85 protein-coding genes and 1 other RNA gene (1 of these 86 running past the window's edge) are annotated in these 115343 nt (G+C 33.5%); 61 read left to right on the forward strand and 25 right to left on the reverse strand.

The features are described from left to right. The first annotated feature begins 438 nt into the window (after nt 1-438). The 14 genes from ACHRVX_RS20725 (at nt 439) to ACHRVX_RS20790 (ending at nt 23553) form a co-directional block, all read left to right on the forward strand. Nucleotides 439-1923, forward strand: a complete 1485-nt coding sequence (locus ACHRVX_RS20725) for an alpha-L-fucosidase (protein WP_395335789.1) — start codon at nt 439-441, stop codon at nt 1921-1923. Nucleotides 1924-1933: 10 nt separating this feature from the next. After that, nucleotides 1934-4174, forward strand: coding sequence for a GH92 family glycosyl hydrolase (locus ACHRVX_RS20730; protein WP_395335791.1), 2241 nt, complete (start codon nt 1934-1936; stop codon nt 4172-4174). Nucleotides 4175-4186: 12 nt separating this feature from the next. Beyond that, a complete protein-coding gene (locus tag ACHRVX_RS20735; protein WP_395335794.1) occupies nt 4187-6847 on the forward strand; it encodes a glycoside hydrolase family 3 N-terminal domain-containing protein in 2661 nt (886 codons plus the stop codon). 265 nt (nt 6848-7112) lie between these two features. After that, nucleotides 7113-10208: a SusC/RagA family TonB-linked outer membrane protein gene (locus ACHRVX_RS20740; protein WP_395335797.1), complete on the forward strand. Its 3096-nt coding sequence runs from the start codon at nt 7113-7115 to the stop codon at nt 10206-10208. 17 nt (nt 10209-10225) lie between these two features. Beyond that, entirely contained in the window at nt 10226-11812 is a 1587-nt protein-coding gene (locus ACHRVX_RS20745) for a SusD/RagB family nutrient-binding outer membrane lipoprotein (RefSeq protein ID WP_395335799.1), read from the forward strand. A 535-nt stretch (nt 11813-12347) separates the two neighbouring features. Then, the gene (locus ACHRVX_RS20750; protein WP_395335802.1) at nt 12348-13691 is read left to right on the forward strand and encodes a sugar MFS transporter; all 1344 of its coding nucleotides are present in this window, start codon (nt 12348-12350) and stop codon (nt 13689-13691) included. A gap of 147 nt (nt 13692-13838) precedes the next feature. Next, nucleotides 13839-14891, forward strand: a complete 1053-nt coding sequence (locus tag ACHRVX_RS20755) for an exo-alpha-sialidase (RefSeq protein ID WP_395335805.1) — start codon at nt 13839-13841, stop codon at nt 14889-14891. Nucleotides 14892-14948: 57 nt separating this feature from the next. Beyond that, entirely contained in the window at nt 14949-15281 is a 333-nt protein-coding gene (locus ACHRVX_RS20760; protein ID WP_395335807.1) for an L-rhamnose mutarotase, read from the forward strand. A gap of 22 nt (nt 15282-15303) precedes the next feature. Then, the gene (locus ACHRVX_RS20765; RefSeq protein ID WP_395335810.1) at nt 15304-16284 is read left to right on the forward strand and encodes a M20/M25/M40 family metallo-hydrolase; all 981 of its coding nucleotides are present in this window, start codon (nt 15304-15306) and stop codon (nt 16282-16284) included. 395 nt (nt 16285-16679) lie between these two features. Continuing rightward, on the forward strand, nt 16680-17504 hold the full coding sequence (locus tag ACHRVX_RS20770) for a BRCT domain-containing protein (protein WP_395335813.1): 825 nt from the start codon (nt 16680-16682) through the stop codon (nt 17502-17504). A gap of 98 nt (nt 17505-17602) precedes the next feature. Continuing rightward, on the forward strand, nt 17603-19351 hold the full coding sequence (locus ACHRVX_RS20775) for a tellurite resistance TerB C-terminal domain-containing protein (protein ID WP_395335815.1): 1749 nt from the start codon (nt 17603-17605) through the stop codon (nt 19349-19351). Beyond that, nucleotides 19348-20661: an ATP-binding protein gene (locus ACHRVX_RS20780; RefSeq protein WP_395335818.1), complete on the forward strand. Its 1314-nt coding sequence runs from the start codon at nt 19348-19350 to the stop codon at nt 20659-20661. The genes ACHRVX_RS20775 and ACHRVX_RS20780 overlap by 4 nt, the downstream gene beginning before the upstream one ends. Next, on the forward strand, nt 20661-22790 hold the full coding sequence (locus tag ACHRVX_RS20785; protein ID WP_395335820.1) for a DEAD/DEAH box helicase: 2130 nt from the start codon (nt 20661-20663) through the stop codon (nt 22788-22790). Before ACHRVX_RS20780 ends, ACHRVX_RS20785 begins: the two co-directional genes overlap by 1 nt. A gap of 97 nt (nt 22791-22887) precedes the next feature. Further along, entirely contained in the window at nt 22888-23553 is a 666-nt protein-coding gene (locus tag ACHRVX_RS20790; RefSeq protein WP_395335822.1) for a M15 family metallopeptidase, read from the forward strand. Here the strand turns inward: ACHRVX_RS20790 and ACHRVX_RS20795 are convergent, their stop codons facing one another. The 8 genes from ACHRVX_RS20795 to tsaD all read right to left on the reverse strand — a co-directional run bounded on the left by ACHRVX_RS20795 (nt 23554) and on the right by tsaD (nt 30820). Continuing rightward, nucleotides 23554-24120, reverse strand: coding sequence for a hypothetical protein (locus tag ACHRVX_RS20795; protein ID WP_395335824.1), 567 nt, complete (start codon nt 24118-24120; stop codon nt 23554-23556). 1 nt (nt 24121) lies between these two features. Beyond that, nucleotides 24122-25303: a class I SAM-dependent methyltransferase gene (locus ACHRVX_RS20800; protein WP_395335826.1), complete on the reverse strand. Its 1182-nt coding sequence runs from the start codon at nt 25301-25303 to the stop codon at nt 24122-24124. Between the two features lie 2 nt (nt 25304-25305). Then, nucleotides 25306-26397 carry an AI-2E family transporter gene (locus tag ACHRVX_RS20805; protein WP_395335829.1) on the reverse strand — a complete coding sequence of 364 codons (1092 nt, stop codon included), beginning with the start codon at nt 26395-26397 and terminating at the stop codon, nt 25306-25308. Nucleotides 26398-26511: 114 nt separating this feature from the next. Next, nucleotides 26512-27462 carry a zinc metalloprotease gene (locus tag ACHRVX_RS20810; protein ID WP_395335832.1) on the reverse strand — a complete coding sequence of 317 codons (951 nt, stop codon included), beginning with the start codon at nt 27460-27462 and terminating at the stop codon, nt 26512-26514. 160 nt (nt 27463-27622) lie between these two features. Beyond that, nucleotides 27623-28117: a TrmH family RNA methyltransferase gene (locus tag ACHRVX_RS20815; RefSeq protein ID WP_395335834.1), complete on the reverse strand. Its 495-nt coding sequence runs from the start codon at nt 28115-28117 to the stop codon at nt 27623-27625. Between the two features lie 10 nt (nt 28118-28127). Continuing rightward, entirely contained in the window at nt 28128-28766 is a 639-nt protein-coding gene (locus ACHRVX_RS20820; protein WP_395335836.1) for a DUF4159 domain-containing protein, read from the reverse strand. Nucleotides 28767-29081: 315 nt separating this feature from the next. Then, nucleotides 29082-29795 (reverse strand): 16S rRNA (uracil(1498)-N(3))-methyltransferase, encoded by a 714-nt coding sequence (locus ACHRVX_RS20825; protein ID WP_395335838.1) that lies wholly within the window; start codon nt 29793-29795, stop codon nt 29082-29084. A 2-nt stretch (nt 29796-29797) separates the two neighbouring features. Further along, the gene (tsaD, locus tag ACHRVX_RS20830) at nt 29798-30820 is read right to left on the reverse strand and encodes a tRNA (adenosine(37)-N6)-threonylcarbamoyltransferase complex transferase subunit TsaD (protein ID WP_395335841.1); all 1023 of its coding nucleotides are present in this window, start codon (nt 30818-30820) and stop codon (nt 29798-29800) included. A gap of 195 nt (nt 30821-31015) precedes the next feature. On the opposite strand from tsaD, the gene ACHRVX_RS20835 reads away from it, so the two are divergent. From ACHRVX_RS20835 to ACHRVX_RS20860, 6 genes are all read left to right on the forward strand, one after another. After that, complete coding sequence (locus ACHRVX_RS20835; protein WP_395335844.1) at nt 31016-35512, forward strand: translocation/assembly module TamB domain-containing protein; 4497 nt, start codon at nt 31016-31018, stop codon at nt 35510-35512. A gap of 308 nt (nt 35513-35820) precedes the next feature. Further along, nucleotides 35821-36807 carry a 6-phosphofructokinase gene (gene pfkA, locus ACHRVX_RS20840; RefSeq protein ID WP_395335846.1) on the forward strand — a complete coding sequence of 329 codons (987 nt, stop codon included), beginning with the start codon at nt 35821-35823 and terminating at the stop codon, nt 36805-36807. A gap of 94 nt (nt 36808-36901) precedes the next feature. Continuing rightward, nucleotides 36902-37906 (forward strand): type I glyceraldehyde-3-phosphate dehydrogenase, encoded by a 1005-nt coding sequence (gene gap / locus ACHRVX_RS20845; protein ID WP_213298502.1) that lies wholly within the window; start codon nt 36902-36904, stop codon nt 37904-37906. Nucleotides 37907-38034: 128 nt separating this feature from the next. Beyond that, nucleotides 38035-38886, forward strand: coding sequence for an N-acetylglucosamine kinase (locus tag ACHRVX_RS20850; protein WP_395335850.1), 852 nt, complete (start codon nt 38035-38037; stop codon nt 38884-38886). A 9-nt stretch (nt 38887-38895) separates the two neighbouring features. Next, nucleotides 38896-39270, forward strand: coding sequence for a methylglyoxal synthase (locus ACHRVX_RS20855; RefSeq protein WP_213298496.1), 375 nt, complete (start codon nt 38896-38898; stop codon nt 39268-39270). Nucleotides 39271-39463: 193 nt separating this feature from the next. Further along, nucleotides 39464-39850, forward strand: a complete 387-nt coding sequence (locus tag ACHRVX_RS20860; RefSeq protein WP_395335852.1) for a methylglyoxal synthase — start codon at nt 39464-39466, stop codon at nt 39848-39850. Here ACHRVX_RS20860 and ACHRVX_RS20865 read toward each other — a convergent pair. Further along, nucleotides 39831-40211, reverse strand: a complete 381-nt coding sequence (locus ACHRVX_RS20865) for a RidA family protein (protein ID WP_395335854.1) — start codon at nt 40209-40211, stop codon at nt 39831-39833. The two genes, ACHRVX_RS20860 and ACHRVX_RS20865, sit on opposite strands and share 20 nt — an antisense overlap. 122 nt (nt 40212-40333) lie before the next feature. Then, a complete protein-coding gene (locus tag ACHRVX_RS20870) occupies nt 40334-43057 on the reverse strand; it encodes a putative LPS assembly protein LptD (protein ID WP_395335856.1) in 2724 nt (907 codons plus the stop codon). 82 nt (nt 43058-43139) lie between these two features. Between ACHRVX_RS20870 and ACHRVX_RS20875 the strand changes: the two genes are divergently transcribed. The 9 genes from ACHRVX_RS20875 (at nt 43140) to ACHRVX_RS20915 (ending at nt 52732) form a co-directional block, all read left to right on the forward strand. Further along, nucleotides 43140-44267: an N-acetylmuramoyl-L-alanine amidase gene (locus ACHRVX_RS20875; RefSeq protein ID WP_395335858.1), complete on the forward strand. Its 1128-nt coding sequence runs from the start codon at nt 43140-43142 to the stop codon at nt 44265-44267. 50 nt (nt 44268-44317) lie between these two features. Then, the gene (locus ACHRVX_RS20880) at nt 44318-45289 is read left to right on the forward strand and encodes an MlaD family protein (protein WP_395335860.1); all 972 of its coding nucleotides are present in this window, start codon (nt 44318-44320) and stop codon (nt 45287-45289) included. A 16-nt stretch (nt 45290-45305) separates the two neighbouring features. Then, on the forward strand, nt 45306-46637 hold the full coding sequence (locus tag ACHRVX_RS20885; protein ID WP_395335862.1) for a 4Fe-4S dicluster domain-containing protein: 1332 nt from the start codon (nt 45306-45308) through the stop codon (nt 46635-46637). A gap of 138 nt (nt 46638-46775) precedes the next feature. Next, nucleotides 46776-47567, forward strand: coding sequence for a (Fe-S)-binding protein (locus ACHRVX_RS20890; RefSeq protein ID WP_213298474.1), 792 nt, complete (start codon nt 46776-46778; stop codon nt 47565-47567). Between the two features lie 112 nt (nt 47568-47679). Next, complete coding sequence (locus ACHRVX_RS20895) at nt 47680-48162, forward strand: ABC transporter ATPase (protein ID WP_395335864.1); 483 nt, start codon at nt 47680-47682, stop codon at nt 48160-48162. 191 nt (nt 48163-48353) lie between these two features. Beyond that, nucleotides 48354-48500 (forward strand): hypothetical protein, encoded by a 147-nt coding sequence (locus ACHRVX_RS20900; RefSeq protein WP_395335866.1) that lies wholly within the window; start codon nt 48354-48356, stop codon nt 48498-48500. Nucleotides 48501-48623: 123 nt separating this feature from the next. Continuing rightward, nucleotides 48624-49085: a tetratricopeptide repeat protein gene (locus ACHRVX_RS20905; RefSeq protein WP_395335868.1), complete on the forward strand. Its 462-nt coding sequence runs from the start codon at nt 48624-48626 to the stop codon at nt 49083-49085. Between the two features lie 2058 nt (nt 49086-51143). After that, a complete protein-coding gene (gene bshA / locus ACHRVX_RS20910) occupies nt 51144-52280 on the forward strand; it encodes an N-acetyl-alpha-D-glucosaminyl L-malate synthase BshA (protein ID WP_395335870.1) in 1137 nt (378 codons plus the stop codon). 23 nt (nt 52281-52303) lie between these two features. Then, complete coding sequence (locus ACHRVX_RS20915) at nt 52304-52732, forward strand: protease complex subunit PrcB family protein (protein WP_395335872.1); 429 nt, start codon at nt 52304-52306, stop codon at nt 52730-52732. Nucleotides 52733-53043: 311 nt separating this feature from the next. Here the strand turns inward: ACHRVX_RS20915 and ACHRVX_RS20920 are convergent, their stop codons facing one another. Together ACHRVX_RS20920 and ACHRVX_RS20925 are read right to left on the reverse strand one after the other, a co-directional pair. Further along, nucleotides 53044-53541: a hypothetical protein gene (locus ACHRVX_RS20920; RefSeq protein ID WP_395335874.1), complete on the reverse strand. Its 498-nt coding sequence runs from the start codon at nt 53539-53541 to the stop codon at nt 53044-53046. Nucleotides 53542-53687: 146 nt separating this feature from the next. After that, nucleotides 53688-54512, reverse strand: coding sequence for a UDP-2,3-diacylglucosamine diphosphatase (locus tag ACHRVX_RS20925; protein WP_395335877.1), 825 nt, complete (start codon nt 54510-54512; stop codon nt 53688-53690). Between the two features lie 188 nt (nt 54513-54700). Here ACHRVX_RS20925 and aroC point away from each other — a divergent pair, with 188 nt between their 5' ends. From aroC to ACHRVX_RS20940, 3 genes are all read left to right on the forward strand, one after another. Next, a complete protein-coding gene (gene aroC, locus ACHRVX_RS20930) occupies nt 54701-55759 on the forward strand; it encodes a chorismate synthase (RefSeq protein WP_395335879.1) in 1059 nt (352 codons plus the stop codon). 55 nt (nt 55760-55814) lie between these two features. Next, the gene (locus tag ACHRVX_RS20935) at nt 55815-57113 is read left to right on the forward strand and encodes a dicarboxylate/amino acid:cation symporter (protein ID WP_395335881.1); all 1299 of its coding nucleotides are present in this window, start codon (nt 55815-55817) and stop codon (nt 57111-57113) included. Between the two features lie 138 nt (nt 57114-57251). Continuing rightward, on the forward strand, nt 57252-59450 hold the full coding sequence (locus ACHRVX_RS20940) for a response regulator (protein ID WP_395335883.1): 2199 nt from the start codon (nt 57252-57254) through the stop codon (nt 59448-59450). 135 nt (nt 59451-59585) lie between these two features. Here ACHRVX_RS20940 and ACHRVX_RS20945 read toward each other — a convergent pair whose 3' ends face one another. Both ACHRVX_RS20945 and ACHRVX_RS20950 read right to left on the reverse strand, forming a co-directional pair. Then, complete coding sequence (locus ACHRVX_RS20945; protein ID WP_395335885.1) at nt 59586-60836, reverse strand: DEAD/DEAH box helicase; 1251 nt, start codon at nt 60834-60836, stop codon at nt 59586-59588. A 297-nt stretch (nt 60837-61133) separates the two neighbouring features. After that, nucleotides 61134-62171, reverse strand: coding sequence for a formimidoylglutamase (locus ACHRVX_RS20950; RefSeq protein ID WP_395335887.1), 1038 nt, complete (start codon nt 62169-62171; stop codon nt 61134-61136). A gap of 97 nt (nt 62172-62268) precedes the next feature. On the opposite strand from ACHRVX_RS20950, the gene ACHRVX_RS20955 reads away from it, so the two are divergent. Then, nucleotides 62269-63147, forward strand: coding sequence for a hypothetical protein (locus ACHRVX_RS20955; protein WP_213298448.1), 879 nt, complete (start codon nt 62269-62271; stop codon nt 63145-63147). 308 nt (nt 63148-63455) lie between these two features. Here the strand turns inward: ACHRVX_RS20955 and hutI are convergent, their stop codons facing one another. Further along, the gene (gene hutI, locus ACHRVX_RS20960; RefSeq protein WP_395335889.1) at nt 63456-64694 is read right to left on the reverse strand and encodes an imidazolonepropionase; all 1239 of its coding nucleotides are present in this window, start codon (nt 64692-64694) and stop codon (nt 63456-63458) included. A gap of 151 nt (nt 64695-64845) precedes the next feature. Further along, on the reverse strand, nt 64846-65898 hold the full coding sequence (locus tag ACHRVX_RS20965) for a glutaminyl-peptide cyclotransferase (RefSeq protein ID WP_395335891.1): 1053 nt from the start codon (nt 65896-65898) through the stop codon (nt 64846-64848). 87 nt (nt 65899-65985) lie between these two features. On the opposite strand from ACHRVX_RS20965, the gene ffs reads away from it, so the two are divergent. From ffs to ACHRVX_RS20985, 4 genes are all read left to right on the forward strand, one after another. Beyond that, nucleotides 65986-66083, forward strand: an RNA gene (gene ffs, locus ACHRVX_RS20970) — signal recognition particle sRNA small type. 180 nt (nt 66084-66263) lie between these two features. Further along, nucleotides 66264-67730 (forward strand): MBOAT family O-acyltransferase, encoded by a 1467-nt coding sequence (locus ACHRVX_RS20975; RefSeq protein ID WP_395335893.1) that lies wholly within the window; start codon nt 66264-66266, stop codon nt 67728-67730. A 2-nt stretch (nt 67731-67732) separates the two neighbouring features. Then, nucleotides 67733-68692 carry a hypothetical protein gene (locus ACHRVX_RS20980; RefSeq protein ID WP_395335895.1) on the forward strand — a complete coding sequence of 320 codons (960 nt, stop codon included), beginning with the start codon at nt 67733-67735 and terminating at the stop codon, nt 68690-68692. A 48-nt stretch (nt 68693-68740) separates the two neighbouring features. Continuing rightward, nucleotides 68741-69544 (forward strand): SDR family oxidoreductase, encoded by an 804-nt coding sequence (locus ACHRVX_RS20985; RefSeq protein WP_395335897.1) that lies wholly within the window; start codon nt 68741-68743, stop codon nt 69542-69544. A gap of 91 nt (nt 69545-69635) precedes the next feature. On the opposite strand, the gene ACHRVX_RS20990 is transcribed toward ACHRVX_RS20985, so the two are convergent. After that, nucleotides 69636-70922, reverse strand: coding sequence for an ATP-binding protein (locus tag ACHRVX_RS20990; RefSeq protein WP_395335899.1), 1287 nt, complete (start codon nt 70920-70922; stop codon nt 69636-69638). Nucleotides 70923-71190: 268 nt separating this feature from the next. On the opposite strand from ACHRVX_RS20990, the gene fsa reads away from it, so the two are divergent. Beyond that, the gene (gene fsa / locus ACHRVX_RS20995) at nt 71191-71847 is read left to right on the forward strand and encodes a fructose-6-phosphate aldolase (RefSeq protein ID WP_395335901.1); all 657 of its coding nucleotides are present in this window, start codon (nt 71191-71193) and stop codon (nt 71845-71847) included. 90 nt (nt 71848-71937) lie between these two features. After that, nucleotides 71938-72435 carry a hypothetical protein gene (locus ACHRVX_RS21000; RefSeq protein WP_395335904.1) on the forward strand — a complete coding sequence of 166 codons (498 nt, stop codon included), beginning with the start codon at nt 71938-71940 and terminating at the stop codon, nt 72433-72435. Between the two features lie 202 nt (nt 72436-72637). On the opposite strand, the gene ACHRVX_RS21005 is transcribed toward ACHRVX_RS21000, so the two are convergent. From ACHRVX_RS21005 to ACHRVX_RS21015, 3 genes are all read right to left on the reverse strand, one after another. Continuing rightward, nucleotides 72638-74107, reverse strand: a complete 1470-nt coding sequence (locus ACHRVX_RS21005; protein WP_395335907.1) for an MFS transporter — start codon at nt 74105-74107, stop codon at nt 72638-72640. A gap of 176 nt (nt 74108-74283) precedes the next feature. Next, entirely contained in the window at nt 74284-74985 is a 702-nt protein-coding gene (locus ACHRVX_RS21010) for a LytR/AlgR family response regulator transcription factor (RefSeq protein ID WP_394773142.1), read from the reverse strand. Then, nucleotides 74975-76027 (reverse strand): sensor histidine kinase, encoded by a 1053-nt coding sequence (locus ACHRVX_RS21015; RefSeq protein ID WP_395335910.1) that lies wholly within the window; start codon nt 76025-76027, stop codon nt 74975-74977. Before ACHRVX_RS21015 ends, ACHRVX_RS21010 begins: the two co-directional genes overlap by 11 nt. Before the next feature lie 269 nt (nt 76028-76296). Here ACHRVX_RS21015 and ACHRVX_RS21020 point away from each other — a divergent pair, with 269 nt between their 5' ends. From ACHRVX_RS21020 to ACHRVX_RS21065, 10 genes are all read left to right on the forward strand, one after another. Next, nucleotides 76297-79485 carry a SusC/RagA family TonB-linked outer membrane protein gene (locus ACHRVX_RS21020; RefSeq protein WP_395335913.1) on the forward strand — a complete coding sequence of 1063 codons (3189 nt, stop codon included), beginning with the start codon at nt 76297-76299 and terminating at the stop codon, nt 79483-79485. An 11-nt stretch (nt 79486-79496) separates the two neighbouring features. After that, on the forward strand, nt 79497-81020 hold the full coding sequence (locus ACHRVX_RS21025) for a SusD/RagB family nutrient-binding outer membrane lipoprotein (protein WP_395335916.1): 1524 nt from the start codon (nt 79497-79499) through the stop codon (nt 81018-81020). Between the two features lie 87 nt (nt 81021-81107). Further along, nucleotides 81108-82130, forward strand: a complete 1023-nt coding sequence (locus tag ACHRVX_RS21030; RefSeq protein ID WP_395335919.1) for a glycosyl hydrolase family 18 protein — start codon at nt 81108-81110, stop codon at nt 82128-82130. Nucleotides 82131-82479: 349 nt separating this feature from the next. Then, a complete protein-coding gene (locus tag ACHRVX_RS21035; protein ID WP_395335921.1) occupies nt 82480-85515 on the forward strand; it encodes a SusC/RagA family TonB-linked outer membrane protein in 3036 nt (1011 codons plus the stop codon). 11 nt (nt 85516-85526) lie between these two features. Beyond that, nucleotides 85527-87107, forward strand: coding sequence for a RagB/SusD family nutrient uptake outer membrane protein (locus ACHRVX_RS21040; RefSeq protein WP_395335923.1), 1581 nt, complete (start codon nt 85527-85529; stop codon nt 87105-87107). Between the two features lie 116 nt (nt 87108-87223). After that, a complete protein-coding gene (gene nagB / locus ACHRVX_RS21045; RefSeq protein ID WP_395335926.1) occupies nt 87224-89161 on the forward strand; it encodes a glucosamine-6-phosphate deaminase in 1938 nt (645 codons plus the stop codon). Nucleotides 89162-89312: 151 nt separating this feature from the next. Further along, on the forward strand, nt 89313-91379 hold the full coding sequence (locus ACHRVX_RS21050; RefSeq protein WP_395335929.1) for a beta-N-acetylhexosaminidase: 2067 nt from the start codon (nt 89313-89315) through the stop codon (nt 91377-91379). 489 nt (nt 91380-91868) lie between these two features. Beyond that, complete coding sequence (chiA, locus tag ACHRVX_RS21055) at nt 91869-96614, forward strand: T9SS-translocated chitinase ChiA (protein ID WP_395335932.1); 4746 nt, start codon at nt 91869-91871, stop codon at nt 96612-96614. Between the two features lie 1271 nt (nt 96615-97885). Continuing rightward, nucleotides 97886-98656, forward strand: a complete 771-nt coding sequence (locus tag ACHRVX_RS21060) for a TlpA family protein disulfide reductase (protein WP_395335935.1) — start codon at nt 97886-97888, stop codon at nt 98654-98656. Between the two features lie 220 nt (nt 98657-98876). Continuing rightward, nucleotides 98877-100496: an ABC-F family ATP-binding cassette domain-containing protein gene (locus ACHRVX_RS21065; RefSeq protein WP_395335938.1), complete on the forward strand. Its 1620-nt coding sequence runs from the start codon at nt 98877-98879 to the stop codon at nt 100494-100496. A 63-nt stretch (nt 100497-100559) separates the two neighbouring features. Here ACHRVX_RS21065 and ACHRVX_RS21070 read toward each other — a convergent pair whose 3' ends face one another. From ACHRVX_RS21070 to ACHRVX_RS21090, 5 genes are all read right to left on the reverse strand, one after another. Beyond that, nucleotides 100560-100733: a hypothetical protein gene (locus tag ACHRVX_RS21070; protein ID WP_164502527.1), complete on the reverse strand. Its 174-nt coding sequence runs from the start codon at nt 100731-100733 to the stop codon at nt 100560-100562. A 555-nt stretch (nt 100734-101288) separates the two neighbouring features. Continuing rightward, a complete protein-coding gene (locus ACHRVX_RS21075) occupies nt 101289-101687 on the reverse strand; it encodes a VOC family protein (protein WP_395335941.1) in 399 nt (132 codons plus the stop codon). A gap of 37 nt (nt 101688-101724) precedes the next feature. Beyond that, entirely contained in the window at nt 101725-102906 is a 1182-nt protein-coding gene (locus tag ACHRVX_RS21080; RefSeq protein WP_395335943.1) for a YCF48-related protein, read from the reverse strand. Between the two features lie 109 nt (nt 102907-103015). Then, a complete protein-coding gene (locus tag ACHRVX_RS21085; protein WP_395335946.1) occupies nt 103016-103432 on the reverse strand; it encodes a hypothetical protein in 417 nt (138 codons plus the stop codon). A gap of 192 nt (nt 103433-103624) precedes the next feature. After that, entirely contained in the window at nt 103625-104395 is a 771-nt protein-coding gene (locus ACHRVX_RS21090; protein ID WP_395335948.1) for a phospholipase D family protein, read from the reverse strand. Between the two features lie 188 nt (nt 104396-104583). Here ACHRVX_RS21090 and pyrR point away from each other — a divergent pair, with 188 nt between their 5' ends. From pyrR to ACHRVX_RS21150, 12 genes are all read left to right on the forward strand, one after another. Then, the gene (pyrR, locus tag ACHRVX_RS21095) at nt 104584-105123 is read left to right on the forward strand and encodes a bifunctional pyr operon transcriptional regulator/uracil phosphoribosyltransferase PyrR (RefSeq protein ID WP_395335950.1); all 540 of its coding nucleotides are present in this window, start codon (nt 104584-104586) and stop codon (nt 105121-105123) included. A gap of 121 nt (nt 105124-105244) precedes the next feature. Beyond that, entirely contained in the window at nt 105245-105886 is a 642-nt protein-coding gene (locus ACHRVX_RS21100; protein WP_395335953.1) for a DUF6891 domain-containing protein, read from the forward strand. 79 nt (nt 105887-105965) lie between these two features. After that, nucleotides 105966-106892: an aspartate carbamoyltransferase catalytic subunit gene (locus ACHRVX_RS21105; RefSeq protein ID WP_395335955.1), complete on the forward strand. Its 927-nt coding sequence runs from the start codon at nt 105966-105968 to the stop codon at nt 106890-106892. A gap of 251 nt (nt 106893-107143) precedes the next feature. Further along, entirely contained in the window at nt 107144-107476 is a 333-nt protein-coding gene (locus ACHRVX_RS21110) for a ribonuclease Z (protein ID WP_395335957.1), read from the forward strand. A 121-nt stretch (nt 107477-107597) separates the two neighbouring features. Further along, nucleotides 107598-108503, forward strand: a complete 906-nt coding sequence (locus tag ACHRVX_RS21115; RefSeq protein ID WP_395335959.1) for a ribonuclease Z — start codon at nt 107598-107600, stop codon at nt 108501-108503. Nucleotides 108504-108614: 111 nt separating this feature from the next. Then, nucleotides 108615-109259 (forward strand): pyridoxamine 5'-phosphate oxidase, encoded by a 645-nt coding sequence (gene pdxH / locus ACHRVX_RS21120; RefSeq protein WP_395335961.1) that lies wholly within the window; start codon nt 108615-108617, stop codon nt 109257-109259. Between the two features lie 168 nt (nt 109260-109427). After that, the gene (locus ACHRVX_RS21125) at nt 109428-109931 is read left to right on the forward strand and encodes a CAP domain-containing protein (protein WP_395335963.1); all 504 of its coding nucleotides are present in this window, start codon (nt 109428-109430) and stop codon (nt 109929-109931) included. Nucleotides 109932-110401: 470 nt separating this feature from the next. Beyond that, entirely contained in the window at nt 110402-110887 is a 486-nt protein-coding gene (locus ACHRVX_RS21130; RefSeq protein ID WP_395335965.1) for a SixA phosphatase family protein, read from the forward strand. A 5-nt stretch (nt 110888-110892) separates the two neighbouring features. Then, nucleotides 110893-112974, forward strand: a complete 2082-nt coding sequence (ppk1, locus tag ACHRVX_RS21135) for a polyphosphate kinase 1 (RefSeq protein ID WP_395335967.1) — start codon at nt 110893-110895, stop codon at nt 112972-112974. 27 nt (nt 112975-113001) lie between these two features. After that, complete coding sequence (locus ACHRVX_RS21140; protein WP_394775160.1) at nt 113002-113892, forward strand: Ppx/GppA phosphatase family protein; 891 nt, start codon at nt 113002-113004, stop codon at nt 113890-113892. A gap of 230 nt (nt 113893-114122) precedes the next feature. Beyond that, entirely contained in the window at nt 114123-114704 is a 582-nt protein-coding gene (locus ACHRVX_RS21145; protein WP_395335969.1) for a TMEM175 family protein, read from the forward strand. A 270-nt stretch (nt 114705-114974) separates the two neighbouring features. Then, nucleotides 114975-115343 carry the 5' portion of a Crp/Fnr family transcriptional regulator gene (locus ACHRVX_RS21150; protein WP_395335971.1) on the forward strand. Its footprint extends 192 nt past the window's final position, so 369 of the gene's 561 nt are visible here — the first part of the coding sequence; the start codon lies at nt 114975-114977; the stop codon falls past the right edge of the window.

The following is a 115343-nucleotide window of genomic DNA, read 5'->3' on the forward strand; positions in this document are numbered from 1 at the left end:
GGTCGAAATGACAAAAATGCGTAGAAACTTTGACAAAGATTGGATTAGGCATAATGTTTTAAACACATAGAAACATAGATTAATTTGATCAAGTTGAAAAAAGAATATTAAAAAGAAACTAGTTTCTCAAACATAGCTATGTGTTAAACACATCTCGTGTGATTTCTCCCTTTGGTCGAAATGACAAAAATGCGTAGAAACTTTGACAAAGATTGGATTAGGCATAATGTTTTAAACACATAGAAACATAGATTAATTTGATCAAGTTGAAAAAAGAATATTAAAAAGAAACTAGTTTCTTAAACATAGTTATGTGTTTTATTTCAAGTGAAACGCCTTTTTTAAGCTATGAAAAACTATGTCTCTATGTGTTTAAAAAAAATACACAAACCAAAAACTAAAAAACTAAAACAAAATAAACCATAAAATAGAGTAAAGATGAAAAGAGGAATATTCATAATAGCAATATTATTTTCAGTTCAAATGTTTTCGCAGGCAATTTATGAAGATGAGCGTTACGTGCCGGAAACAGATCCGTTAGTACTGAAAAACCTGGACGAATGGCAAGGCAAAAAATTTGGATTATTAATGCACTGGGGAACTTACAGCGAATGGGGAATCGTAGAATCATGGTCAATTTGTCCGGAAGATTATGGATGGTGTGAACGTAAAAAAGGAAGTAATCCGGGCAATTATAATGAATACGTAAAAGAATATGAAGGATTGAAAAAGAAATTCAATCCCGTAAAATTTGATCCTGCAAGATGGGCAAAAGCAGCCAAAAATGCCGGAATGAAATACATGGTTTTTACCACAAAACACCATGATGGTTTTAATATGTACGATACTAAATATTCTGATTATAAGGTAACTGACAAAGAATGTGCTTTTAGCACCAACCCAAAAGCAAATATTGCAAAAGAAATTTTCAATGCTTTTAGAGCCGAAAATATTTCAACTGGAGCGTATTTCTCAAAACCGGACTGGCATAATGAGAATTACTGGGATCCTTATTTTCCTCCATTCGACAGAAACGTAAATTATGATCCGGCTTTATATCCTGAAAAATGGCAGAAATATGTTGATTTCACCCACAACCAAATTTTAGAATTATTAACTGATTACGGTAAAATTGATATTTTATGGTTAGATGGAGGATGGGTTAGAAAAAGAGATCAGCAAAACCTAAAAGAAAACTATGATGAAAAGTTTGCCGAAAACGAAGCAAAAAATGGTTTCATCAAACACAGAGTAGTTGATCAGGATCCTAAAATGGATGAATTAGTTATAAAAGCAAGACAAAAACAACCGGGATTAATTGTTGTTGACAGAGCCGTTCACGGTAAAAACCAAAACTATTTAACTCCTGAAAACAGGGTTCCTGAAAAAACATTGCCTTACCCTTGGGAATCTTGTATTACCTCCGGTGGCGGATGGTCATACACTCCGGATGCTACCTATTTAACCGGGCGACAAGGTATTCATATGTTGATTGATGTGGTAGCAAAAGGTGGCAATTTATTATTGAATATTGCACCAAGCCCTGAAGGTGAATGGCAACAAGGTGCTTATGATTTACTCGCAGCTTATGGCGACTGGATGAAAGTAAACAGCACCGCTATTTATGACACAAAACCTATTGAACCTTTTAAGGAAAATAACATTTGTATGACACAAAATAAAACAGGAAACGTATTTTTGTTTTATTTAGCCAAAGAAGGAGAAACTAAAATTCCTGCTGAAATTGTTGTAAAATCGATTAATCCTAAAAAAGGAACAAAAATCACGATGTTAGGTTCTAAAACTTCATTGAAGTGGACGAAAGAAACAGAAGGGTTTAAAGTTACAATTCCTGAAAATTTAAGAAATAATCTACCGGCAAAAGAAGCGTGGACTTTAAAAATTGAAGCGATTAACAGATAGAGCATTAATTATGATTTTTAATAAAAGGATTACCACACAAACAGCATGTTTTTTTTACATGCTGTTTTTTAGCATCAGTATTTTTTCACAGGAACCGGCAGATTTTGTCAATCCGTTTATTGGGACATCCAATTATGGAGCAACATTTCCCGGACCAATTGCGCCAAGAGGTATGGCAAGTATTAGTCCGTTTAATGTTGCCGGAAAGCAAAATAAGTTGGAAAAAGACAGTCAGTGGCTGTCGAATCCTTATGTGAACGAGAATACATTTTTAACCGGATTCAGTCAGGTTAATATCAGTGGTGTTGGTTGTCCGGATTTAGGCGTTTTGTTATTAATGCCCACAACAGGAAAAGTAGAAACGAATCATTTAAAATACGGTTCCACTTATTCTAACGAAGTGGCTAAAGCAGCATATTATAGCGTTAATCTTGATAAATATAAGATCAAAGCAGAGTTTACAGCCTCTACAAGAGTGGGTGTAAGCAAATTTACGTTCCCAAAAGGGCAATCTAATATTTTACTGAATCTGGGTTTAGGTTTAACAAATGAAGAAGGCGCGATGGTAAAAGTAGTGTCGCCTACAGAAATTGAAGGAATGCGTTCCGTAGGCTCGTTTTGTTATAATAGTCCTGAGGATGCCTATCCGGTTTATTTTGTGGCTAAGTTTTCTAAACCCGCGGATAAATTTGGCGTTTGGAAAAAACCAACAAAATATGAAGGTGTCGAAGCACAATGGATGACCTATAACGACAAAACCAGAATGATGGATAATACCATTAAAACGGTTATTGGCGACAGCATTGGAACTTATTTTACATACAAGTTCAATAAAGAAGAAGTTGTTGAGGTTAAAATTGGCGTTTCGTATGTGAGTATTGCGAACGCGCGTGAAAACTTAGAAAAAGAAACCGGAAACAAATCGTTTGAAACAGTTTACAAGGAAACGTATAACGAATGGAACGAAGAACTTTCTAAAATTTTAGTTGAAGGCGGTTCAAAAGATGACAATACGATTTTTTACACAGCATTATACCACACTTTAATTCATCCGAACATTTTAAATGATGTCAACGGAGAATATCCGGTAATAAAAAGAACCAAGATTGCTAAAACCGATGGAACACGTTATACGACGTTTTCATTGTGGGATACGTATCGAAACATGCATCCGTTAACGTCTTTGGTTTATCCCAAACAACAATCTGATATGATAAAAAGCATGTTGGAAATGTATGATGAAAATGGCTGGCTGCCCAAATGGGAATTAAATTCAACAGAAACATTTACCATGGTGGGAGATCCTGCAAGTATCGTTATTGTCGATGCGTGCTTAAAGGGAATTCAGGATTTTGATATTTACAAAGCCTACTTTGCCATGTTAAAAGGAGCCGATGATACAGAGAATAATCCGTTACGTCCCGGACTTAAAGAATATATTGAAAAAGGATATTTGTCCACTAATTATCGTGGACCGGTTTCTACCACGCAGGAATACAATACGTCAGATTATGCCATTTCACTTTTGGCGAAAGCCTTAGGTAAAAAAGATGATTACAAGCGTTTTGCAAAACGTTCACTTTCGTACCAAAAATTATATGACAAAGATTTAAAATTATTTCGACCAAAACTGCCTAACGGAAAATGGTACGAACCTTTTGATCCTGCCTCCGGAGCAAATTTTGAAGAGAATGTTGGTTTTATCGAAGGCAATGCGTGGCAATATAATTTTATGGTACCACATGATATGAAAGGATTAATCAAATTAATGGGCGGTGAAAAAGCTTTTTCTGATCAATTGCAAAAAGTGTTTGATACCAAGCAATTTGATATGGCAAACGAACCTGATATTGCAAATCCGTACCTATTTAATTATGTAAAAGGCGAAGAATGGAAAAGTCAGGAAATGGTCAAAAAACTGGTTGGAGAATATTTCCGGAACAAACCAAACGGATTACCCGGAAACGATGATACCGGAACAATGTCGGCGTGGTTGGTGTATTCTATGATGGGAATTTACCCAATATCGCCCGGAGATCCTGTTTATACCATTACAGCACCAATGTTTCATAGAATCACGATCAAATTAGATCCAAGGTATTATAAAAAAGAAAGCATTGTAATTGAAAGACAAATCAATAATGATGGAAAAATCAATTCGATTGAAATAAACGGAAAACCACTTAATAGCTTTTTTATTTCGCACGATGATTTCGTGAATGGAAAATTACTAAAAGTGATCCAAAATTAAAACAACACTACTATGTTACAATTACGAATGAAAAAAACAGCCATTATTTTCATAATGGCTGTTGGTTTTTACAACCACGGTTACGCACAAAAAAAATATCCGTACCAGGATCCAAAATTACCCGTTGAAGAAAGGCTAACCGATTTATTAAGCCGAATGAGCCTGGAGGAAAAAGTACGCCAGATGGACATGTACAAAGGGGAGTTTTTTAAGGAAAAGGAAGATTTCTCTAAATCAAAATCAGATCTTAAAATAGGAAATCTGGGAATTGGAGCCATTCACGATATTTACCCTCGATCAGCAAAAATGATCAATGAGCTACAAAGCGAGGTAATTAAAAAGAACAAATGGGGAATTCCTGCGCTTATTATGTGCGAGATGCTTCACGGTTATTTAGATGACGGCAGTACGGCTTTCCCAATGAATATAGGTTTAGGAGCTACGTGGGATACAAATCTTCTGGATAAAGTGGGAAAAGTTATTGGTACAGAAGCCAGAGCGCACGGAGTTCATTTTGGTTTAGGACCCAATCTTGACGTTGGACGCGAACCTCGTTGGGGAAGAGTTGCGGAAACTTTTGGTGAAGATGTGTATTTAGTTGGTGAACTGGGAACTTCGATGATTAAAGGAATGCAGGGTGATGATTTCAAATCAGATCGTTCGATAATTGCAGAACCTAAACATTTTGCCGTGCACGGGATTCCGCAGGCCGGAGGAAATTCTTCTCCTGTTTTAGTTGGAGAACGCAGCGCGCGCGAAGATTTTTTGCCATCATTTCGAAAAGCATTTACAAAAGGAAACGCATTAGGAACCATGTGTGCCTACTCTGAACTGGACGGAATTCCTTGTGCTGCCAATCACTGGTTATTGACAGATGTTTTAAGAAAAGAATGGGGTTTTAAAGGAATTGTAGTGTCAGATTTAGGGGCTATAAAATACCTTCAAACCACGCATCATGTTACAGATTCACCTAAAGAAAGTATTAGAGAAGCAGTTGCAGCAGGAGTTGATATGCAGTTTTATGATTTTACAAATGAATTCTGGCAACAAAGTCTTATTGAATTGGTAAACGAGAAAAAACTAACAATGGCACAAATTGACCGTGCTGCCGGAGGAGTTTTAAGATTGAAGTTTTTATTGGGATTATTTGAAAATCCGTACACGGATAAAAATTTAATTAAAGAACGTTTTCATTCAAAAGAAAATCAGGATATCGCTCTAGAAGCCGGACATAAATCTATTGTTTTGTTGAAAAACGACAATAATATTTTGCCTTTAAAAAAGGATATTCAAACGATTGCTGTTATTGGTCCAAACGCTGATGCTTCAAGATTAGGAGGATATTCGGTAAAAAATAAAGTAGGGACAACCGTTCTCGAAGGCGTAAAACAAGTTGTGGGCGCGAAAACAAATATATTATATGAAGAAGGTGTTTCGTTAATTGTAAAAGGACAAATAATTCCGTCAAAATATTTATTCACGCCAGATGGCTCACAAAACGGATTAAAAGGCGAATATTTCAATAACAGAAGCGTTGAAGGAACTCCGGCATTAACCCGTATTGACAGTCAGTTAGAGTTTGACTGGCCGTGGTCTCCGGGAGACGGCGTTACAGATGATGATTTCTCGATTCGATGGACAGGATATATTCAGTCAGAAAAATCATTTGACGGTTGGTTGGGTTTAAGTTCAGATGACGGAATCAGAATGTGGATCGACGATCAGTTGGTAATTGACAACTGGACAAAAGGTGCTACAAGTATGGTAACGACTCCAAAAAATATTGAAGCAGGTAAAAAATACAAAGTTCGCATAGAAATGTGGGAAGGCGGTTGGGGAGCCAGAGCGCACTTGCGTTGGAATCTTGAAAAAGTAAACTTTCAGCCGGCAATTGATATTGCTAAAAAAGCAGATGTTGCCATTGTAGTTTTAGGAGAATCAAACGAATTGGTGGAGGAAAACAGAGATGTAGCTTCTTTAGACTTACACGGAATGCAACAGGAATTGATTGAAGCGATTCAGAAAACAGGAACTCCGGTTGTTTGTGTGTTGTTAAACGGTCGTCCGCTTTCAACAAACTGGATCTCAGAAAATATTCCTGCACTTGTCGAAGCCTGGTTTCCGGGTGAAGCAGGAGGAAAGGCTGTAGCCGATGTATTATTCGGGAATTACAATCCGGGAGGAAGATTGCCAATCACGATTCCTAAATCTGTGGGACAGTTACCTATATATTACAACCAGAAACCATCTGCGATTCACAGATATGTTGCTGAAAGTGAAAATCCGTTATATACATTTGGTTACGGATTGAGTTATACAACGTTTGTTTATTCAAACCTTGCCATCAGTTCAAAGGAAATCAAAACCAATGGAGAATTAAAAGTAAGCGTAGACGTTAAAAACACTGGAAATTTTGATGGAGATGAGGTGGTTCAATTGTACATTAATGACGTTTACAGCAGCGTAACAACGCCACGAAAAACATTAAAAGGTTTCAAACGATTGTTTATTAAAAAAGGAGAAACTCAAAAAGTTGAATTTACATTAACTGCAGATGAATTATCATTGTGGAATCGTGATATGAAAAATGTAGTGGAACCGGGCGATTTTGAAGTTATGGTAGGTGGAAACTCAATTGACCTGCAAAAAACGGGATTTAAGGTTTTGCAATAAATAGGGATAAATGAATAATTATATTTAATGTTTTAAGTATATAATAAAGAATGTATTTATAAAAGATCGAAATCAATTAGATTAATTGATAAAAAACCCGCCTAAATAAGGCGGGTTTTGTTTGTAAATTATAAGTTTTTTACGGGTTTAAGTGTTAAAGTTTACCCAACACCTTTTCAAAGTTGTCATTTGTCGAAATAATATTCTGTTAACAAAATGTATTCTTAAGTTTAACATGTTATTAACTCTAAAAAAACAACTAAATATGACTAAGAACGTACTAAAATTACTGTTTGTTCTTTGCTTGTTTGCATTCCAAAGCTCACAGGCACAGACTACAGTAAAAGGAACGATAACAGATGCTACAACGGGAATTCCAATTCCGGGTGCAAATGTTGTTGTTAAAGGAACCAAGACGAGTGCATCATCAGATTTTGATGGTAAGTACAGTATTAGTGTTCCCAATCAATCATCAGTTTTGGTTTTCACTTATGTAGGTTCTGCTCCAAAAGAAATTTCGGTAGGAACACAAACTACAATTAATGCAGCGTTAGGCGCAGCGACTCAGCAATTAGGGGAAGTTGTTGTAACCGCTCTTGGTATTAAAAGAGAAAAGAAAGCCATCACATATTCCGCTCAGAATATTTCAGTCGATGAGCTTTCAGAAGCAAGATCATTAAACGTTGCCAACTCACTTTCAGGTAAAGTTGCGGGTCTTAACTTCTCAACAACTTCAAATGGTGTAGGAAGTTCATCCAGAATTACATTAAGAGGAAACAGATCCCTTACCGGTAACAATCAGCCAATGTATGTGGTAGATGGTGTACCTATCAGTAATGGTACAACAACCGGTAATCCGGATATCGATACGGGAGGAACCACTCAGCCTGACGGTATTTCGAACATTAATCCTGAAGATATTGCTTCGATGACAGTTCTTAAAGGACCATCTGCAGCAGCACTTTACGGAACAAGAGCAAGTAATGGTGTTATCGTTATAACTACAAAATCAGGTAAATCAGGAAAAACTTCAGTTTCGGTATCGTCTAACTTCATGGCTTCATCTGCTTACAATTTGATGAATTTACAAAATGAGTACGGACAAGGAACTTTAGGTGCTTACAACCAGACTTCAAGCTCAAGCTGGGGAGGAAAACTGGACGGAAGTCAGGTTCCCGCTTGGCAATTAGTTCGTAATCCTAATTATGCAGGACCTGCAACAACAAGTTACAGCCCGCAACCGGATAACGTAATTGATTTTTACAAAACAGGTTATAATTTGGCAAATTCATTGACTGTTACTACAGGAAATGAAAAAGCTCAGGGTTATTTCTCCTATACAAATACAACTGCTCAAGGTATCGTAGGCGGAAATGAATTGAACAGACACAATCTTAACTTAAGACTGACAAGTAAAATATCTGATAAATTGTCATTAGATGTAAAAACAAACTACATCGTTCAGGATATCGATAATTTATTGAGAACAGGAGAAGAATCTATTGGTACATCTGCTTATTTATTGCCTCGTAGTATTAAATTCAGCGAATACAAAGATTTTGAATACAGAGATGCAGCAGGACAATTGCAACAGAACTATTTCTTAGACGAAGCCGGAGCTCCAGGTGGAAACCCATATTGGTCTGCTTTGCGCGATGATTCACGTAAAGATAAAAGAAACAGATTTATAGGTCTTGCGTCTCTTAAATATGATTTTACAAATACAATAAGTTTACAGGTTAGAACTGGTTTAGACCAAATGACAAACAAGAATGTTAGAAACAGATATGCTACTATCGCTTTTAACAACAATCTGGGTTCCTACAGCGAATCTTATGAAACAGTAAGCGAATTCAATACGGATGCGTTACTTTCATACAACGAAAAATTTGGTGATTTCTCTATCGGAATTAATGCCGGAGCGAATACTTTACAACAAAATAGTTCTTCGTTATATTCAGGAGGAGTGTTAAGTAAAAGAAACTTTTTTGCCTTATCAAATGTTTCAACGGTTCAGTCGACTTCTACATCTTCAGAAAAACAAATTAACTCCGTTTATGGTTTCTCACAAATTGGATTCAGAAATTATTTGTTCCTTGATTTAACAGCAAGAAATGACTGGTCATCTACTTTACCGGCAGAAAACAGATCTTTCTTTTATCCATCTGTAGGTCTTTCGGGCGTTATTTCAGATATGGTAACTTTACCGGAAGTAGTAAGTTTTGCAAAATTAAGAGGTTCGTATGCAAAAGTAGGTAACGATACAGATCCTTATCAAACAAGTTCAAGATTATCTTATATTGGTGGTAACGGTGGTATGCTGTATTCTCAAACAACAGCTGCAAACCCTAATTTAAGACCGGAAATGTCAAGTTCAGTTGAATTTGGTGCTGATATTAAATTTTTCAAAAACCGTTTAGGATTAGATTTTACTTATTTTAAAACCAATACAAAAGATCAGATTTTCTACATCAATACTCCGGAATCTTCTTCGACTTCAAGAGCGGTTGTTAATGGTGGGGAAATTCAAAATAATGGTATCGAGCTTGTACTTACTGCAACTCCTGTTCAAACAGAAAACTTCTCCTGGGACATTACGGCAAATTATGCTGAATACAAATCTGAAGTAAAATCTATTTACGGAGGAAGAGAAGAATTAGTACTTGGCGAAGGACGTTTAGTAAGAAGTAAAGTTATTCAGGGTGGTGAATATGGAGATTTATATATTAAAGGTTTCCAAAGATCTCCTGACGGAAAAATTATTGTAAACAGTGCAGGTATTCCGCTTGCGACAAATAGTTTTGATGTTCGTGCCGGAAACTTTAACCCGGACTGGACAGCAGGTTTAAAAAACAACTTTAAATACAAAGATTTCTCTTTAAGTTTCCTTGTTGATTTTAGAATTGGTGGTGAAGTTATATCATACACTCAGGCAAGACAGGCAGGTTTAGGAGTAAGTGATGTTACTCTTGCAGGAAGAGAAGGCGGAATTGTTGTTGACGGTGTTGTTGCAACTGGCGGAGGAACTTATGTTCAAAATACCACAAGTATAAATGCAGAACAATACTGGACAGCAATTGGGCAAAGAACTCCTATTGCAGAACCTTTTATTTATGATGCAACAAACATCAGATTAAGAGAACTTGTTTTTGGATACTCTTTACCAAAACGTATTTTGGCAAATTCAGGTTTTACAAATATTGATTTTTCATTAGTGGGCAGAAATTTATTCTTCTTTGTGAACAAAGCTAAATATTTTGATCCTGAAGCGGGTGCAGGTACAGGAAACTTGCAAGGTATCGAATCTTTCAACATTCCTTCAACGAGAGATTATGGAGTAAATGTTAAATTCGGATTTTAATTAAAAAAAGAGACATCATGAAATATAGTTTTAAAATAAAAACATTGGGAGTTGCTTTAGCACTGGTTTCTGTTTTTTCAAGTTGTACAAACGACTTTGATCAAATAAATACCGATCCTAATTCGCTTACCGAAGATCAGTTAGATGCTACAATGGCAGGACCATCGTTTGCCTCTGCGCTTTATGCCGGAATTCACAACGGATCTTACTCATCACCGGGTGTTGATGATCAGGGAACCTGGGGTATTGCAACAGGAATTTTATCTTCGACTTTTATTCAATATCTAAATTGCGGATATGGAACAGAGAGAAATGCATTCGTAAATGGTTACGAAGGACGTGGATGGACAAGATTTTACACCGTTGCTGTACCTGCTTTAAACAATGCTATAAAAGCATCTGAAGGAAATGCCGAAGCTTTGGCAATTCTTAAAATCTGGAAAGTTTTCATGTACAACCAAATGGTTGATGCTTACGGGCCAATTCCTTACACAGAAGCAGGTAACAAAAAAGAAAAAGTGCCTTATGACAGCGTAGAATTTATTTACGAAGATTTCTTTAAATTACTTGACGAAGCAAATGCTACATTAAGCGGTTCTTCGATGGTAACAGTGGCTTCATTTCAGCCTAACGATCGTTTGTATGCTGGTAATGTGGCAAATTGGAGAGTATTTGGAAACAGTTTAAGATTGCGTTTAGCATTAAGAATTTCTGATATTCAGCCTGCAAAAGCAAAAACACAAGCCGAAGCTGCTGTAGCTGCGGGAGTTATGCAAACAAATGAGCAAGGTGCCTTCTTTAAAGCAAGTAACATTACGCCAAACAATTTGAACATGATCGTTAACAGCTGGGGTTATACTATGACAGCTTCTATGGAAAGTATTCTTGTAGGATATAACGATCCTAGGTTAGCTAAATGGTTCTCTAAAATTGATACCGGTGTTTATCGTGGTCAGCCTATTGGTGGTCTGGAAGATCAGTTTGGAACCACTAAATTCTCTGCTTTTAACAATGACATTATGGGTAATGGTGCAGCAGGAAATCTTAGTGAAACTAAAAACATTGAAGTATTCATGGCTTCAGAAAACTATTTCAGCAGAGCTGAAGGTGCTTTGAACGGATGGAATATGGGCGGTACTGCACAAGGTTTATATGAAGCAGGTATCAGAGCTTCGTTAGCACAATGGGGAATTACTGATGCTGCGGCAATAAACGCTTACATTGCAGGAAATACATTGCCAACTTTGCCAAATGTATTAACAGTTTATCCAACTTTAGATTTACAGGATATACCAGTAAAATTACCGGTTGCCTGGTCAGCGGCAGCTGCAAGCCAACGTACTCAAATTGCGGTTCAGAAATACCTGGCTATTTTTCCTGAATCCTGGGAATCCTGGGCAGATTTACGCCGAAGTGATGCTAAAATAATTTATGCGCCACTTAACACGGATAATAATGATGCCGGAGTGGGTAAAAGTTTGATGAAAAGAATTATTTATACAACAAACGAATATTCTTCTAACAAAGATGCCGTTACAGATGGAATCGTTAAACTAAACGGACCTGATACAGGAGGAACGAAACTTTGGTGGGATACAAAATAAAAGTAAGTAAAGATAAAGAGATTCGTTACTTAAAATTGACAAAAGGAGAGGTAACTCTCCTTTTGTTTTATACGATAATTTCGATTTAATTCGTGTCGATTATTTTTTATAGTCACAGATTATATTGATTAAAATGTTTGCCACGAATTACACTAATTTTCGCTAATTAATTCGTGCTGATTCTTGAAATTTGTGGCGATTATTTTTTATAGTCACATATTATAATGATTTAAAATGTTTGCTATGAATCACACTAATTTTCGCTAATTAATTCGTGCTGCTTCGTGAAATTTGTGGCGATTATTTTTTATAGTCACAGATTATAATGATTTAAAATGTTTGCCACGAATTACACTAATTTTCGCTAATTAATTCGTGCTGCTTCGTGAAATTCGTGGCGATTATTTTGTATGCGTTAAAAATTAAAGACGATAAAATGAATTAAAACTTAAACCAAAACTACTTTTAACCAGATACGGCAATACAGATTTTATTTTAAGATGTAATAATGTCAGATCATCAAATACAACAAATTATGGTTAACACTACAATTTCCCCAACTTCTGAAAAGAATAAAAATACATTAGTTCCAATTTTAATTATAGCCAGTCTATTTTTTGTTTTTGGATTTGTAACCTGGATCAACGGAGCTTTGATTCCATTTATGAAAACCATTAATGAGTTAACATCGGCTCAATCACTTTTAGTGGCATCAGCATCCTATATTTCTTTTGTAGTAATGGCGTTGCCGGCTTCGTATATTTTAGGGAAAATAGGATATAAAAAAGGAATGTCCTTAGGATTATTCATCATGGGATTTGGTGCCTTAATATTCATTCCAGCCGCAGAAGCCAGAACCTATTGGATGTTTTTAACCGGAATATTTATTCAGGGTGCAGGAATGACTTTATTGCAAACAGCATCAAACCCTTACATTACTATTTTAGGACCCATTGACAGCGCTGCAAAAAGAATCTCCATTATGGGAATTTGTAATAAAATAGCAGGTGCTTTGGGATCGCTTATTTTTGGATCAATCCTATTATCCGGAATAGATGAAATAAAAGAAAAACTAAGTGTGGTTACTACAGCCGAAAAAGCGCAATTACTGGATACAATGGCAGACAGCGTTGTTGCGCCTTACATCACAATGGCGGTTGTTTTATTTATTTTAGGAATATTAATTAGAAAAGCCCCTTTGCCGGACGTTGAAGCTGAACCTATTGAAGAAGCTAAACAAGGTGAAACTACAAAAACAAGTATTTTTCAGTTTCCGCATTTATGGCTGGGAGTTCTAACGCTTTTTATGTACGTGGGCGTTGAGGTTATTGCTGGAGATACCATTATCGCTTATGGTATTGCATTGGGATTTCCGGCGAGCGATGCTAAATTTTTTACCACATTTACGTTATTGGCAATGGTCATAACATATGGTGTTGGAGCCTTTTTGATTCCAAAATATATTACGCAGGCTTTGGCATTAAGAGCAAGTGCTGTTTTAGGAATTTTGCTTTCGCTTTGCATTGTAGCGTCAAGCGGATTTACCTCTATTCTATTTGTTGCCGCTTTAGGAATTGCAAATGCTTTGGTTTGGCCCGCCATATGGCCTTTGACTTTAAAAGGCTTGGGTAAATTTACCAAAACAGCTTCGGCATTATTGATTATGGCGATTTCAGGAGGTGCAATTATTCCTCCGTTATACGGAAAACTGGTTGATATGAACAAAGCAGATATGCTGTCTCAGGGAATGAGCGAAGTTGCCGCAACCGCAAATGCCGCTACCGAAGGATATTGGATTTTGCTGCCTTGCTATGCTTTTATTTTATATTACGCCATTATAGGACATAAAGCAGGTTTAAAAAAAGAATATAATGAGTAATATAGTTCGTCACGAATTTATAAACAATAATTCGTGAATTCGTGGCGGATAAACGATTTGCAATTTTAATACATACATACATGATTTTTTTCTTTTTCGAAAGAGGCAAAAACAATACGCTCACCACTTTAACTTTTACAATACAAAATGATTTCAAAATTTAATTATTCGTTGCTTTTATTAGTTGGACTGATTGTTTCTTGTTCGTCAGTAAAGCAAGTACCAAAAGCAGTTCATATCACACAAAACTTTGTTACAGATCAGCCTGTTACAGCAAATAGTCACGCCGCAACATTAGTCGAGCTTGAACCTGATAAATTAATGGCTGCGTGGTTTGGAGGGAAACATGAAGGCGCAAAAGATGTTGGTATTTATATTTCTTTATATCAAAAGAATAAATGGTCTGCGCCAAAAAATCTTGTTACGCCTTTAATCAGGCAAAATGATACCTTGCCTTGCTGGAATCCGGTTTTATTTAAAAGCAAAAGCCGGAATTTATATCTGTTTTATAAAGTGGGTAAAAATCCAAGAGAATGGTTTGGCGCCATGATCCTTTCAAAAGATAACGGAAATACCTGGACTAAACCTAAATATCTTCCTGACGGAATCCTGGGACCCATTAGAAACAAACCCATTGAAACAATTCCAGGCACTATTTTATGCGGAAGCAGTACTGAAAGCATCGATGATAATAAATGGAGAGTTCATTTAGAAAAATATACTGAAGCTACAGATTCGTGGGAAAAAATTGCGCTTAATGATAAAAAGGAATTTGATATTATTCAGCCCACATTTTTAGTCCACTCTGATAAAGAAATTCAGATTTTATCCCGAAGCAGACATAATAAACTGATTTCAAGCTGGTCAGAAGATAATGGAAATAGCTGGCAGAAAACGGATAGTATCAATGTAGTAAATTCAAATTCAGGAGTTGATGCCGTAACGTTATCCAATAAATCTTTTTTATTGGTAAATAATCCGCTTAAGATTGGAAAAGACTGGTTCAACGGACGAAATGTTCTGGATGTGGAATATTCAAAGGATGGTATAAACTGGAACAAGCTATTTGATCTTGAAAACCAGAAAGAGGGGGAATTCAGTTATCCGGCAATTATTGAAACCTCAGATCATAAAATTCATGTTTTATATACTTATAACAGAAAATATATCAAACATGTCACATTTGATTTAATGAACTAAGTAAGTTTTAAAATAATTCCTAACTTGTCTAATCATTTTAATTTACAAAAGGGAATTATGCAAAAACACTGTCTTACTTTAGATTTAAAAAACGACCCTGATTTAATTGATCAATATATAAAGTTTCACGAGAACGTTTGGCCTGAAATCAAAAACAGCATTAAAGCTTCGGGAATTACCAATCTTGAAATCTATAATTTAGGAGATCGTTTGTTTATGATTATAGAAGCAAATGTTGATTTTTCGTTTGAAAAAAAGGCAAAATCAGACGCTGAAAATCCTAAAGTGCAGGAATGGGAAACACTTATGTGGCAATTTCAAAAAGCTTTACCGGAATCAAAACCCGGAGAAAAATGGATCGTAATGAATAAAATTTTTGAACTTAAATAATATAAAAACTCGTCACAATAAAATGCAATCTTTTCACCACTTAAAATTAAAAGCTTTTTTCATCAGTATACTATTTTCAGGTATTGCAATAAATGCACAAAAGGGTATTGATGCCAAAACATTTTACAAGCACGACAAATATCTTTCATCTGATAAAATGGAGGGACGTTTTCCCGGTACAAAAGGAAATAACGATGCGGCAGCTTACATTAAAAAATATTTTAAAAAATACGGTTTAAAAGAATTTAATGAAAATTACTATCAGCCTTTTAAACTTTTTGTAAAACAAGACATCAACAAAGTCAAATCAGATACTGTTACAACTCAAAATGTTGTGGGATATATTGAAGGATCAGATCCAGATCTTAAAAATGAATTTATTGTTATAGGTGCACATTACGATCATTGGGGCTGGGGCGGAAAAGGATCAGGCAGTAAAAAAAAGGAAGTAATCGCAATTCATAACGGCGCAGATGATAATGCTTCGGGAGTTTCGGCATTGCTTTGTATGGCAGAAGAATTGTCAAAATCTTCTATTAAGCCAAAAAGAAGTATCATTTTTGTTTCCTTCACCGGAGAAGAAGAAGGATTGTTAGGTTCTAAATATTTTGTGAATAATTTGCCCGTCAAAAAAGAAGCTGTAAAAGTAATGCTGAATATGGACATGGTAGGAAGGCTAAATACTGAGAAACAAATTTATATGGGCGGTGCAGGAACTTTTCCGGACGGCGTTGAACTCATGAAAAAATTAGGAGATACCAGCGGACTCCATCCTGTAATCCATGCTGGAGAAGTGGGAGGATCAGACCATATTTCATTTTACAAAGCGGGTATATCTGTTATAGGATTCCATACAGGCGGACATCCACAATATCACACACCCGAAGATGATATTGACTTAATCAATAGTGATGGAGGTGCTTTAGTCATAAAGTATATTTATAATGCTTTGATTGCAATTGCTAATTATAATCAGGATTTAAAATTTATTAATCAGGATTAACTAATTAAATAAGGAAATTTATACAAACTGAACCCGCTTTACAGAGCGGGTTTTTTATTATCCTGTCTTAAAAACAGCATATATTATTTTCTGTTATATAGCTATAATAAACGATACATATATTATAGCATAAAGAGCCATTTATCATAGACAAATGGCTCTTTTTATTAAAACAGGTATATATACGTAGTTGATTATAATTTGGTAATGATATTTTTGAATATTATTGACTAGTTGCCAAATTATGGTTTTCCGTAAAAAAAATAGAATTAAAAGAATAATATTTGTTCCTATTAATACATAAAAAATTCATCACACAAGAATTATAATTAAAAAGCGGCAATAAATTTTGGCGATTAAAATTATATGTTTTTTCTAAAAAAAAATATTCAAACATGGAAAGTACCAATCTGGAATTATTAAAGGTTTATACAGCAAAATCGCAGGCAGATAAAGCAATAAGTTCACTGAAGGGCTTTCTGATAGGAATTAAATTAGACGATGAAATAAATGCAAATGAAATTAGCGAACTAAAAAACTGGGTCACAACCCACAAGGAATTAATAAACCGTAATCCTTTTAATGAATTCATGACAATTATTGAAAATACAATTTCAAATAAAATCCCTTTAAAAGAGACCATAGAAGATTTGTATTGGCTATGCCAAAAATATGAAAACGATAATTATTTTTATAACCCAATAACTTCTGATCTACAGATTTTACAGGGTATTTGTCACGGAATTTTAGCAGATGGAATTATCACTGATAAAGAGATTTATGATCTTCAGAATTGGCTAAATGAAAACGAACATTTGAATACTTATTATCCGTACGATGAAATTAGAAGTCTCATTATTTCTGTTTTATCAGATAATATAATTGATGAAGAAGAAAGAACTATTTTAATGGCTTATTTTAATCAGTTTGTCACTATTCAGGATAGCCAAGTAAGACAAACAATAAAGGATAAAACAGTAGATGTCAATATATCCGGTCTTTGTACAAGCGAACCCGATGTTACTTTTGAAGGAAAAACTTTTTGTATCACCGGAGTTTTACAAAGGGGAAACAGAGAAAACCTTCAAAGAGACATTATTAAACTTGGAGGAATTCCTACGGATACCATTTCTAAAAAAACAGATTATTTAATTGTAGGTGACAATGGAAACCCGGCGTGGGCATTTTCATGTTATGAAGAAAGGTTGAAAAAGCCATAAATCTTAGAAAAGACGGACATACAATTATGCTCATTCACGAATTCGATTTTTCGGATATAATAGATGACTTATTATAATTATTTAAAATTTCAGCACCTATGGATGATTCAATTATTGATGTTACCGGCGAATCTTACAGCCTTTCTAATAATTTATCAAGAAACTCCAGCGTACCATATTGGGGGCATCAAAACGTATATTCCTATTCTGAGATTAATTCGGCTTCAAGTCAGCAGCGTGTTTTTTATAAAACCTATAAATTTAATTTTCTAAACAGCATTTATACAAATCTGGACGGCAATAATAACTATGCATTTATTTTGCTATTTGATCTTTTAAATGAATATGATACTCACAAGAATACAATTCGGCTTGAAAAACAATTAAAAGAATTACGGGTTTATCATCCTAAAACAAAATCATATTGTGTTTCCAATCTGGTTAAAAAATTACTCGAACATGGTCTGCATAAAGATGTTGAAAGAATCAGGAAAGAAGAAAATTATTATGATGATTATGCCGGATACGATTATTTAAAATTAGGCGCACAATTTAGAGCAAAGCTCGATTTAAGCGATCAGGATGTAGGATTGCTGAATAAATTATGGAATCCTGAAAACAACTTTTTTAGTATTGAATTTTGTGGTTTAGAGGTTGTCAAGTTCTATTTATACGTAATTAAAAAGATCGAAGAAAAGTATGAAAAACAATCATCTTCCTTAAATAAAGAGCTCGATGAACTCGCTGATAGTATTGCCTGTAAACATTATAATTACAGAAAAGGAAGCAGCAATTACAAATACTCGCTAGAAACTATTGTGAATGAACTTCACTCTAATATTTTTAAATACTGCGAGAATGTGGTACGAGAGAATTTCGGACATAAAAGAAAACTGAATGTTGATTTACAATACACTTCAGCTGAAATTATTGAAGAATACAATAGCAGGGTTATTTTAAAATTAAAAAAGATAATGCAAATTTATCTTCCAACGATAAATGAGCCGGATGAAAAAACTGATTTTGAACTGAATATTCAAAATACTACGCGATGGAAAATCAAGTTTGATCAATTGACAATTCAATATAAAAAAGATTCAAAAACATTTATTCAGGAGATTATAAATTTAGGAAATCAAAACAAAAATAATCCTTCCGTTGAAAATATTTTTTACGAAGGTTCAAAGTTTATCGCAAACAATGATAAAGAAGCTGCGCTTACTTTGTATATCTACTACATTTATTACGACCTCAATTCGGTAAAATTTGATAATAAACAACTGAATACAACAGTCCAAAAAAACCTGTTTAAAACCAGCGATCAGTTAAATGATTTTCAGATTATTATTAATGAATTTGTAGATGATAAAAATTTAGAAAAAGCATTAAAATCGATTCCCCGTGTATATGCTGCCAAAAGAAAAAAAATACAGTTAGACAGAAATGCAATTCAGGAAGTTCATAATAAACATTCCGGAACCGTAGAACTGCTTAATGAATATTTGCGCGATGAGGACGAAATACCAGAAGTTGAATCCCCCGAAGTAAATGAAATGGTATTGCAAATAATTCCTCAATCACAACAACCTCAAACAAGCCCTTTTGATGAATCAATAAATTTCTCTAAAATTCAGGAAGAAATTCTGGACCTTTTTTCTAAAGCAAATCTATCTGTTCTTCAGGCAGATTTTGAAATTGTAGCAAGATCAAAAGGAATGTTTAAAAATCAACTGATAGAAAGCATCAATGAAATTTGTTATGAAACATTAGACGATGTTTTAATTGAAGAAGACGAAGAATTTTACATTATAAACGAATCATATTTTAACCGAATACTAGCAAAATGATAGAGAATATTAAACCAAAAGAAGCCACAGCAATTATCAACTCATTAATTGGAGGCGTAGTACCCAAAATAGGTGTTCAGCATATTACCGTAGGACGATCTGAGGAAATAAGCGCATTTGTAAACGCGTTAGAAGATGTAAAAAACGGTCATAGTATGGTGAAATTTTGGATTGGTGATTTTGGATCCGGAAAATCATTCATGCTTCATTTACTGAATACTGTTGCTTTAAAACAAAAATTTGTAGTCACAAATGCTGATTTTACTCCGGATAACAGGCTCTATTCTAATGACGGGAAAGGCGTTGCATTATATTCGGCTATTATGGATAATATTGCGATCCAGACCAAACCTGAAGGCGGAGCATTGCCTACTTTGATGGAAAAATGGATAGAACAAGTAGTTTCAAAAACAGCTCAGGATAATAATATTGCGCTGGAAAATATCAGGGATGAAAAATATTTAAGCCTCATTCAGAATAACATCATGAAAACCATCAACGAAATTTCAGAAGTTGGAGGTTTTGATTTTGGAACCGTTGTAATGAAATATTACGAAGGTTACATTAAAGATGATGAACAATTAAGACGAAATGCCCTAAAGTGGCTTAAAGGCGAATACCATACAAAAACCGAAGCAAAACAAGATCTGGGAGTAAGGGAAATTATAAACGACCTGAACTATTATGACATGCTTAAAAACTTTTGCAAGCTGTTTGTAAGTATGGGATACAGCGGTTTTATGATCAATCTCGACGAAGCCATAAATCTGTATAAAATTTCAACATCTGTAATGAGAGAGAAAAATTACGAAAAGATTTTAAGTATCTACAATGATTGTTTTCAGGGAAAAGTGAGTAATTTATTTTTCAATTTTGCCGGAACAAAAGAAGTTCTTGAAAACGAACGAAGAGGATTATTCAGCTACCATGCTTTAAAATCAAGATTAGAAAGCAATAAGTTTGAAACCGCTGAAATTAGAGATTTTGCACAGCCAGTAATTAAATTATTGCCGCTCGATCATAATGAAGTATTTGTATTGCTTATAAAACTAAAAGCAATTTTTGATTACAATTACAAAGTCACCACAAATGTTTCTGAAGATGATATACAAAATTTCATGGAAGAAATGTTCAACAAACCAGGTGCGTCTGAGTTTTTAACTCCCCGCGAGGTAATTAGGGATTTCTTAAATATTCTAAATATTTTAAGACAAAATCCAAATTTAGATAAAACCAAATTATTTGGAGATATCGAAATTTCAGATGAAAGACCAGACAATGTTTTAATCGATAGCATTGAAGAAATATAATGTCGTACGAACTATTATCAGAACCCATCCGAAAATACATTCGTGATAAACGATGGGAACAATTACGTCCTATTCAAAATGCAGCAATTACAAGAATTTTAACCACAGATAAGCATTATATTCTGGTATCAAGAACAGCATCAGGAAAAACCGAAGCCGCTTTTTTACCCGTTTTATCTCAAGTGAATTTTAACGAAAGAGGCGTTCAGGTTTTGTATATTTCTCCACTTATTGCCTTAATAAACGATCAGTTTTTTCGTGTTGAGGAATTGTGCAAAAATTTAGAAGTCAATGTTGTCAAATGGCACGGAGAAGCCAATAAAACTTCAAAAGAAAAATTAATAAAATATCCAACAGGAATCGTTTTAATGACACCGGAATCTCTGGAAGCCATGTTTGTCAATAAACCTTATAATGTAAAACATATTTTTTCGAATCTTAAATTTGTAATTATTGACGAGATTCATTCTTTTATCGGATCAGGGAGAGGCGTACAATTAAAATCTCTTTTGTCCAGATTACAAGATGTAAATGAAAATAACTTTAGGATAATTGGTCTTTCGGCAACTTTAGGAGATTATGTCGAAGTAAAGAAATTTGCAGGTAATATTATAGAAACAACAGTTTTAAAAGACAGTGCATCAAAAGAAATTGAAGCAAATTTCAGGTATTTTGAAAAAGTTGCGAAAGATTTGCCTTCCGCTCTTATAGATGATTTATACCAGCAAACTAAGGATCGCAAAGTCCTTGTTTTTCCTAATAGCCGCGGACTTGCCGAAGTTGTTGCAGTAGAATTAAAGAAAATTTCAGATAAGGCAAAAGGACATGTTAATTATTTTTCGCATCATTCCTCTGTAGATAAAGAAGTTAGAGAACATATAGAATCTTTTGCTAAAAGTAATAACCATCAAAATTTTTGCATTTCCTGTACTTCAACCTTAGAACTTGGTATTGATATAGGGGCTGTTGATGAGGTTGTACAAATTGATGCCACATACAGTATTGCATCTTTAATCCAGCGTATTGGAAGGAGCGGACGAAGAGATGGTGCCAAAAGTTTTCTGTTATTATATGCCACAAATAAATGGAGTTTACTGCAATCACTTGCCTGTTGGCATTTGTACAAACAAGGTTTTATAGAACCCAAAGAATCAATGAGTCTCGCTTATGACCTTTTATTACATCAGGCATTGTCGATTACAAAAGGCCATTCCGGCATTCAATATAGGGAGTTGGTGACACTTTTAAAGAAAAACTTTGCATTCAATGACATTGAAATTTCTGATATAGAAAAAATCTTAAATCATTTAATCGAGATCGATTTGATGGAGAAATTGAGAGACGAAGTAATAATAGGAATTGAAGGCGAAAAAATCGTAAATAACAGAGATTTCTATAGTGCATTTACAATCGAAGACAATTTTAAAGTGGTAAATGCAGGTATTAAAATAGGTGAAATTCCGTTAAGTCCACAAATTATAGAAAATGAAAATATTTTACTGGCAGCAAAAATATGGAAGATTGTATTTGTTGATGTCAAGGCGAAAAAAATTGAGGTTATACGAACAAACGATGGTAAAAAACCAATATTTTCCGGCGGTGGCGGAATGGTTCATGCTGTAATTAGACAAAAAATGTTTGAGATCCTTTATCAGGATGAAATGTATGCTGAACTAAATGAAGAATCTGCTGATGAATTAGACGAAATGAGAAGCGATTTTGCAACTTTTGCGATTAAAGATATCGAATCAGAAAGACCATTATTAGTTTCAGAGAAAAAACTTGTCTTTTCAACCTTTACCGGGACAAAGATAAACACAACACTTGAATTTCTTTTTAATATTTTAGACATAAAGAACGGATTAGATGAAGCAGAAAGTTCATTTAATATTTACATTTCTAAAGACGACTTTTTATCTAAGCTAAATTTTTTAAGTGCTAACGTTCAGCTTATTGATAAAATGATAACAGAAGAATTAGAAAAAAATCCGGAATTATTAAAAGTTTCAAAATGGGGGATATACCTTCCGGTTCAATTTCAAATTGAATGGATGAAACAAAATCATTTTGATATAAACGAAACGAAAGAATTTTTATTGAAAATTACCAGAATTGTAATCAATACTTGATTAGAAGGTTTTTGAAAGGATTAAATAGAGTAGAGAACATGACTTTTTTATACAAAGATTTTTATCTTTATATTTACAGGATACAATTACTTTCTCCATGAAAAGAAACACAACTTCATACATTCAGTTTTTACTATTGTTCGCAATCACTTTATTTACATTTTCTGTAAACGCTCAAAATGAGGTTTATACAAGTGCTGTGAAACAAGAAATTGCCGATACTACATTTGTCAATTTAAAAGATTACAGCAACGATTTTATCTACGATATGAAATATGCAACCGAAGATAATTTTTTGAAAGCAAAAGTGTATGATTGTGCCGAATGTGTTTTGCGATATAAAACCGTTCAGGCATTGATAAAAGCTAACAAAGTCTTTATGGAAAAAGGCTTTAAAATTAAATTATACGATTGTTACAGACCTTTAGCGATTCAGCAAAAAATGTGGGAGATTGTATCAAATCCCAAATATGTTGCCGATCCCAAAAAAGGCTCCATCCACAATAGAGGAGGAGCCGTTGATATTTCAATAGTCGATATAAATGGAAAAGAAGTTGATATGGGAACTCCTTTTGACTTTTTTGGTATTCGCGCCAGTCATAATTATACCATGCTTTCTAATGAAGTAAAATCTAATAGAAAATATCTTAAAAGCATAATGATTAAAAACGGCTTTAATTCATTTGATTCAGAGTGGTGGCATTATAATTTAAAAGCTGGTTTAAAAGATAATGTTTCCAACCAGAAATGGAAATGTGATTAATTATTCAACACATCTGATGTTTTCCATGAAATACGTATTCGGGTTATAAACCTTGGCATTCAACTCAGATGTTAATTCCCTTTTTACGATATAATCTTCAGTAGTTGTCAGGTATTTGATGCGCATAATCGAAATGGGAGATTTTTTTAGTTCTTCGAAATTTTCTTTCATGAACATAAAAATTCCCGTATTGATACGATTGTCAAAACCTTTCTCGTCATGAATAAGCGTACCACAGGTTTCCCTGTCCATATGGATTAGTGTTACTATTTTTCCGTTTTCTAATTGTAAAAAAACTTTCGAATTTTTATCAAAGCAATTCGCTTTTATAAAATCCTTGCTTTTCTGGATCAATTGTAAATTTAAAGTAGGCATTCCGTCCGTTTTTGCTAACGAAAAGAAAATATAATCAAATGTGCCGCCAAAGTATTTTTCGCTCATCAGGTATTCATTAGTAACTTTATAAGTACCAATTGAGTCAGTTACATTTGCACTATATTCACATGGTTTTTGGGCAAAAGCGGTAAAGGTTAATAAAAAAAAGGTTAGGGTAAATAGTGGTTTCATTTTATATAATTTTTCTGCAAATTAAAACTATTTTGTTCTCATTTTTATCAGTTGTAAAAAAACAATACAAATTCCCGCCATTTTTTATTTTCCATTTTTTTCGTATGTTTTCCACCGTGTCCGGAAAATTTCTCGTAGTCACATTTGCTTGTTGATTAGCGAGTTCCGTTTTCATTTCATTTTTACTGTAGGGAATCACTTTTGTTACTTCAAAACGACGTCCGGGAAAATCAATTAAAGCATCAGAAGTATATAAATGAGAATGTTTATGCAGTTTATTGATATCAAAAACAGCACTGACTTCATCAAAACCACCGGATTTCATAATAGCCGAATTGGGCTCATAAATATAACGCTGAGGTAAATGATAGGAAGCAAAAAGGGAATCATCACCCAAAACAAATTCAAATGTTTCCGTTTTATCCTTTACTATATTAGCCGTTTTAATTGCGATGTCGCCGGAATAATGATGGTGAATTTCAAAAAGTAATTCTTTTACTTCATTTTCAAGCGCAATAATATGAATGTTTTTTACAAATTTAAGTTCAGATAATCCTGCCGAAATGTCTAATAACGGAGCCGTTTTTATTAATATAGAAGAAGCTTTTTCAAAATAAAAATCCAATAAATCAGGAACATTCGGTAAACAATCCTTCAGCATGAAAACTTTGCCTTTTGCATCATTTCTTCGCGAAGGATCAATATAAATCCAATCCCATTTTTGATCCTGTTCATTTAAAACATTCGTAGAATCATCAGCATAAAAAGTACAATTGGTTACTTTAAGCTGTTCAAAATTATGCCTTACAATTGCAGATAAATCTTCGTTTATTTCGCAATGTGCAATATTTTTAAATTTCTTAGAAAAGTAATAATCATCAACGCCAAAACCGCCTGTAAGATCAATTAAAGTTTCGCCCGAAATTAAAGAAGCTTTATAAGCCGCTGTTTTTTCGGATGAGGTTTGCTCCACAGAAATTTTACTTGGATAAATAATATTTTCGGTCAAAAACCAGGTAGGTAATTTTTCTTTTGCTTTAGACTTTGCTTCAATCTGATTTAAGATTAGAATCCAGTCCATTTCAGGAAACGGATTTTTTTGAAGTGCTAATTTAGTAATTGATGCACCACTATTTTGAGTTATAAATTCCTGTATATTTTTATCTAAAATAGAAGTATTCAATGCTAAATTCTTTCGGTTAATACGGAGACAATTTTGTTTTCAGGAAAAAATTCTTTCAGGATTACTTTCAACATTGTAAAAACAGGAATTGCAATAATCATCCCGACAATCCCAAAAGTAATTCCACTAATTAAAGTAATCAGGAATATTTCCAGCGGGTGCGAATTTACACTTTTTGATGAAATTATGGGCTGACTTATATTATTATCAATTGCCTGAACGACTAAAAAGCCTATAATTACATAAATCGTTCTTGGCAGGATTTCGCTTTGAAAATCACTTCCAATCATACTGATCATCGTTAAAATTCCCGCTAAAACAGTTCCTATTATAGGTCCTATATAAGGAATGATATTTAAAATGGCACACAAAAAGGCAATTACAAAAGCATTTTTATTGCCAAAAATCACTAAAACAATTAAATACAAAATAAATACAACCGTTAATTGAAGTAATAATCCAATAAAATAGCGTGTTAAAAAGTGATTTATTTTAGTAATAGAGTTGATGATTTTATCTTCATTATTATCAGGTAAAATTCTGCGTGCACTCAATTTAAAAGAATCCTGATCTTTAATAAAGAAAAAAGTAATAAAGAAAACAGATACTAATCCCATACCCATATTAGCTAAAAATCCTAAAATGGAATTTAAAAAAACAGTAAAATAGCTAAAATCTATAATTGAGGTAACCTTAGAATCCTTTAATACTTTATTTAAATCTAAATGCTGCACATTAAAATAGGCTTCGACATTGCGCTCCGCTTCCATAAATTGCAGTTGTAAACTATGAGTATCTAATAAAGATAAATTATTAGCCTGCGATATAATTAAAGGAACAAATAAAAATATAAAGCCTACTAACATTAATATAAACACAATTAAAGTTGTAGTGGCCGCAAGTGCGTTACTGAATTTTAATCTGGTCTTTAAAAATTGTACTAACGGATTTGCTATTAAACACAATAACAATGAGATACATAAGTAAACAATAACAGTTTGTATTTCGTATAAAAAATATAAAATAATGCCAACAATTAATATTGTTGCTAAAGCCCTTAATATTCCGTTAGAAATAATTTTTGATGTGATCATGATTTAATTTTAGAATATAAATATAGGAAAAAGCTTTTTGAAATTTGGGTGTAAACAAAAAAAAGCGAGATGATATCATCCCGCTTTTCCATTTATTTATTTTAATCTGTTTTTTTAGATTCCAAAAGCTGCTCTTGAACCTCCGGTAACGAAGATCGCAGCCATTCTGTTTTTTTGTCCGTTAGAGAACATATACATAGCGTTGTCATCAACATAATCCATGTAGTTCATAGTCATTTCTACAGGAGTTCCTGAGCAAGTGCTATAATGTGGATAAGCCGGAACACCATAATTTTCTTCATTGTGAGTAGGAGTATCAGATACTAAATCGCTTCCGCAAGTTGCATCTCCCCAAATGTGGCGTAAATTCATCCAGTGTCCCACTTCGTGAGTTCCAGTTCTTCCTAAGTTAAACGGAGCATTTGCAGCACCGGATAATCCAAAATATTTAGAATCAATTACAACTCCGTCAGTAGCCGAAGCTCCACCAGGAAATTGTGCATATCCTAATATTCCGCCACCAATTGTGCAGGCCCATAAATTAAGTTTTGTTGTAGGCGTAGTTGGCGCTAAACCTCCCTGAGCCACTTTTTTCATTGCATCATTAGTTCCCCATGATGTTTTAGTAGTAGATTTTCTAATCACCTGATCTAATACAAATGAAATTCCAACATTTGCTTTAACACCAGAAAATAGGGCTGGTACACTATTAAAATCAGAGTTTAATGCATTGAAATCTTTATTCAATACATCGATTTGGGTTTGAATTTGCGCATTCGAAATGTTTTCTGCAGTTGTTCTGTACAATACATTAACTACAACAGGAATTTGAACTTTTCCGTTAACCAGTTTACCACTTAATATGGCTTTCTCTGTAAAAGCGTCAATTTCATTCATTCTGATGGCTAAAGTTGGATCAGCTTTTAATTGAGCTTCTAACACTTCCTGTGATGCACATCCGCGATGCGCAATTGCACTTACATTTGAATCAGATGATTCTGTAGATTCGTTTTGACAAGAAAACAGCACTAGTGCTGCGAATGCGGTAATAAGAACATTTTTCATAATAATTTGGGTTTTTGTTATAAAATATTAAATTTGGTTATTTATACCGCAATTTTATAACAAAAATATTATTGTAACAAAATTTTTACAATAATTATTTTGTGAGAATTTTACAATCCCTTGTAGCGTCTAGTTCTTACAAAAATTTAACGTTTATTTATTAAGAAGTAAATTCGTACAAAGCTATACTTGCAGCTTGAACGACGTTCATACTCGAGTTATTTCCGAACATATTTATGTGCACAATTTGGTTCGAAATTTTCAAAAGTTCATCAGAGATTCCATCGATTTCACTTCCTATTAAAAGTGCAATTTTTTGATTGTCAGGAATTACAACTTCTTTTAAGGGTTTACTATTGCTTGCAATTTCCAGCGCAATAATTTCAAAGTTATTCTTAATTAAGTAGTCAGCAAGTTCGCTTGTTTCTTCAATTATAGTATGAGGCACATGAAGATGGGTGCTTCTTGAAGTTTTATTGATTTTACGGGGCGTTAGCGGAATGTCTTTTCCGAGAAAAATAATATTTTCAACCCCAAATGCTTCACTAATTCTAAAGAGAGAACCAATATTCTGCTGAAAATAAATGTGATCACAAACTAATGTTATCGGAAACGTTTTTCTTTGAAATTGATTTTCTTCGTGAGTAAGCTGCACTTTTTAAGTTTTAATTAGTGAAAATATAATTGATAATATTGGCGCCCATTTTTAAGGCTTTGTCCCTTGCAGTAGCGGTATCATTATGAACTTCAGGATCTTCCCAGCCATCGCCTAGATCGCATTCATACGTATATAATAAAACCAGTTTATTGTCTGTAAAAATTCCAAAAGCCTGAGCGCGTGTTCCGTCATGCTCGTGAATTTTTGGTAATCCGTTAGGGAAAGGATATGGTTTTTGAAATATGGCATGATTCGCCGGAATCTCGACTAAATTATTATTTGGGAATATTTTTTTAATTTCTTTTCTGATATATTGATCCATTCCGTAATTATCATCGATGTGCAAAAAACCACCGCCGTTTAAATAATTTCTAAGATTACTTACATCAGCATCACTAAAAACTACATTTCCGTGACCCGTCATATGCACAAAAGGATAGGAAAGCAAATCAGGATTACTTGGTTCAACCGTTGAAGGTTTTGCTTTTATTCTGGTATTGATATTGGCATTACAAAACTTTATCAGGTTAGGTAATGAGGTAGGATTTGCATACCAATCGCCGCCACCGCTGTATTTTAGCAAAGCAATTTCTTGTGAAAAAGAAGAAATAGAAACAAGTAACAATAAGTAAAATATTTTTTTCATACCAATTTTATGTTTTTGTGCAACTTATGATAGGTCTTTTTGTCATCTCGACGAAGGAGAGATCACACATGAAACTCCGTTAACAATTGTCAATCTTTGTTGAATCCCGCGTGTGATTTCTCCTTTGTCGAAATGACAAGATTGTGTTTAATCTTTGTCGAACCCAGCTTTTGTCATTTCGACGAAGGAGAAATCACATTAGAAACTCCGTACAGAATTTTGTCAATCTTTGTCGAATCCCGCGTGTGATTTCTCCTGCGTCGAAATGACAGAAAACGGAAAAAAAACTATTCCTCGTGATGACAAAGTAAAACTTTAATTAGAACCTTCATTCAAAAAAACAACACTATGACACGCTACAATTGCAGCTGTTTCTGTGCGTAAACGCGTATTACCTAAAGTAACCGGCTGATAACTATTGTCTAAAGCCAGTGCAATTTCCTTTTCAGAAAAATCACCTTCAGGACCAATAAGCATGGTAACGCTTTCATTAGGTTTCAAAATATCCTTCAACGATTTTTTATCCGTTTCCTCGCAATGCGCGATCAATTGTAAACCTTCATTTTTTTGTTTCACAAATTCCTTAAAGGAGATTGCTTCGTTTAATTTAGGCAAATACGTTTCGTTAGATTGTTTCATTGCCGAAAGAATAATCTTTTCAAAACGTTCTCTGTTAATTACTTTTCGTTCAGAACGGTCACAAATAATTGGCGTAATTTCCTGAATCCCAATTTCGGTAGCTTTTTCAAGAAACCATTCAAAACGATCGTTCATTTTGGTTGGCGCAACAGCTAAATGCAAACGGAATTTTGGTTCGTCGGCTTTTGTAATAGAAAGAACATTGACAATACATTTATTGTCAGAAGCCAGCGTAATTTCGGTTTCAAACAATAAACCTAAACCGTTTGTAACATGTAAAATATCCGAATCTTTCTTGCGTAAAACTTTTATAATATGTCGGCTTTCCTCTTTATCAAAGAAAAAACTTTCAGTGGACTGATCAATATCTGGATTGTAAAATAATTGCATAATTAAAATTGAATTCGCGCTTTAGAAACTACTGCTGAAGTTTCAAAACGACTTGATAAATATTTTTGATATCCTACAATGCCAATCATTGCAGCGTTATCTGTTGTGTATTCGAATTTTGGGATAAAAGTTTTCCAGCCGTATTTCCCTTCAGTTTCCTTTAATCTTGATCTGATTCCTGAATTTGCCGAAACTCCTCCACCAATCGCAATTTGTTTGATTCCGGTTTCTTTTACGGCTAATTTCAATTTATCCATCAAAATTTCGATAATCGTATATTGAATAGAAGCGCAAATATCATTCAGGTTTTCTTCGATGAAATTGAGGTTCTCCAGTTTTTTCTTCTGAATAAAATATAAAATCGCCGTTTTTAATCCGGAGAAACTAAAATCTAGTCCCGGAACTTTTGGTTTGGTAAAAGCAAAAGCTTTCGGATTTCCTAATTGAGCATATTTATCAATCAAAGGTCCGCCCGGATAGGGAAGTCCCAAAATTTTCGCACTCTTGTCAAAAGCTTCTCCAACAGCGTCATCCGTGGTTTCACCGATGATTTCCATGTCAAAAAAACCGTTTACTTTTACAATTTGAGTATGTCCGCCACTAATGGTCAACGCCAGAAAAGGAAATTCAGGTTTATCAAAACCTTCTTCGTCAATAAAATGGGCTAAAATATGCGCATGCATGTGATTAACAGCAATTAACGGAATTTTTAACGCTAATGATAATGATTTACTAAACGAACTGCCTACCAATAAAGAACCCATTAAACCGGGACCTTGCGTAAAAGCAATTGCAGTTAGTTGATCTTTTTGTACATTTGCTTTGCGAAGTGCGGCGTCAATTACCGGAACAATATTTTGCTGATGTGCTCTTGAAGCTAATTCTGGAACTACACCACCATATTGGTTGTGAATTAACTGATTTGCCACAACATTTGAGAGTACTTTGTCGTTATGTAAAACCGCGGCGGCAGTATCATCGCAGGAACTTTCGATGGCAAGAATAAAAACCTCTGAATTTTGCATATAAAGGCACGAATTTTGAATTATATTTGACAAATCAAATATTTGATTTTCTTTTATATTAAGGAGAAGCCAAAATTAAAGAATTTTTATCAAAAACAGTCGTTCTTTGTCTGTTCAAAATAAATTTAAAAGAAAACTAAAATAAAAGCAGCTATCAAAAAAGTAAAGAAAATAATTTCAAGAACCCTAATTGGGTTGATTTTACTTTTGTTAGTACTTGCTATTACATTGGCATTGCCTGTAGTACAAACAAAAATTGCAAGATACGTTACGGTTTCTTTAAACACAGATTTTAAAACCAATATTAGTGTTGACCGTGTAGCAATCAATCTTTTTGGCGGTGTAAAACTTAAAAAAGTTTTGATTTTAGACCATCATAAGAAAACATTAATCTACTCAGACATTATTACCACCGATATTTTAAGTATAAAAAGATTGCTTGATGGCGATTTGATTTTTGGAGATCTTCGTTTAACAGGCATGATTTTTAATCTGAAAACCTATAAAAACGAAGACGAAAACAATATTAATAAGTTTATTAAATTGTTTGATACCGGCAAAAAAAAGAAATCAACAAAACGCTTTTTACTAACTGCCAAAAACGCTTATATATCCAAAGGTATTTTTACGGTTATTGATGAAAACAAAACCACACCCAAGTTTCTTGACTTTACAAAGCTGAACGCTTACATAAGTGATTTTAAATTATACGGACCAGATGTGACCACTATAATTCACAGGTTTTCTTTTTTAGATCATCGTGGTTTGTATGTGTCTAACTTTGCCGGAAAACTAACGTATACCAAGAAGCAGATTAAGGTTGAAAATTTAGCCATAAAAACCAAGAGATCCTGGATTTACGGTAAAGCTATTTTGAATTATAAGATTGAAGATTTTCTTCACTTTACTGATAAAGTAAAGTTTGATGTTGCACTGGATTCCGCTTCGATTGCATCAAATGATGTCCGTTTTTTTTATGACGGATTGGGTAAAAACCAGCACTTTAAAATCAAAACAAAACTAAAAGGAACATTGAATAATCTTAATTTAAGAAATCTTAGATTGAGTGATATGAACGGTTCAAAAATCAACGGAACACTTAATTTTAAAAACCTTCTGGGAAGCAAAACTCAAAAATTTGCGATGGAAGGGAAGTTTGACAAACTGATTTCAAGTTATGATAATTTAGTGGTCATTTTGCCTGGGATTTTAGGTAAAAAACTTCCGAAGGAACTTAAAAGAATTGGAAAGTTTAATATTGTTGGTAAAACAAAAGTTTCTACAACCGAATTAGAAGCCAACTTTAAAATGATTACTGATATAGGGAACGGTCAGGCGGATTTGCAAATGAAGAATATGGATTTTATTGATAAAGCCTCGTATTCCGGAAATATAATCTTAGATAATTTTAATGTTGGTGCTTTGCTGAATCGTAAAGATATTGGCAGAACAACCTTAAATCTAGATGTTGATGGTGTTGGTTTTACAGAGAAATACCTAAATACAATTATTAAAGGGGATATTGCAAAATTAGAATATAATAAATACACCTATAATAATATCGTTGTAAACGGAAACTTCAAGCTGCCTTATTATAAAGGACAACTTTCTATAAACGACCCTAATTTAAGTTTGACATTTGATGGATTAGTAGATTTGAGTAAACGCGAAAGCCGTTATGATTTTCATATTAATGTAGAAAATGCCGATTTACGAAAACTAAAATTCCTAAAAGATTCTATCGCAACATTTAGAGGGGACGCCGTTGTGGAACTTACCGGAAATTCTATAGAAAATTTGCAGGGAAATGTTTCCATTAGAGATGCTGTTTTCCAAAACCCAAAAGCGACTTATGCTTTTGATGAAATTCTAGTAAACTCAAATTTTGATGCGGACAGATTACGAACCATAACCATTAATTCTAAAGATGTTGTAGATGGTAAAATAGTTGGTAAATTTCAATTTGCTCAGTTAGAAAAATTGGTAATGAATTCTGTGGGAAGTCTTTACACCAATTATAAACCTTACAAAGTTAATAAAGGACAGTTTTTACGATTCAATTTTCATGTTTATGATAAAGTGGTCGAAATGCTATATCCTGAAATTAATATAGATTCAAGTACGGTAGTTCGTGGTAAAATAGATTCGGATTTACAAGAATTTAAATTCAGGTTTAAATCGCAAAAAATTACTGCGGCAAAAAATACATTTGATAATATCAGGATTAGTATTGATAATAAAAATCCGCTTTACAATGCTTTTGTGGAGTTGGACAGTATCAAAACGCCTTATTATAAAATTCGTGATTTTAACTTAATTAATGTAACCTCAAAAGATACGTTATTTGTTCGCTCTGAGTTTAAAGGAGGAGAAAAAGGAGAAGATTATTTTAACCTGGATTTGTATCATACTATTGATAAAAACAAAAATAATATAGTAGGAATCAAGAAATCTGAAATGAAGTTTAAAGACTATTTATGGTATTTAAATGAAAATGATCAGGCTGATAATCAAATTGTATTCGACCAGTTCTTTAAAAATTTCACGATTGATAATATTATTTTATCGCATGAAAATCAAAAAATTGATTTAAATGGGGTCATAAAAGGAAAAGATTATAAGGATATAGTCCTCAATTTTGAAGATGTAGATATTAATAAAATTACGCCATTAAACTCCAAGTTTGTGTTTAATGGTAATTTGAACGGAAATATAAATTACAAGCAGAATAAAGATGTTTATCAGCCCACGGCATCTGTTGTAATTGATCATCTGAACCTGAATAAAATAGATCTTGGAACGCTGAATTTTGATATTTCAGGAGATGAAAGCTTTAAAAAATTCACCATAAATTCGTCCATACAAAATGGATTTACGGAATCTTTCAGGGCAAGCGGTACATTTGCTGTTGAAAACAAAGAAACTTTTTTAGATTTAAATCTAAAACTCGAAGGATTTAATCTGGCTACTTTAGGAACAATTGGAGGTAATGTTTTATCCAATGTAAGAGGTTCCGTATCCGGAAATGCCGCAGTTGTGGGGAATCTGAAAAAACCGGAAATCAACGGAAGGTTATATGTTGAAAAAGCGGGAATGACAGTTCCATATCTTAACACGGATTATGAATTAAGTGATCGAACCGTTATTGATTTAACCGATGAGAAGTTTTTATTCAGAAATAATCAATTAACAGATACTAAGTATGACACTAAAGGTTTACTTAACGGAAGTATTGAACATCATAATTTTAGCGACTGGAAGCTGGATTTAACCATTACATCTAAACGCTTATTAGCCCTTGATACAAAAGATAGTGAGGATGCGGCTTATTTTGGTACAGCATTTATTAATGGTACAGCAAGTATAAAAGGTCCTACCGAAAGTTTATTTATTAAAGTAGACGCTAAATCTGAGAAAGGAACGGAGGTTAAAATTCCAATTAATAACGCCCAAAGTGTTGGAGAAAGCAGTTGGATACATTTTGTTACACCCAAAGAGAAATACAATTTAGCGAATGGTATTGTTGAAAAAACCAAAAACTACAACGGTCTTGAATTAGAGTTTGATTTTGATATTACGCCAGATGCGGAGGTTGAAGTAATATTAGATAGAAATTCCGGACATGGTATGAAAGGAAAAGGATACGGATCGTTATTGTTTAAGATAAATACGCTGGGTAAATTTAATATGTGGGGAGATTTCCAGGCATACGAAGGAACTTATAATTTTAAATATGGCGGTTTAATTGATAAAAAATTCGCGGTAAAAAAAGGAGGTTCTATTATTTGGGAGGGAAACCCAATGAAAGCACAATTGAATCTTGAGGCTGTTTATAAAACATCTGCCAATCCTGCCGTATTATTGCAAAATTCATCGTTCAATAAAAAAGTACCGGTAGAAGTTGTAATTGGTTTAAGAGGGGATTTAACAAGTCCTGAACCTAATTTTGATATTCAGTTTCCATCTGTAAGTAACGTTTTAAAATCTGAAATTCAATACAAGTTAGATGATAAAGATGTTCGACAGACACAAGCTTTGTATTTACTTTCAACAGGATCATTTATGAGTCCGGATGGATTTAATCAAAGTGATTTGTCAGGAACATTTGCAGAAACTGCAGCAAGTTTATTAGGCGGAATCATCAAATCTGACAATGATAAAATAAATATTGATTTGAATTTTATATCTGCAGATAAACGAATCGGTCAGGAAGCCGATGGTCAGTTTGTGGCGAATATAACATCGCAGGTCAATGAAAGAATTACGATAAACGGAAAATTAGGAGTTCCTATTGGAGGCGTTAACGAGTCGGCAATTGTTGGCGATATCGAAGTGTTGTACAGGGTTAATGAAGACGGATCAATGAATCTTCGTTTATTCAATAAAGAAAATGACATCAATTATATAGGACAGGGTATTGGTTATACGCAAGGAGTTGGTATTTCGTATGAAGTAGATTTTGATACTTTTAGTGAACTGGTCAATAAATTATTTAAAAACCATAAATTAGAAAAAGCAGTAAAAAGTTCTTCGGATGATTTACAGGACTCGTATCTAAATCCTGATTTTGTAAATTTCTCTAATAAAAAGAATGCGGATAAAAACAAAAAGGCACCTGAGAAAAAGGAAGAAGAGAAAAAACCACCGCCACAAAACAATAATGAAGGATTAATTCCGGACAATGACTATTAGTCAATTTTGTTAAAAATATTTAAAAGAAACCATTCGTTGCATCGAATGGTTTTTTTTATGCTAAATTTAGCGGCTCATTAATTTTCGAATCATATTGTAAACCTGAATTTTTATAACACTTCATTTAAGTATTGTTAATTTTAAGGATTTAATTAAAAAAAGACCCTTTTATTATTTTAAATGAATTTTTTACTATCGAAAAACTTATTAACGAAAACGTTTGAATTTAACATATTTTATTAATTTATTATAAACATAACCCGAGAAGTGGTGAATGTTTGCTAATTTTACACTTTAATACTTAAATAATGCCAAAAACAATAAAAAAAGTTGGTGTTCTGACATCGGGAGGAGACTCACCTGGAATGAATGCCGCAATACGATCAGTTGTTCGAACATGCGCTTATCATAATATAGAATGCATAGGAATTTATAGAGGGTATCAGGGAATGATCGAAGGTGATTTCAAAGAAATGGGTCCCCGAAGCGTAAATAATATTGTAAACAAAGGTGGAACGATCTTAAAATCAGCTCGTTCGGTTGAGTTTAGAACCCCGGAAGGTAGAAAAAAAGCACACGATAATCTTATTAAAGCCGGAGTTGATGCTCTTGTAGTAATAGGTGGTGACGGAAGTTTTACCGGAGGATTGATATTTAATTCAGAATATGGTTTTCCTGTTATGGGGATTCCGGGTACAATTGATAATGATATTTTTGGTACAAGCCATACTTTAGGGTATGATACCGCTTTGAATACTGTTGTAGATTGTATTGATAAAATCAGAGATACTGCAAGTTCACATAACCGTTTATTTTTTGTAGAGGTTATGGGTAGAGATGCCGGTCATATTGCGCTTAATGCGGGAATTGGTGCAGGTGCAGAAGAAATTCTTATTCCTGAAGAAGATTTAGGTTTAGACAGATTACTTGACTCTCTTCAAAAAAGTAAGGCTTCAGGAAAATCATCCAGTATAGTAGTTATTGCCGAAGGGGATAAAATTGGTAAAAACGTTTTTGAATTAAAGGATTACGTTGAAGCAAATTTACCGGAGTACGATGTAAGAGTATCTGTTTTAGGACACATGCAGCGCGGTGGTTCTCCATCTTGTTTTGACCGCGTTTTAGCAAGCCGTCTAGGTGTAAAAGCAGTGGAATCCTTAATTGAAGGTAAATCAAATTATATGGTAGGTCTTCAGGCTGATAAAGTGGCTTTAACGCCTCTTGAACAAGCAATTAAAGGGAAATCAGAAATTGATAGAGAATTATTGAGAGTGTCTGACATCATGTCAACATAATAAATAAAAAGTTTAAAAGGAAAGAAGTTTATTGTGAGGAAATTAGACTTTAATTATTAGTGTAATAAAAACAAAAGCAAAAAAATTAAGTAAAATGTCAAAAGTAAAATTAGGAATAAACGGATTTGGACGTATCGGAAGAATCGTTTTTAGAGAATCTTTCAACAGAGATAACGTAGAAGTTGTTGCAATCAATGACTTGTTAGATGTAGATCACTTAGCTTATTTATTAAAATATGATTCAGTTCACGGTCGTTTCAACGGAACTGTAGAAGTTAAAGAAGGAAAGCTTTACGTAAACGGAAGAAATATCCGTATTACTGCTGAAAGAAATCCGGCTGACTTAAAATGGAACGAGGTTGATGTTGATGTAGTTGCTGAATGTACTGGTATTTTTACCACTATCGAAACTGCAAATGAGCACATTAAAGGTGGTGCTAAAAAAGTAATTATTTCTGCACCTTCTGCAGATGCTCCAATGTTTGTAATGGGTGTAAACCACGAAACTGCAAAAGCTACAGATTTAGTAGTTTCTAACGCTTCTTGTACTACAAACTGTTTAGCGCCTTTAGCTAAAGTTATCCACGATAACTTCGGAATTGAAGAAGCTTTGATGACAACTGTACACGCTACAACTTCAACTCAAATGACTGCTGATGGTCCTTCAAGAAAAGACTGGAGAGGTGGACGTGCTGCAAGCATTAACATCATCCCATCTTCTACAGGAGCTGCAAAAGCTGTCGGAAAAGTAATTCCATCTTTAAATGGAAAATTAACAGGAATGTCTTTCCGTGTTCCTACTGCTGACGTTTCTGTAGTAGATTTAACTGTAAAAGTGGCTAAAGAAACTACTTACGAGGAAATTCTTGCTGTTTTGAAAACAGCTTCTGAAACTACAATGAAAGGTATTTTAGGATATACTGAAGATGCGGTTGTTTCTCAGGATTTTATTTCTGATAAAAGAACTTCAATCGTTGATGCAACTGCCGGAATTGGATTAAACTCTACTTTCTTCAAATTTGTATCCTGGTACGATAATGAGTATGGATATTCTTCAAAATTAATTGATTTATCTGTGCATATTGCAGGTTTGAAATAATAGTATATATATTTGCAAAATCCCGTTATGTCAAGTAACGGGATTTTCTTATTTTGTTACCTCTTTAATTAATGTAAAAAATACACTTTTTATTTGGTTAAAGAAAACTAATCCAAAAACTAAATAAAATGAAATTAATAGTTGATAGTGGATCTACTAAAGCCGATTGGATTGCAATTGATGATAATGGAAAAGTATTATTCACGACACAAACTTTAGGATTAAATCCTGAAATTCTTGACGCTCCGGATATCCTTGAAAGATTGAACGACCGTTTTGATATCTTACAAAATAAAAAAAATGCCACACATTTGTTCTTCTACGGAGCAGGTTGTGGAACTGACAGAATGAAAACCGCGCTTTCGCAAATATTTCAGGAATATTTCGTGAATGCCATTGTTGAAGTTCATGAAGATACATACGCAGCAGTTTATGCAACTACCCCAAAAGGTGAAGAAGCTATTGTAAGTATTTTAGGAACAGGTTCTAATTGTAGTTATTTTGATGGAAAAGTATTGCATCAAAAAGTACAGTCATTAGGATATATTGTTATGGATGACTGCAGCGGAAACGTTTTTGGAAAAGAATTAATCAGAAAGTATTATTTCAATAAAATGCCTAAAGAACTGGCAGTTGAATTTGAAAAAGAATATGATTTAGATCCTGATTTTATCAAGAATAAATTATATAAAGAGCCCAATCCTAATGCTTATTTAGCGACTTTCGCGAAATTTTTAATCAAACATAAAGACACAGAATTTTGCAGAAAAATTATCTTTAAAGGGATGAAATCTTTTGTAAAAAACTATATCAAACAGTTTGATAATTGTAAAGAACTTCCGGTTCATTTTGTAGGTTCTATCGCTTTTTATCTGAAAGATGAATTACAGGAAACATTTGACAAGTATGAACTTCAATTAGGAAATGTTTTAAGAAGACCTATTGACGGATTAATAGCTTATCATGTTGCTAATCAATAAATAAAGGATATGGAAATTGCTATTATTGCTCACGACGGTAAGAAGGCAGATATGGTTCAGTTTTTAAACAAAAACAAAACTTTATTGCTTCAGGAAAATATCAGGCTGATTGCAACAGGAACTACCGGAAGTAAAGCAGTAAATGCTGGATTTAAAGTAAAGAGAATGCTTTCAGGACCAATGGGAGGTGATGCGCAAATTGCTGCGCGTGTAGCCGAAGGTAAAACACAGATGGTTTTCTTTTTTAAAGATCCGCTTGCAAGCCATGCCCACGAAGTCGATATTAATATGCTTATTCGTGTTTGTGACGTACACAATGTGCCTTTAGCCACAAATGAAGCTTCGGCTCAGTTACTGCTAAATGCTGTTGCACTGCAATTATAGAATTTTTACATTTTAAAATATATAAGAAACCGTTTCATTATTGAAACGGTTTTTTATTGCTTATTAATTTGCTAAAAAAAAAGAATTGAAGTGTTTTATTATTGTATTGGTAAATATTTGATTTTCATTGACTTGTAATTATATTCTTTCATTTTTTAATGTAAATTTGATACAATATTTTTATCGCTGAATCATGAAAAAACAAACTGTAATTGCAATTATTGCTCATGATAACAAGAAAGCAGATATGATTCAGTTTTTAATTAAAAACGGAATAATGCTTCAACATGATAAAGTAAAACTTATTGCAACAGGAATATTAGGAAGAAATGCAGAGAAATCCGGATTTAAAGTAAAAAAAATGCTTCCGTGTTCTATGGGTGGTGATGCTCAAATTGCTGCTAAAGTAGCACAGGGCAAAATTAATATCGTATTTATGTTTACAGATCCTTTAGTAACAAATGCCCATGAAGTTGACATCAAAATGCTGGTCAGGATCTGTGATGTTCATAATGTGCCGCTGGCAATAAATGAAGCAACGGCACAATTATTTTTAAACGCTATTGTACAGCGATTATAGAAATTTCAACATTTACGTTTTTAGGCAAACATGCTACCTGAACAGTTTCACGGGCAGGAGCCGTTTTTTCGTCAAAATAAGAACCGTAAATAGTGTTTATTGCAGCAAAATTATTCATATCCATAATAAAGATAGTAGCTTTAACAATATTCTCAAAAGTCATATTTGCAGCTTCTAAAATAGCAGCAATGTTTTGCATTACCTGCGTAGTTTCATCAGTGATATTGTCTGTAATAATTTCTCCTGAAGCCGGGTTTATAGCAATCTGACCAGAAGCATAAAGTGTGTTTCCTGATAATACAGCCTGGTTATATGGACCAATAGGAGCCGGTGCTTTGTCTGTAAAAATGATTTTTTTCATAATATAGTGATTTGAAATATTTATTGAAGCATTATAATTTAATACTATTATGAAAGTAAGATTAAGTCTGAAAATCTAATTTCATAATAACTGCCAAAATTTTTAAGTTTAAATGGTGTTTTTTATCGGTTTGAAGTACTTCGTTTATTCCATTTAATGTCACTAAGCATTCCGGATTTGATACCAATAAAGAAATTCCAGTTAGAGTTGACACCAAGAGGAGTCCAGTTAAAAGCCATTCTCCAGCTTAATAAATCCCTTTCAAAACGGAATTGGGTAAACGTAACACCCTTTTGCACGAAATCGTAACCGGTAGAAACCCCGCCTTTCCATTTAGGCGTAATATCCATATTTGCCGAAATCATAATAGAGTTTCCGCTAATAGTATTATCACGCTTTGTATTCGAATAGGTTAACGAATAGGCCAAAGTCATATCCCACGGGATTTTAGAATTAAAAAACTCCGTAATCACATCCTCTTTATCTTCGTCTTTTTCGTTTGCAAACTGGCTGTTCCTGCTGTCATTTAAATCCGTATTAGTTCCGAATAAATCATCTTTACGACCACCATTCCGTTCACTCTGCTTATTTTCTTCCTTGCCGCTGCCTTTATTGGAGAACGAATAGTTTAAAGTTACATTGGCACTGGTCATTCTGAATAAACTTCCGCCGTTGTCAATATTGTAAGTGCTAAGTCTTGTCCCTCCATTGTCAATCGCGTATGGATCTAAAGTAGCACCAAAATTCACATTCATCTTATTGTCAAAAAGCTGAGTTCCACCACTTACAAGAACCGGTTGCCATGCTAAAGTTTCTTTTCCGTCAGCATCAAAATTATAACTTGTACTGAAGTTTAAATTGTTCAACAGCATGATTTTTTTAGGTTCTGTTTTTGTGCTGTCCCTGTCTCTTACCTTAGCTTCAAAAGTGTTGCTTAAAGCAAATGATACGATATTAGAATTACTTTTTCCGGGAGCGCCAAAAATACCACCGTCAAATCTTGAATAAGTAGAAATTCTTCCAGAAGCATCTACAGTATAATTGTTGTAGTACTGATCAAAACTAGGCGTGTATGAATATGTCACAGTGGGTCTCATGACGTGACGAATCGACTGGATTCTTTTATCGTCTCCAAAGTTGAAAGTACCATAAATAGTAGTTCCTAAATTAGTGCTGAAATTATAAGTTCTGTAAGCGTCAAATCCGTTTACCGTTTTATCGACAACCTTACTCTGATCTGTATCATAATTTCTGTCAACCGTTTTTGTAACCCAGGTTTCCTGATAATTAGTAGATGCTCCGGCACTAAAATATTTAAATATTTTAAAATTCGTACTAATCGGGATACTATGCTGCATACCAATTTGTGCGTCTTTAAACATTTGAGGTTTAAAAAACAATGAATCGGTCGTGTTGAAATTATTTTTACCGCTTAGATTATATTGTAAGTTGATATTTTTTATAAAACCTTTTTTAACCCCGTCTTTCCCTACGAACGGATAAACACGATCAACACTCGCTTGTAAAGCCGGCAAAGTCATTTGAATTTGCTCTGTTTGCGTGTTTTGTGAATGCGTTGCAGTTAATGAAAAACGCGCCTGAGGGATTGTATTAAAAGTTTTATTGTATGAGATAGATGAATTTAAAGTGTTATTTAAATTCGATCCCACGTTTGCCTGATTGATAGATCGTTTGAAGTATTTACTACTACCCATATTCACAGACGCAGAAAAACTTGAATTAGGATTTGATTTTGTATCTTTTGAATGTGACCATTGAATGTTATAGATTTTCTCTTTACTATAATCAGGATAACCACGTTCGCTGTTAATCAGGTTTTCATAACGAATATTAATATTTCCCCTATACTTATATCTGGTTGCGTACGCCGATTCAAATCGCATCGCGTAACTACCATTCGTGTAATAATCTCCTAAAACGGTTAAATCATAATTGTCGCTTAAAGCGAAATAATAACCTCCGTTTTGTAACGAGAAACCTCTGGTGTTCGAATCATTATAACTTGGAATAATAATTCCCGAAACACTTTTTTCCTGACTCATTGGGAAATAAGCAAAAGGTAAAGCAAGTGGAGTAGGAACATCGGCGATAACCATATTCGTTAATCCGGTGATTACTTTTTTCCCCGGAATAAACTTCACTTTATTAGTCTGAAAATAATATTCGGGGTTGTCAATGTCTTTTGAAGTTGTAAATCGCGCTCCTTTTAAAAAGTAAACGGAGTCATTTTCTTTTTTGGTAACGGCAGCTTTGATTTTAAATTCTCCCTGTTCAGTTCTCGAATTATAAATTAAAGCCTTTTTAGTTTTAAAATTAAATCGGATAGAATCGGGCTGAACTTCACTCGCACCTTGTTTAAAATTGGGATATTGCGTTAAAACTCCTGCGGAATCTCGTATACGTCCGGCATAAACTTCATCTTTTTCCAGGTTTAATACAATGATTCCGGATTTTAATTCGACATCTTTATAGTATAATTCCGCTTCATTGTATAAAGTCAGCGTTCTTGCTTTCTTGTCATATTTAGCATAATCCTTAGCTTTATACTTCGTAACAGCATCTAAAAAATTCTTTTTAGGCTTAACGGTATCTAACTTTATGGTATCAAGAATAGGAGCCGGCGCTTTTTCTGCAACAGTAATTTTAGGTTTATCTGTTTGTTTTGCAGCAGGTAACGGCTTCTTTTTGTTTTTTATCTCTTGCGAATATAAATTACCACATCCTAATGATAGGAAAAATGATAATAAAACGATATTAAATAAGTTTGTATGCAAAGGTTTAAATGCTATTTTTGTATAATTATGGCTTGTTTTTTGACATGTCAAACTTACATATAATTTTTTGTCAAAAATAATCAATTGTAAAAATTATAGGTGTTACGTTTTATTAAAATTAACTTTTAGATTTATGAATATATTTAACAAAATTAAAGTAATATTTACTTTTTTTCTAACGATATTGTCTTTTTGTGCCTACAGTCAGTCAAATGTTTTTAAGGTAACACTGGATGCCGGGCATGGCGATCATGACTTTGGTGCTGTTTATAGCGGACGAATTGAAAAAAATATTGCTTTGGCTATTGTTTTAAAAGTTGGTAAAATTTTAGAAGCAAGTCCAAATATCAATGTTATTTATACTCGTAAAACAGATGTTTTTATCGATTTGGTAGAAAGAGCCAATATTGCGAACAGAGCAAATTCGAATATTTTTGTTTCAATTCACTGTAATGCCAACAAAAATACAGCTGCTGACGGAACAGAAACCTATGTAATGGGTTTGAGTAAAGTAGCGTCGAATCTTGAAGCTGCGAAAAAAGAGAACTCCGTAATTACATTAGAGAAAGATTATAAACGTAAATATGAAGGTTACGATCCTAATTCGCCTGAATCAATGATTGGAATGACCTTAATGCAGGAAGAGTATTTAGATAATAGCATCTCACTTGCCAGTAAAGTGGAAGATAATTTTGAAAAACTCGGAAAAAAACTAAGACAAGGAGGAGTAAAGCAAGCACCATTTATGGTACTTCATAAAGCATATATGCCCAGAGTTTTGATTGAAACCGGATTTGTCTCTAATCCTACCGAAGGAAATATTTTAAACTCTGAAGAAGGACAGGATGATATTGCAAAAGCTATTGCCGAGGCAATTATCAGTTATAAAAGAGAGTATTTTGGTTCCGGAGCTTCAGAAGCATCAGAGGCAAGACCAGCAAAAGATACCTCTACGCCGGTAAAAGCAAAGGTGGTGGAAAGCGCTGCGGCAGCTAAAAATGCTCCAAAAGGAATCTTTTTTAAAGTTCAGCTTATTGCCAGCATTAAAAAAACACCACTGGAGCCTAAAAACTTTAAAGGATTGAAAAATGTAACAATGTTGTATGAAAACAACATTTACAAATATTTCTATCAGGAAACTTCCAATTATGAAACGGCTAAAAAATATTTGGAAGAAGCTAAAAATAAAGGATATGGAGCCGCATTTCTAATTGCAAATAAAGACGGAGAGAAAATCAATATTCAAGACGCTATTAAATAATAGTCCTTACTTCGAATATTTATATTAATTTTGTACAAACACTTAGAATTTTGAAACTAACAAGAGAAATTAAAACGGCTATATTAGTCATCGCATCTATTTTATTATTTATTTGGGGCTATAGTTTTTTAAAAGGCAAAGACCTTTTTACAAATTACAAAACATTATATGTTGAATATAATAATGTGGAGGATTTGTCACAATCTGCACCTGTAACTATAAATGGTCTTACAGTAGGTAAAGTAACTAAAATCACAATTAATGAAGTAACTGGTAAATTATTAGTAGAACTTCAGTTAAAAACAGATTTTCCAATCTCAAAAACAAGTAAGGCATCTTTATATTCTCCAAGTTTAATTGGAGGAAAACAAATTAAGATTTTACCTAATCTTGAAGATAAAGATCCTGCTGTTGAAGGGCAAACCCTTGAAGCTGCTGTAGAATTAGGACTAACAGAATCTCTTGGAGGTAAAATTGAGCCAATTCAGCAAAAATTAGATTTAATGCTTCTTAACATTAATACACTGGTTGCCGGTTTAAATAATGTTTTAGACAAGCAAGGACAGGAAAATCTAAAAAAATCATTAGCAGAATTAAGCCAGACTATGGAGCAATTTCACAGAGCTTCAGGAAGTTTAAATACTATTTTAGATACTAATAAAGGTCAGATTAACGGAGTTGTGACCAACTTTAATAAAATGTCAAGCAACTTCAATAAAATATCTGACTCTTTAAACAAAGCTGATTTAGGTAAAACAGTGAGAAACCTAAACAAAACTTTGGCTAAAGTTGATGGTATCATGAGCAACTTAAACTCAGGAAAAGGCACAGCAGGTAAATTATTAAATGATGATGCCTTGTACAATAATCTTTCTAAAACTTCAAAAGAGCTGGAGTTATTATTACAGGATGTTCGCCTTTATCCAACACGTTATGTAAATGTTTCTCTTTTCGGAAAGAAAAATAAGCCATATGTTGCACCTGCAGAAGATGCAAGCTCAACAACTACTGACAAAAAATAATTAAGTACACTATAGAATGAGTTATTTAGACAATATTTTATTCGCTATACTTCTGATAGCTGGTTTTGGTTTTTTTGCGACGAGTGTAAAAAAAATTATCCGAAACATTAATTTAGGAGTCGATGTAGATCGAAAAGACAATCCAAAGGCACGTTGGGCAAACATGGCTTTGATTGCGCTTGGACAATCTAAAATGGTGAAACGTCCTGTAGCGGGCGTATTACATATTGTCGTTTATCTGGGTTTTATAATTATAAATATCGAATTACTTGAAATCATTATTGATGGTTTATTTGGTACACACAGAATTTTTGCGCCTTATTTAGGTGTTGTATACGATATTTTAATTGCATCATTTGAAATATTGGCACTTTTGGTTCTTGTAGCTGTATCAGTTTTCTGGATCAGAAGAAATATTATACGATTAAAACGTTTTATTAATCCGGATTTAAAAGGTTTTCCTAAAAGTGATGCCAATTACATCTTGTATTTTGAGATGGTATTAATGACATTATTTTTATTGATGAATGCAGCTGATTTTCATTTGCAACACGTTCCCGGTAAAGTATTTCATCCTGCAGGAAGTTTTCCTGTAAGTCAGTTTATTGCACCCATCTTTAACGGAATGTCTAATGAATTGGTCGTGATATTGTTTGAAGTGTTCTGGTGGTTACATATTGCAGGTATTTTAGTTTTTATGAACTATTTGTACTTTTCAAAACATTTGCACATTCTTTTAGCGTTCCCTAATACTTATTTTGCAAATTTAAATCCACAAGGAAAGTTTGATAATTTAGCATCGGTTACACAAGAGGTAAAATTAATGATGGATCCAAATGCAGATCCGTTTGCAGCGGCTCCGGTTGATGCAAATGCTGCACCCTCTAAATTTGGTGCAAGTGATGTTCATGATTTAAACTGGGTTCAATTGCTAAATGCTTATACTTGTACAGAATGTGGTCGTTGTACATCAGCATGTCCGGCAAATCAAACGGGTAAAAAATTGTCCCCTCGTAAAATTATGATGGACACAAGAGATCGTTTGCAGGAAGTAGGAAAAAATATTGATACTAATAAAGGTGTTTTTGTTCCTGATAACAAAACATTATTAAACGATTATATTACTCCCGAAGAATTATGGGCATGTACGTCATGTAACGCTTGTGTTGAAGAATGTCCGGTTAATATTAGTCCTTTATCTATTATTATGGATATGCGTCGTTATTTAGTGATGGAACAAAGTGCTGCGCCAATGTCGCTAAATGCCATGATGACCAATATCGAAAATAATGGAGCACCCTGGCAATACAATCAGCAAGACAGATTGAATTGGAAAAATGAAAATTAGAAAATAGTTTAATCGTTGAATTGGTTATTTGTTTAACCGTTTAATTGATGAATAAATATATAAGGTTTTTTAGTGAAGGTTATAGTAAAGAGTGCTAGTAACCAAATAAACAATTAACCGATTTAACAACAAAAGAAGATGTCAGAAAGTTTAGTAGTACCAACAATGGCAGAAATGCTCGCCGAAGGAAAACAACCAGAAGTTTTGTTTTGGGTAGGTTGTGCAGGAAGTTTTGATGATAGAGCAAAAAAAATAACAAAGGCATTTGTACGAATTTTAAATCGTACCAATGTTTCATTTGCGGTTCTTGGTACAGAAGAGAGTTGTACCGGAGATCCTGCAAAACGTGCCGGAAATGAATTTTTGTTTCAAATGCAAGCCATGATGAATATTGAGGTTTTAAATGCATATGAAGCTAAAAAAATAGTAACGGCTTGTCCGCATTGTTTTAATACTTTAAAAAATGAATATCCTGAACTGGGAGGTCAATATGATGTAATTCATCATACTGAATTTTTGAAGTCATTAATAGACGATGGAAGATTAACGGTAGAAGGCGGACAATTTAAAGGGAAGAAAATTACTTTTCACGATCCTTGTTATTTAGGGAGAGCAAACAAAGTATACGAAGCACCAAGAGATTTAATTCAGAAGTTAGACGTTGAATTAGTCGAAATGAAGCGTTCAAAAGCAAACGGTTTATGTTGTGGAGCAGGTGGAGCACAAATGTTTAAAGATGCTGAACCAGGAAACAAAGAAGTAAACGTACTCCGTACAGAAGATGCACTTGAAGTTCAGCCGGATATTATTGCAGCGGGTTGCCCTTTTTGTAATACGATGCTAACCGATGGTATCAAACATCAGGAAAAAGAAGGACAAGTGAAAGTGATGGATATCGCTGAGTTAATTGCAAATGCGCAAGACTTGTAGTCTTAGGTTCAAAGTGGCAAAGGTGCAAAGCGACAAAGGTTTTTAACCTGAAACTTGAAACCTGAAACATTTCAAGAAATCTAAAATCAACAATCTAAAATCTAAAATTAAAATGTATATACCTTTTGAAGATTTACCTGGTGAATCCAGAATCTGGATTTATCAATCCAATAGAAAATTTTCTGAGGAAGAATTTTCTGAAATAGAAACTGACCTGAAAGCTTTTGTTGAAGGCTGGGCAGCACACGGAACAAGTTTAGAAGCTTCGTATCAACTAAAATACAACCGATTTATTATTTTGGCTGTAAATCAGGATGTGCAACCGGCTACAGGATGTTCTATCGATAGTTCGGTGGAATTTATTCAGAGTTTGGAGAAAAAATACAACGTTGATTTGTTAGATAAAATGAACGTGACTTTTAAACTAGGTGAGCATATCGCTCATAAACCATTAATTGATTTCAAGAAAATGGTTAAAGATAAATCGGTTTCAGAGAATACGATTGTTTTCAATAACCTTGTAAACAACATTGAAGAATACAACGAATCCTGGGAAGTTCCTGCTGCCGATAGCTGGCACAGCAGATTTTTCTAAGAAGAATTTACAGATATTTGAAAAGGCGTAAAATTTAGATTTTATGCCTTTTTTTGTGGTTAAAAAAAAGAAAATTATTTTGGATAAAATAATTAGTTTTATAGAAAATTAGAAGCTACAAACACATGAAGAAAGAAGTATTTTTATTAATAACATTTTTAATCTGTAATTTAATTTTTTCGTAAAATTACATGGCAGGACAAAAGAGATATTGTGAAACTAATGATGATAAAATATTAGAACTTTATGATTTAGGATTTAGAACTTTACAATACAAAAAATATCAAAATGTATCAACAAGGATTTTTTTAGATATTGTTAAAAAAGATTCAACATAATGCGATGCCTATTTTTGGGCTGGATATACTTTAAGATTACAAAATAAATATGATCTTGCTATAGGATATTACTATATTGCAGATAGTCTTGCGAACAATAAATCAATAGAATTTAAACAAAATTTGGCAATGACTGGTTTGATGTTTGGAAAGGTGGATTTGGCAAGGAAAAAATATAGTGAGATGATAACTTTTTTTCCTGATAATCCCGAAGGTTATTATGGTTTTGCTTTAACCGCTCCAATGATTGGAGATGTTGATAAAGGTTTAGAAAATATTAAAATCTCAATTGAAAAGTATGGTAAAAGAAATTCTGAAATTAAAAATCAGACAGAATTATTATACGGAATACTTTTAACGTTGAATAAAAATTACATAGAAGCTATATTTCATTTTGAAGAATGTGCGTCTAAGTTTAAAAATGATGATAATTTTAATATTCATTATTCTTTGAGTCTGATAAAGATAGCAGAACAAAACAATGATGAAGATGGAAAGAAAAAAGCTTTGAAAGTTTATAATAAAATTAAAAATAAAGAAGAAATACCTGAGGAATTGAAAGGAGAATTTAATTTTAAAACTTAAAAAATATATATAAGAGGCGTAAAATTTAGATTTTATGCCTTTTCTGCGTTCTGCCGCGGCTATAAATCTTTGTCAAAGTTTTAAACCTTTGTCAAATGTTGGCACGGATAGTGAAACCCGGATTTACCATAATTTTGTCAATTTCGACGCAGGAGAAATAACACCAGATATTCCATAAAGAAAATTGTCATTCTTTGTCAAGTTTCGAGTGTGATGTTTCCTCCGTCGAAATTGTCAGGATTACGTGAATTTTATATGTATTCCCTACGGGAAAATTGGATAATCCTACTCTTTTATTTTCTACCAATATTTAACCACTACTTGGTATTTCTTTGTTTATCAAAAGTGTTTTCTACCAACGTATACTCTTTACAAGCTAACTCCTAAAAGATATTAAATTCCTTTTATTGCCAATACTTGGAACTTTACGAATTACTCCGTTAGGAGTTAAATGTAGGTAGAAATAAAGATTGTATCGCCCAATTTGTCCCGTAGGGACTATATATTTTAAAGTCAATAAAAAAATAAAAGGCATTATAGTCCCATTTTTTATACACTGTTGCTTACGGAAATCATTCTCAAAGTTTTGAACTTTGACAAAGATGATCGAGATAAACCCCATAGGTTTTTAAAATCTGTTGGGTTTACTTCCTCATATTTTGATTATGGTATTATATTCAGTCCCTATGGGACAAATTATCACGGCGTTATTTTTTTTCTACCGACATTTAACCTCTACGAGGTATGCTCTCTTAGAGGGTTAATTTATGGAAATGAATTAATTGAAATAAATTGATGAGCATTTTTCAAAACCTTTCGTTTTTACTTTATGCCTCATATTTGATTGTAGGATTATTTGCAGTCCCTACTGGACAAATTATCAAGGCGTTATATTTTTTTACCAACATTTAACCTCTACGAGGTATACTTTCTTAGAAGGTTAATTTATGGAAATGAAGTAATAGAAATGAATTGATGCGCATTTTTTCAAAACATTCAAATTATACTCCGTTAGGAGTTATATGTGGATAGAAAAAAAACAAGATACACCACAAATTTGTCCTGTAGGGACTATATATAATTTTTTAAAGACAGTTTATGTAATCCGACAGGTTTTAAAACCTGTTAGGTTTGCTTTATGCCTCATATTTTGATTAGGATTATATGCAGTCCCCACGGGGCAAATTATCACGGCCTTATATTTTTTCCTACCGACATTTAACCTCTCCGAGGTATACTCTATAGAAGGTTAATTGATTGATTAATAGAAATAAATTGAAAGGACATTTTTCAAAACATTCAAATTATACTCCGTTAGGAGTTATATGTCGGTAGAAAAAATAGCAACCCAACCCAAATGTCCTGTAGGGACTATATATTACTTTACGCTTCGTATTTTGATTGTAGGATTATATTCAGTCCCTACGGGACAAATTATCATGGCTTATATTTTTTTACCAGTACTTAACCTCTACGACGTATGCTCTCTTAGAAAGTTAATTTATGGAAATGAATTAATAGAAATAAATTGATGCACAATTTTCAAAACATTCAAATTATACTCCGTTAGGAGTTATATGTCGGTATAAAAAATAGCAACCCAACCCAAATGTCCTGTAGGGACTAGACAGAAACTATAAAAGAAATTAGTACGGTTAATTCTCTAAAAGCAATGTTAATTTGTCGAAAACTTGTGTGGATATGTTATTGAAGAGGATTTTCTTATAAAAACAACAACCTCAAATCTAGCCCCGATGGAAGTGATATCCTTTTGTGCCGGGGTTCGGCATAAAAGATATAACGGACAGCGGGACAAATGGTACTTTTGAAAATGAATTTTTCTGCTCCTTATAAAAATTGTAAATTATTAGCTATAAGTATAAAGTACCCCCGACTTCGATCAGAATGACAGGAATACTATAGCATAATTACTTAATCCCGAAGTTTAAGGACTAACAATCTAATAATGTGATAACTCTAATATTCACAAAAATCTAACAATCGAAATCTTCGATTAAATGCTATTTTTGAGTACTTTCGTAGTATTAAATTTAATACATGAAAATAGCAATAGTTTGTTATCCAACATTTGGCGGAAGTGGTGTAGTTGCTACAGAACTAGGCCTTGAATTAGCCAGACGCGGACACGAAATCCACTTTATTACTTATAGTCAGCCGGTTAGGCTGGCACTTTTAAATCCTAATGTTCATTATCACGAAGTAAACGTTCCTGAGTATCCTCTTTTCCATTATCAGCCTTACGAATTGGCTTTGTCAAGCAAACTGGTTGATATGGTGAAATTATATAAAATAGAAGTTCTTCATGTGCATTATGCTATTCCTCACGCTTATGCGGGTTATATGGCGAAGCAAATGCTTAAAAATGAAGGAATTAATCTTCCAATGATTACTACGCTTCACGGAACTGATATTACACTGGTAGGAAATCACCCGTTTTATAAACCTGCGGTGACTTTTAGTATCAATAAATCAGATTATGTGACATCTGTTTCTCAAAGTTTGAAAGATGATACTTTGAAATTGTTCAAAATCAAGAACAAAATCAGGGTGATTCCGAATTTCATTGAACTGGATAAAATGCGAAAAGATCCTCTGGCTCCTTGTCACCGCTCTGTAATGGCAAAGGAAAATGAGCGCATTATCACGCATATCAGTAACTTTAGAAAGGTAAAACGTATTCCTGATATTATTAAGATTTTTTATAATATCCAGAAAGATATGCCTGCCAAATTAATGATGGTTGGTGATGGTCCTGAAAAGGAAAAAGCGGAAGCTTTGTGTATGGAACTGGGAATTTACGAAAAGGTAATTTTCTTTGGAAACAGTAATGAGATTGATAAAATTTTATGTCTGACTGATTTATTTTTACTTCCGTCAGAAACAGAAAGTTTTGGTTTAGCGGCTTTAGAAGCAATGGCTTGTGGAGTTCCCGTGATTTCGAGTAACTCAGGAGGTTTGCCGGAAGTTAATTTTGATGGTTTTTCAGGATATTTAAGTGATGTGGGAAATGTAGATGAAATGGCTGCAAATGCGATTAAAATTCTTAAAGACGATACTGTTTTAAAACAATTTAAAGCAAATGCTTTAGAAGTGGCTAAAAAGTTTGATATCGTAAATATCCTGCCTAAATATGAAGCTTTATATCAAAGAGCCATTGACGATTATAAAGAGTAAAAACTTAATTTAAAATATAGTAGATGAAAAAAGTAATTCTGGTTGTACTGGTTTTTGTTTTGGTTTCCTGTGGAGCAAAAAAAACGTCAGGTTCTGGTTCGAAAATTTTGTATGAAGTTTTAACGGAACAATCTGACGGTGGAGGAAATATTAAATTTTTTGAAATTTTGACGGAACCGAATGAAATCAAAATGCTGGAAAATGATCCGCTTTTAAAGGATAAAATGAAACAGGATGATATTAGTAATTCAAATTACATCATTCTGAATATGGGAGAAAAAAATACCGGAGGTTATTCTATTGGCGTTGAAAAAGTTGAAGAAACAGACAAAAATATCATTATCACAGTAAAAGAGAATGGTCCCGCGCCGGATGCAATGGCAATGCAGGTAATTACATATCCTTACACGGTGGTTAAAATACATTCTAAAAAGGAGATCATTATTAAATAATAGTTTTAATAGCACAAAGTTTTTTTATATAAAATGCTCAGAAACAAAAAGTTCGCAAAGCTAAATCAATCAAAGCTTTGCGAACTTGTGTTTTTAAACATAGGATTAGGTAAAATCTTAGCGTGCTTTGCGGTAAAAAAAAAACTTGCTGCTTCAATGCACTGCTTATCTCAGCCAGACATAGCTTTTCCCTGGCTTGAAATTAATGTTATTTGGGTTACATTTTCGACTTCGCTCAATGTGATAAACAAAAAAAATCCTGTCGGTTTTAAGCGACAGGATTTCTTTTACAATTATTTTTTAGTTTTAATTTAGAATCTAAATTTAACTCCTAAACCTACATCAAATCCAAAGTTATCATCGTCATAATACCCTGATCCAATTTCTGGTCTTGCATCTAATGATAATGTGATTGGTGCTTCGCTAAATCTATATTCTATACCGATATCTCCAGCAGCAAACACGTATGTTCCGCTGTCGTTAAATTTATTATTGTTTGTGTAGTAATCATGATCCCATGCAGCGATTCCACCACCTACACCAGCGTACCAGTTAAAACCGCCATCGATGTTCCAAACCCATTGGTAAAGAGCAACAGCTTTAATAGCATCTACATCGCTACTGTTTCTAAAACCTAAATCAAATTCAAGTCTGTTTTTTTGGTTTAATCCTAATTGATATGACACTTCACCTCCAAAACCGTTATTGTCTCCTAAACGCAAACCTAAAGCGTTTTTTGAAATTTCTTGTGATTGAGCCGTAAAAGCTAATCCTAATAGCATAATGGCTGATAAAATTATTTTTTTCATATAATGGTTATTAATTTTTTTCAAATGTACATTGGCGTACCAAGTGATAACGTATACTATTTTTGAAAATTGTTATATAATTCACATTTGAGCTGTGGATAAAATATAACAAGCATTAATAATCATTAATGGAAGATAAAAACAATTTATTTTTTTAGAATTATTGAAGAGATTAATTGAGAACTTAAAATATCTTCCATTTCAAAAAGATTTTCTTCTTCAGTGAAATTACTTTCAGCGTAAGAGTACAATTTCCAGCGTTTTTTGTGGTATTCTAATGCTGTTAAATTTTCAACCCAATCTCCGGAATTTAAGTATAATGTAGATCCGTATTTGTTTTCGATATTAATTATTTTTGGTTCATGGATATGTCCGCAAATTACATAATCGTATTTTTTTTCGATTGCTAAATCAGTTGCAGTAGTTTCAAAGTCCGAAATAAATTTGACAGCTTTTTTTACGCTGGCTTTTATTTTTTTAGAAAATGAATAGGGTTCACGACCTAATTTTGCCAGACACCAATTCGCGAATCTGTTGCTTAAAATCAAATAATCGTAGCCAAGTCCGCCTAGTTTTGCAATCCATTTTGAATGCTGAACCGAAGCGTCAAAAACATCTCCGTGAAAAATCCACGCTTTTTTATCGTCTAATTCCAAAACTAATTTGTCGACCAAAGAAAAATTTCCCATGTTCATGTCGCTAAACTTTCTAAGAATTTCATCGTGATTTCCAGTAATATAATACACTTTTGTACCCTTAGAAGCCATCCCGATAATACGCTGAATGACTCTTAAATGTGCTTTTGGAAAGTACGATTTTCTAAATTGCCAGGCATCAATAATGTCGCCGTTTAAGACTAAAGTTTTGGGTTTAATACTTGATAAATAGTTGTTTAGTTCTTTAGCGTGACTTCCGTAAGTTCCTAAATGGACATCTGAAAGAATGACCAATTCAACATTTCGTTTTTTCAATTTTTCTTTATTTGAAGTTCCACAAATAAAAGAAACTTCAGGTCAATTTGTTTTATCAAAAGGTTACCAATTTGGCTACAATTTTAATAAATTGTGATTTTTAAACTACTTAACCTTTATTTAATAATACTAATGTAAAATTTTTTAATTTAATTCATAAAACTTACATTTGCTCAAAACAAATTACAATGGCAGGAAATAGCTACGGCACCCTATATAAAGTAACAACATTTGGAGAATCTCATGGTGAAGCTTTAGGCGGAATCATAGATGGTTGTCCATCAGGAATTGAACTTGATTTAGAAGCAATTGAAGTTGAAATGTCTCGCAGAAAACCAGGACAGTCAGCAATTGTAACGCAACGTAAGGAACCGGATGCAGTTCAGTTTTTATCCGGAATTTTTGAAGGAAAAACAACCGGAACTCCAATAGGTTTTATTATCCCCAATACCAATCAAAAATCAGACGATTACTCTCATATCAAAGACAATTACAGACCAAGTCACGCTGATTATGTGTACGACCAAAAATATGGTTTTCGTGATTATCGCGGTGGCGGAAGAAGCTCTGCGCGCGAAACCGCAAGCAGGGTAGTAGCAGGTGCAATTGCGAAGCAAATGTTACCTGAAATTAAAATTAATGCATACGTTTCATCTGTGGGTCCAATTCATTTGGATACGCCTTATCAGGAATTGGATTTTTCTAAAATAGAAAGCAATCCTGTTCGTTGCCCTGACGAAAAATCAGCAGCAATTATGGAAGAATACATACGTGATATCCGTAAACAGGGAGATACTGTTGGCGGAGTTGTTTCATGTGTAATCCAGAATGTTCCGGTTGGTTTAGGAGAACCTGTTTTTGATAAATTACACGCCGAATTAGGAAAAGCAATGCTTTCTATTAATGCAGTAAAAGGTTTTGAATACGGAAGCGGATTTTCAGGTTCTGAAATGAAAGGAAGCGAACATAATGATTTATACAATCCTGACGGAACTACAAAAACAAATCTTTCAGGTGGAATTCAGGGCGGAATCAGTAACGGAATGGACATCTATTTTAGAGTAGCTTTTAAACCCGTTGCAACCATTATGCAAACTCAGGATTCATTAGATAATAAAGGAAACATTACACCCATGACCGGAAAAGGACGTCATGATCCATGTGTGGTTCCGCGTGCTGTGCCTATTGTGGAAGCAATGGCAGCAATTGTTTTGGCTGATTTTTACTTAATCAACAAAACATATTAATAAAAATTAGGACAGTGAGGGTCTTAGTATTTTAATTCTAAAACAAAACAAATTAATGCAAGTTACAGAAACCAAAAAAAAATCATTTCTTTCGGGATTAACGGGGCAAATTATAATTGCAATGGTGCTTGGAGCAACTTTAGGAATTATATTGCACAATTCGGTTTCGCAAGAAGCAGCGGTATCTTTTAGTACTAAAATAAAAATGCTTGCTACCATTTTTATCCGATTGGTACAAATGATTATTTCTCCTTTAGTTTTCACGACTTTAGTAGTGGGAATTGCGAAATTGGGAGATATTAAAACCGTAGGCAGAATTGGTGGAAAAGCACTTGGATGGTTTTTTACAGCTTCGTTTATATCCCTATTAATTGGTTTATTTTATGTGAATATTTTAGAACCCGGAGTGGGTTTAAAATTGGATCACGTTGATATGGCAGCTGCATCTGAAGTTACGGCTAAAACAACCACTTTGTCATTTGAGAATTTTGTGGAGCATATAGTTCCTAAAAGTATTTTTGAAGCAATGGCAACTAATGAAATTTTGCAAATTGTTGTGTTCTCAATCTTTTTCGGATTAGCAGCAGCATCATTAGGAACTACTGTAAAACCGGTTATCAATGCATTGGATAAGGTGTCGCATATTGTTTTAAAAATGGTTAATTATGTAATGAACTTCGCTCCAATTGGAGTTTTTGGAGCCATTGCAGGAGTATTTGCGATTAGAGATGCAGAAGAATTAGTAATTACGTATTTCAAATTCTTCGGATCATTTTTAATCGGAATAAGTACATTGTGGTTTGTGTTAATTACAGTGGGATATATTTTCCTGAAAGGAAGAATGACGGAGTTATTAAAACGTATTATAGGACCATTAGCAATTGCTTTTGGAACAACAAGCAGTGAAGCTGTTTTTCCTAAATTAACAGAGGAATTAGAAGAATTTGGAGTAAAAAATAAAATTGTATCATTTATGCTGCCTTTAGGTTATTCGTTTAATCTTGACGGAAGTATGATGTATATGACGTTTGCCAGCATTTTTATTGCTCAGTTTTATGGCGTTCATCTTGATTTAGGAACACAAATGGTAATGTTACTGGTTTTAATGTTAACCAGTAAAGGAATTGCCGGAGTACCAAGAGCAAGTTTAGTTGTGGTAGCGGCAACTTGCGGAATGTTTAAAATTCCGATTGAAGGAATTGCTTTGATTTTACCAATTGATCACTTTTGTGATATGTTCAGAAGTGCTACAAACGTATTAGGAAATGCTTTGGCAACTTCTGTGGTAGGACAGTGGGAAAATGATAATGATTTGGATACTCTTCCTGAGACTAAAGATATTGCTTCTGAATAATTAGAAAATGTTATATTTTTCAGAATAAAAAGTTCAAATTCTGAGTAAAATTTAAATAAAGTAAGTAAAGCCGTATTTTTATTTGAAATACGGCTTTTTTTTATTTTTAAACGTATATTTGATGAAATTAGCCGATTTATGCCCCAAATGCGGATTTTTTTACTGTTACTATTTTTACTGAATTGTTTTGCCAATTCGGCAATTGCGCAATCTGAAAATATAGCAGATGAGAAAATTGCTGCAATGGTAAAAGAGGCATGGAATGATTATAAAGAATCTAACTTCGAAAGATCATTAATCACTTCCCGCAAAGCCTTAAATTATGCTACAGCTTCAAAAAATGATTTTTTAATTGCGAAATCATACAAAATTATCGCAGGAAATTATAGTGAATTATCAGAGTTTGATAAGGCTATTTTTTTCTACAACAAAGGTTTATTCTACGCGAACAAAACAAATAATGATTCTATAAAATACAGTCTTCATAATAATCTGGGCAATATTTATTGTTTCGAAAAAAAACAATTTGACAAAGGAATTGATTATTATAAAAAATCAATTGCTTACAGTTTAAAAATGAACCAAATGAACCAGGTTTATTTTACAAACGTAAATTTAGCATGGGCATATTTTGATATAGGGCAATATAAAGCGGGTTATCCTTTTTTGAAATTTATTAACAGTAATACAAAAAAGTACGGCGATGAGTCAACGGAAATTGTTGTCAATATGCTTAACGGAATGTATTTGAGTTCTATAAATGAATATGAAGCGGCAAATGGATTTTTTATAAAAGCCATTCAACAAGGAAAAAATACCGGCGAAAAATCAGATTTGTCTTACGCTCATTTAGAATATTCTAAGTTTCTGAAGAAATTTAAAAAGTATAAAGAAGCTTATGATAATATTGAAGCTTATAATAAAATTACCGAAGAATTATACAGTCAGGAAAAACTTAAGAAAGCTTCTATCGCAGGATTTAATCTTGAATTAGATGAATATAAAAGACAAATTGATAAAATTGAAAGCGAAAAAGATTCGCAATTTCAAAGCCTGAAAAAATCCAGAATTATTGTTATCCTTTTTGTTCTGATTTCCCTTATTCTTCTTTTTCTAATAATCACTTTGATAAAAAATATCAGATTTAAGAAAAAACACAATTTAGAGCTTTTAGAAGCAAAAGAAATTGCAGAAGAAGCTTCTTTGTTGAAAACTCAATTTATTTCGACTATAAGCCACGAATTGCGTACTCCGTTATATGGTGTGGTCGGAATTACAAATATGCTGCTGGAAGAACATAAGGAATTATCCCGAAGCCTGCATTTGAGTTCTTTAAAATTTTCGGCAAGATATTTATTATCGCTGGTAAATGATATTTTACAAATCAATAAAATCGAAGAAAATAAAGTAGTATTAGAGAATTTGACATTTAATATTTCCGATGAAATAACGATGATCAAAAATTCGCTGTCTTTTTTATGCCAAAAAAACAACAATGAAATATCGGTCTCTATCGACGCTGATATTCCGGAATATTTGATTGGAGATAAACTACGACTCGCTCAAGTTTTAATGAATTTAGTGAGTAATGGCTTGAAATTTACTAAAAATGGTGAAGTTGAAATTATTGTAAAACTAAATAAAATAGAAGGAAAAATATATTTCCTCGATTTTATTGTGAAAGACAATGGAATTGGAATTGCAACTGTAGATCAGGGCAAAATCTTCGAGAAATTTGTTCAGGTGGGTCGCAAAGATGAGGATTATCAGGGGACAGGATTAGGTTTGAGTATTGTGAAGAGATTATTAGGGCTTTTTGGGAGCACCATTTTCTTAGAGAGTAATATTGGCGAAGGAACTTCGTTTATGTTCATTATTCCTTTTGAACATGATCCTCAAAAAACAAACAAAATTATAAACGAAATTGAGGTTGATTTAACTTCAAGTGAGGTTTATAAAATCCTGATTGTAGAGGATAATCTGATCAACCAATTAGTGACAAAAAAAATTATCGAAAAAAATAATTACACCTGTAAAGTAGTCGATGATGGTTTTGCTGCTTTGGCAATACTGGAAAAAGAAGAGTTTGATCTTATTTTAATGGATATCAATATGCCTTTGATGAACGGATTTGAAACCACAAAACGAATTCGTTTAAAAGATGTAAAAACGCCTATCGTGGCGTTAACTGCATTTGATAAAGATGAAATCACAGATGAGGCAATTTCATCCGGAATTAACGATATTATCATTAAACCGTTTGAACCTGTCAGGCTGTTTAAAATTATAAGCTACTTAATACAAGAAGCAAAAAACGAATTAAGCACAAAAAAATAAAACACGAATTTCACAAGTTGCACAAATTTTAATGTTTTAATTAATTTGTAAAATTAATTTCATCAAAGAATTAGTGGCAATTAGTGAAATTCGTGTTTAGAGTTTATCTATAATATTCCTGTATGAATTACAGGTTTAGTACCAGCGTTTTTTATTTTGCTTAGAAACTTCAGATTTTCTTGATTTATGTGCTCCACCGCTTCGGTTTGAATTTTTAGGTTTCTCTGCCGTTGCTTCTGGACTTCCTGCATGCCATTGATACGGATGATCTGAAATAGTTTTCACATCAACTTTTATCAATTTCTGGATATCTTTCCAATAAGGATGTTCGTCTTTACTACAAAAAGAAATTGCAATTCCTCCGTTTCCGGCACGTCCTGTTCTACCAATTCTATGAACATAAGTTTCAGGAATATTAGGTAAATCAAAATTGATTACAAATGGTAATTGGTCAATATCAATTCCACGTGCAGCAATATCTGTAGCGACAAGAACACCAACTTCTTTGTTTTTAAAAGCATCAAGAACACGTTGTCTTGCATTTTGTGATTTATCACCGTGAATTGCTTCGGCTGCAATATTATTTTTTCTAAGTGCTTTTACAACATTATCAGCTCCGTGTTTTGTTCTTGAAAAAACCAATACGTTTGATAAATCTTCATTTTTGATCAAATGATATAGCAGATTTCTTTTTTCTGTTTTTTCAACAAAATAAACGCGTTGTTCTACATTTTCGGCTGTTGATGAAACCGGAGAAACTTCTACTTTTGCCGGATCCTGCAAAAACATTTCGGCTAATTCACGAATTGCAATTGGCATCGTTGCAGAAAATAATAATGTCTGACGGTTTTTAGGCGTTAATTTTACGATCTTTTTTACATCGTTTATAAAACCCATGTCAAGCATTTGATCAGCTTCATCTAAAACTAAAGTATGTAAATGATCTAAATCAAGAAACCCTTGTTTTTGTAAATCCAGTAATCTTCCCGGCGTTGCTACTAAAATGTCAACTCCGTTTCGTAATGCATCTACTTGAGGATTTTGCGAAACTCCGCCAAAAATCGTCAATTGAGTTAAGTTGGTATATTTAGCATAAGTATCAAAACTTTGTCCAATTTGAACTGCTAATTCACGAGTAGGAGTAACTATAAGAGCACGAATTACTTTGGCTTTTTTGGTTGAACCTACAATTCGGTGTAACTGATGTATGATTGGGATTGCAAATGCAGCAGTTTTTCCTGTACCGGTTTGGGCACAACCAATTAAATCGCTTCCAGCCAAAACAATCGGAATGGATTGTTCCTGAATAGGAGTAGGGTTAAGGTAGCCTTCTTCAAATACGGCTTTTTGTATACTTTTTGAAAGTGATAAATCTTCGAATAACATATCTTAGGTATTAAGAATTTAGTTTTAAGTACTAAAATTCTGTGCAAAGATAGGTTTATTCGACCAATCGTTTATTTGAATCTTGCATTATTTGCCAAATGCGCTAATTTCCAGATCTTAATATCTTAATGAAGTAACGCATTTGTCGCAAATTATAAATTAATTCAACACATAGAAATATTCTCTTTTGGTGAACTTTGTGCTTTTAAAATAAGTGAAACTTTTTTTAAGAGTATGAAATCCCGGTCCCGATACCTATCGGGACTATATGTTGAAAATAAATTATAATGAGGTGAATTATTCTTTTTCGTTATTGGCTTTAATAAAATCAGTGATTAAATAACCAATTAATTTGCCTATTAAATTATTATTTGGAGAATCTGCTAAATCCGGCGCTCCTTCGCAAATATGTAAATATGTCGCATTTCTGTGCTGTCCGAAAAAGGATATAAACTGACGTAATTCTTCAACAGAAAATCCGCTGATTGTCATGGCGCTGCTGGCAATATTAGGAATTGCGTCGAGATCAATTTCAATACCGAAAGAATCGGTTTTGATAAATTCTAAAGCCAAAGCCATTTCCTTATCAAAATCTTTTTCCTTACGGATATTAACACTGTCGTAAGTATTGTAGCGAACTCTGTCCTCCAGTTTTTTGATAATATCCAAAACACTTTTTGAAGTATAGTTTTCGTGTAAACCAAAAATGAAATATTTTTTCAGGAAACCTTCTTCATAAGCATAAGAGAAACCGTTTCCGCTGTGACGTCCTTCCAGAATTCTAAAATCAGAATGGGCATCAAAATTTATGGCATTGATTGGTTTTCCTTTGGCTAAAGCCGAACCTTTTATATTTCCGTACGCATTATTATGACCTCCGCCGATGATAATAGGAGTTTTTCCGGCTTTTATAATCGTAAATATAATATGAGAAACTTCTTTGTCAATTTTTTCGACTAACTGACTTAATTTTGAGCGGTCGTCGATATCGTTGAAATCAAGGTTTTCTACATCACGCATTTCTTCAGTCACATTAATATGCCCTAAAACAATGATCTGACTTCCTTTTGAAAAACGGTTGTGCTGAATGTTTGCAATACTTTTTATAGCATTTTCCCATGCCGACGCTGTTCCCGGCCTTCCGTAATTGGCACGCACGCCAATATCTTCGGGAATTCCCAAAAGAACATATTTGGCTTCGCTTTCTTTTAGAAATTCGACCTTATCAACGCCTTTTGGGATGATAATCATCTTTTCGCCAAACTTTATTTCACCACTTCGATGATTTGTGACTTTTGCTAAATCATTGATAGTAAACGGGACTAATTTCTCCATGAAAAAAATTTATTTTCCAAAAATAATATAATTGTATTAACTTACGTTATAACCTTATATTAATTCTTAAATTTGTTTTAAAGAAAATTTTTTAAATATGGAAAACCCGAAGAACAACAACTCAAGTCTAAAAGCGGTAATCGCAGTTTTAGCAGTCCTACTGATTGGTAGCTTAGTGTATATTTTTAAATTGTCGTCAGATTCAGATGTTACAAAAACTGAACTTACGTCAACATTGACAGAGAAAGAATCTGTTATGAAAGATCTGCAAGAGTTAAAAACAACTTATGATGCAGCAATCGCAGAAAACACGTCAATGTCTGATGAGTTAATTCAGGAAAGAGATAAAGTAGTCGCTCTAATGGATGATTTAAATAAATCAAAAGGTGATGTATCTAAATTTAGATCTCAGGTTCAGGCTATGCAAGGTAAAATGAAAACCTTAGTGGCTGAAAATGACGAATTGAAAAAACAAAATGGTGTTTTAACAGTTCAGAGAGATAGTACAATCGTAGTTTTAGGTGAATCTAAAAAGTATAATGAAGTATTAGTTGGTCAAAACGAAGAATTGGCTAAAACTGTTGAAAAAGGGGCTAAATTGTCCATTTTGAATACAAAAACTGCAGCTTACAAATTAAAAAGCTCAGGAAAACAAGTTGAAACTGATAAAGCAAGCCGCGCTGACGTTTTGAAAATTAGTTTTACGGTTGCTGAAAATTCAATCGCTAAATCTGGTGATAAAACGTATTATGTACAAGTTATCGACTCTAAAAACAATGTTTTAGGAGATAAAAAAACAGAAAGCTTTGGTGATAACACTTTAACTTATAGTTTTAAAACTACTGTTAAGTACGAAAATAAAACAGTTAACGTAAGTGAAGATTTACCAGGTAAAGATTTTGCTAAAGGAGCTTATTTTATCAATGTTTTTGATAATGACGAATTAGTTTCTAAAACTAGTTTTAACTTAAGATAAGAATCTGTCGTTTAAGTAAGAATACCACTAAAATATTAAAGGTCTGTGATTTTTCACAGACCTTTTTTTATGGAATTAAATTGTTTTTTTTCCAGACCAAAGGAAAAGAAATATGGATCAAAATAAAAAACTGCGGAGCTATTGTAAGGATGAATTTAACCTAAAAGTTCGCTAGATTTTTAAAAGTTATGTTTTATAAAATACAAAGTTCGCAAAACTTTGCGTCGATTTGGCTTTGCGAACTTTGTGTTTTTTTTCTATATTAATGTTTCAAAAATTAAAGCTTAATTCTGACTTGTGTTTAGTCATTATGCTAAAATTTCTCCTTCTGCAAAGACACTTTCAATCAGATTGCTGCCAAAAGCATAAGGAATTTGATAATAGGATGAAATAGGTTTTGTAAGGATTAAATTGGCTTTTTTGCCTTTAGTAATACTTCCATGAGTTTCAGATATTCCCATTGCATACGCGCCGTTTATCGTTGCTGCGTTGATGGCTTCTTCCGGCGTCATTTTCATTTTGATACAAGCGGTTGCAACCACAAAATTCATATTTCCGGATGGAGTAGAACCGGGGTTAAAATCTGTTGCCAATGCTATTGGGAGTCCTGCTTTTATCATTTCTCGTGCCGGCGTATAGGGAATACTCAAAAAGTAGGAGCATGAAGGTAATGCTACAGGCATCGTCTCGGTGTTTTTTAAAGCTTCAATATCTTGTGGTGTCATAATTTCAAGATGATCTACAGAAAGGGCTTTAAATTTAACTCCTGCCTGGATTCCTCCAATAGAATTAAATTGATTGACGTGGATTTTTGGCTTTAAGCCAAATTTAATTCCCACTTCCATTATTTTTTCGGTTTCTTCAACAGAAAAATAACCTATTTCACAGAATACATCAACATAATCTGCTAATTTATTTTGGGCAATTTCAGGAAGCATTTTAGTGATGATTTCATCAATATAACCTGCTTTATTGTCTTTATAATGTACAGGAAAAGCGTGGGCGCCAAGAAATGTTGCTTTTATAGTAATGGGATAATTTTGAGCCAGCTTTTTAATAACGCGTAACATTTTCAGTTCACCTTCAATCGTTAAGCCATAGCCGGATTTTATTTCGACGGCTCCGGTTCCTAAATGCATCACTTCTTCCAATCTTAGTTTTGATTGCTTGTAGATTTCTTCTTCAGATGTTTCGTTTAGTTTTTTAGCCGAATTTAAAATCCCGCCACCGCGATTGGCTATTTCTTCATAGGAAAATCCGTTGATTCTGTCTACAAATTCCTGTTCGCGATTTCCTGCATAAACAATATGTGTATGGCTGTCGCACCATGATGGTAAAACGATTCTTCCCGTTGCATCGATAATTTTTTCGGCTTTGATTTCAGGAAGATTTTCCATAGGACCAAAGTCCTCAATTAGATTATTTCTTAAAATTAAAAAAGCATTTTTTATGGTAGGAAGTATTGCCATTTCGGCTCCTGAAACTTTACTAATTGAAGTTTCGCGAACCTGAAGTAATTCTTTTATATTTTTGATAAGAGTAATCATATATGGATTTAGTTGTATTGTTATAAAACACAAATTTCACAAATTAACATTAAATTAATTCGTGAAATTCGTGACCCGATCAAAGGGAACAGGCGAAGCAAATTCCTGTTTAAAATATTGGAATTTAAAAAATGAATATTCCCTTTTTGCTTTATTCTGAAACTGAGATTTCAAACATTTTGCTCCAGTTTTTACCCGTTACAAAAATTGTTTTCGTTTTAGGATTGTAAGCAATTCCGTTTAAAACATCATCTTTAGTAATGTCCGTCATAGATTTGCGTAAATCCGACATATTTAAAATTCCTTCAACAGCTCCTGAAACGGGATTTACTACCGCAATTGCATCTTTAAACCAAACATTAGTATAGATTTTTCCGTTAATCCATTCCAGCTCATTAATAGCTTTAATTTTTGAATCTCCTGAATATACGTTGATATAATCTACCATTTTTTGAGTAGCCGGATCCACTTTCCAGATTTTCTCTGTCCCGTCAGTTTGATAAATATATTTACCGTCATTTGTCATTCCCCAGCCTTCAATTTCTTTCTCGTAAACAAAAGTTTTTTCTAATTTTAATGTTTTCGCATCATAGATAAAACCTTTTTTGTTTTTATAAGTCAATTGGAATAATTTTCCAGCGATAAAAGTGATTCCTTCACCAAAATATTCTTTATCAAGATCAATTTGTTTGTAAATTTTTCCTGTTCTGTAATCGTATTTTTTAATGTGCGAAGCGCCTTCCTGACCTGTGCTTTCATATAGAGTATCGTTGTAAAACTCAAATCCTTCAGTAAAAGCTTGTTTGTCGTGAGGATAGGTATTAACAACTTTGTATTTTAATAATTTAGGTTCAATATCAGAAACCAGTTCGATACGCTTTGTAGCATCAGACGAATCAGATCCAAAATACACGGTTGCTTTTAAATACTGATATCCCAGTTTTTGATCTTTTAATGCATATTTGAATTTTTCGGTACCTTTTGTACTTCCTACTTTTTTATCATTAATAAAGTATGCAACGCTGTCAATTTCTTTCGAATTTGGATTCAAAATTCCAATAGAAATTGCTTCTTGTTGTTTAAAATGTGCCGGAAAAGCCGAATCATCAATGTTAAATAAAGAATTTTCACCTTTTTTTGTATCTCCACATCCAATTAATGTGATTCCTAATAAAATGATAGTTAGGAAGTTATATTTTTTCATAGTTTAAAATTTGAATAAGCCAATATACGACGATATTTTTATAGCAACAAGGCCTTGCAAAAATATAAAAAGATTGTATATTTGCACCGGCAAGTCCTACACGACCAGCTCCTGCAGACTCCCCCAGGATGGGAACATAGCAAGGGTACGTGGTTGAGCGGTGCGATGTAGGTCGCTTGCCATTTTTTTTTTAATCTGAATTTATATTCAGATTTTTTTTTAGAATTAATTTAAAAGTAGTCTTCCTTATGGAGGATTTTTTTATTTTTGGGAAATGTTAAAATTTTTATGAGGCAATTAGTTGAGTGTGAAAAGTAGCTTTTAAGGTTTTTAATGTATAATAAGGAAAACTAAATAAAATAAAAATGCTTTTTAACTCTTTGAATTTTGCACTATTTTTCCTCCTGATTTTTATACTTTATTGGTTTATAACTAATAAGAGTTTAAAATTGCAAAATCTACTTCTATTAGTTTCCAGTTATGTTTTTTATGCTTTCTGGGATTGGCGCTTTTTGTTTTTACTTGTTTTTTCAACTTTACTGGATTATTATTCTGGAATTAAAATTTCAAATGCTAAAAGTGAAAACGCTAAACGATTTTGGTTTTGGTTGAGTATTTCTATAAATCTTGGTTTTTTAGGAATTTTTAAATACTATAATTTTTTTGTCACTTCATTTGCAGATCTTTTTTTAAATTTTGGATATGCTCTAAATCCTAAAACTTTAAATGTTATTTTACCTGTTGGTATCTCATTTTATACTTTTCACGGATTATCCTATATTATTGATATTTATAAAGGAAAAATAAAATCAGAGAAAAAATTCGTTGAGTATGGAGTATTTGTTAGCTTTTTTCCATTATTAGTTGCAGGACCAATTGAAAGAGCCACTCATCTTTTACCACAAATAAAACAAAAAAGAATTTTTGATTATGAAAAAGCTGTCAATGGCTTAAGACAAATTTTATGGGGACTTTTTAAAAAAATTGTAATAGCAGATACTTGTTCAATTTTTGTAGATGATATATTTCAAAATTATTCCAATTATTCTGGTGGTACATTAATACTTGGTGCTGTTCTTTTTTCTTTTCAAATTTATTGTGATTTCTCTGGATATTCAGATATTGCTATTGGAGTAGCGAAATTGCTTGGTATTGATTTAATCACAAATTTCAAAACACCTTATTTTTCAAGGAATATTGCTGATTTTTGGAGACGCTGGCATATTTCATTATCTTCCTGGTTCAGGGATTATGTTTATATTCCATTAGGGGGATCTCAAGTGTCTCTAGTAAAATCAATACGTAATATCTTCATTATTTTTGTATTAAGTGGGTTTTGGCATGGTGCAAACTGGACCTTTCTATTTTGGGGAATATTAAATGCATTATACTTTATTCCATCATTTTTAAGAAAAAAGAATAGAAAATATTTAAGGGACAATCATAATTTCCAACAAGATATTTTGTCAAAAATTAATGAGTTTCGAGATATTTTTGTCACCTTCACTCTTACAACTTTCGCATGGATCTTTTTTAGGTCAAAATCTTTACTTGATGCTTTTAGCTATATTAAAGGAATTTTTAAACTGGACAGTCTCTTTACTATTCAAAGTGCTAAAATGTATGAATTAAGTATTAGACCTTTATTTTTTTATTTAGGAGTATTTTTAATTATAGAGTGGTATTATAAGAACGATGATATAGTTTTTGAAAAGTTTTACAATACCAGAAGCTCAACATTTTTAAAATATATTTTTTATTTATTCGCAATAATTAGTATACTATTTTCAATTAAAAATCAAGCTGCCAGTTTTATTTATTTTCAATTTTAATTATGAAAAAATTTATTTTAAAACTTATTAGTGCTGTTATTATTGTATATCTGTTATTGTGTGGTATTCAATATACAATTGACTTTTATTTGCAAAAAGATAATAGCTGTAGTAATAATACATGGAGCCAGATTTATGATGGAAAAATTAATGCACAGATTGTTGTTTTAGGAACATCAAGGGCAGAGGTTCATTATGACACTCAAATAATTAGTCAATTAACAGGTTTAAAAACTTATAATTTAGGTTTGAGCGGTACTCATTATGATATTTTACAAATGAGATGGAGATCATTTTTGGATCACAATATTAAACCTAAAATATTGATCTTAGATTTGGACAGTAGTTCACTACAACGATCTGAGGAAATATATAATAAATTTCAATATTTACCATATTTAAATAGAGGAGAATATATAGCTGTTGCTAAAGATCTAGATAGTGACTATTATTTTGAAAAGTATATTCCAATTTATAAATACCGGGGATATGAAGTGAATATTTATCAGCAAATTCGATCGTTGAAAACTTCATTTTTTTGTCCTAAAAATAAAGATGGTTACATTGAAAATGATATAAATTGGATAGAAAAAGACTATTTGAATTTTAAGAAGATGGTAGAGGATGATAAATTAAAAGATAATTTTAATTATGATGAATATAAAAAGGGATTTAAAGTTTTAAATGAAATTATGAGCGACTGTAAACGTCATAATATTAAAGTCTTTTTTGTTTGGTCTCCATCTTATTTTGAATCAGATCTCTATATGCCAAATAATAAAAAATGTATTGATAAGATTTTAAGTAAAATTTCAAAACAAAACAATATTGCGTACTATAATTTTTTAAAAGATTCAATATGTTTAAAAAAAGAAAATTTTTATAACTCTTCACATATGAACAAAAAAGGAGTTGCTATTTTTTCAAAAAAAATAAGTGAAATTATTAATGATAAAAAATAATACCTTCTGTTTAGCAGAGGTTAAGTAATAATTTATAATTAAAATAAAATGAACAAAGTCGTTTTAATTACCGGAGGATCATCAGGGATTGGAAAATCAATTGGAGAATTTTTACATAAAAAAGGTTTCGTGGTTTATGGAACGAGTCGAAATCCTGAAAAAGTGTTCAATTCAATTTTTCCATTGGTTGCCTTAGATGTTCGAAATGCTGAATCAATTCAATCTGCTGTAGCTAAAATTATTGCCACTTCCGGAAGATTAGATGTGGTTATTAATAATGCAGGTGTTGGAATCACGGGACCTTTAGAGGAAATCCCAACGCAGGAGATCAGGAATAATTTTGAAACTAATTTCTTTGGTCCAATTGAAGTAATGAAAGCTGTTTTGCCACAAATGCGCGAACAAAAATCAGGTTTGATTATTAATATTACGTCGATTGCAGCTTATATGGGATTGCCTTACAGAAGCGTTTATTCAGCATCAAAAGGGGCATTGGAATTAATTACCGAGGCTTTGCGTATGGAAGTGAAGTCATTTGGAATCGAAATTACAAACGTAGCGCCAGGCGATTTTGCGACTAATATTGCATCCGGTCGTTATCATGCGCCGGTTATAAAAGGTTCTGCTTATGAAAAAGTATATGGTGATACACTCACAACAATGAACGAACATGTTGATGCAGGAAGTAATCCTAATGAAATGGCAGAAGCGGTTTATAAAATAATGCAGCAAAAAAAGCCAAACGTTCATTATAAAGTGGGTGCTTTTATGCAGAAGTTCTCGATCGTTTTAAAGCGTGCACTGCCGGATAAAGTCTACGAAAAGATGCTGATGAATCATTACAAGCTATAAAGGGTCAATCTCAAAATCATTGTAGAGAGAGAGAGAGATAAACACAAAGTTCACAAAGCTACGTCAACACAAAGCTTTGTGAACTTTTTTTTTATTCTACCGGAATAAAAATCTCAAATTTTGCTCCTTCATTTAAAACTCCTGCGGCTTTAATAAAACCGTTGTGGTTTTCTACAATTCGTTTTACTATTGTAAGTCCAATTCCGGTACTTTTTAAAGGTTTAGTGTGCAAAGCCTGGAAAAGTCCAAATATCTTTTCGCTATACGTTGGTTCAAATCCAATACCATTATCTGCAACTGTTATAGTGTAATATTGAGTAAGCGGAGCAAGTTTCTCTAATTCTCCATTGGTGATTTTTGCTGATACTGTTATGACTAAATTTCGGTCAGGACTTGCAAATTTTAATGAATTATTGATAAGATTATAAAGTAGTTGCCTGAATTGGAATTCGATTACTGAAAGTTTTCCCAGCTCTTGTATATCAAAAGTTACATTTTTATTTTCAAACTCATTTGTAAGATCTTCAATAACATCTTTTGCGATAATATTTAAGTCTTTTACTTCGAACTTTCGATCATCAAATTTCGTTTTAGAATAGATTAAAAGATCATTAATCAGATTTTGCATTCTAAAAGCAGATGTCTTGATTTTATGAAAAGCAGTTTTTCCTTTTTCGGATAAATTGCCGGATTCTTCTCGTTCAATTGTATCTGTAAAAAGCTGTATTTTTCTTAGAGGTTCCTGCAAATCATGACTTGAAATATAGTTGAAAGCTTCTAACTCACTGTTCATTTTTTCAAGTGAAATATTTTTTTGGAGTAATTTTTTCTCGATACTTTTTTTCTCATCGACTGTTTTTTCAAGAAGATGTGTTTTTTCCTGGAGAACCAGTTTGTTTTCTACTGATTGTTCAATTGCCGAAAGGTGAAACGAAATTAGCTGGGCAAATAAATTGAACATTTCGCTGATTTTGAATTCTTTCAGGCTGTTTGGTTTTGGGTCAATGGCACATAAAGTTCCAAAAAATGTTCCGTCCTGACGAATAATCGGTACAGAAATGTAACTCTGTAATTTGTACATTGCCGGAGTATGATGATCGTGATAATATGGGTCTTCGCTTACATTATCGATGATTACAGGTTTTGGATTTTGCCTGATTTCGTTACAAATTGTTGTTTTTATCTTCAATTCGTCTCCCGGTTTTAGACCAAAAGAAACATTATCGTGTACGCTGCAAGTAATCCATCGATCCTCTGTGACTCTTGCTATTGCTGCAAAACCCATTCCGGTGGTTTGGCAAATAACGTTGAGCAGGTTAGGAACAATTGAAATGTTCTCGATGTTTAGTATGTCTTGTTTGAAATTATCTTCTAGCACTTTAAGGGGGGAATTTTGATGGTATAAAAGTACAAAAATAAATTTAGTATCATCTTACAGGATTACCACAAATGGATACTGACTTTTTAGATTTTTTTTTTAGTTTTTTATTTTATGGAAATTATAAATCGTAATTTCGCACCGAATTTGCGTTAAGGATAGGAACGATATCCTTTTATTTTTTTTCTTTAGAAAAATAAAAGATATAGTGGATAGCCTGACCCTTGGGGAACGCCCAAAAATGGAACACAATTAAATAGATATAATTATGAAATTTTTTATTGACACAGCTAATTTAGCTCAAATTAAAGAAGCACAGGCTTTAGGTGTATTAGATGGTGTAACGACTAATCCGTCATTGATGGCTAAAGAAGGTATTACCGGAAAAAACAACATTTTAAAGCATTATGTTGACATTTGTAATCTTGTTGAAGGTGATGTTAGTGCTGAAGTTAATGCGCTGGATTATGATGGAATGATTAAGGAAGGTGAAGAATTAGCTGAATTACATGAGCAAATCGTGGTAAAATTACCTATGACAAAAGAGGGTGTAATGGCTGCAAAATATTTTTCTGATAAAGGAATCAAAACAAATGTTACGCTTGTGTTTTCTGCAGGTCAGGCTTTATTGGCTGCAAAAGCCGGAGCTACTTATGTTTCTCCTTTTATTGGTCGTTTAGATGATGTATCAACTGATGGTTTGAATTTGATTGAAGAAATCAGATTAATTTATGATAACTACGGATATGAGACTCAAATTTTAGCTGCTTCTGTGCGTCATACAATGCATATTGTAAATTGTGCTAAAATTGGTGCTGATGTTATGACCGGACCTCTTTCTGCAATTTACGGATTGTTGAAACACCCGTTAACTGATATTGGACTGGCTCAATTTGTTGCTGATTTCGAAAAAGGAAATAATTAATACTGAGATACTTAAATAATTAAAATCGTCATTTTTCAATAGAAAGATGGCGATTTTTTTTATATTTATAGGTCTCAAAAATAAGTACATATGAAAAAAGTGATCTTAGTTTTAGTTTTTTTGATTGGAAATATTGCTGCAAATGCTCAGACAGCTAAAATTTTAAAGCATGTTAATGAAGCCGGTGATGTAGCTAGTTTTGAACTGGATTGTTCGAAACAATTTCAGACTTTGGCGAAAGGGTTGCGGTATAATATTACGCGTCATGAGTTTAAAGGTCCTGAATTGAAAAATTCATATAGGTTGTTATTGGTCATGGATGGTTTTTATTCGAAGACATTGAATAATACAATGACTATTTCGGCTGTATTGACGGATGGAACTATTATTGATGCTAAAAAGATTATTGAGGAAGATGGTTATTTTGATGGTGCTTGTACTTTGAAAATTAAAGATCCTAAAGCACTTTTAGAAGCCAATATCGATAAGGTAATAATTCACGCTGATAAAGATGTTGTCTATACCTTAACTGCGCAAAATAAAGCTGTTTTTAAAAAGAATTTAGAGAATGTAATTAATGCTAAGTAAAGGTTCTTAGTTACTGATTTGTGAAGGTTCAGAGGTTTATAGGTGCAAAGGTTCAGAGGTGCAAGGGTTCAGAGATTCAAAGGCTCAGAGGTTTTGAACGCACGAAACCTGACGGTTTTTTAAAATAGTTGTAAATAAAAAATCCCAAATTCCAGTTATTAAAATTGGAATTTGGGATTTTTTTATTGTTTTTTATTTTGAATTAGTGACCTCCACCGCCACCTTCAACGTGATTTATTCCTTGTCTTTTTAATATTTTAGGACAATAGAAACCATAGAATCCTAAATATGCAAAACCAATAAGCGGAACAATGTATGAAAAATGTGTCCATGTGATTCCGAAAATTCCTTCAGGGCTTGTAAGATCAATATCACATATGCTTCCTTGAATTAAAGGAATAACTCCTCCTCCAAGAATCATCATGATAAGGAATGAAGATGCTTTTCCTGTGTTTTTACCTAATCCTGCAATCGCTAAATCGAAGATTGATGGCCACATGATAGACAAGAATAATCCTCCAGAGATAAAGAAAAATTTAGCAATTTGCGGATCCGGACAAACTAATCCTGCAAGCATCATTAATAAACCTGAGATACCAAAAAGCATCAATGTTTTTCCTGCATTTTTACCTCCCACAAAACTTACTGCAATAAACAATAAAATCCAGATTGGGTAAATGTAGAATGAAGAAACATCATGCGCAGCAAAAATATTAGCTCCAATAATTACTCCGAATGCTACAGCAGGAACAATAAATTTTAATGCTGTATTTACTAAGTTTGAAGTGTTGAAAACGTTTGCACCACCATTCCAGCGACCAATCATTAAACTACCCCAATAAAGAGCAATAAATGGAGCGATAGCGTCTTCAAGTACATTTCCAAACTCTGCTGTGTGTAATAAAGCCGGTAAATTACTGATAATTGTTACTTCTGTTCCAACATAAATAAAGATTCCCAACATACCTAAATAAAGTTGTGGATAATCTGAAATGTTGAATTTTTCGTGTGCTACCTTAACGATTACTTCCTCTTCTTTTACCGGGTCTTCGATTTTAGAGAAGTTCATGAAAATTGCGACTACTATAAAAGCAAGTCCTAAAATTATAAATGGTAGTTTGATATCTTCTAATGAAAGTGACGTGTTTTTGTTATCTCCCATTCCAAACAAAGCGATTCCTAATAAAATGGCTCCAATTGTAGTTCCAAATGAGTTGATTCCTCCTGCCAGAGTCAAACGGTGAGCTCCTGTAGCAGGACTTCCCATTTTAATAGCTAACGGATTTGCTACAATTTGCTGGATTGAAAACCCTAAACCTACTGTAAATAAAGCTGTTAAAAAGAATGGAAAACTTTCCATTGTTGCAGCCGGGATGAATAAAAATGATCCAAATGCTGAAAGTAATAAACCAGCAGAAAGGGTTTTTTTGTATCCGAATTTTTGTAAAACATCTATTTTTAAAGATATTAAAAAGAAAATCATTGATCCTACGAAATACGCGGCATAAAATGCCCAAGCCACTAATTGTGATTGTACTTGTGATAATGTAAATACTTTTTTGAATACTGGAATTAGGATATCATTGGCTGAACCAACAAAACCCCAGAAGAAGAAAACAATTATCAACGAGATAAACTGTCCCCATTTGGTCTGAACATTTTCTGAACTCATAATTTAAGAGGTTAATTTTTTATTTTATTGTTTTTTGAAGACCGTAAATATATTTGTTAAGTATATCAAAAAAAAATAAAAAGGCACAAATAATGTTAAATTTAAACCAACGGCATCATTTTTTCAACAATGTGTTAATTTATACCTAGTTAGAAAATGAATTTATGAATTAGATTTTATTCAAGAATTTTGTTTTTCACCTCTTTGCTGTAATTTCTGCCTATCGGAATAGTGTACGATTGGATTTGAATACGATTTCCTTCAATAGATTTTACTTTATTAAGTGCAATTACATAGGATTTATGTATGCGCAAAAAACGATCTGCCGGTAATTCTTCAGATAATGAGGTTAAAGATTTGTGGGTAATATAGGTTTTATCAGGGGTTACCACTTTTATGTATTCCTTCATTCCTTCAACAAATAAAATTTCTTCGATATTAATTTTCATCATTTTTTTATCGACTTTGATAAAAATATGAGAGTCGCCTTTTGTGTTTTCGACTTTAATATTGTTTTTTAAATTGTATTCGGTGGTGATTTTATTGATGCATTTTATAAATCGCGGTAACGGAATGGGTTTTACTAAATAATCTAAAACATCAAGGTCGTAGCTTTCGGCAGCAAATTCCCTAAATGCAGTGGTTATAATCACTTTGGTTTTATTTTCGATTAAACTAATGAGTTCAAAACCGGTCATCATAGGCATGTTAATATCCAGAAATACGGCATCAACCGGAGTGCTGTTGATGAAATCCAGCGCTTCCAGAGAATTATTGAATGTGCCGATTACCTCAAAATCTGTAAAATTGGTGAAATAATTTTGCAGGACTTTGATCGCTAATGGCTCATCGTCAATCAACACGCATTTAATCTTCATTATTAATAGGTATTTGCAAACGGATTATATAGTAGTTTAATTTCGTTTTATGTTTTAAACTGAAATTGTTTTTATAAATTAATTTTAGTCTCTTTTTAGTATTCACTAAACCAATTCCGCCTTTAGCATTTAGATTTTGTGAATTTACAAAATTATTTAAGATTTCAAAATCTAACATTTTGTTGTCGATAACTTTACAATTGATCTTAATTTTTAGGTTATTATTGTTGACACCGCCGTGTTTAAAGGCATTTTCGACCAATGAAATAAAAATTAAAGGAGGAACAACAATGTCTTCGATATTCGATTCTAAATTAACCGTAACCTCAACGTTTTCAAAGCGCAGCTTCTCAATTTCGATATAATTTTGAATGTAATCAATCTCTTTAATTAAGGGAACAAATTTGGTTCCTTTTACATCATATAAAACATATTCCATCAAATTTGACAGTTTTATAATCACATCAGGAACTTTATCAGACGATTCTAATGATAAAGCATACAGATTATTGAGTGTATTGAAAAAGAAATGTGGCTGAATTTGGTTTTCCAGATACTTTAATTTGATTTTGAACTGGTTTTCTCTTAATGATCGATTTCTTTCGCGTTCCCTTAGCCAGGTTAAAGTCAGATAAACAGATGAAGCCATGGCAAGAACATACAATTCACCAATACAAACGGCAACAATATGGTTGATTTCAAAAGGGTGATATTCCCTGTTGGCTTCCGGCCATATATTTTCGGAAATAATATAATAGGTCAAGGCGGTTTTTAATAAATAAATACCAAACAGACTTATTATCAGGGAAACAGTATACGTAATGTATTTCTGCTTTAGAACATAACGCGGTACTAAAACAAAAAGATTGAAATACACTAACGGAATGTGTAATGAAAACTCAATCAGGTTGGATTTAAACGAGTACGGATAATCATTAAAGTACGCTCCCCATCGTAAAAAGTTAAGGGTGAAGTAGCTTCCCCAAAACCAAACGTGATTTTTAAGCTTAATGTCAAATTTTAATTTTTGAATTTCAGTCAACTTTGATTTAATGATTTTATGGGGTTTGTTTCTTCTTAAGAAATATTGTGCAACTTTAAACAATTACTGGGTAAAACGCAATTCTTTTAAATAAAATTTTATAAAAAAACCGAATTAATATATTATTTACTTGGGATATCGTTTTCGTAAAACGTATTATTGATTGTTTTGTGTCGTTGGTTTAAGGTTTTGGGCTGTTTGTTTAAAATGTTTTATTTATGTTAATTTTAACAATAAATTTATCGCTTAACCAAGAAAACCATGAAAAAATGAAACAAATTATGTTAATCTTTATGATTGTATTTACTGCGCAGGTCTCGCTTGCCCAAGTAAAAACAATCAAAGGTTTAGTAAGCGATCAAAACGGATTGCCGCTTCCGGGAGTAAGTATTATTATTCAGGGCGGAAAAACGGTAACCCAATCTGATTATGACGGTATGTATACGATACAGGCATCTACAGGAGATGTGCTTGTTTTTTCGTATATCGGAATTAAAACTAAAACGGTCACTGTATCGACTTCGGCTACTATAAATGTAGTGCTGACAGAAGATGCTCAAAATTTAAATGAAGTTGTAGTTACTGCTTTAGGTATTAAGAGGCAGAAGAAAGAACTGGGATATGCCGTTCAGGATATAAAAGGCGATCAGTTAAATAAAGTAATTACACCCAATGTGATGACATCGCTTTCAGGCAAAATAGCCGGAGTTGATGTTTCGATTCCTGCCACCGGAGTTGCAGGAAGTACAAGAGTCATTATACGAGGTATTTCAAGTATAGGCGAGAGTAATCAGCCGCTTTATATTGTTGACGGAATCCCAATTGATAATGGTGGCTTGTCTAATGATAGCGCTGCAACAAGCAAATGGTTTGACGGAAGGGATAACGGAGACGGGATTTCCGGGATTAATCCAAATAACATTGAAAGTTTGACCGTATTAAAAGGTGCGGCCGCAGCAGCATTATACGGATCAAGAGCTTTGAATGGTGTAATTTTAATTACCACTAAAAAAGGAAGCAAAGGAAAACTTCAGGTCGAATTAACCAGCGGCGTGAGTTTTGACAGAGTGAATGCTAAATACAAAGATTTTCAAAGTGATTACGGGACAGGATCAAACGGAGTTTTGCCGGATCCAATAAAAGCACCTACAGAAATTTATGGATATACAACAAATGCCTGGGGACCTAAGTTTTCTGAAGCAGTAGGACAACAGGTAAAAATATTTGACGGTTCAATGCGGCCTTACGCAAAAGTAGAGAACAATATTCAGGATTTTTTTAGAACCGGATTTACTACTACAAATGGAGTTGCGGTTTCCGGTGGAGGTGAAAATGCATTTGTCCGTTTTGGATTTAATAACCTGAAAAATGATGACGTGATTCCGGGTTCAGGTCTGGAAAGAAACGATGCGAGTTTGAATGCTACTTTAAAATCAGATAAATTTACTCTGGATGCGAACGTAAATTATATTGCAGAAAACACCAATAACAGACCCGGTTTAGGAGATTCACCTAACAATGTGGGATATTCATTAAGCGGTTTGGCCCCGAATATTGATCAGGCATGGCTTAAGAATTATAAAAACCAGGAAACAGGTCAAATTTATCCCTGGAACAATAACGTCTATTTGTTGAATCCTTATTTTACAACACAGGAAAATCATAACGCATCTGTTAAGAATCGCTTTATAGGGAATGTTGCCGGAACTTATCAGTTAAAAAAATGGGCAGCATTAACTTTTAGAACAGGTTTAGATACTTATGTATTTAATGCTAAGGATTTTATGGCGGCAGGAAGTACATGGCCGGGAAGAGATGAGGGATATCTGGGTTTAAATACGATCAATGTATCAGAAATGAATACTGATTTAATCGCGACTTTCAGCGACATAAAATTAGCGAAAGATTTTACTTTCTCCGGAATTTTAGGCGCAAGCAGAAGAGATTTTAAAAGAGAACAAAATTCAAGATTCGGAACAAAAATTATTGAGCCGGGAACAGAATATATCAGCAATTTTGTGAATCAGACAGAAAATGCTCCGGTTGTCACCGAAACCAGAACAAACTCCGTTTACGGTTCTGCAAAATTTGATTACAAAGGATATTTATATGCAGAGTTTACCGGTAGAAATGACTGGTTTAGTGTCATTAATAAAGATGCCTTTTATCCTGCCGCTTCGTTAGGTTTTGTATTCTCAGATGCTTTTGGCATACAGGGAGATTCTTTTTCTTATGGAAAATTAAGAGCTTCATGGGCGCAGGTTTCAAATGCTCCGGGAGCGTATAAAAATGCATTGAATTATACCACTTTTGCATCTTATAATGGGCAGAGTGTTGTCAATATTAAAAATAGTGCCGCACCAAATCCTGATTTAACCTATCAGTCAAAAACAGGAATTGAATTTGGACTTGAAACGGCTTTCTTCAAAAACAGATTAAGAGCAGATATTACAGTATATCGCGAAGATACATCAGATCAGACACTTGATTTGCCTTCATCTGCCACTTCCGGATATGAATATATATCTGTAAATGCAGGAGAATTACGAAACGAAGGTATCGAACTTTTTATATCCGGTTCGCCTATAAAAACGAAAGATTTTGAATGGGGAATTGATTTGAACTTCTCAAAAAATAAAAACTCAATTCTTTCCTTACATCCGGATATTGATACTTATACTATTTCTGAAGCACGTTGGGCGGGAGCTGCAATCGTAGCACAAGTTGGCGGACAATACGGAACTATTATGGGAAGGGATTTTTTAAGAAATGAAGCCGGAGAAAAAGTAGTTGCCGCAAATGGTTTACCCTTATTTACAGATGAAAAAGTAGCATTAGGAAAAGGACTTCCGGATTGGGCTGCGGGTTTAACAAACAGATTCACTTATAAAGGGATTACGCTTCAGTTTTTACTGGATATGAAATTTGGAATGGATGTATATTCCATGACAAATTCAGTTGCAGCAACAAAAGGACTTCTTGATGTAACTACAGAAGGCAGAGATGCATACAACCAGGCAAGAGCTCAGGCTGTAGCCAATGATCCTAATTTTAGCCAGTCAACATGGGTGCCAACTGCAGGTTATGTTGCAGAAGGTGTTGTCAATACCGGAACAGCAGATAATCCTGTATATACAAAAAATACAACTCCTGTTAATCCTCAGGATTACTGGAATACAGTTTTTAATAATACACCGGCACCGTTTGTTTACGATGCTTCCTATGTAAAATTAAGAGAGGTAAGTTTAGGATATACGATTCCAAAAAGTGTATTTGCAGGAGCAAAAATTAATTCAATTTATATCTCGGCATTTGCAAGAAACCTATTGACTTTTAGCAAAGATCTTCCAAACGTTGATCCGGAGTCCATGTATACTTCCGGAAACGGACAAGGATTTGAATATGGTTCATTACCCTTTAGAAGATCATTTGGGTTTAATATTAAAGTTGCATTCTAAAAAAAGAAATTATGAAATTTAAACAAATAATAATAGCCATACTCGCATTGTTTACCGTGGTTGGCTGTACCGAAAATTTTGACGAACTGGAAAAAGATCCAGTTGCATTGTCTGCAAATCCAGCCGGTCAACTTAGTTTTACACAGTTGGCTATGTCAGGTGATGGATTCTACCAATGGAGAACCAATCTAATTTATTCAGGTGGTTTTGTGCAGCATTATGCAGGAGCGTGGAATGTAACCGAATTTGGAAGCAAATTTAAAAAAGACGATGGATATGCAACTGCATTATGGAGAAATGGTTACCAAAACGAATTGAAAAATGTGGTAGACATTCTGGAAAAGACACAAGCAGATCCTGCTGCTGCAAATATGAATGCCGTTGCAAAAATCATGAAAGTAATGGTGGCGCAGCGTATTACGGATATTTATGGAGATATTCCATATTCTGAAGCGGGACTAGGATTTTCTAAAGCAATTGTTACCCCAAAATATGACAAGCAGGAAGATATTTATACCTCATTTTTTAAAGATTTAGAAGAAGCTTATAATCAGTTAAATACTGGTGGCGGACTTGTAAAAGGTGATTTATTCTATAACGGAGACATTACAAAATGGAAAAAACTTGCCAATACTTTACGATTGCGTTTAGGAATGAGAATTTCTGAAGTAAAACCTGCTGAAGCTGAAAAGCAGGTAAAAGCAGCTTTGCAGGCAGGATTATTTACAAGTAATGAGGATAACTGTATCATGCAGCACTTAGACGCAACATTTAATGATGATCCTGCATCTATCGATTTTAGAGGAAATGGTCTGGCGTATGCTTTTAATGGAAATGAAAACGGAGATCACTTTAGTACTTTGGTCATCAACTTTTTAAAAGATAACGGAGATCCAAGATTAACCATGTATGCAACCCCTAAAACAACAAGTGGCATTGCTTATGGAGGCTCTATACAACCGGGAGAATCTTTATATGAAGGTGTTAAGCCAGGACTTTTTCAATGGGAAGTTCCAATGGGAGCAAGCTCTACATCAGGAATACAATCTTATTTTAAGAAAAAAACAACACCATTTTTACATGTAAGTTATTCAGAAACTCAATTGTTGCTTGCAGAAGCCGCTTTTAGAGGATGGGTTGCAGGAAGTGCCGCTGATTATTATAGAAAAGGAGTTGAAGCAGGTATCAAACAATTAGAAATTTATGGTGCTGAACCGGCAACTCAGGCGAGTATTGATACTTATTTAAATGCAAAACCCTTAACAGCAGGAAAAGAAAAAGAACAAATTGCAACGCAACTCTGGATCACTTATATCTTTAATAGTATCGAGGCTTACTCCAACTGGAGAAGAACAGGATTCCCGCAATTAATTGCAATAACAAATCCCGATTCTGAAACAGGAGGAATCACACCAACACGTTTGTATTATCCAAATGATGAAATGCAGAAAAATGAAACAAATTATTTAGAAGCTTTGTCAAGAATGGGTGGTAAAAATGATTGGTTGAATAAAGTTTGGTGGGATAAAAATTAGATACTAATTCCATAATAAAGTCATGCCTGATGAGGTGTTATTTTCATTCTAATTAAGATTAAAAACAATACGTTTAAATTAAAAATTATGATAAAAAATAAAGCCTTATTAGGCATCCTTTTTTTTATAAGTTCACTTTTTTCAGCTTACAGTTGCTCGGTTGAAAAACCAACTGATATTGAAAATTCAAATAAAACGGCAAGAGTTGTAGGGTATTTATCATCTGATAACAGTAATAAAATGACCTCAATACAGTTTTGCAAATTGACACATTTAAATATTGCTTTTGCAAATCCGGATAAAAACGGAAATTTAATTTTTAATGGAGATATTGATGCTCTAATTCGATATGCAAAATCGGTTAATCCTAAAATTATAATTAGTATTTCGTTAGCCGGTGGTGTGATATCAGAGGAACAGGCTTTAAATTGGTCTTTTTTCATTGATCAACCTGAAAACCGACCCGCTTTTATTCAAAACATTATAAATTTTATCGAATTGCATCATTTAGATGGAGTAGATGTTGATCTTGAATGGAATGCGGTAACTTCAGGATATAGTGGTTTTGTAATTGAATTAAAAAAGAGTCTTACTAAACATAAAAAAATATTGACAGCAGCTTTGCCCAATAATTCCCGTTTCGAAAATATAAATACAGAAGCATTAAATGCATTCGATTTTATAAATATAATGGGATATGATAGTACCGGACCGTGGACTCCCAATAATCCCGGACAACATAGTTCTTTTGATTTTGCCAAAGAAGGAATCAATTTTTGGCATAAACTTCAAAATATTCCAAGTGATAAACTAACGCTTGGTGTTCCTTTTTACGGTTATAATTTTACTAATCCGGATGTTAGCAGTTCTACGTACGCCGAAATTGTCGAAGCCGGAATTGAATTTGCAGATCTCGACGAACTTGGAAATATATATTATAACGGCAGATCAACAATTGACCAAAAAGTAGCCTTCGCTTCTCAAAATACCGGAGGAATAATGATTTGGGAACTAGCGCAGGATTCTTTTACTGAATATTCTTTATTAGATATAATTCATAAAAAATATACAAGTTTAAAAGTTCGAACCACAGGATTGTGCGGGAATTAATCATTTTAGAAGGAAAACTAATAATTACAAATTAATAAGATTTTAACGCTTCCCAGTTTTTCGAATTACTATAAATTATATACCATTTAAGGTGATTATTATCTTAAATAGCACAGTATTAGGTTTTTATTGTAAATGATGATTTTTCACTAAATATCTAAAAAGACTGCATAAAGCTTTATTAAAATTGACAAATGGAATAAATAATTTAGCTTGAAAACGTTTTCGTGAAACGCATTATTGATTGTTTTATGTCGTTCGTTTAAAATTTAAAGCTGTTCGTATAAATTATTTTTTTTAACAATCCCTTAAGAATAAATTTACACCATAACTAACAAAATAAATAAACATGAAAAAAATTTTCTTAATCTTTATGATTGTTTTTACGGCGCAAGTTTCGCTTGCACAAGTAAAAAATGTCAAAGGTGTGATTACAGATTCTGATGGATTGCCATTACCAGGGGCATCCGTTGCAGTACAAGGAGGTCAGAAAGGTGCTACTACCGATTTTGATGGTTTGTACACAATTGAAGCTCAAAAAGGACAGACTTTAGTTTTTACTTACGTAGGTCTTGAAACACAATCAATAGTTGTAGGAGATGCTGCTACAATTAATGTGAAAATGCAACAAGGAGCGTCTAACGCATTAAATGAAGTGGTTGTAACTTCATTAGGTATCAAGAAAACAAGAAAATCATTGACTTACTCAGCTCAGGAACTTAAAGGAGAAGAGTTAACTCGTGTAAAAGATGCAAACGTTATCAATACAATTGCCGGTAAAATTGCCGGTGTTGCCGTAACAAAAAGTTCCGGAGGTACAGGTGGATCAACTAAAGTGGTTATTCGTGGAAACTCTTCAGTGGTAAATAGTTCACCTTTATATGTTATTGATGGTATTCCGGTTCTTAATGCTGGTTCTGGACAGCCAAATGACACATTTGGTAGTTTATCAGGTGGTAACCGTGATGGAGGAGATGTTGTTTCTTTGATTAATCCTGATGATTATGAGGGAATGACTGTGCTTAAAGGTGCGGCAGCTTCTGTATTATATGGTTCTCAGGGAGCAAATGGTGTAATTTTACTTTCATCTAAAAAAGCTAAAAACGGAAAAGCTAATATTACCGGATCTTCGGTAACTACTTTTGAAACTGCTGCTTATATGCCTAAATTCCAATCTGATTATGTGGCTGTTAAAGGTGCAGATGAAACTTGGGGTGATAAACAAAAAACGGATGATTACGTTAAAGACTTCTTTAATACAGGAGTTACGCAAATTTCTTCGATAGGTTATTCTACAGGTAATGAAAATGCGACTACATCATTTTCTTACGCTAATACATCAGCTTCAGGAATTATTCCGGGTAATACTTTAAAGAAAAATAACTTTGGAGTTCGTCAGACAGCTAAATTTTTTGGTGATAAATTGACTTTTGCTGCCAGCGGAAATTATACTTCACAAACGATTAATAATAAACCCGTGAATGGTCTTTATTTTAATCCGCTTACTGGTGTTTATTTAATGCCAAGAGGAAATGACTTTAATGCTTATAAAGAAAATTATGAAGTTTTTGATCCAAACAGAAATTTAATGGCTCAAAACTGGATGACAAACAGAGATATTATGCAAAACCCATATTGGGCTATTAACAGAAATAAATCTGAAGATACAAATGACTTTTTTAATGGTGCATTGTCTTTAACTTACAAAGCAACTAATTGGTTAAGTATTGCTGCAAGATATAACTACAACAGAATATCAAGCGGTTACGACAAATTTATCTATGCAACAACACAAGGAGCTTTATCTCATATAAATGGTAGATATTATCATGAAGATGCTTTAAGCACACAGCGTTATGCAGATTTAATTGCTACAATTAATACTCCAATATCATCAGATTTTTCTTTTAATGCTAACATTGGTACAAGTGTTAGAAATACAATGATCAATCAAAAAACAATTTTAGATTCAGGTGTTGGTGGAGGTTTAAAATATGCTAACTGGTTTACATTGCATAATTTTAATAACAATGCTGAGAACTTTCAGACAATCGATTCTAATAAAGAAATACAATCCATATTTGCTGCAACTACTTTTGGATATAAAGATATGTTATTCTTAGATCTTACAGGTAGAAAAGACTGGTCTTCAACATTAGTAAACACAGAAGAGGGAGGATATTTTTATCCATCTGTTGGTTTGACTGCCTTGATAAGCGAAATGGCTACATTGCCTGAATTTATTAACTACGGTAAAGTTCGTGCAGCATATGCGCAGGCAGGTAATGATGTTGCGCCTTTTATAACAACTCCTACAAATTATTACCCACAAGGAAGCGGAACAAAATACAACCCGCTTGTTGCTCCAAAAACAGGCACAAGTTTAAAGCCTGAATTGAAATCAGAATATGAATTTGGAACAGAGTGGAGAATGTTTAATAACAGATTTGGATTTGAGGTTTCTTATTATCATTCAGAAACTAAAAATCAATATTTACAAGTTGTTGCACCAGTTGGAAACTCTCAGGGTGTTGATTTCTATGCGATTAACGCAGGAAGTATAGAAAATAAAGGTATAGAACTTGTTTTAAATGCAGGAATTATTAAAGGAGATAAATTTTCTTGGGATGCTGCTGTAAATTATTCTCAAAATAAAAATAAAGTAAAAGAAATTCCGGAAGAATTAGGAGGAAGAATTAACCTGACAAATCCTGGAGTAAACAGCTACAGATATGCTTTGATTGAAGGAAGACCATTTGGAGTTATTGAAGGAATTAATTTCAAAAAAGATGAGCAGGGAAGAGCCTTAATAAATGATGATGGAACTTTTCAAAGAACAGATTTTGAAGAAGTTGGAAATTCTAATCCTGACTTTATGTTAAGCCTTTCTAACACATTTAAATTAGGACCATTCTTTGCAAATGTATTAATTGACGGTCGTTTTGGAGGTGATGTAATGAGTTTGACAGAAGCACAAAATGATAGTTTTGGAGTTTCAAAAGCATCAGGAGATGCAAGAAATGCCGGAGGTGTTACTATAAATGCTGTTAGAGCAAGTGATGGTGTTGCTGTTACAAAAATGGATGCTGAATCTTATTACAAACAAGTTGGTGGAAGAGCAGGTATAAGTGGAGAATATATTTATGATGGAACAAATGTAAGTGTTAGAGAGGTTTCTGTTGGATATACTTTTAATCCTAAAGCGTTGCCTTTTATTCAAGCTGCGAGTATTTCATTAATTGCCAGAAACTTATTCTTTATTTACAAGGATGCTCCTTTTGATCCAAACGTTGCTTTAAGTACAGGTCAGGGTTTACAAGGTGTTGATATTTATGGTTTGCCTTCTACTAGAAGTATCGGACTTAATTTAAATGTAACTTTCTAAAATTAAAAAAAATGAAACTAAATAAAACAATAAAAACCGCTATCTGTGTTTCTTTGCTTACAGTAGTTGGTTGTACAGATAATTTTGACGACATAAATACCAATAAAAACGGTATTACTCCAGCTCTTTTTGAACAGGATTTCAACCATATTAAAGGAGGGTTCTCTCCAATGTTTAATAATATCCAGATTTTAAATCCGCCTGATATGTATCAATTACAACAAGGATTAAATGGAGATATCTGGTCTGGTTACATGGCAAGTCCTACTCCTTTTGCAGGAGGGGTAAATAACACCACTTATTCATTAGTTGATAACTGGAACGGAGTTATATGGGATACTGCCTATAAAAATATAATGTACAATGCTAATGATATTGCAAATAAAGCCAAAGGAAAATACGATCAGTTTTATGCTTTGTCGTTGATTCTAAAAGTAGAAGGAATGCACAGGCTTACGGATATTTTTGGTCCGGTGATTTATTCAAAATTTGGTACTTTGGATACTACCATTGCTTATGACTCACAAGAGGAAGTTTACACACAAATGTTTAATGAGTTAGATATTGCAGTTGCTGAATTGACAAAAAGAGTAGACGCTGGTGAAGTTAGTGTTTTTGTTTCAACAGATGAATCCGGTTATAAAGGAGATTATAAAGCGTGGGTAAAGTTCGCAAACACATTACGTTTAAGACTTGCGATGCGTATTGTAAAAGTTAGTCCTGCTGTTGCTAAAGTTCAGGCTGAAAAAGCGATTGCCCATAAATTTGGTGTATTCACTACAAATGCTGATTTGTTTAAAGTGATATCTCCGGTTTATACAAATCCTATTGCAACTATTAGCGGCGGATGGTTAGATATCCGTATGTCTGCAGATATGGAATCCATCTTAAAAGGATATGAAGATCCAAGACTTCCGGTTTATTTTGATTCATCAATTCAATTTCCAGGAGAATATAAAGGGGTTCGTACCGGTATTGCTATTGCAGCAAAAGCTGATCACCAGGATTTTTCTGCAGTAGGTTCAGTGATAAGATCAAAAGAAGTTGTTTTAATGACTACTGCCGAAGCTTATTTTTTAAGAGCAGAAGGTGCTTTAAGAGGTTGGAATATGGGCGGAGATGCCGAGGCATTATACAAATTAGGTATTCAGGCTTCATTTGATCAAAGAGGTGCTTCGGGAGCTGCTGCATATTCAGCAGATAATGTTAAAACTCCTATTGCTTATGTAGATCCTAATTTTTCTGAAAATAACTCACCTGCTGTGAACAATGTAACGGTAGCTTGGGATGCTGCTGCAACTAATGAAGTGAAATTGCAAAAAATCATTACTCAAAAATGGATTGCAGGTTTCCCGGAAGGTCAGGAAGCATGGTCTGATTACAGAAGAACAGGATATCCTAAACTTTTCCCGGTTATTAAAAATTACAGCGGAGGTACAATTTCAAGTACGTTAGGTGTGAGAAGAATCAATTTTGTTCAGGCAGAAAAAACAGGAAACAAAGGAGGTTATGATACCGGACTTGCTAAACTAGGCGGACCAGATAATGGTGGAACCAGACTTTGGTGGGATACTACAGCTCCAAATTTCTAAAAAAAATATCAAAAGAATTATAAGAATTTAAGTTTGGTAAGTAAATGGTATAAGTAATGAAAGTTGCTTATGCCATTTCAAAACCAAAATTGTAAATAGCAAAAAAAGAAAAAGAAATGAAAAGTGCTTTAGAAATAAAACCTGATATCAGCTATAAAAGCGCCGGAAAATTTGAAGAGACCAGATTTGAAAAAATCCACAATGAAATCTTCAAAAATTCAGCCGAAGCTTCGATAATTGTAGCGCAGGAAATCGCGCAATTAATTAGATCTAAACAAGAAAAAAACAAATCTTGCGTATTAGGTTTAGCAACAGGTTCTTCTCCTATAAAAGTTTATGAAGAATTAGTGAGAATGCACAGAGAAGAAGGCTTGAGTTTTAGCAACGTAATCACTTTTAATCTGGATGAATATTATCCAATGACCAGAGAGAACAATCAGAGCTATCATTATTTCATGCATCAGCATCTTTTTAATCACATTGATATCAATCCTGATAATGTTAATATTCCTGACGGAACCATCAATATTGAAGAATTAAACCAATATTGTATCGATTATGAAATGAATATTAAAAATGCCGGAGGACTTGATTTTCAATTATTAGGTATTGGTCGTACAGGTCACGTAGGTTTCAACGAACCGGGATCACACATCAATTCAGGAACAAGGATTATTACACTGGATCACATTACAAGAGTCGATGCTTCATCAGATTTTAATGGTATAGACAACGTTCCTAAAAGAGCGATTACCATGGGAGTTTCTACGATAATGAGATCAAAAAGAATTGTATTAATGGCTTGGGGACAAAACAAAGCCGATATCATCAAAAGAACCATTCAAGGTGATATTAGTTCAGAAGTTCCTGCTACGTTTTTACAAAATCACCCTAATGCAACTTTCGTATTAGACCAGTCTGCAGCTGTAGAATTAACACGTTTCAAAACGCCGTGGTTAGTAGGAGAATGCATCTGGAATCAGGAATTAAAAAGCAAAGCGATTGTTTGGTTGTGCCAAAAAACAAAACAATCTATATTAAAATTAACCGACAGAGATTACAACAACAACGGAATGTCTGATCTTTTGGCACAGGAAGGTTCTGCTTATGATTTGAACATCAATATGTTTAACGTATTGCAGCATACCATCACAGGATGGCCGGGAGGAAAACCCAATACCGACGATTCGCACCGTCCGGAAAGAGCCAATCCTGCAAAAAAACGAGTGATTCTTTTTAGTCCACATCCGGATGATGATGTGATTTCTATGGGAGGAACTTTTTCAAAATTGATAAAACAAGGTCATGATGTACATGTAGTATATCAAACCTCCGGAAATATAGCTGTTACAGATGACGAAGCATTGAAATTTGCTGAGGTTGCCAAAGATTTTGTTGGCGATGCAGCAAGTGGACTCAACTTTAAATCGATCATTGAATTTTTAAACAATAAATCAGAAAACCAGATCGATTCGCTGGAAGTTCGAAAATTAAAAGGACTTATCCGCCGAAGAGAATCTTATGCAGCTACAAGATACATTGGTTTAAAAGATGAAAATACACACTTTTTAGATCTTCCGTTTTACGAAACGGGACAAGTAAAGAAAAACCCGTTAGGACCTGAAGATATTGCCATTGTAAAAGATATTATTGCTCAAATAAAACCACATCAGGTATTTGCTGCCGGAGATCTTGCAGATCCACACGGAACGCACGAGGTTTGCCTGAACGCCATATTTGCAGCAATGAAGCAATTGAAGCCGGAAAAATACATGGACGATTGCTGGTTATGGTTGTACAGAGGCGCGTGGCACGAATGGGATATTCACGAAATTGATATGGCAGTGCCGCTTTCTCCATCAGAAGTATTGTTGAAACGTCATGCGATTTTATACCACCAGTCTCAAAAAGACAGAGTAATGTTTCAGGGAAATGATTCCAGGGAATTTTGGGTAAGAGCCGAAGACCGTAATAAAAATACTGCCATTTTATACGATGATTTAGGATTGGCAGAATACGAAGCAATCGAAGCCTTCAAACGTTTTGATTACTAAATTAAAATTCAGATTCGGGTGAGAGCGGATCACATTACAAAATTCAGATTGATTTCATAATGAGAGTGAGGGTTCAGGAAGTCACTCTGAGTTTTGTTTCTTATAATTTAATACCGTTATTTCACAATAACATCTTTCAAAAAAAATTAAAATGAAATATTTATTAGTTCTATTATTAGCAGGCGTAACATCTGGTGCTCAAATTCAAAAGGAGCAATTAAATCTTATGCCTTGGCCTCAAAGTGTTGTTTTAAACGACGGAAATTTTGCTTTAAACAAAAATTTTAAGGTAAACATTACCGGAAACCCTAATCCAAGAATTTTTGGAGGAGTAACTCGTTTTTTACGTCGCCTTGATGGTAGAACCGGTATTTTTTTCGAGCAGGGTTTTATTGCAAAATTAAATGAAGTTCCTAATGCGACACTTCAGATCAATTGTGAGAAAGGCGGAAAAATTGGTTTGTACGAAGATGAAAGTTACCATTTAGATATCAAGCAAAATCAAATTACAATAAATGCCACCAGCGATTTAGGCGCACTTCACGGTCTGGAAACATTATTGCAAATGTTGCAAAACAATAGTACCTCATTTTATTTTCCAAACTCAAAAGTTTCAGATTTTCCAAGATTTACATGGAGAGGTTTAATGATCGATGCTGCAAGACATTTTCAGCCCGTCGATGTTATCAAAAGAAATATCGATGCACTGGCAGCCATGAAAATGAACGTTTTTCACTGGCATTTAGTCGACGATCAGGGTTGGAGAATTGAAATGAAAAAACATCCAAAACTAATCGAATTAGCTTCGGATGGACAATATTACACACAGGAGGAAATAAAAAATATCGTAAAATATGCTGATGAGCGCGGTATTTTAATCGTTCCTGAAATAGACGTTCCCGGTCATGGATCTGCAATACTTACCGCTTATCCGGAAATAGGAAGCAAAGTGATTACACTGACAGGAGGAACATCTGAAAAAAATATTCAGGGAACAGCAATTGTTACCTATGGAATTGAAAGAAATGCGGGTATTTTTTCACCAACATTAGATCCTTCAAATCCTAAAACATATCAATTATTAAGTGAGATATTTGATGAGGTTTGTCCGTTATTCCCAGGCTCTTATTTTCATATCGGGGGCGATGAAAACGAAGGTAAAGACTGGGATGCAAACCCAAAAATTCAGGAATTTAAAAAGAAAAATAAATTAGCAACCAATCATGAATTGCAGACATATTTCACCATGCAATTAGTTCCAATGTTAAAAAAACACGGAAAACAATTAATGGGATGGGAAGAAATTTTGACTAAAAACATGTCAAAAGAAGCCATTATTCATTCCTGGAGAGGACCAAACGAAGGAATGGTTGCAGGGCAATCATTAACAGATGCCGTAAAAAAAGGATATAAAACAGTATTGTCAAACGGCTATTATATCGACTTGATGTACCCAATTGCAAGTCATTATTTAAATGATCCAATGCCAAAAGGAGCCGATTTAACAGCAGAAGAAAAAGCTAGAATATTGGGTGGAGAAGCTACAATGTGGACAGAACTGGCAACGCCAACAACAATCGATTCGAGACTTTGGCCTAGAACAGCTGCAATTGCAGAAAGACTCTGGTCAGCAGAAGATATTACAGATGTAGCAAGTATGCGCAAACGTCTTGAAGTAGTTTCATTTAGATTAGAAGAACTGGGATTAACCCACATTCGCAACCGGGCCGTTATTTTAAGAAACATCTCAAACAATCAAAATATAAAATCACTAAACGAATTTGCCAATGTTTGCGAACCATTAAAAGGATACACGCGAAACAAAGGCGGAACAGAATATCAAATGTATTCACCGTTTACACTTTTTGCAGATGCCTGTACGCCGGATGCCAAAGAATCTTTAGCTTTTGATGATGCCGTAACACAATATTTAGCCAATAAAACACCAGAAAATAAAGCAAAAGTAACAGCATTTTTCAACAAATGGATTGCAGTAAATAAAGGATTAATCGAACTGAGTGCCAATGCTCCTTTAGTACAGCCGATATTGCCATTGTCTAAAAAACTAAATGATGCATCACAGGAATTGTTGCTTGTATTAGATAAAAAATCCACATTAAAATCTGATGATTTAAAAAATTTAATCGAACAATGTAATTCTAAAGACCATGCTGATGTTGAGCTATCAGTATATACAAGTCTTAAAAAATTAATATAAAGTTTGGTTTGAGTTAGTATTAGTACGTTTTTGTTACCATGATTATTAGTAATTTTTTTATCTCTGCCAGATTTCCTCTCTGGCAGAGGTAATATGGTAATGCGCAATACATTCAGAACAATTAATCAAAAAAACATAAAAAATAACCACCAAAAAGAATTATTAACCTTTAAAACCAAATAAAAAGAGTAAAAACAAAACATGACAAACCAAGTAGTGAAATTGATGAATCCCAAATTTATCAGTTGGAGTTAACCTAATTTTTTAAACAATTAAATAAATATCAATCAGTACTATTTACTAATGATTATGGATGATCGGTAATAGTAGTATTTATTTTTAGAAGTTATATGAATTAATTTCCAGTGAGTTGCAATGTTATCTATTTGCAATGAATTGAATCCCAGTTGTTGTATTTACATGCTTTGTTGGTATGTAAGGTATCGTAATTGGAATATTTATTTTCTATTAACCAATATTAATTTAATTATGAAACATTATTACAGATTGCTTTTTTTGTTACTGTTTCCCTTACTTGCGTTAGCTCAACCGGCTCACGGTAAAAAAGTAGTAGGGTATTATGCGCAATGGTCTATTTATGCCCGGGATTTTAATGTCCCTAAAATAGATGGAAGTAAAATTACGCATTTGAATTATTCTTTTTATGGAACAACGTATGATCCCGCTCATCCGGAAAATACAAAGTTGTTGTGTTTGGATTCGTATGCTGATTTTGAGCATATGGAAGGTGGAATTCCGTGGGATGCTCCGGTAAAAGGAAACTTTTATGACTTGATGAAACTCAAGCAAAAGTATCCGCATTTAAAAATTTTAATTTCTGTGGGAGGATGGACAAAAGGTCAGGATCTTTCTCCAATTGCAGCAAGTCCTGTTGCAAGAGCCGCTTTGGCAGCAGATATGGCAAAATTTATTGTAACTTATCCGTTTATCGATGGATTTGACATTGACTGGGAATATCCTCTTTCCGGTGGAACAGATGGTACCGAAGTAATAAACGGAGCACCAATTCCTCCACAAAAGTACAGTCCGGACGACAACAAAAACTTAGTCTATTTATTAAAAGCAATGCGTCAGGCAATGCCAAATAAATTAGTGACAATTGCTGCCGGAAACAATGTTCGAAATGTTGCGAAACAATATTTAGGACCAAACAACAGAACACAATACGGAATGACAGAAGACATTTCGACCTATTGTGATTATATCACTTATTTTGGATATGATTTTGGTGGAAACTGGTATGATAAAACATGCTACAATGCACCATTATACGCAAGCGGAAACACGAACGATCCGCTTTACGGCGCAACACAATCAGAATCATTAGACGAATTAACCAATCAATATTTGAACGTTGTTGGTTTTCCAGCAAATAAATTAATCATGGGATTGCCTTTTTACGGAAAGAAATTCGATAATGTTGCCAATAACGGAACCAATCCAAATTTACCGGGATTATTTGTTGCTGCGCCAAGATATATTGTATCAGGCTGTACGAATCCGCAAAATCCAACAGGAACCTGGGATGGTCCCGCTGCATGTGAAAAATCAGGAAGTATCGAAATTTGCGATTTAGTGGGAAATCCCGTTACCAATTCTCATGCTTACTTAGATCCAAACACTATGTTAGTTACACCAACTGCAGCAGCTGCAGGATGGGTACGTTATTTTGACAACACAACAAAAGTTCCTTATTTGTATAATGCTACTTTAAAACAGTTTATTTCTTATGAAGATAAACAATCAATGGATTTAAAAGTACAATATATCAAATCAAGAAATCTTGCCGGAGGTATGGTTTGGGAATTATCTCAGGATACCAGAGGTTCAGTACCCAATTCATTATTGACTCAGGTTGATACTTCATTTGGAAGTCTTGTTCCCGGAACAGTAAGTATTTCAGGATCTGTAAAAAACGGATCAGCTTTAATTCCTAATGTAACCGTTGATTTGCGTAATGCAAGTAATGTAGTAGTACAAACCGTAGTTTCTACAGGCGGTAATTTCACCTTCAGTAATTTAACATCGGGACAAAATTATATCCTTACCGCTTCAAAAGCGACATATACTTTTACTGCGGTAAACTTAACAAATGTTACAGTAAATCAAACCGCTGTTGTTATCAACGGAACGCAACCAACTTATACCGTTAGCGGAACTGTTCTTAACGGAGCAACTGCAGTTTCCGGAGTAACTGTTACAGCAACTTCAGGAGCAACAGTTTTAACTGCGGTTTCAAACGCAAGCGGAGTTTACAGCGTTGCAGGTTTAACAGCAGGACTTAATTTTACAGTTACAGCTGCAAAATCAGGATTCTCCTACACACCGGCTTCAACAGTTTACAATGCACTTGATGCCAACAAAACGTTGAATTTTGCTCAGGGATTACCTGTTGTTAACTACACAGTAAGCGGAACAATTTTAAACAGTACAACTCCGGTTTCTGGCGTAACAGTTATAGCAGCTTCTACAGCAGGAAATTTCACAGCAGTTACAAATGCAAGCGGCGTTTATTCGCTTAGTTTACCATCTGCAGGAAATTATACAATAACAGCAGCTTTAGCTGGACAAACGTACACACCGGCTTCAACAGTCTATACTAATTTAAATGCCAATAAAACATTAAACTTCTCTCAGGATGTTGTTGTAATTGGTACAAACAAAATTAGCGGAACAGTTAAAAACGGAACAGTTGCAGTAGCTGGTGCAAAAGTAGAATTGGTTTTACCCTGGACAGATAACACACACAACTGGAAAAGTGTTATTGCAACAACAGATGCACAAGGAAAATACAGTTTTGATAATGCAGTTGTAGCAGGATATACAACAGTGACAAGCTTAAAATTAAATAGTTGGGAAAACGGAGAAGTAGTGTATTTACCATCTAATCTGGCAAACTTTGCAGTTCCTGCAAACCCAACAACTTATAACTTTAATTCAAGTTCTACTGCAAGAGCAGCACTGGCTGCCGCAAATTTAATTAGCGGAACCGTTAAAAACGGAACAGTTGCAGTAGCTGGAGCAAAAGTAGAATTGGTTTTACCATGGACAGATAATACACACAACTGGAAAAGTGTTATCGCAACAACAGATGCATCAGGAAATTATACTTTTGATAATACAGTTGTAGCAGGTTATACACAAGTTTTAAGTTTGAAATTAAATGCATGGGAAAACGGTGATGTGACGTATTATCCAAATAACTTAGCCAACTTTGCAGTTCCAACAACTTCAACAGTTTATAATTTTAACAGACAAGCGGTGGTTGCTACTAAACCAGTGGTTACTATAACAGCACCAACAGCTTCGGCGATTGCTATAAATTTAGGATCAGCAATTAATTTTGTTGCAAGTGTTGGATTAAGCGCTACTGATGCCACTACAATCTCCTCTGTTGTATTTAGTTTAGATGGACAAAGCATTAGTGCTACCAATTCTTCGGGAACTTATACAGCGGTTTGGACACCAACGGCAAATCAGTTTTCGCTTTCTCATACCTTAACCGTTACCGCAACTGCATCAAACGGAACAACAGAAGCAAAAACATATAGTTTTACATTAACTTGTTCAGGTGCAAACTGCCCAAATGCAGTACCTGTAATTACGTGGAATTCACCATCGAATACTACCGTAAATCAAAGTTCTTTTCAGGTGGTGCCAATTTCAGTTACAGCTGTTGATAGTGACGGAACTGTTTCAGGTGTTACTATTACAATAAATGGCGGTACATTTAACATGACAGGAGGTGCAAATAATACTTATACGTATAATTTTACACCAACTTCTTATAAAGATTATCCAGTTGTAATAAAAGCAACAGATAATAAAGCTGCTGTAACTACATTAAACAATACCATTAAAATTGCTCCGGTGAGCACGAATAGATTCATTCCGCTTCCTTCTAAAATTATTTTAGGATATGCACATTCATGGGAAAATGCTGGTGCGCCATTTTTATATTTTTCTCAAATGGTGGGAAGTAAGTTTAACGTAGTTGATTATTCTTTCGTAGAAACCGTTAATCGTGATGGTTACACACCAATATTAACTACAAACGACACAAGATATTTGACTAATGGAGTTTTCAATAAGCAATTGTTGAAAAATGATATAAAATCCCTAAGAGATAGCGGCGTTCCTGTTATTGTCTCTATCGGAGGTCAAAATGGTCATGTTGTTTTAGACAATGTAACTCAAAAAAATATTTTTGTGAATGGTCTGAAAGCAATTATTGATGAGTATCAATTTGATGGAGTTGATATTGATTTTGAAGGCGGATCAATGAATTTTAATGCAGGAGGATTAAGAGATATTTCTTATGCGGGTATTTCTGCTTATCCAAGATTAAAAAACGTAGTAGATGCTTTCAAAGAATTAAAAGCGTATTATGGACCTGGATTTTTATTAACTGCAGCTCCGGAAACACAATACGTACAAGGTGGATATTCTACCTATACAGATACTTTTGGTTCTTTCGTGCCAATCATTCAAAACTTACGTAATGAATTAGATTTGTTAGCCGTACAATTGTATAATACAGGAGGAGAAAACGGATTAGATGGTCAATATTATGGTTCAGCTAAAAAAGCAAACATGGTTACAGCCCTGACCGATATGGTGATAAAAGGGTATAACATTGGTACAACAGGAATGCATTTTGATGGCTTACCACCCTCAAAAGTTCTTATTGCATTACCAGCTTGTCCAAGTGCAGCAGGCAGCGGTTATTTAACGCCGGCAGAAGGAATTAGTGCTATGAATTATTTAAGAACCGGAACTACTTTTTCTGGAAGAACATACACGATGCAGCCAGGCGGACCATATCCTTCTTTAAGAGGTTTAATGACTTGGTCTGTAAACTGGGATGCGTCTTCTTGTGGTAATTCATCTGAATTATCTAAAGCATACGCCGCTTATTTTGCTTCACAATCAACATCAAAAATGCTGTCACTGGATAAAATCGAAGCAAATAGCACAACCATCGCTTATTTCAAAAACGATTTATTATCAGTTACAAATGACACCGAAAATATCGCTCAGGTTGATGTATTCAACACAATTGGGCAATCAGTTCTAAGTCATAAAAATGTACAAAACAATAAAGAAATCTTGCTTCAAAATCAAAGTTTCACAACAAAACAATTGTTTATAGTTGTAGTAACCGACAAAGCAGGAAATAAAAAATCATTCAAAGTAATGAACTTTTTAAACTAAAGTTCCACGAATGAAAATCTAGAAATAAAAAAATTGGAACGGTTAAAATTGAGTTTGGTTATTTATTTTTTAATCTGGTTTTTATTTCGAATAAATGCATCAAGTTGAGGTGATTTGTTATTTGGTTTTCACCTGAAGGAGAGCATTATGAACCCGACAATTTATTGTCGGGTTTTTTTATACCACAAAGTCATTGCGAGGAATGAAGTAATCGTATTTGATGAATTTGCAAAGATATATTTCATACGCCATTTCGAACGCGGATGACGCGGATTCGCTTTGCGAAAACACGGATTATCGCGGATTTTTTTTTGGAATGAATCAATTTCAACAAAACTTTAAGAACAAGTCTAGCGACAGTAGCCGTAATCTTGTCATCCTGAGGAACGAAGGATCACACGCGCAAATCACCAAAGATTGGTGACATTCAACATGTACCTTCTAGTGTGATTTCTCCTCCGTCGAAATGAAAAAATAGCGTAAAAAAACCGCATAAATCCGCGTTTTCGCAAAGCGAATCCGTGTCATCCGTGGGCTATTTCTCAACGTCCTAATTTTAGTTTTCATAATAAGATTTATAGTTTAATTGGTTTATACAACAAAACTTTACGAACACGTCTAAAGACATTAGCCGTAATCTTGTCATCCTGAGGGACGAAGGATCACACGCGCAAATCACCAAAGATTGGCGACATTCTATATGGAGTTTCTAGTGTGATTTCTCCTTACGTCGAAATGACAAAATTGCGTAAAATCCGCATAAATCCGCGTTTTCGCAAGGCGAATCCGTGTCATCCGCGTGCTATTTCTCAACGTCCTAATTTTATAATAATAATCAGTTTCAGGAGCTATTTCCTGCTATTCGTTTCAATCTTTTATGTTTTTAAAGAAAAAACATAAAAGGATTTCCACTTCTATCAGGGCTAGGGCTTTAGTTTTCATCATAAGATTTATAGTTAATTGATTTTATACAACAAAACTTTACGAACACGTCTAAAGACATTAGCCGTAATCTTGTCATCCTAAGGAACGAAGGATCACACGCGCAAATCACCAAAGATTGGCGACATTCTTTATGGAGTTTCTAGTGTGATTTCTCCTTAAGTCGAAATGACAAAATAGCGTAAAAAAATCCGCGATAATCCGTGTTTTCGCAAAGCGAATCTGCGTCATCCGCGTTCAAATAACAAGCTTTGCGAGCCTCGCGTAAATCTTTGCGCCGTTTGCGGTTAAAAAAAAATAGCTACTTTTGAATTTCAATAAAATCAAAAATGCAAAAATCAATCAGCATCATAATATTTCTAATATTCACTTCATGTTTCAGTCAAAAAAATCATGAAATCCCGGAAGTAGATCCAATCCAAATCCAAAGTAATTTTAGTAACTGGTCAGCATATCAAAGCAAAAACATCATGCTTTCCAGAGATTTTACAGCATTGGATTCAAATTCAAAAGAAATTTCAAAAGAATCTTTCCTTGACCAATTAGCAAATGGAAACTATATTCCCATTCAATTAAAATCAGAAGATTCAAAATACTATTATAAGCTATTCCAGATTCAGCCCAATTCCGACACCAGTATAAAAGCAACCATCAATCAAATTGCTTTTGACGCACTAAAGAATTACAAAATGGAAGGAACGCCTTTTCCTAAATTCTCCTTCAAAGATTTAAACGGAAATATGGTTTCAAACGAATCCATGAAAGGAAAAATCATCGTTATAAAATGCTGGTACATCCATTGTACACCATGCATAAGAGAATTTCCACAAGTGAATCAATTAGTAAATGAATACAAAGACCGAAAAGACATTTTATTCATTAGTCTCGCCGAAGATTCACCTGAACAATTAAAAGCGTTTTTAGCCAAACGGCCTTTAAAATACGAGGTAATTCCAAACATGAAAGTATATATGAATGAAGCCTTACAACTCAATTCATTTCCAACACATTTTATCTTAAATAAAGAAGGTTTGATTGCAAAAGTATTGCCCAATTTTGAGAGTTTAGAAGTGGCTTTGGCGAAGGAAAGTAAACTGTGATTTTTTTCCACCATATAAGTGATATAAGAAAATACAAGTTTAATTTAAATTGCAAAGAAGTTTCTAATTAATCTCGCAAAGTCGCAAAGTTTTTATTAGGCAATAAGTTTAGTTTAAATGAACTTATATAACTTATATGGTGAAAATTTCGCCCCGAAGTTCCTTTGCAACTCTGAACCTTTTTCACTACTTTTGCACAAAATTAATTAAAAAGACATTCATGTTAACAGTCAATAATTTATCAGTTCAATTTGGCAAACGAATTTTGTTTGACGAAGTAAATACCACATTCACACACGGAAATATTTATGGAGTTATTGGAGCCAATGGTGCTGGAAAATCTACTTTTCTAAAAATCATTTCAGGCGATATTGACCCAACTTCCGGACATATTCATTTAGAACCGGGAAAACGTATGTCGGTTTTAACCCAAAATCACAATTTGTTCGACGAGCATACGGTTTTGGAAACTGTTTTGATGGGAAATAAAGTTTTGTACGCTGTTAAAAAAGAAATGGATGAACTTTATTTAGACTACAACGACAAAAACGCAGACAGAATAGGGGAACTACAAGTTCAGTTTGAGGAAATGAACGGTTGGAATGCAGATTCTGACGCTGCTTCGATGTTGTCTAACTTAGGAATCAACGAAGAACATCATTATACTTTGATGGGCGATCTGGAGGGAAAAATTAAAGTTCGTGTGCTTTTGGCGCAAGCCCTTTTCGGAAATCCTGATTTGCTTATTATGGATGAGCCTACCAATGATCTGGATTTTGAAACCATTTCCTGGTTAGAAAATTTCCTGGCAAATTACGAAAATACAGTAATTGTAGTATCTCACGACCGTCACTTTTTAGATTCAGTTTGTACACATATTTCTGATATTGATTTTGGAAAAATAAATCACTATTCAGGAAACTATACTTTCTGGTACGAGTCAAGCCAGTTAGCGGCAAAACAACGTGCGCAGCAAAACAAAAAAGCAGAAGAAAAGAAACAGGAATTAGAAGAATTTATTCGTCGTTTTAGTGCCAACGTTGCCAAATCAAAACAAGCAACATCGCGTAAAAAAATGATCTCTAAATTGAATATTTCAGACATTAAACCTTCAAGCCGTCGTTATCCTGCGATTATTTTTGATCAGGATCGTGAAGCAGGAGATCAGATTTTGAATGTTGAAAATTTAGAAGCTTCTGTAGAGGGAGAACTTTTATTTAAAGGCGTGGATTTAAATATGGCAAAAGGCGATAAAATCGTGCTTTTCTCAAAAGATTCACGTGCTACAACAGCATTCTATGAAATCCTTAACAATCAGCAAAAAGCAGACGCAGGAACTTTTGATTGGGGAATTACTACTAATCAAGCCTATTTACCTGCTGAGAATCACTCATTTTTTGAAAACGATTTGACATTAGTAGACTGGTTGCGTCAATATGCAAAAACAGAAGAAGAACGCGATGAGGTTTTTATTAGAGGATTTTTAGGGAAAATGATTTTCTCTGGAGAAGAAGCTTTAAAAACAAGCCGTGTATTATCAGGAGGAGAAAAAGTACGTTGTATGCTTTCAAGAATGATGATGGAAAGAGCTAATATTCTAATGCTTGACGAACCAACAAATCACTTAGATCTTGAATCGATTACAGCTTTTAATAACTCATTAAAAAACTTTAAAGGGTCTGTAATTTTTACAACTCACGATCACGAGTTTGCACAAACAGTTGGTAATAGAGTAGTGGAGTTGACACCAAACGGAGCAATCGATCGTTACATGACATTTGATGAATATTTAGACGACGAAAAAGTTCAGGAATTAAGAACAAAAATGTACGCTAAATAAAAAATATAGTTTTATAAAAAAAAAAGAAATCCCGTTCGGTAATCGAACGGGATTTTTTTATGTTTACTTTCTTCCGAAAAGCTTAGCGAATATAAAGATGATTATTGCAACAATAAAAATCACAATAAAAATCCCGAATCCCATTCCGGCTTTAAAAATGTCTCCAATAACTTCGCAACTTGTAAATGAAAATAGTATTACGAATACCATTAACAAACGTGTAATGTTCTTTTGCATGATTTTGCTGTTTTAATTGTTTTAAAAAGAATTTAATATTCTATTTATCGTAGAATAAAATTAATTCAAACAACAAAAAAATCTGTTATATAATTTTGCGCTAAAGTTCTATGATTTTGACCAGTCTAAAATTATGAATTTCAAGGATGTTCAAAAGAGCTATGGGCTTGACCCATATTGTAGGGCTGGATTTCAATCCATTCAACAAAGAATAATAATGACCATTATACGACAGATTAAAATCCGTTGCTATAATATAAATCATTCCTACGGAATTTTAAAATTGCATAAATCAGATTGATCTTATTTTTTTGAAAATGTTTTTTTGAAAATAAAAATTACTATCTCTTGTAAAAAAAAAGCTCCAGCGGAGCGTAATATTTATAGCGAATTAATGCGTCCGATTTGGCAAAAGCTCCAGCGGAGCGATATTTTTTTTGATTGCCAATATAATTGATTGCTAATTATGTCACCCCGATGGGGTTTTTATGAAACGCTATATAAATTGCTATAAATATAACGTCCCGCCGGGACTGTCATTACCGCGTATATAAATTACGATAACATCTCAATCAACTGAATTTTATTTCCGCAAGTATCATCCAAAATGGCAATTTTTACATTTCCCATTTCGGTTGGCAGCATGCTAAATTCAACATCAAGATTAATCAATCGTTGATATTCTTCCTGAAGATTATCTACATTAAATTGAGTGTACGGAATTCCAGCTTCAAAAAGAGCGCTTTGATACGTTTTTGACGGTTCAAAATGATTAGGTGCAGGTTCTAATAAAACTTCAACTCCGTCTGGTTCATCTTTAGAAACTACGGTTAACCATCTGTTATTTTCGCCTAAAGGGATATCGTTTTTTTTAATAAATCCTAATTTTACAGTATAAAATTGTAATGCCTTTTCCTGATCCAAAACTGGAATTCCGATAACTTTTACCTTCATCTTTATGCTTTTTTACTGACTCGCATAAAGTTAATTGTTATTTTTTAATAATTAATTTTTTACTGGCTGAAAATTGACCCGTCTTCATTTCAACAATATAAACACCATTGCTTAAATCCTTAACATTTACAGTGCGTTCGTTATCACCTAAAACTTTTGATTTTACTATGGCACCATTTATATCAATAATATTTATGTGTAAAGGCGAATTTTCATTGTTATGAAAATCAATTGAAAACGAATCAGAAGCTGGATTTGGATAAACGATAACCGCAGTCTCTTCTTTACTATTTTCAACAGTACCTAAAGTAGCTACATCAGTAATTATTACTCCCTGATCTCCTACGGCAATAAATCTATTATTAAAATAAATAATGTCGTTTATACTATTTGCACTACTTACTCCGGAAACTTCTGGCGTCCAGGTTAATCCTCCATCAGTAGTTTTAAATATTTTTCCGTTAGCACCTCCTGCATATCCTGTTAATGCATCTTTGAAACAGATTGCATATAACCAATTGGTAAATCCAGAAGTTAGTACAGACCAGGTTAGTCCGCCATTTATTGTTTTAAGTATTGTACCCGTTCCTCCGGCTATAAAACCTGTACTCGCATTTACAAAGAAAATATCATATAGATTTTGCGTAGTTCCGCTTGCTATTGTAACCCAGTTTGCACCGCCATTTGTTGTTCTTTTAATTTTCCCGCCATCTCCAATACAAATACCGGTATTTACATCAAAAAAATGAACTTCTTCTATTCCCGTTGTCAATCCCGAAGTTTGTGTTGCCCATGTTGCTCCGCCATCAGTAGTTTTTCTGATTGTTCCTGCATCACCAACCGCATATCCTGTTGTTACGGTGGGGAAACTAACAGATGAAATCGCATACGGACTTGCATTTGGATTCTGATTTGTCCATGTCGCACCTGCATCTGTAGTTTTTGCCACAATGTTATTACTGCAGCCATAATATCCAACAGTAGCGCTTGGGAAAGAAAAACTATTTATTAAAAAATTGCTAATCGATTTTGATGTCCACGTTACACCGCCATCAGTAGTTTTTAAAATGGCAGTGTTTCCACCAATATATCCATTTTGTGCATCAAAGAATTTAATGTTCCATAAATTTCCGGCATATGGCGATGTAATTTTGCTCCATTGCGCATTGCTGTTTTGTAAACCGAATAAAAATAATACTAAAAGTAATGTATGTTTCATATTTATTGTGTCAGTGTTTACGTGTTGACTCCTCACTTTATTGGTTAAAAAAATGTAATTATGTTTTAGAATTTTATGTAACGTTTTAGGGCTTTGTTTGTAAATATAATTAGTATTCTTTTCGGTCAAACAATAATATTCTATTTAGATCTTTTTCAATTGATTCCAAATAATCATTTTCGGTAGGATATCTATCATGTGATTGTTCCCACGGAGAAATCTGGTTTTCATTAGAGTGCAAATATTTTTGGATATTAATTAGTAAAAAATCGCGATGAACAATTGGCGTATTAAAGTATTCTATACGATCATTTTCTTCTTGGTTAAGCAGAATATTATAGAGCTTTTCTAAATTAATTTTAAAATTGTTCTTGCCTAAAACTTCAATTGTATATTCAATATCTGATAATTCAGGATTAACTGATAAATTGAAAATTGGAGTTATGTCATCGTATGGTTCTCCCCAATCAAATTTCTTTTCTTCAATATAACAATGTGGTAATGTTTTTTTATTTATGTAAATCATATAGCGGCACGGTCAGGTTAGTGTTTTTAAATTTACTGTTTTTCTGCCATATTCATTTTTTATATTTATAAATTGTAATGAACATTATCTAAAAAAAGAGCCATAGGCTCGGACAATATTGTAGGGCTGGATTTTAATCCAGTTTACTCCGTATTTGTGAGTGATTAAATTAATGTGAGAATCTAAATATTTTTAATTTATAGGTTCTTTATACAATTGTGTTCCCCAATCTTGAATATTTCTTTCAGGATAACCAGATCGATAAAATAAGTCATCATATTCTTTTACAATTTTATCTACCGCAGTTTTATCTGTAGTTCTGATTCTTGTTTCATAATTATTTGTTGTGCCGCTACAGGTAAAATTTAGTGAACCCATAAAAACAATTTCGTCGTCAATTATATATATTTTACCATGAATAAATGTATTTGCGTTAGTATTCGTGTTTTGATAAGAGATAAAAACTTTGAAAAGAAATAACTGATGATACTGATAATAATAGATGCGCTTATTCCTTATTTTATTTAAATAAGTTTTCCTCACAATAAAGATTACAAATAAAGGAATTAGAATATAAAAAAGTTTAAAATTATTAAATAAAAATAATGTAAAAACTAAAACAGCAGATAATCCCCAAAGTATATAACGAAGTGTCTCTTCAATATTAATCCATTTATTTCTTATTTCTTCAGCATCGTGATCTAAAGTACGTTTTTGAAGTATTAATTTATAAATATTTTTATCTGAATCTTTGTAGAAATCTTCTATTGTATCATTAGTTATTAAAGAAATTTTTATACCTTTTGAATGAAGTCCTATTAATTCATTTATTAACGAAGGAGATAGGTATGGAGAAATTATTTTAACTGATTTCTTCGCGTTTGAAATCTCCTGAAGTAATTTTTTACCAGCTCCTTTCCCTATATAAATATCGCAATTAGCACCATTATAAAACGCACCCATTTTACCTGTATAATTTCTTACAAATCTATGATTTTATTTATAAAGTAGCTGGAATAAATTTGTATAAAAAAACTACTTCCAATTCTTCTGCTTACTAAAAATCAATAAAAAAATATTTCCCTTCTCAAACACCCCAACAAATAAATTCTGATTTCGTATATTTGCCCAACCAAACATCACACTTAATTATGAGCCAAAAAGTATTACTTAATTCAAAAGAAGTTACTATCATACTCCATCGTTTGGCTTGTCAGTTAATCGAAAAACACTTAGATTTCTCCGATACTATTTTAGTCGGAATTCAGCCGAGAGGCATTTTTTTAGCTGAACGTTTAAAACAAATATTAGAAAACGAATACCAGGTTCCTGAAATTTCTTTAGGATATCTGGACATCACTTTTTTCAGGGATGACTTTCGCCGAACTGATAAACCATTAGAAGCCAACAAAACACAAATAAATTTTATAGTCGAAAACAAGAAAGTCATTTTTATCGATGACGTATTGTTTACCGGACGAAGCATACGTTCTGCCTTGACCGCAATTCAGTCTTTTGGGCGACCATCAGAAATTGAATTACTGGTTTTAATCGACAGACGTTTTAGCCGTAATTTGCCTATTCAACCCGATTATCGCGGTCGTCAGGTAGATGCAATTAATGGCGAAAAAGTAAAAGTAAGCTGGAAAGAAAATGAAGCAGAAGATGCAGTTTACCTCATAACGAATTAAAAGTTTAATTGGTGATTTGTTTAATTGTTTAATCGGAAGGAAACGATTAACTGGTTTAGCAAATAAAACAATTAAACGATTTTAACAATAACTAAACAAATAAACGCTTAAACAATAAAAAATGACAGAGAACGAAACGTTTATTTATGAATCAATTTTTAATCAGGTCAGAATGGGATTTCTTTCTCTTGATGAGATTCAGGAAAACATTCTGGAAGAAATTGAAGACAACGAATTTCAAGATGAAATTTCAGAAGAGTGGGCTTTTGATAAAATAAAGGAAGAATACCAAAAGTTACTTGCAGAAAGTAAACAATGGAAAAGCCCTACAGATACTGAAAAGCTAATTAAAGCGTTTGATGAATTAGGTGACGAAAATATAATCGCACTTCACAAGGCAGGTTATACTACTACCGACGGTGAATATGAAGTGGTTGAGGTGGAAAGAGAACTGCAGGAAAATGAAATAGAGTCTGACGGTTATTGCTTTTATCACGAACAGGATTTGGCGAGAGCAATAGCATTAAAAGATCCAAGTTTGTTTATCGCTTTCCAGAAAGTAGACAATTCTGATGATGCAACAACGATAGAAGTGGGGAAAGTAGTGGCTGAGGTTTTAATAAATAACGATTTTAAAATAAAATGGGACGGTTCTGCAAGAACTAAAATTGAAATTCCGGGTTTTAGATGGCAAAAGATTTTTGATGAAGATGCTAGAGATCTCCAGGATTACAGTGAAGTTGTAGACAGAATGGTTCAATAGAGAAACTTCTCTTTTAAAAGTATTGAAGATCTGAATTCAGAACTTCAGGAATTGACAAATAAATATTAAAGAAATAAAAATGAAAGAATTAAGCGTAAATCATTTATTAGGAATAAAATACATCAACGAGAATGATATTAACCTGATTTTTGAAACTGCCGATCATTTTAAAGAAGTCATTAACAGGCCCATTAAAAAAGTTCCTTCATTACGAGATATTACCATTGCCAATATTTTCTTTGAAAACAGTACCAGAACAAAGCTTTCGTTTGAGTTAGCACAAAAACGATTATCCGCCGATGTTATTAGTTTTTCGGCAGCTCAGTCTTCGGTTAAAAAAGGAGAAACCCTGATTGATACTGTAAATAATATCCTTTCCATGAAAGTAGACATGGTTGTAATGCGCCACTCCAATCCCGGAGCGGCTTATTTTTTATCTAAAAATGTCAAAGCCAGTATTGTAAATGCGGGTGACGGAGCACACGAACATCCTACTCAGGCTTTATTAGACAGTTATTCGATCAGAGAAAAATTAGGCGATGTAGCCGGTAAAAAAGTAGTTATCGTAGGCGATGTTCTGCATTCAAGAGTTGCCTTATCAAATATATATGCTTTGCAAATGCAAGGCGCTGAAGTTAAAGTCTGTGGGCCAAAAACCCTAATCCCAAGATATATTGAATCCCTTGGAGTTACGGTTGAACCAAATTTGAGAAAAGCCTTAGAATGGTGTGATGTCGCCAATATGCTTCGTGTACAAAACGAACGCATGGATGTGAACTTTTTTCCTTCAACACGGGAATACGCACAACAATACGGAGTCGATAAACCATTATTAGATTCTTTGGGTAAAGAAATCATCATCATGCACCCCGGACCAATTAACAGAGGTGTAGAAATCACATCGGAAGTGGCTGATTCCAGCCATTCGGTTATTTTAAATCAGGTTGAGAATGGTGTAGCGATTAGAATGGCGGTGATTTATTTATTGGCGTCTAAGATTCAGTAGGTTTAGTCTCAGTCTCAGTCGCAGTTTCAGTTTTCAGTCTCAGTTTTTATTTATCCTACCGAAGTAACGGGCGCACTAATTGTAATGGGCTTCGACTCCGCTCAGCCAGACAAAATTGAGTATAAAACTAAAATCAACGGCTGAGAGTGAAAACTGAAATAACAAAGTTTAAAAACTGAAAACTGAGACTGCGACTGAAAACTAAAAAAATTGTACCTTAGCTTTTGAAATAAGCGCCTATAAATAAGAAGATGAAAGTAGATCAAAAAGGACATACCGTTACAATTAAAAATACACAGGGAGATTTTAATGCTTTTGTGGAAAAAGTAACGCAGCAGTTTAAAACATTTGAAAAACAAAATATTATAATCGATTTATCAGCTGATTCCGGATTGACTGAGAAGGATTTGAAACTTTTTTTACCCCTTTCTAAACAACAAAAAAAATCAAAAAAGTCATTTGTAATCGTGGTTGAAGATCTTGATTTTAATGCTGTTTCTGATAAATTAATCGTCGTTCCTTCTCTTTTAGAAGCTCACGATATTATCGAAATGGACGAAATAGAAAGAGACCTAGGGTTTTAAAAATTAGTTGAATTGTTTATTTGTTTAATCGGTTAATAGTTTGCTCTTTAATCAATTTACGATGAAACAGAGTGCCATTTTACGATTCAACAGTGAATAAATAAACGAACAAACATAAAAATTGAAACTTACCATACTTGGCTGTTACGCCGCAACTCCCAGAACATTTACTAATCCAACTTCGCAGGTTTTAGAAATTAAAAACCGATTATTTTTGATCGATTGTGGCGAAGGAACTCAGGTTCAATTGCGTAAAAACAAGATTAAATTCTCAAAGATTAATCACATTTTTATTTCGCATTTGCACGGAGATCATTTTTTTGGATTAATAGGGACCATTTCTACTTTTGCACTTTTAGGACGTACAACTGATTTACATATTTACGGCCCAAAAGGAGTAAAGGAAATTATCAATTTACAGCTTAAATTATCAAATGCCTGGACAACGTATGAATTGTTTTTCCATGAATTAGAGTCGAAAGAAAGCGAAGTTATTTTTGAAGACAATCGCGTAATTGTCAGAACGATTCCGTTAAAACATCGTGTTTACACAAATGGATTTTTGTTTCAGGAAAAACCCGGCGAAAGAAAACTGAATGTTGAAGCAGTTCAGCAGTATGACATTCATACGGCATATTACCAAAAGATAAAAAACGGCGGAGATATTACACTTGATGACGGAACCGTAATCGAAAATGAGCAATTATCTTTTGATCCAATTCCTGCAATGAGTTATGCATTTTGCTCAGATACCGTATATCACGAAGCAGTAATTTCCATTATAAAAGATGCTGATGTTTTGTATCACGAAGCTACATTTTTAGAATCTGAAGCAGCATTGGCACAAAAAACATTGCATTCAACGGCAAAAGAAGCCGCAACAATTGCACTTAAAGCAAATGCCAAACAGCTGGTTTTAGGACATTATTCAACGCGATATGACGGAATTGAGCGTTTTAAAGAAGAAGCCGCAGAAATTTTCCCAAACGTACTTTTAGGCGATGACGGTAGAAGTTTTGAGTTTTGAAAAAAGTTAAAAGTTAGAGGTTAGAAGGTTAAAAGTTAGACGTGAAAACTGCTTTTAACGCATAATATGTAACATCTAACTTTTAACGTATAACCTTTAACAATTTAAAAAATGAACGATTTAAGCAATTATAGAAAATCTTACGAGAAAAGCGAATTATTAGAATCCAATATTCCCGAAGATCCCATTAATCTTTTTAACAGATGGTTTCATGAAGTTGAGGATTTTGGCGCAAGCGGAGAAGTGAATGCCATGACAGTTTCAACAATTGGACTGGATAGTTTCCCAAAATCAAGAGTTGTTTTATTAAAGAAGTTTTCTGAAGAAGGTTTTATTTTTTACACCAATTATGACTCTGAAAAAGGAAAAGCAATTGCAGCAAATCCGCATGTTTGTTTGTCATTTTTCTGGCAGGAAATGGAACGTCAGGTAATTATAAAAGGAATTGCACAAAGAACATCTGAAAATATATCCGACGGTTATTTTGATTCCCGTCCTGACGGAAGTAAATTAGGGGCGATAGTTTCTAACCAAAGTGAAGTGATTCCTTCCAGAACATTTTTAGAAGATAACCTAAAAAAACTAGAAGCTGAGTTTGAAGGAAAACCAATTCCTAGACCGGATAATTGGGGAGGTTTTTTAGTAACTCCTTTAGAAGTAGAATTTTGGCAGGGAAGACCGAACAGGCTTCATGACAGGATTCGTTATCAAAGCCAGTCTGATTTTTCATGGAAGATAGAAAGACTTTCTTCTTAATGTAAGATTTTTATTTTAAATAGTTCTTAAAACATGTATTTCATCGATTAATTTTGCAGTTTACCGATAAATTAAATATGTTTGATGAAGAAAAACAAGAACAATTTATTCAAATATACATTAAGGAATTTGCCCCAACATCTACTTTAATTTAACTGCTATTGATTTATGAAAAAGATGATGTGTGCCATGATGTTCGTTGTAATGCTTGTTACAATGAACTCATGCTCAGCAGATGACAATGCCGAGGAAACAGACAATGGTACAACACCAGGAACTCTGATTACGAACTACTCGTACAACGACTCAGAGATAGAAACCATGAAACTTATTAACGATTATCGCGTAAGTATTGGTTTAAACGCATTAGAAAGAACAAATCATATTTCGTTTAAATGTGAAGAGCATAATAAATACATGATCGCAAACAATGTTATGGATCATAGTAATTTTGCTTCCCGTTCACAAAATATTATGCTTGTTCTGGGAGCAAAAAGTGTAGGTGAAAATGTCGCTTATGATTACAAAACATCTGCTGCTGCGTTAAAAGCGTGGTTAGATAGTCCCGGACACAAAGCAAATATTGAAGGTGACTATACTCATTTTGGTTTATCAGTTACAACTGATGCAGCTGGAAAAAAATACTACACGAATATATTCGCAAAAATTTAGATATATTATTGGACTGGTTGGTTTTTAGAAGTCGTTGTGAATCATTGATTTACAACGACTTTTTGCATATAAAAAGTTTTCACTTTAAAAAGGATTTATAAAGGATCAATCCCAAAACGTGTTGAGAGAGAAAAAATTACTGCAAAGTACGAGAAGATATAAATATGATCGATCAGGGATATTTTTTCTTACTCCGATAGGAGTTAAATATTGGTAAATAAAAATGAACCAGAAAAAAATATCCCAGTAAGGATTAAAATTTTTCAGAAAAATTTATTTATTAAATTGCTAAGCTAGCAACATGATAGTCATTATTCGGTATTTTAAATTTCAAACTTAAATTCTTCCTGTTAAAATTTAGAATAAATGTTAACAGAATTAAAAAAGTAAGAAGGTTTCATATTTCTTTTGTAAATTAGAAGTTCTATAAAAAAATGTTATCTCTTAAGAGGTATCTAAACCTTTAGCTTATGAAAAATTTAATTTTAATACGCCATGCAAAATCAAGTTGGGAAGCACCTTTAAAAGATTTTGACAGGCCTTTAATGAAAAGAGGAATTTTAGATGCTCATGATGTATCAGCAATTATTTCAAAATTTCTTCCTAAGACCTATATAATTTGGAGCAGTACTGCAGCAAGAGCCTCAGAAACTGCCCTTATATTTGCTCAAAATATTTCATATCCTATAGAAAGTATTATTTTTAAAGACGATCTGTATACTTTTGATGACAAACAACTCGAAAAGGTTATTAAATCATGTGATAATAGTTTCGAAAGCGTTATTCTTTTCGGACATAACGAGGCTATTACAAATTTTGTTAATAAATTTGGGGATGTTTTTATCGAAAATGTTCCTACTTCCGGATTTGTGTCCCTACAATTTGATGCAGAAAGCTGGAATACCATTAATAAAGGTAAAACTCATAAAACAATTTTCCCCAAAGATTTAAAATAAATAAAGTGTACGAACAGAAATATATCGATAGAGAAAAAAGTTGGTTAGCGTTTAATGCCAGAGTTCTTCAGGAAGCAGCAGATAACACGGTTCCACTTTTAGACAGACTGCGTTTTGTTGGAATTTTTTCGAACAATTTAGATGAGTTTTTTAGAGTTCGTTATGCCGCAATCAGGCGATTAAGTCTATCAGGAATTTCCGGAGAAAAATATCTGGGAGGCGTTTCTGCACACCAATTAATCAAGGATATTACCGAAATCGTGATTCAGCAGCAATCTGAAAGTTTACGTATTTTAGGCAATATCGAAGCAGAACTGGAAGCTGAAAACATCTTCATGATCAATGAAAATGAAATTACAGCAGATCAGGAAATTTTTCTAAAGGATTTTTTTACCCAAAGATTAAGCCCGGAATTAGTGACGATTATCTTAAATGATCTTGCCGAATTTCCAATTCTGAAAGATACTTTAGGTTATCTTGCGGTTCGCTTAGAAATGAATACAAATGGGGAAATTCGTTACGCCGTAATCGAAATTCCAAAAACTATAAACAGGTTTGTTGTCCTGCCATCGCACGATGAAAAACATTATGTTATATTAATTGACGATGTAATACGATATAATCTAAAAAACATCTTTAATATTTTTGATTATAAAAGTGTTTCGGCGCACATGATCAAAATTACAAGAGATGCACAATTAGACATCGATAGTGATTTGAGTAAAAGTATGCTCGAAAAAATCGCAACATCCGTAAAAGACCGAAGAATAGGTGAGCCAGTTCGTTTTATATATGATAATTTAATTGAAGAAGATACATTACAATTCTTTTTGGATAAAATGAAAATCGTAGAAATGGACAGTATTATTCCGGGAGGAAGATATCATAATCGTCGTGATTATATGAATTTTCCTAATTTAGGAAGATATGATTTACTCTACAAACCAAACGAGCCATTGCCAATTCCCGGACTAAGTCTTGGAGGAAGTATTCTGGAAAAAATCAGTAAAAAAGATTATTTATTACACGCGCCCTATCAGTCATTTTCATATTTGACCAAATTTTTACGTGAAGCCGCTTTAGACCCAAAAGTAACCAGTATAAAAATTACTTTATATCGTTTGGCTAAGAATTCGCAAATCATTAGTTCACTGATTAATGCGGCGAAAAACGGAAAAAAAGTAACCGTACAAATCGAACTTCAGGCACGTTTTGACGAAGCAACAAATATCTCGTATGCAGAGCAAATGCAAACCGAAGGAATTAATTTAATCTTTGGAATAAAAGGCTTAAAAGTGCACAGTAAAATTTGTGTTATTGAAAGAGTTGAAGATGAAAAAACACGTCGTTACGGATTTATCTCAACAGGAAATTTCAACGAATCAACAGCAAAAATTTATACAGATGTTACCCTTTTTACCTGTCATCAGGGAATTTTGAAAGATATTTCGAAAATATTCGAATTTTTTGATATCAATTACAGAGTACACAGATATAAACATTTAATTGTATCGCCACATTATACCAGAACAAAATTCATAAAATTAATTGATCGTGAAATCCTGCACGCATTGGCAGGTAGAAAAACACACATCAAATTAAAAATGAATAGTTTATCAGATTTTAAAATGATCGATAAATTATACGAAGCCAGTAATGCCGGAGTAAAAATTCAGCTTCAGGTAAGAGGGATTTGTTCCCTGATTCCTGGAATTCCGGGAATGAGCGAAAATATCGAAGCCATAAGTATTGTTGATAATTACCTCGAACATACACGGGTTTATATTTTCGGGAATGCCGGTTTAACCGAAGTTTACATATCATCAGCAGATTTTATGACTAGAAATCTTGACGGAAGAGTCGAGGTTACCTGTCCAATTTATGATCTTGAAATAAAGAAAGAACTAATTGATAATTTTAGTATTGCATGGAAGGGGAATGTAAAAGTGAGATATCATTCCTATAAATTAGATAATAAATACAAGCCACGAAATCATCATGCCCCATTTAGAGCTCAACTCGAAACCTATAAATATTACCAAAATAAAGTTTTATTGTCAGAGCAGACTCCACAAAAAATAAATTAAAAATAAATTTCAAATCATAAAGTGAGCATGATTAATATAAAAAAACTTGCAGCAATAGATATCGGTTCAAATGCCATGAGGCTTCTGATATCCAATGTTGTAGAACAAGATGGCAAAGAACCGCAATTCAATAAAAGTTCGCTTGTTCGTGTACCAATTCGTTTGGGACAAGATGCCTTTACAGTAGGAGAAATTTCAGAAGAAAATATAGACCGAATGGTGGATGCCATGAAAGCATTCAATCTTTTGATGAAAGTACATAAAGTAGAACGTTATATGGCATTTGCTACTTCGGCAATGCGTGAAGCGTACAATGCAAAAGAAGTTGTCGCTATAATCAAGAAAAAAGCCGACATTAAAATAGAAATTATCGATGGTAAAAAAGAAGCTGCCATTATTGCTTCTACAGATTTACATCATCTTTTAAAAACAGACGAAACTTATCTTTTTGTAGATGTTGGCGGCGGAAGTACTGAGTTTACTTTGTTTTCTGACGGAAAATTGGTTAATTCAAGATCCTTCAAAGCAGGAACTGTTCGTTTATTAAACAACATGGTTCACGATGTGGTCTGGGATGAAATCGAAAAATGGATTAAAACCAACACCGCAGGTTATGAGGAAGTTACTTTGATTGGTTCTGGCGGAAACATCAATAAATTGTTTAAAATGTCTGGGAAACAACAGGAAAAACCACTTTCATACATTTATATTAATTCGCAATATGCATTTTTAAATTCATTGACTTATGAACAACGTATCGCAGAATTAGGTTTAAACTCGGATCGCGCCGATGTTATTATTCACGCCACAAGAATTTACCTGAATGCGATGAAATGGAGCGGAGCTCGCCAAATTTACGTCCCAAAAATTGGACTTTCTGACGGAATCGTAAAAGCAATGTATTACGGTAAAATTTAAAAGTTAGATAAAAGAGGCTAGAAGAAAGATTTAAGATGAAGGATGTAAGAAGGAAGATATAAGAAGAAAGATGTAAGAAGAAAGATGTAAGAAGAAAGATGTAAAAGGAAGTTTTTTTTTGCCACTAATTTCACAAATTTCCACAAATTATTTTTAAACATTAATCAAAAAAAATCGTGAAATTTGTGGTAAAATTTTTCATATTCCTTAGATAATAACTTATAAAATAAATGAACAAAACAAGACTCGAAGCCTTTAGTGATGGTGTATTAGCCATTATTATAACCATTATGATTTTAGAAATTAAAGTGCCGGAGGGACACGAATTCTCAGATTTAAAACCGCTGATTCCGAAGTTTCTAAGTTATATTTTGAGTTTTATTTATGTTGGAATTTACTGGAATAATCACCACTATTTATTTCACGGATTATCAAAAGTAAACGGCAAAGTATTGTGGAGCAATTTACACTTACTTTTCTGGTTGTCATTAATCCCCGTTTCAACCGGATGGATGGGAGAACACAATTTCGCTAAAGCTTCAATGGCATTGTATGGCGGAGTATTGTTTTTATCTTCAGTAGCGTATTTCATTTTACAGAAAATTGTCATTAACAACGAAGGAGAAAACTCCATACTAGCAAAGGCAATTGGCAAAGATGTAAAAGGAAAAGCATCCTCTATTTTATACGTAATAGGAATAATTTCTTCGTTTTACAACGAATGGATTGCCGGCGCTGCTTACTTTATAGTGGCTTTATTATGGCTAATTCCGGATAAAAGAATAGAACGCGCTTTTGAATCTAAAAATTAAATTCTTTTTAATAATTTAGTTTCTCTATTGTTAAAAGCTCAAACGGGGCTTTATATTTGTAGAAAGAAGATTTGATCCCAACCAAAGCTCCAGCGGGAGCGATATATTTATAGAAATGAAGATTTGATTCTAACAAAGCTCCAGCGGAGCGATATATTTGTAGAAAAAGATCCGATTCTAACCAAGCTCCAGCGGAGCGTTATATTTATAGAAATGAAGATCCGATCCCAACCAAAGCGATTAATAAATAATACATAATTTTTTTCCTTAATGAAATCAGTTTTTCAATCGATTCAGGATTTACCTCAAAATGAATTAGATCAGTTAGATGATTTAATTACTTTTAGAACACTCAAAAAAGGAGAACTTTTATTACAGGAAAATCAGGTTTGCGATGAAATTGTCTTTATTAAAAAAGGAATTTTACGCTCGTTTTTTTTCAATCATCAGGGAGATGAAAAAACAAATTGTTTTGCTTTCGAAAACGAACTTATGGCATCTTTTTCCAGTTTTATAACGCAAAATGTAGCTGAAGAAAATATTCAGGCATTGGCAGATACTGAGTTGCAAGTCCTAAGCCGTGAAAATTTAGAAAAGCTGTATCAATTAGGAATTCATTGGCAGGAAATAGGACGTAAA

The sequence above is a fragment of the Flavobacterium sp. FlaQc-47 genome (assembly GCF_044006475.1).
In the GTDB taxonomy this organism is placed as follows: Bacteria; Bacteroidota; Bacteroidia; order Flavobacteriales; family Flavobacteriaceae; genus Flavobacterium.

Coding starts and splice junctions, on each gene's coding strand:
- ACHRVX_RS20750 (WP_395335802.1), top strand. CDS start 12,348: ATGGTTAACACTACAATTTCCCCAACTTCTGAAAAGAATAAAAATACA.
- ACHRVX_RS20745 (WP_395335799.1), top strand. CDS start 10,226: ATGAAATATAGTTTTAAAATAAAAACATTGGGAGTTGCTTTAGCACTG.
- ACHRVX_RS20950 (WP_395335887.1), bottom strand. CDS start 62,171: ATGGAGAAATTAGTCCCGTTTACTATCAATGATTTAGCAAAAGTCACA.
- ACHRVX_RS20955 (WP_213298448.1), top strand. CDS start 62,269: ATGGAAAACCCGAAGAACAACAACTCAAGTCTAAAAGCGGTAATCGCA.
- ACHRVX_RS20780 (WP_395335818.1), top strand. CDS start 19,348: ATGATAGAGAATATTAAACCAAAAGAAGCCACAGCAATTATCAACTCA.
- ACHRVX_RS21090 (WP_395335948.1), bottom strand. CDS start 104,395: ATGGGTGCGTTTTATAATGGTGCTAATTGCGATATTTATATAGGGAAA.
- ACHRVX_RS20885 (WP_395335862.1), top strand. CDS start 45,306: ATGAGTTATTTAGACAATATTTTATTCGCTATACTTCTGATAGCTGGT.
- ACHRVX_RS21080 (WP_395335943.1), bottom strand. CDS start 102,906: ATGAAACATACATTACTTTTAGTATTATTTTTATTCGGTTTACAAAAC.
- ACHRVX_RS20765 (WP_395335810.1), top strand. CDS start 15,304: ATGCAATCTTTTCACCACTTAAAATTAAAAGCTTTTTTCATCAGTATA.
- ACHRVX_RS21110 (WP_395335957.1), top strand. CDS start 107,144: ATGAAAGTAGATCAAAAAGGACATACCGTTACAATTAAAAATACACAG.
- ACHRVX_RS20775 (WP_395335815.1), top strand. CDS start 17,603: ATGGATGATTCAATTATTGATGTTACCGGCGAATCTTACAGCCTTTCT.
- ACHRVX_RS20940 (WP_395335883.1), top strand. CDS start 57,252: ATGCCCCAAATGCGGATTTTTTTACTGTTACTATTTTTACTGAATTGT.
- ACHRVX_RS20805 (WP_395335829.1), bottom strand. CDS start 26,397: ATGATCACATCAAAAATTATTTCTAACGGAATATTAAGGGCTTTAGCA.
- nagB (WP_395335926.1), top strand. CDS start 87,224: ATGAAAAGTGCTTTAGAAATAAAACCTGATATCAGCTATAAAAGCGCC.
- ACHRVX_RS20825 (WP_395335838.1), bottom strand. CDS start 29,795: ATGCAATTATTTTACAATCCAGATATTGATCAGTCCACTGAAAGTTTT.
- ACHRVX_RS20740 (WP_395335797.1), top strand. CDS start 7,113: ATGACTAAGAACGTACTAAAATTACTGTTTGTTCTTTGCTTGTTTGCA.
- ACHRVX_RS20735 (WP_395335794.1), top strand. CDS start 4,187: ATGTTACAATTACGAATGAAAAAAACAGCCATTATTTTCATAATGGCT.
- ACHRVX_RS20755 (WP_395335805.1), top strand. CDS start 13,839: ATGATTTCAAAATTTAATTATTCGTTGCTTTTATTAGTTGGACTGATT.
- ACHRVX_RS20730 (WP_395335791.1), top strand. CDS start 1,934: ATGATTTTTAATAAAAGGATTACCACACAAACAGCATGTTTTTTTTAC.
- ACHRVX_RS20890 (WP_213298474.1), top strand. CDS start 46,776: ATGTCAGAAAGTTTAGTAGTACCAACAATGGCAGAAATGCTCGCCGAA.
- aroC (WP_395335879.1), top strand. CDS start 54,701: ATGGCAGGAAATAGCTACGGCACCCTATATAAAGTAACAACATTTGGA.
- ACHRVX_RS20895 (WP_395335864.1), top strand. CDS start 47,680: ATGTATATACCTTTTGAAGATTTACCTGGTGAATCCAGAATCTGGATT.
- ACHRVX_RS20935 (WP_395335881.1), top strand. CDS start 55,815: ATGCAAGTTACAGAAACCAAAAAAAAATCATTTCTTTCGGGATTAACG.
- bshA (WP_395335870.1), top strand. CDS start 51,144: ATGAAAATAGCAATAGTTTGTTATCCAACATTTGGCGGAAGTGGTGTA.
- ACHRVX_RS21075 (WP_395335941.1), bottom strand. CDS start 101,687: ATGAAGGTAAAAGTTATCGGAATTCCAGTTTTGGATCAGGAAAAGGCA.
- ACHRVX_RS20920 (WP_395335874.1), bottom strand. CDS start 53,541: ATGAAAAAAATAATTTTATCAGCCATTATGCTATTAGGATTAGCTTTT.
- ACHRVX_RS21125 (WP_395335963.1), top strand. CDS start 109,428: ATGAAAAAGATGATGTGTGCCATGATGTTCGTTGTAATGCTTGTTACA.
- gap (WP_213298502.1), top strand. CDS start 36,902: ATGTCAAAAGTAAAATTAGGAATAAACGGATTTGGACGTATCGGAAGA.
- ACHRVX_RS21035 (WP_395335921.1), top strand. CDS start 82,480: ATGAAAAAAATTTTCTTAATCTTTATGATTGTTTTTACGGCGCAAGTT.
- ACHRVX_RS20850 (WP_395335850.1), top strand. CDS start 38,035: ATGAAATTAATAGTTGATAGTGGATCTACTAAAGCCGATTGGATTGCA.
- ACHRVX_RS20980 (WP_395335895.1), top strand. CDS start 67,733: ATGAAAAAATTTATTTTAAAACTTATTAGTGCTGTTATTATTGTATAT.
- ACHRVX_RS20770 (WP_395335813.1), top strand. CDS start 16,680: ATGGAAAGTACCAATCTGGAATTATTAAAGGTTTATACAGCAAAATCG.
- ACHRVX_RS20785 (WP_395335820.1), top strand. CDS start 20,661: ATGTCGTACGAACTATTATCAGAACCCATCCGAAAATACATTCGTGAT.
- ACHRVX_RS20760 (WP_395335807.1), top strand. CDS start 14,949: ATGCAAAAACACTGTCTTACTTTAGATTTAAAAAACGACCCTGATTTA.
- ACHRVX_RS20875 (WP_395335858.1), top strand. CDS start 43,140: ATGAATATATTTAACAAAATTAAAGTAATATTTACTTTTTTTCTAACG.
- ACHRVX_RS20945 (WP_395335885.1), bottom strand. CDS start 60,836: ATGTTATTCGAAGATTTATCACTTTCAAAAAGTATACAAAAAGCCGTA.
- ACHRVX_RS21020 (WP_395335913.1), top strand. CDS start 76,297: ATGAAACAAATTATGTTAATCTTTATGATTGTATTTACTGCGCAGGTC.
- pdxH (WP_395335961.1), top strand. CDS start 108,615: ATGAACGATTTAAGCAATTATAGAAAATCTTACGAGAAAAGCGAATTA.
- pfkA (WP_395335846.1), top strand. CDS start 35,821: ATGCCAAAAACAATAAAAAAAGTTGGTGTTCTGACATCGGGAGGAGAC.
- ACHRVX_RS20790 (WP_395335822.1), top strand. CDS start 22,888: ATGAAAAGAAACACAACTTCATACATTCAGTTTTTACTATTGTTCGCA.
- ACHRVX_RS20860 (WP_395335852.1), top strand. CDS start 39,464: ATGAAAAAACAAACTGTAATTGCAATTATTGCTCATGATAACAAGAAA.
- ACHRVX_RS20810 (WP_395335832.1), bottom strand. CDS start 27,462: ATGAAAAATGTTCTTATTACCGCATTCGCAGCACTAGTGCTGTTTTCT.
- ACHRVX_RS21060 (WP_395335935.1), top strand. CDS start 97,886: ATGCAAAAATCAATCAGCATCATAATATTTCTAATATTCACTTCATGT.
- ACHRVX_RS20855 (WP_213298496.1), top strand. CDS start 38,896: ATGGAAATTGCTATTATTGCTCACGACGGTAAGAAGGCAGATATGGTT.
- ACHRVX_RS21100 (WP_395335953.1), top strand. CDS start 105,245: ATGACAGAGAACGAAACGTTTATTTATGAATCAATTTTTAATCAGGTC.
- ACHRVX_RS21050 (WP_395335929.1), top strand. CDS start 89,313: ATGAAATATTTATTAGTTCTATTATTAGCAGGCGTAACATCTGGTGCT.
- chiA (WP_395335932.1), top strand. CDS start 91,869: ATGAAACATTATTACAGATTGCTTTTTTTGTTACTGTTTCCCTTACTT.
- ACHRVX_RS20915 (WP_395335872.1), top strand. CDS start 52,304: ATGAAAAAAGTAATTCTGGTTGTACTGGTTTTTGTTTTGGTTTCCTGT.
- ACHRVX_RS20975 (WP_395335893.1), top strand. CDS start 66,264: ATGCTTTTTAACTCTTTGAATTTTGCACTATTTTTCCTCCTGATTTTT.
- ACHRVX_RS21025 (WP_395335916.1), top strand. CDS start 79,497: ATGAAATTTAAACAAATAATAATAGCCATACTCGCATTGTTTACCGTG.
- ACHRVX_RS21065 (WP_395335938.1), top strand. CDS start 98,877: ATGTTAACAGTCAATAATTTATCAGTTCAATTTGGCAAACGAATTTTG.
- ACHRVX_RS21000 (WP_395335904.1), top strand. CDS start 71,938: ATGAAAAAAGTGATCTTAGTTTTAGTTTTTTTGATTGGAAATATTGCT.
- hutI (WP_395335889.1), bottom strand. CDS start 64,694: ATGATTACTCTTATCAAAAATATAAAAGAATTACTTCAGGTTCGCGAA.
- ACHRVX_RS21130 (WP_395335965.1), top strand. CDS start 110,402: ATGAAAAATTTAATTTTAATACGCCATGCAAAATCAAGTTGGGAAGCA.
- fsa (WP_395335901.1), top strand. CDS start 71,191: ATGAAATTTTTTATTGACACAGCTAATTTAGCTCAAATTAAAGAAGCA.
- ACHRVX_RS20985 (WP_395335897.1), top strand. CDS start 68,741: ATGAACAAAGTCGTTTTAATTACCGGAGGATCATCAGGGATTGGAAAA.
- ACHRVX_RS21140 (WP_394775160.1), top strand. CDS start 113,002: ATGATTAATATAAAAAAACTTGCAGCAATAGATATCGGTTCAAATGCC.
- ACHRVX_RS20965 (WP_395335891.1), bottom strand. CDS start 65,898: ATGAAAAAATATAACTTCCTAACTATCATTTTATTAGGAATCACATTA.
- ACHRVX_RS20725 (WP_395335789.1), top strand. CDS start 439: ATGAAAAGAGGAATATTCATAATAGCAATATTATTTTCAGTTCAAATG.
- ACHRVX_RS21105 (WP_395335955.1), top strand. CDS start 105,966: ATGAAAGAATTAAGCGTAAATCATTTATTAGGAATAAAATACATCAAC.
- ACHRVX_RS21145 (WP_395335969.1), top strand. CDS start 114,123: ATGAACAAAACAAGACTCGAAGCCTTTAGTGATGGTGTATTAGCCATT.
- ACHRVX_RS21005 (WP_395335907.1), bottom strand. CDS start 74,107: ATGAGTTCAGAAAATGTTCAGACCAAATGGGGACAGTTTATCTCGTTG.
- ACHRVX_RS21010 (WP_394773142.1), bottom strand. CDS start 74,985: ATGAAGATTAAATGCGTGTTGATTGACGATGAGCCATTAGCGATCAAA.
- pyrR (WP_395335950.1), top strand. CDS start 104,584: ATGAGCCAAAAAGTATTACTTAATTCAAAAGAAGTTACTATCATACTC.
- ACHRVX_RS20900 (WP_395335866.1), top strand. CDS start 48,354: ATGGCAGGACAAAAGAGATATTGTGAAACTAATGATGATAAAATATTA.
- ACHRVX_RS20795 (WP_395335824.1), bottom strand. CDS start 24,120: ATGAAACCACTATTTACCCTAACCTTTTTTTTATTAACCTTTACCGCT.
- ACHRVX_RS21070 (WP_164502527.1), bottom strand. CDS start 100,733: ATGCAAAAGAACATTACACGTTTGTTAATGGTATTCGTAATACTATTT.
- ACHRVX_RS20820 (WP_395335836.1), bottom strand. CDS start 28,766: ATGAAAAAAATATTTTACTTATTGTTACTTGTTTCTATTTCTTCTTTT.
- ACHRVX_RS20865 (WP_395335854.1), bottom strand. CDS start 40,211: ATGAAAAAAATCATTTTTACAGACAAAGCACCGGCTCCTATTGGTCCA.
- ACHRVX_RS21030 (WP_395335919.1), top strand. CDS start 81,108: ATGATAAAAAATAAAGCCTTATTAGGCATCCTTTTTTTTATAAGTTCA.
- ACHRVX_RS21040 (WP_395335923.1), top strand. CDS start 85,527: ATGAAACTAAATAAAACAATAAAAACCGCTATCTGTGTTTCTTTGCTT.
- ACHRVX_RS21085 (WP_395335946.1), bottom strand. CDS start 103,432: ATGATTTACATAAATAAAAAAACATTACCACATTGTTATATTGAAGAA.
- tsaD (WP_395335841.1), bottom strand. CDS start 30,820: ATGCAAAATTCAGAGGTTTTTATTCTTGCCATCGAAAGTTCCTGCGAT.